Annotated in this window: 100 protein-coding genes and 1 tRNA gene (1 of these 101 cut by a window edge); 58 read left to right on the plus strand and 43 right to left on the minus strand. The window is 68.8% G+C overall.

Annotation, left to right across the window (positions count from 1 at the left end; translation table 11 throughout):
• The 3 genes in view from IG04_RS0130835 to IG04_RS0130845 are tightly spaced (at most 40 nt apart) and all read left to right on the plus strand, a layout consistent with a single transcriptional unit that may run on beyond the window.
• Positions 1-408, plus strand: the 3' portion of a protein-coding gene (locus IG04_RS0130835) for a GH1 family beta-glucosidase (protein ID WP_030480255.1). 840 nt of this gene lie to the left of the window's left edge; 408 of the gene's 1,248 nt are visible here — the last part of the coding sequence; its start codon lies beyond the left edge, outside the window; it ends in the stop codon at positions 406-408.
• 40 nt (positions 409-448) lie between these two features.
• Positions 449-1,609: an MFS transporter gene (locus IG04_RS0130840; RefSeq protein ID WP_084402296.1), complete on the plus strand. Its 1,161-nt coding sequence runs from the start codon at positions 449-451 to the stop codon at positions 1,607-1,609.
• A complete protein-coding gene (locus IG04_RS0130845; protein WP_030480257.1) occupies positions 1,609-2,388 on the plus strand; it encodes an SDR family NAD(P)-dependent oxidoreductase in 780 nt (259 codons plus the stop codon). The genes IG04_RS0130840 and IG04_RS0130845 overlap by 1 nt, the downstream gene beginning before the upstream one ends.
• Before the next feature lie 246 nt (positions 2,389-2,634).
• Here IG04_RS0130845 and IG04_RS0130850 read toward each other — a convergent pair whose 3' ends face one another.
• Positions 2,635-2,994, minus strand: coding sequence for a hypothetical protein (locus tag IG04_RS0130850; protein ID WP_030480258.1), 360 nt, complete (start codon positions 2,992-2,994; stop codon positions 2,635-2,637).
• 12 nt (positions 2,995-3,006) lie between these two features.
• Positions 3,007-3,297: a hypothetical protein gene (locus tag IG04_RS0130855; protein WP_030480259.1), complete on the minus strand. Its 291-nt coding sequence runs from the start codon at positions 3,295-3,297 to the stop codon at positions 3,007-3,009.
• Between the two features lie 191 nt (positions 3,298-3,488).
• Here IG04_RS0130855 and IG04_RS0130860 point away from each other — a divergent pair, with 191 nt between their 5' ends.
• A complete protein-coding gene (locus IG04_RS0130860; RefSeq protein ID WP_030480260.1) occupies positions 3,489-4,871 on the plus strand; it encodes a helix-turn-helix domain-containing protein in 1,383 nt (460 codons plus the stop codon).
• Positions 4,872-5,024: 153 nt separating this feature from the next.
• A complete protein-coding gene (locus tag IG04_RS0130865; RefSeq protein WP_090006834.1) occupies positions 5,025-5,306 on the plus strand; it encodes a hypothetical protein in 282 nt (93 codons plus the stop codon).
• 91 nt (positions 5,307-5,397) lie between these two features.
• Here IG04_RS0130865 and IG04_RS0130870 read toward each other — a convergent pair whose 3' ends face one another.
• Positions 5,398-6,117 (minus strand): SDR family oxidoreductase, encoded by a 720-nt coding sequence (locus IG04_RS0130870; RefSeq protein WP_030480262.1) that lies wholly within the window; start codon positions 6,115-6,117, stop codon positions 5,398-5,400.
• A gap of 87 nt (positions 6,118-6,204) precedes the next feature.
• Here IG04_RS0130870 and IG04_RS0130875 point away from each other — a divergent pair, with 87 nt between their 5' ends.
• Entirely contained in the window at positions 6,205-7,038 is an 834-nt protein-coding gene (locus IG04_RS0130875; protein ID WP_030480263.1) for a LysR family transcriptional regulator, read from the plus strand.
• Here IG04_RS0130875 and IG04_RS0130880 read toward each other — a convergent pair.
• From IG04_RS0130880 to IG04_RS0130895, 4 genes are read right to left on the minus strand one after another with little or no spacing between them, the layout of a single operon-like run.
• Entirely contained in the window at positions 7,031-8,050 is a 1,020-nt protein-coding gene (locus IG04_RS0130880) for a copper resistance D family protein (RefSeq protein ID WP_030480264.1), read from the minus strand. The genes IG04_RS0130875 and IG04_RS0130880 overlap by 8 nt on opposite strands.
• Positions 8,047-8,574 carry a copper resistance CopC family protein gene (locus IG04_RS0130885; RefSeq protein WP_030480265.1) on the minus strand — a complete coding sequence of 176 codons (528 nt, stop codon included), beginning with the start codon at positions 8,572-8,574 and terminating at the stop codon, positions 8,047-8,049. Before IG04_RS0130885 ends, IG04_RS0130880 begins: the two co-directional genes overlap by 4 nt.
• Entirely contained in the window at positions 8,571-9,299 is a 729-nt protein-coding gene (locus IG04_RS0130890; RefSeq protein WP_030480266.1) for a YcnI family copper-binding membrane protein, read from the minus strand. The genes IG04_RS0130885 and IG04_RS0130890 overlap by 4 nt, the downstream gene beginning before the upstream one ends.
• A gap of 51 nt (positions 9,300-9,350) precedes the next feature.
• A complete protein-coding gene (locus IG04_RS0130895; protein WP_063758337.1) occupies positions 9,351-9,866 on the minus strand; it encodes a hypothetical protein in 516 nt (171 codons plus the stop codon).
• Between the two features lie 59 nt (positions 9,867-9,925).
• Here IG04_RS0130895 and IG04_RS0130900 point away from each other — a divergent pair, with 59 nt between their 5' ends.
• A complete protein-coding gene (locus IG04_RS0130900; RefSeq protein ID WP_084402038.1) occupies positions 9,926-11,575 on the plus strand; it encodes a BCCT family transporter in 1,650 nt (549 codons plus the stop codon).
• Here IG04_RS0130900 and IG04_RS0130905 read toward each other — a convergent pair.
• Positions 11,553-11,987, minus strand: coding sequence for a DUF6474 family protein (locus IG04_RS0130905; RefSeq protein ID WP_030480269.1), 435 nt, complete (start codon positions 11,985-11,987; stop codon positions 11,553-11,555). The two genes, IG04_RS0130900 and IG04_RS0130905, sit on opposite strands and share 23 nt — an antisense overlap.
• Positions 11,988-12,070: 83 nt before the next feature.
• On the opposite strand from IG04_RS0130905, the gene IG04_RS0130910 reads away from it, so the two are divergent.
• The gene (locus IG04_RS0130910) at positions 12,071-13,714 is read left to right on the plus strand and encodes a TM0106 family RecB-like putative nuclease (protein ID WP_030480270.1); all 1,644 of its coding nucleotides are present in this window, start codon (positions 12,071-12,073) and stop codon (positions 13,712-13,714) included.
• A gap of 160 nt (positions 13,715-13,874) precedes the next feature.
• Here IG04_RS0130910 and IG04_RS0130915 read toward each other — a convergent pair whose 3' ends face one another.
• Entirely contained in the window at positions 13,875-14,633 is a 759-nt protein-coding gene (locus tag IG04_RS0130915; RefSeq protein WP_030480271.1) for an SDR family NAD(P)-dependent oxidoreductase, read from the minus strand.
• Positions 14,634-14,969: 336 nt separating this feature from the next.
• Here IG04_RS0130915 and IG04_RS0130925 point away from each other — a divergent pair, with 336 nt between their 5' ends.
• Positions 14,970-16,751, plus strand: a complete 1,782-nt coding sequence (locus IG04_RS0130925; RefSeq protein ID WP_030480272.1) for a gamma-glutamyltransferase family protein — start codon at positions 14,970-14,972, stop codon at positions 16,749-16,751.
• Here IG04_RS0130925 and IG04_RS0130930 read toward each other — a convergent pair.
• From IG04_RS0130930 to IG04_RS0130970, 9 genes are all read right to left on the minus strand, one after another.
• Positions 16,748-16,960: a hypothetical protein gene (locus IG04_RS0130930; RefSeq protein ID WP_144065621.1), complete on the minus strand. Its 213-nt coding sequence runs from the start codon at positions 16,958-16,960 to the stop codon at positions 16,748-16,750. The two genes, IG04_RS0130925 and IG04_RS0130930, sit on opposite strands and share 4 nt — an antisense overlap.
• An 87-nt stretch (positions 16,961-17,047) precedes the next feature.
• Positions 17,048-17,392 (minus strand): hypothetical protein, encoded by a 345-nt coding sequence (locus tag IG04_RS0130935; protein ID WP_030480274.1) that lies wholly within the window; start codon positions 17,390-17,392, stop codon positions 17,048-17,050.
• Positions 17,393-17,690: 298 nt separating this feature from the next.
• On the minus strand, positions 17,691-18,065 hold the full coding sequence (locus tag IG04_RS0130940) for a hypothetical protein (protein WP_030480275.1): 375 nt from the start codon (positions 18,063-18,065) through the stop codon (positions 17,691-17,693).
• 316 nt (positions 18,066-18,381) lie between these two features.
• Positions 18,382-19,824: an acyltransferase family protein gene (locus tag IG04_RS0130945; protein ID WP_084402037.1), complete on the minus strand. Its 1,443-nt coding sequence runs from the start codon at positions 19,822-19,824 to the stop codon at positions 18,382-18,384.
• An 88-nt stretch (positions 19,825-19,912) separates the two neighbouring features.
• The gene (locus IG04_RS44370) at positions 19,913-21,022 is read right to left on the minus strand and encodes an acyltransferase family protein (protein WP_030480277.1); all 1,110 of its coding nucleotides are present in this window, start codon (positions 21,020-21,022) and stop codon (positions 19,913-19,915) included.
• A complete protein-coding gene (locus IG04_RS0130955) occupies positions 21,019-22,002 on the minus strand; it encodes a hypothetical protein (protein ID WP_030480278.1) in 984 nt (327 codons plus the stop codon). Before IG04_RS0130955 ends, IG04_RS44370 begins: the two co-directional genes overlap by 4 nt.
• Entirely contained in the window at positions 21,995-22,618 is a 624-nt protein-coding gene (locus IG04_RS0130960) for a hypothetical protein (RefSeq protein ID WP_030480279.1), read from the minus strand. Before IG04_RS0130960 ends, IG04_RS0130955 begins: the two co-directional genes overlap by 8 nt.
• A 70-nt stretch (positions 22,619-22,688) precedes the next feature.
• Entirely contained in the window at positions 22,689-26,387 is a 3,699-nt protein-coding gene (locus IG04_RS0130965) for an FkbM family methyltransferase (protein WP_030480280.1), read from the minus strand.
• Positions 26,380-27,495 (minus strand): hypothetical protein, encoded by a 1,116-nt coding sequence (locus IG04_RS0130970; RefSeq protein WP_084402035.1) that lies wholly within the window; start codon positions 27,493-27,495, stop codon positions 26,380-26,382. The genes IG04_RS0130965 and IG04_RS0130970 overlap by 8 nt, the downstream gene beginning before the upstream one ends.
• Positions 27,496-27,618: 123 nt before the next feature.
• On the opposite strand from IG04_RS0130970, the gene msrA reads away from it, so the two are divergent.
• Positions 27,619-28,290, plus strand: coding sequence for a peptide-methionine (S)-S-oxide reductase MsrA (gene msrA, locus IG04_RS0130975; protein WP_030480282.1), 672 nt, complete (start codon positions 27,619-27,621; stop codon positions 28,288-28,290).
• Between the two features lie 495 nt (positions 28,291-28,785).
• Here msrA and IG04_RS43070 read toward each other — a convergent pair whose 3' ends face one another.
• The 3 genes from IG04_RS43070 to IG04_RS0131000 form a co-directional block, all read right to left on the minus strand.
• Entirely contained in the window at positions 28,786-29,142 is a 357-nt protein-coding gene (locus tag IG04_RS43070) for a septal ring lytic transglycosylase RlpA family protein (RefSeq protein ID WP_030480284.1), read from the minus strand.
• A 45-nt stretch (positions 29,143-29,187) separates the two neighbouring features.
• Entirely contained in the window at positions 29,188-29,580 is a 393-nt protein-coding gene (locus IG04_RS0130995; RefSeq protein ID WP_051771008.1) for a contact-dependent growth inhibition system immunity protein, read from the minus strand.
• Positions 29,581-29,663: 83 nt separating this feature from the next.
• Entirely contained in the window at positions 29,664-32,441 is a 2,778-nt protein-coding gene (locus IG04_RS0131000) for an AfsR/SARP family transcriptional regulator (protein ID WP_051771010.1), read from the minus strand.
• A 57-nt stretch (positions 32,442-32,498) separates the two neighbouring features.
• Between IG04_RS0131000 and IG04_RS0131005 the strand changes: the two genes are divergently transcribed.
• Positions 32,499-33,545: a cytochrome P450 gene (locus IG04_RS0131005; protein ID WP_030480287.1), complete on the plus strand. Its 1,047-nt coding sequence runs from the start codon at positions 32,499-32,501 to the stop codon at positions 33,543-33,545.
• On the opposite strand, the gene IG04_RS0131010 is transcribed toward IG04_RS0131005, so the two are convergent.
• From IG04_RS0131010 to IG04_RS0131020, 3 genes are all read right to left on the minus strand, one after another.
• Positions 33,520-33,948, minus strand: a complete 429-nt coding sequence (locus tag IG04_RS0131010; protein WP_030480288.1) for an OsmC family protein — start codon at positions 33,946-33,948, stop codon at positions 33,520-33,522. The genes IG04_RS0131005 and IG04_RS0131010 overlap by 26 nt on opposite strands.
• 157 nt (positions 33,949-34,105) lie before the next feature.
• A tRNA-Gly gene (locus IG04_RS0131015) sits at positions 34,106-34,178 on the minus strand.
• A 33-nt stretch (positions 34,179-34,211) separates the two neighbouring features.
• Positions 34,212-34,610, minus strand: coding sequence for a DUF7674 family protein (locus IG04_RS0131020; RefSeq protein ID WP_030480289.1), 399 nt, complete (start codon positions 34,608-34,610; stop codon positions 34,212-34,214).
• A gap of 159 nt (positions 34,611-34,769) precedes the next feature.
• Here IG04_RS0131020 and IG04_RS43075 point away from each other — a divergent pair, with 159 nt between their 5' ends.
• The 4 genes from IG04_RS43075 to IG04_RS0131040 all read left to right on the plus strand — a co-directional run bounded on the left by IG04_RS43075 (position 34,770) and on the right by IG04_RS0131040 (position 37,985).
• A complete protein-coding gene (locus IG04_RS43075) occupies positions 34,770-36,089 on the plus strand; it encodes a sigma-70 family RNA polymerase sigma factor (protein WP_245816640.1) in 1,320 nt (439 codons plus the stop codon).
• Between the two features lie 94 nt (positions 36,090-36,183).
• Complete coding sequence (locus tag IG04_RS0131030) at positions 36,184-36,621, plus strand: hypothetical protein (protein ID WP_030480291.1); 438 nt, start codon at positions 36,184-36,186, stop codon at positions 36,619-36,621.
• 15 nt (positions 36,622-36,636) lie between these two features.
• Positions 36,637-37,503 (plus strand): DNA-formamidopyrimidine glycosylase family protein, encoded by an 867-nt coding sequence (locus IG04_RS0131035; protein WP_030480292.1) that lies wholly within the window; start codon positions 36,637-36,639, stop codon positions 37,501-37,503.
• Between the two features lie 35 nt (positions 37,504-37,538).
• Positions 37,539-37,985: a hypothetical protein gene (locus tag IG04_RS0131040; RefSeq protein ID WP_090006688.1), complete on the plus strand. Its 447-nt coding sequence runs from the start codon at positions 37,539-37,541 to the stop codon at positions 37,983-37,985.
• A gap of 3 nt (positions 37,986-37,988) precedes the next feature.
• Here IG04_RS0131040 and IG04_RS0131045 read toward each other — a convergent pair whose 3' ends face one another.
• The 3 genes from IG04_RS0131045 to IG04_RS0131055 are packed head-to-tail and all read right to left on the minus strand — an operon-like array spanning position 37,989 to position 40,664.
• The gene (locus IG04_RS0131045) at positions 37,989-38,564 is read right to left on the minus strand and encodes a LutC/YkgG family protein (RefSeq protein WP_030480294.1); all 576 of its coding nucleotides are present in this window, start codon (positions 38,562-38,564) and stop codon (positions 37,989-37,991) included.
• Positions 38,557-39,975 (minus strand): LutB/LldF family L-lactate oxidation iron-sulfur protein, encoded by a 1,419-nt coding sequence (locus IG04_RS0131050; RefSeq protein WP_030480295.1) that lies wholly within the window; start codon positions 39,973-39,975, stop codon positions 38,557-38,559. The genes IG04_RS0131045 and IG04_RS0131050 overlap by 8 nt, the downstream gene beginning before the upstream one ends.
• On the minus strand, positions 39,957-40,664 hold the full coding sequence (locus IG04_RS0131055; protein WP_030480296.1) for a (Fe-S)-binding protein: 708 nt from the start codon (positions 40,662-40,664) through the stop codon (positions 39,957-39,959). Before IG04_RS0131055 ends, IG04_RS0131050 begins: the two co-directional genes overlap by 19 nt.
• 111 nt (positions 40,665-40,775) lie before the next feature.
• Here IG04_RS0131055 and IG04_RS0131060 point away from each other — a divergent pair, with 111 nt between their 5' ends.
• Positions 40,776-42,038, plus strand: a complete 1,263-nt coding sequence (locus tag IG04_RS0131060) for a sensor histidine kinase (RefSeq protein ID WP_030480297.1) — start codon at positions 40,776-40,778, stop codon at positions 42,036-42,038.
• A 233-nt stretch (positions 42,039-42,271) separates the two neighbouring features.
• On the opposite strand, the gene IG04_RS47335 is transcribed toward IG04_RS0131060, so the two are convergent.
• Positions 42,272-42,439 carry a hypothetical protein gene (locus IG04_RS47335; RefSeq protein WP_166048541.1) on the minus strand — a complete coding sequence of 56 codons (168 nt, stop codon included), beginning with the start codon at positions 42,437-42,439 and terminating at the stop codon, positions 42,272-42,274.
• A 98-nt stretch (positions 42,440-42,537) separates the two neighbouring features.
• On the opposite strand from IG04_RS47335, the gene IG04_RS0131070 reads away from it, so the two are divergent.
• The 12 genes from IG04_RS0131070 to IG04_RS44375 all read left to right on the plus strand — a co-directional run bounded on the left by IG04_RS0131070 (position 42,538) and on the right by IG04_RS44375 (position 55,494).
• Complete coding sequence (locus IG04_RS0131070; protein ID WP_030480298.1) at positions 42,538-43,398, plus strand: S49 family peptidase; 861 nt, start codon at positions 42,538-42,540, stop codon at positions 43,396-43,398.
• 63 nt (positions 43,399-43,461) lie between these two features.
• The gene (locus tag IG04_RS0131075) at positions 43,462-44,328 is read left to right on the plus strand and encodes a LytR/AlgR family response regulator transcription factor (RefSeq protein WP_030480299.1); all 867 of its coding nucleotides are present in this window, start codon (positions 43,462-43,464) and stop codon (positions 44,326-44,328) included.
• Positions 44,325-44,753, plus strand: a complete 429-nt coding sequence (locus IG04_RS0131080) for a hypothetical protein (protein ID WP_030480300.1) — start codon at positions 44,325-44,327, stop codon at positions 44,751-44,753. Before IG04_RS0131075 ends, IG04_RS0131080 begins: the two co-directional genes overlap by 4 nt.
• 1 nt (position 44,754) lies before the next feature.
• A complete protein-coding gene (locus IG04_RS0131085) occupies positions 44,755-46,554 on the plus strand; it encodes a sodium/solute symporter (protein ID WP_030480301.1) in 1,800 nt (599 codons plus the stop codon).
• Between the two features lie 257 nt (positions 46,555-46,811).
• Positions 46,812-47,162: a DUF485 domain-containing protein gene (locus IG04_RS0131090; RefSeq protein WP_030480302.1), complete on the plus strand. Its 351-nt coding sequence runs from the start codon at positions 46,812-46,814 to the stop codon at positions 47,160-47,162.
• A complete protein-coding gene (locus IG04_RS0131095) occupies positions 47,159-48,751 on the plus strand; it encodes a solute symporter family protein (protein ID WP_084590032.1) in 1,593 nt (530 codons plus the stop codon). Before IG04_RS0131090 ends, IG04_RS0131095 begins: the two co-directional genes overlap by 4 nt.
• 118 nt (positions 48,752-48,869) lie before the next feature.
• Complete coding sequence (locus IG04_RS0131100) at positions 48,870-49,355, plus strand: SigE family RNA polymerase sigma factor (protein WP_030480304.1); 486 nt, start codon at positions 48,870-48,872, stop codon at positions 49,353-49,355.
• Positions 49,355-50,158 (plus strand): L-type lectin family protein, encoded by an 804-nt coding sequence (locus IG04_RS0131105; protein ID WP_030480305.1) that lies wholly within the window; start codon positions 49,355-49,357, stop codon positions 50,156-50,158. The genes IG04_RS0131100 and IG04_RS0131105 overlap by 1 nt, the downstream gene beginning before the upstream one ends.
• Positions 50,159-50,217: 59 nt before the next feature.
• Entirely contained in the window at positions 50,218-50,556 is a 339-nt protein-coding gene (locus IG04_RS0131110; RefSeq protein WP_090006701.1) for a rhodanese-like domain-containing protein, read from the plus strand.
• Positions 50,557-50,558: 2 nt separating this feature from the next.
• The gene (locus tag IG04_RS0131115; protein ID WP_245816639.1) at positions 50,559-51,464 is read left to right on the plus strand and encodes a DUF4328 domain-containing protein; all 906 of its coding nucleotides are present in this window, start codon (positions 50,559-50,561) and stop codon (positions 51,462-51,464) included.
• A 66-nt stretch (positions 51,465-51,530) separates the two neighbouring features.
• Entirely contained in the window at positions 51,531-52,544 is a 1,014-nt protein-coding gene (locus IG04_RS0131120) for a glycerophosphodiester phosphodiesterase (RefSeq protein WP_030480308.1), read from the plus strand.
• 40 nt (positions 52,545-52,584) lie between these two features.
• Positions 52,585-55,494 carry an NACHT domain-containing protein gene (locus IG04_RS44375; protein ID WP_051771012.1) on the plus strand — a complete coding sequence of 970 codons (2,910 nt, stop codon included), beginning with the start codon at positions 52,585-52,587 and terminating at the stop codon, positions 55,492-55,494.
• Here the strand turns inward: IG04_RS44375 and IG04_RS0131130 are convergent.
• Complete coding sequence (locus IG04_RS0131130) at positions 55,481-56,665, minus strand: cytochrome P450 (protein WP_030480310.1); 1,185 nt, start codon at positions 56,663-56,665, stop codon at positions 55,481-55,483. The genes IG04_RS44375 and IG04_RS0131130 overlap by 14 nt on opposite strands.
• Positions 56,666-56,754: 89 nt before the next feature.
• Here IG04_RS0131130 and IG04_RS0131135 point away from each other — a divergent pair, with 89 nt between their 5' ends.
• The 8 genes from IG04_RS0131135 to IG04_RS0131175 all read left to right on the plus strand — a co-directional run bounded on the left by IG04_RS0131135 (position 56,755) and on the right by IG04_RS0131175 (position 63,050).
• The gene (locus IG04_RS0131135; protein ID WP_084402032.1) at positions 56,755-57,495 is read left to right on the plus strand and encodes a glycerophosphodiester phosphodiesterase; all 741 of its coding nucleotides are present in this window, start codon (positions 56,755-56,757) and stop codon (positions 57,493-57,495) included.
• 27 nt (positions 57,496-57,522) lie between these two features.
• Entirely contained in the window at positions 57,523-58,458 is a 936-nt protein-coding gene (locus IG04_RS0131140) for a DUF5926 family protein (RefSeq protein WP_030480312.1), read from the plus strand.
• A 38-nt stretch (positions 58,459-58,496) separates the two neighbouring features.
• Entirely contained in the window at positions 58,497-58,832 is a 336-nt protein-coding gene (locus tag IG04_RS0131145; RefSeq protein WP_030480313.1) for a DUF952 domain-containing protein, read from the plus strand.
• Between the two features lie 87 nt (positions 58,833-58,919).
• The gene (locus IG04_RS0131150) at positions 58,920-59,444 is read left to right on the plus strand and encodes a SigE family RNA polymerase sigma factor (RefSeq protein WP_051771046.1); all 525 of its coding nucleotides are present in this window, start codon (positions 58,920-58,922) and stop codon (positions 59,442-59,444) included.
• 3 nt (positions 59,445-59,447) lie between these two features.
• Entirely contained in the window at positions 59,448-60,251 is an 804-nt protein-coding gene (locus tag IG04_RS0131155; RefSeq protein ID WP_030480315.1) for a hypothetical protein, read from the plus strand.
• Positions 60,252-60,423: 172 nt separating this feature from the next.
• Complete coding sequence (locus IG04_RS0131160; protein WP_030480316.1) at positions 60,424-61,011, plus strand: hypothetical protein; 588 nt, start codon at positions 60,424-60,426, stop codon at positions 61,009-61,011.
• Between the two features lie 495 nt (positions 61,012-61,506).
• The gene (locus tag IG04_RS0131170; protein WP_030480317.1) at positions 61,507-61,914 is read left to right on the plus strand and encodes a YciI family protein; all 408 of its coding nucleotides are present in this window, start codon (positions 61,507-61,509) and stop codon (positions 61,912-61,914) included.
• A 2-nt stretch (positions 61,915-61,916) separates the two neighbouring features.
• Entirely contained in the window at positions 61,917-63,050 is a 1,134-nt protein-coding gene (locus IG04_RS0131175) for an RNA polymerase sigma factor (RefSeq protein WP_030480318.1), read from the plus strand.
• A gap of 71 nt (positions 63,051-63,121) precedes the next feature.
• Here the strand turns inward: IG04_RS0131175 and IG04_RS0131180 are convergent, their stop codons facing one another.
• From IG04_RS0131180 to IG04_RS0131195, 4 genes are all read right to left on the minus strand, one after another.
• Positions 63,122-63,682, minus strand: a complete 561-nt coding sequence (locus IG04_RS0131180; protein WP_030480319.1) for a ferritin — start codon at positions 63,680-63,682, stop codon at positions 63,122-63,124.
• Positions 63,683-63,784: 102 nt separating this feature from the next.
• Positions 63,785-64,972 (minus strand): arginine deiminase, encoded by a 1,188-nt coding sequence (locus IG04_RS0131185; RefSeq protein ID WP_030480320.1) that lies wholly within the window; start codon positions 64,970-64,972, stop codon positions 63,785-63,787.
• Between the two features lie 147 nt (positions 64,973-65,119).
• Positions 65,120-65,818 (minus strand): CPBP family intramembrane glutamic endopeptidase, encoded by a 699-nt coding sequence (locus tag IG04_RS0131190; protein WP_084402051.1) that lies wholly within the window; start codon positions 65,816-65,818, stop codon positions 65,120-65,122.
• A gap of 90 nt (positions 65,819-65,908) precedes the next feature.
• Positions 65,909-66,673 (minus strand): DUF2470 domain-containing protein, encoded by a 765-nt coding sequence (locus tag IG04_RS0131195; protein ID WP_030480322.1) that lies wholly within the window; start codon positions 66,671-66,673, stop codon positions 65,909-65,911.
• Positions 66,674-66,751: 78 nt separating this feature from the next.
• Here IG04_RS0131195 and IG04_RS0131200 point away from each other — a divergent pair, with 78 nt between their 5' ends.
• The gene (locus tag IG04_RS0131200) at positions 66,752-67,216 is read left to right on the plus strand and encodes a hypothetical protein (protein WP_245816638.1); all 465 of its coding nucleotides are present in this window, start codon (positions 66,752-66,754) and stop codon (positions 67,214-67,216) included.
• Entirely contained in the window at positions 67,213-67,665 is a 453-nt protein-coding gene (locus tag IG04_RS0131205) for a hypothetical protein (RefSeq protein ID WP_030480324.1), read from the plus strand. Before IG04_RS0131200 ends, IG04_RS0131205 begins: the two co-directional genes overlap by 4 nt.
• Here the strand turns inward: IG04_RS0131205 and IG04_RS0131210 are convergent.
• Genes IG04_RS0131210 through IG04_RS0131225 form a run of 4 tightly spaced genes read right to left on the minus strand, consistent with a single transcriptional unit; the run spans position 67,652 to position 71,446 of the window.
• The gene (locus IG04_RS0131210; protein WP_036016296.1) at positions 67,652-68,794 is read right to left on the minus strand and encodes a VWA domain-containing protein; all 1,143 of its coding nucleotides are present in this window, start codon (positions 68,792-68,794) and stop codon (positions 67,652-67,654) included. The two genes, IG04_RS0131205 and IG04_RS0131210, sit on opposite strands and share 14 nt — an antisense overlap.
• A complete protein-coding gene (locus IG04_RS0131215) occupies positions 68,791-69,423 on the minus strand; it encodes an IclR family transcriptional regulator (protein ID WP_030480326.1) in 633 nt (210 codons plus the stop codon). The genes IG04_RS0131210 and IG04_RS0131215 overlap by 4 nt, the downstream gene beginning before the upstream one ends.
• Positions 69,423-70,586 carry a fumarylacetoacetate hydrolase family protein gene (locus IG04_RS0131220; RefSeq protein ID WP_030480327.1) on the minus strand — a complete coding sequence of 388 codons (1,164 nt, stop codon included), beginning with the start codon at positions 70,584-70,586 and terminating at the stop codon, positions 69,423-69,425. The genes IG04_RS0131215 and IG04_RS0131220 overlap by 1 nt, the downstream gene beginning before the upstream one ends.
• Positions 70,583-71,446: a hypothetical protein gene (locus IG04_RS0131225; RefSeq protein ID WP_051771048.1), complete on the minus strand. Its 864-nt coding sequence runs from the start codon at positions 71,444-71,446 to the stop codon at positions 70,583-70,585. The genes IG04_RS0131220 and IG04_RS0131225 overlap by 4 nt, the downstream gene beginning before the upstream one ends.
• An 81-nt stretch (positions 71,447-71,527) precedes the next feature.
• On the opposite strand from IG04_RS0131225, the gene IG04_RS0131230 reads away from it, so the two are divergent.
• The 7 genes from IG04_RS0131230 to IG04_RS46760 are packed head-to-tail and all read left to right on the plus strand — an operon-like array spanning position 71,528 to position 79,171.
• Complete coding sequence (locus IG04_RS0131230; RefSeq protein WP_030480329.1) at positions 71,528-72,700, plus strand: homogentisate 1,2-dioxygenase; 1,173 nt, start codon at positions 71,528-71,530, stop codon at positions 72,698-72,700.
• A gap of 33 nt (positions 72,701-72,733) precedes the next feature.
• A complete protein-coding gene (locus tag IG04_RS0131235; RefSeq protein ID WP_144065620.1) occupies positions 72,734-73,897 on the plus strand; it encodes an SWIM zinc finger family protein in 1,164 nt (387 codons plus the stop codon).
• Complete coding sequence (locus IG04_RS46755) at positions 73,894-74,346, plus strand: hypothetical protein (protein ID WP_144065619.1); 453 nt, start codon at positions 73,894-73,896, stop codon at positions 74,344-74,346. Before IG04_RS0131235 ends, IG04_RS46755 begins: the two co-directional genes overlap by 4 nt.
• Complete coding sequence (locus IG04_RS0131240) at positions 74,343-75,770, plus strand: DUF5691 domain-containing protein (protein ID WP_030480331.1); 1,428 nt, start codon at positions 74,343-74,345, stop codon at positions 75,768-75,770. The genes IG04_RS46755 and IG04_RS0131240 overlap by 4 nt, the downstream gene beginning before the upstream one ends.
• Entirely contained in the window at positions 75,767-76,852 is a 1,086-nt protein-coding gene (locus IG04_RS0131245) for an ATP-binding protein (protein ID WP_036016298.1), read from the plus strand. Before IG04_RS0131240 ends, IG04_RS0131245 begins: the two co-directional genes overlap by 4 nt.
• Entirely contained in the window at positions 76,845-79,010 is a 2,166-nt protein-coding gene (locus IG04_RS0131250; protein ID WP_036016300.1) for a DUF5682 family protein, read from the plus strand. The genes IG04_RS0131245 and IG04_RS0131250 overlap by 8 nt, the downstream gene beginning before the upstream one ends.
• Complete coding sequence (locus tag IG04_RS46760) at positions 79,007-79,171, plus strand: hypothetical protein (RefSeq protein ID WP_157513024.1); 165 nt, start codon at positions 79,007-79,009, stop codon at positions 79,169-79,171. Before IG04_RS0131250 ends, IG04_RS46760 begins: the two co-directional genes overlap by 4 nt.
• Here the strand turns inward: IG04_RS46760 and IG04_RS0131260 are convergent.
• Complete coding sequence (locus tag IG04_RS0131260; RefSeq protein ID WP_245816637.1) at positions 79,168-79,512, minus strand: cupin domain-containing protein; 345 nt, start codon at positions 79,510-79,512, stop codon at positions 79,168-79,170. The genes IG04_RS46760 and IG04_RS0131260 overlap by 4 nt on opposite strands.
• Before the next feature lie 83 nt (positions 79,513-79,595).
• Between IG04_RS0131260 and IG04_RS0131265 the strand changes: the two genes are divergently transcribed.
• Positions 79,596-80,045, plus strand: a complete 450-nt coding sequence (locus IG04_RS0131265; protein WP_030480335.1) for a MarR family winged helix-turn-helix transcriptional regulator — start codon at positions 79,596-79,598, stop codon at positions 80,043-80,045.
• A 21-nt stretch (positions 80,046-80,066) separates the two neighbouring features.
• Here IG04_RS0131265 and IG04_RS0131270 read toward each other — a convergent pair whose 3' ends face one another.
• The gene (locus tag IG04_RS0131270; protein ID WP_030480336.1) at positions 80,067-80,645 is read right to left on the minus strand and encodes a TMEM165/GDT1 family protein; all 579 of its coding nucleotides are present in this window, start codon (positions 80,643-80,645) and stop codon (positions 80,067-80,069) included.
• Between the two features lie 331 nt (positions 80,646-80,976).
• Here IG04_RS0131270 and IG04_RS0131275 point away from each other — a divergent pair, with 331 nt between their 5' ends.
• From IG04_RS0131275 to IG04_RS0131290, 4 genes are read left to right on the plus strand one after another with little or no spacing between them, the layout of a single operon-like run.
• Positions 80,977-82,431: a cytochrome ubiquinol oxidase subunit I gene (locus tag IG04_RS0131275; RefSeq protein ID WP_030480337.1), complete on the plus strand. Its 1,455-nt coding sequence runs from the start codon at positions 80,977-80,979 to the stop codon at positions 82,429-82,431.
• Between the two features lie 12 nt (positions 82,432-82,443).
• Positions 82,444-83,415 (plus strand): cytochrome d ubiquinol oxidase subunit II, encoded by a 972-nt coding sequence (gene cydB / locus IG04_RS0131280; protein WP_030480338.1) that lies wholly within the window; start codon positions 82,444-82,446, stop codon positions 83,413-83,415.
• 1 nt (position 83,416) lies between these two features.
• The gene (gene cydD / locus IG04_RS48710) at positions 83,417-86,410 is read left to right on the plus strand and encodes a thiol reductant ABC exporter subunit CydD (protein ID WP_036016301.1); all 2,994 of its coding nucleotides are present in this window, start codon (positions 83,417-83,419) and stop codon (positions 86,408-86,410) included.
• Positions 86,411-86,415: 5 nt separating this feature from the next.
• Positions 86,416-87,522: a GAF domain-containing sensor histidine kinase gene (locus tag IG04_RS0131290; protein ID WP_030480340.1), complete on the plus strand. Its 1,107-nt coding sequence runs from the start codon at positions 86,416-86,418 to the stop codon at positions 87,520-87,522.
• Here IG04_RS0131290 and IG04_RS0131295 read toward each other — a convergent pair.
• Positions 87,500-88,117 (minus strand): response regulator, encoded by a 618-nt coding sequence (locus IG04_RS0131295; protein ID WP_030480341.1) that lies wholly within the window; start codon positions 88,115-88,117, stop codon positions 87,500-87,502. The two genes, IG04_RS0131290 and IG04_RS0131295, sit on opposite strands and share 23 nt — an antisense overlap.
• A 61-nt stretch (positions 88,118-88,178) precedes the next feature.
• Here IG04_RS0131295 and IG04_RS0131300 point away from each other — a divergent pair, with 61 nt between their 5' ends.
• On the plus strand, positions 88,179-88,673 hold the full coding sequence (locus IG04_RS0131300) for a GNAT family N-acetyltransferase (RefSeq protein WP_030480342.1): 495 nt from the start codon (positions 88,179-88,181) through the stop codon (positions 88,671-88,673).
• Positions 88,674-88,718: 45 nt separating this feature from the next.
• Here the strand turns inward: IG04_RS0131300 and IG04_RS0131305 are convergent, their stop codons facing one another.
• A complete protein-coding gene (locus IG04_RS0131305; RefSeq protein WP_084402049.1) occupies positions 88,719-89,237 on the minus strand; it encodes a macro domain-containing protein in 519 nt (172 codons plus the stop codon).
• A 146-nt stretch (positions 89,238-89,383) separates the two neighbouring features.
• Between IG04_RS0131305 and pheA the strand changes: the two genes are divergently transcribed.
• Both pheA and IG04_RS0131315 read left to right on the plus strand, forming a co-directional pair.
• On the plus strand, positions 89,384-90,274 hold the full coding sequence (gene pheA / locus IG04_RS0131310) for a prephenate dehydratase (RefSeq protein ID WP_030480344.1): 891 nt from the start codon (positions 89,384-89,386) through the stop codon (positions 90,272-90,274).
• Positions 90,271-90,864: a histidine phosphatase family protein gene (locus tag IG04_RS0131315; RefSeq protein WP_030480345.1), complete on the plus strand. Its 594-nt coding sequence runs from the start codon at positions 90,271-90,273 to the stop codon at positions 90,862-90,864. The genes pheA and IG04_RS0131315 overlap by 4 nt, the downstream gene beginning before the upstream one ends.
• 27 nt (positions 90,865-90,891) lie before the next feature.
• Here the strand turns inward: IG04_RS0131315 and IG04_RS0131320 are convergent, their stop codons facing one another.
• Both IG04_RS0131320 and IG04_RS43085 read right to left on the minus strand, forming a co-directional pair.
• A complete protein-coding gene (locus IG04_RS0131320; RefSeq protein ID WP_030480346.1) occupies positions 90,892-91,242 on the minus strand; it encodes a metallopeptidase family protein in 351 nt (116 codons plus the stop codon).
• A complete protein-coding gene (locus IG04_RS43085; RefSeq protein ID WP_245816636.1) occupies positions 91,239-92,243 on the minus strand; it encodes a septum formation family protein in 1,005 nt (334 codons plus the stop codon). Before IG04_RS43085 ends, IG04_RS0131320 begins: the two co-directional genes overlap by 4 nt.
• A gap of 207 nt (positions 92,244-92,450) precedes the next feature.
• On the opposite strand from IG04_RS43085, the gene IG04_RS0131330 reads away from it, so the two are divergent.
• The 5 genes from IG04_RS0131330 (at position 92,451) to serS (ending at position 99,173) form a co-directional block, all read left to right on the plus strand.
• Positions 92,451-93,122, plus strand: coding sequence for a hypothetical protein (locus IG04_RS0131330; protein ID WP_245816635.1), 672 nt, complete (start codon positions 92,451-92,453; stop codon positions 93,120-93,122).
• A gap of 6 nt (positions 93,123-93,128) precedes the next feature.
• A complete protein-coding gene (locus IG04_RS0131335; protein WP_030480349.1) occupies positions 93,129-94,292 on the plus strand; it encodes a glutathionylspermidine synthase family protein in 1,164 nt (387 codons plus the stop codon).
• A 21-nt stretch (positions 94,293-94,313) separates the two neighbouring features.
• Positions 94,314-94,769, plus strand: a complete 456-nt coding sequence (locus IG04_RS0131340) for a DUF350 domain-containing protein (protein ID WP_030480350.1) — start codon at positions 94,314-94,316, stop codon at positions 94,767-94,769.
• A gap of 124 nt (positions 94,770-94,893) precedes the next feature.
• Positions 94,894-97,875, plus strand: coding sequence for an AfsR/SARP family transcriptional regulator (locus tag IG04_RS0131345; RefSeq protein WP_063758338.1), 2,982 nt, complete (start codon positions 94,894-94,896; stop codon positions 97,873-97,875).
• Positions 97,876-97,919: 44 nt separating this feature from the next.
• Positions 97,920-99,173: a serine--tRNA ligase gene (gene serS / locus IG04_RS0131350; RefSeq protein WP_030480352.1), complete on the plus strand. Its 1,254-nt coding sequence runs from the start codon at positions 97,920-97,922 to the stop codon at positions 99,171-99,173.
• Positions 99,174-99,338: the final 165 nt, after the last annotated feature.

Genomic DNA, 99,338 nt, shown 5'->3' on the forward strand with positions numbered 1-99,338 from the left:
CTCAAGGCGCCGTCCGAGGGCAACCCGCTGCCGTTCGAGCTGGTGGAGATCGACGAGTACGAGCGCACCGGGTTCGGCTGGCCGATCGTGCCGGCCGGGCTGACCGAGATGATCACGACGTTGCGCGAGCGGCACCCGGACCTGCCACCGGTGTACGTCACCGAGAGCGGCTGCAGCTTCCCCGACGAGATCAACGACGCCGAGCGGATCTCCTACCTCGACGGACACCTCAAGGCCGCGCAGGCGGCGGACGTCGCCGGGTACTTCGTGTGGTCGCTGCTCGACAACTTCGAGTGGGAAGCCGGGTACTCACAGCGGTTCGGCCTGGTCCAGGTCGACTACGAGACGCAGGCTCGCACGCCGCGCGACTCGTTCCACTGGTACAGAAGGGTGATCAGCGGTGAGTGAAGCCCTCGCCGAGCCGGTGGTGCGGGTTCGCCGCGGCTGGATGGCCTGGCTGTTCTGCGCGAACCTCGGGTTGTGGCTGGCGGTCTACGCGCCGATCCAGGTGTTGCTGCCGCAGCAGGCCGAGATGCTGGACAAGGCCGACAAGGAGCTGGTGTTCGGCATCGTCACCGGCTTCGGCGGCCTGGTGTCGCTGCTGGTCGTGCCGTTGATCGGCTTCCTGTCCGACCGCACGACCTCGCGGTTCGGCCGTCGCCACCCGTGGACGCTGGCCGGCGCCGTCATCGGTGCCGTCGGTCTCGCCGTGCTCGCCAACGCGCCGTCGGTCGTCGTGATGACCATCGGCTGGTGCCTGGTGCAGGCCGGTATCGGCGGCATGCTCGCCGCGCTGACCTCGGCCGTGCCGGACCGGGTGCCGGTCGAGCAACGCGCCCAGGTCGGCGGACTCATCGGCATCAGCCAGATGCTCGGCACGGTGCTGGGCGCGGTCGTGGTGACCTTGCTGGTCAGCGGACTTCAGGCCGGCTACCTGGCATGTGCGGTCATCGTGCTGGCCGGTGCCATCTTCTTCGTCCTGCGCACGCCGGACACGCAGCTCATCGTGAAGCCGGTCAAGCCGACGTTCTGGATCTCGCCCAGGCAGAACCCTGACTTCGCGTGGGCGTGGGGCGGTCACTTGATGATCAACCTCGGCAACGCGTTCGGGACGCTCTACCTCCTTTACTTCCTCGGCGACGTGGTCCACCACGAGTCGCCGGAGGACGGGCTGCTGGTGCTCATGGCGCTCTATGGGGTGGCGCTCGCCGCAGGAGCGGTGCTGTTCGGCGCACGGAGTGATCGTTCCGGTCGTCGCAAGCCGTATGTGTACGGCGCCGCGGCCGTGATGGCGCTGGCGGCGTTGATCCTGGTGGTCTGGCCGACCTGGATCGGCGTCCTGATCGCCTCCCCGCTGCTCGGCGTCGGCTTCGGCACGTACTGGGCCGTCGCGATCGCGCTGCTCACACAGGTGCTGCCGGCCGCGTCCGATCGAGCCAAGGACCTGGGCGTGCTCAACGTGGCCAACGCGTTGCCGCAGGTCATCGCCCCCTTGCTGACCGCGCTGATCCTGGCCAACCTTGGCGGATACCGCGGTCTGTTCGCGGTCTCCGCGCTGGCGACGACGCTGGCCGCGGTGTTGATGAGTCGAGTGCGATCGGTGGTCTGATGCAGGTCGAGGGCAAGAAGGTTCTGGTCACGGGAGCGTCCCAGGGGATCGGAGCGGAGGCGGCGTTCCGGTTCGCCGCCCATGGCGCACACGTCCACCTTGTGGCCCGGAGCGCCGAACTGCTCGATCTGCAGGTCGAACGGATCAAGGAGTTCGGCGGCTCGGCGGCCGCTCATCCGGCGGATCTCGCGGACGCCACGCAGATCCGCGCACTCGCCGAGGACGTTCCCGCCCCCGATGTGCTGGTCAACAACGCGGGTGTCGGGCGTTGGCTGTTCCTCGACGACACGTCGTCCGACGAGCTGGTCACCATGACCGCCGTGCCGTACATGGCCGCGTTGCTGCTGACCAGGGAGTACCTGGGCGCCATGCGGTCGCGCGGCTCCGGCTGGATCGTCAACGTGAACTCACCGGTGTCACGGCTGCCGATTCCCGGCTGCGTGGGCTACCAGTCAGCGCGGTGGGCGCTCAGGGGACTGACCGCGTCATTGCGCCTTGACCTGCGCGGGACCGGCGTCGGCGTCAGCGAAGTGGTGCCGGGCAAGGTCTCCAGCGCGTACTTCACCAACAACCCCGGTGCGGAGGAACGGATCCCGGCGATCGCCCGGATGATCCCCACGGTCACGCCGCAGCAGTGCGCGAAGGCGATCGTGGACGCCGTGGAGAAGGAACGCGCCGAGCACCTGTTCCCGTGGCAGCTCAAGGCGTTCGAGATCTCCGGCCGGCTGTTCCCCGGCCTGACCTCGTACCTGACCTGGAAGACCGGCACCCACCGCTAGAAGACATGAAAACGGCCCTTGCCTGCGCGGGAGGTGCAGACAAGGGCCGTGGTTGGTGACCGCGGACCGGCGACGGTCGGGGAGGGAAGGTGCACGTCACCGGCCCGCGGGAATCTGTGGAGTTGTAAAGCTGACCGGGGCCCGCGATGTAGCGGTCGGGGGTTCGCACATCGCGGGCCACCGGTCAGTAGGCGGTTTGCAGACCTGGTCGTGTCGGGGGGACGCCAGGTCAGTCGCAAACGCCCGTTAGTGGGCTCGAGCCACCGCGCGGCGGGACCGGGTGACAGGAGGAGTCACCGGGGCCTCGCGCAGATGGCGAGCCGGGCGCGGGGCGAGTCCGCCCGCGACCAGGTGTTCGTACGCGGCGCGCCACACCGAGCAAGGTGACTTCTGCTGGCGCCAGCGGCCGGAACATTCGGGGCAGTTGCCCTTCTCGTCCGGCTCGTGCGCTGCCAGCAGAGCACGCCATCCCTCGGTCAGCCGAGGGAGCTCGGATCGAGCCACCGACAGGAGGGACGGGGCGTCCGCGCGGCTCGCCAGCTCAGTGAGCAGGTCGAGGCGTTCCCACACAGCGTTGCGAAGAACCTGTCCGAGGATCGCGTCCATTGAACGTCACCGTCACCTTTCCGCCTGGTCGGCGGCTTCGCGTAGCGCAGCCCTGAGCTGTACGAGCTGGTCCTGGGACAAGACTGCCGTCTCACCCGGAGGGCCTACCAGGACCACTTGGCCCTGAACGACCTTCACGGTGAGCTGGCGGTCCCGGTCGACCACGTCGCCGCAGCTGATCTGCCACATCCGACGTTGCCCGGTCATGCCGCGCCATGTGGATTCGGTGTCACCCGTCTCCACAATGGAGGTGGAGCCTGAGGAGGAGCTGTCCACTATTAGGTCGTTCCTCTCCGTGCTCACTCGCTTACCGGAATCCAGATTGCGATGATTCATGCCGGAACGGGACGTCACAGCGCCCACCGGTGGAAGTCTTACGGTGAGCGGTAAGCGGTGTTCGGTAGAGCCGATCAGCTCCGCCGAAGAGGACTTCTCGGGCTCGGGGACCTGCCCCTAGTCTGCCGATGACGCCCAACGGACTGTGAGGGTGCGCGATGAACACCATGAGTTCCCAGGGCTCTCCGATCCCCGCCGACGTGTGGGACCAACAGGAGATGCGGGACGCACTGGCCCGACGAGAGATCAGCTCGGTCTACCGGCTGCTCCGAAGGCACGGCGTGTCCCAGCGCCAGATCGCGGCGCTCACTGGTCAGTCGCAGTCCGAGGTCTCGGAGATTCTCAAGGGACGCCAGGTGATGGCGTACGACGTCCTGACGAGGATCGCCATCGGCCTGGGTGTCCCACGTGGATACATGGGTCTCGCCTATGACGAGACAACGGCAGTACGGGTGGCCGCGACCGCGGACTCACCCCATCCTGAGGAGGACGAGTCGGTGAAGCGTCGGAAGTTCCTCGCGCACGCCGCCGCCGTGACAGTCGGCGCGGCCGTGTTCGGAGCGGACTCCGGGTCGTGGGTTTCACACCCCACACAGACTCCGGCTCCGGGACGCATCGGCATGACCGATGTGCGCCAGGTCGAAGCGGCGACGCGGGCTCTGCGTGCCCTGGACTACCAGTACGGCGGCGGTTCCTGCCGCGACGCGGTGGTCGCCCAGCTGTCCTGGGGACAGCAGATGCTCGGTGCCAGCTCTACGGACATCGTTCGCCAGCGACTCTTCGTCGCACTGGCGGACCTGCACAACCTGGCCGGCTGGACGTCGTTCGACACGGGTCTGATGGACTCGGCCCGCAACCACTTCGGTCAGGCGCTCGACCTCGCCAAGCAGGGCGAGAACGAGGCGCTGATGGCGAACATCCTGTACCGCATGGGCCGCGTCTACCTGCACCAGAACGCCCCTGACGACGCGCTGAAGGTGTTCCAGCTGGGCCAGCTGGCCGCGCAGAACTCCGGTTCCGAACTGGCCGTGGGCATCCTGTGCGCCAACGAGGCCTGGGCCTACGCGAAGATGGGTTCCGACGAGCAGGCGCTCAAGCTGCTCGGCCGCGCCCGTGACGAGTTCTCCCGTTCGAACATCGCCGAAGCGCCCGCGTGGGCCCGGTTCTTCAACGAGATCGGCCTCTCGTCCATGATCGGCACGGTGCACACGGAGCTGGCTCAGACCGTGGACGCCAAGTACACGAGGACCGCGATCCCCGCGCTGTCCAAGGCGATCAACAACTTCGGCGACGAGTACGCGCGCAGCCGTTCGTTCAACCTGACCTCGATGGCGATCAACCACCTGCTCGAAGGCGACATCGACCACGGCGCCAAGATCGGCCGCCAGGCCGTCGACCTGTCGGAAAGCCTCAAGTCGGTGCGCACCAAGCAGCGCATGGAGCCGCTCCGCCAGGAAGCCGACAAGCGCCGCAACAACCCCGAGGCCCGCGAGCTCGCGGACCGCGTCGCCCGGTTCACCGGAACCGAGTCGGCCGCCTAGTTCCAATCTCGTTTGGGCCCTATAGCACCACTTTTGGATGGCGTGGGACACGAACCGGTAACGCCAGGGCCTTCGCACACGAATGCAGCATCGACGGGCGAGAAATCCACGCCTAAGGTGCGGCAGGTCGGGGCGAAGGACGAGGTGCGGCGCGTGAGCCTTACTCGGAGGTGGCGTTCCAGGAGAGCGCTGCGGTCCGCGCAGTTGCTCGACGAGGTGGTGGACACCCAGTTACCGCTGCTGGCGGGCTTCGACGAGGATCGCCGGCGACGATCCGCCGATTACCTCGCCGAACTCGTGGCGTTGGCTCAGGACTACCGCTACTACGCCAACGGCTGGATCGACAGCCGTGAGCTGGACCGCCGCGGTCAGCGGACGATGAACCGGCTGGCGCGGATGCGTGAAGAATCTTCGGCCCGACTGATCACCGACTAGTCCATTCGTGCGCAGCTCGTCGCGTCGATCGGACCACTCGCCGAGTCCGTCCGACTCAGTGGATGTTTCACGTTGAACATTTGACCCGTTTTCACCAGGGCACGGTTCCTGCGTGGTCGAACAGACCGCCGGTCGGACCGTCGTCGGGCAGCGTGGCCAGCCTGATCGCGATCCTCGCGCCGTTCTCCGGCGTCTCGTGTCCCTGGAAACCGTTGAACTCGGTGGCGACGTACCCGGGACAGGCGCCGTTGACCTTGATACCGGTGAGATCCTTGGCGTACTGGACGGTGATGGCGTTCAGGAACGTCTTCGACGGCGTGTAGACCCCGTCGACGTCGCCCAGCTCCACGCCCGGTGTGGTCTGCAGGGTCATCGACGAGAGATGGCTCGACTGGTTGACGATGCGTGGCCGCACCGACCGTCCCAGCAGCGGCAACATCGCGTTGGTGACCCTGACGACGCCGATGACGTTGGTCTCCATCACCTCCCTCAGGCTCTCCGCAGTCGCGACTGAGGGCGCCATGGGCCACGGCCCTGCAATCCCCGCGTTGTTCACCAGCACGTCGAGGCGGCCGAACCGCTCGTCGAGCAGAGACACGGCGGAAATCACGCTCTCGTCGTCGGTCACGTCCAACGGCACAGCGAACGCATCGACGCCGTTCGCACGTAGTTTCGCCACCGCTTCCTCGCCGCGTTCGCGGTCCCGCGACCCGACTCCGACGCTGATCCCCAGTGCGCCGAGGCCTGCCGCGATCTCGTACCCGATGCCCTTGTTCGCGCCGGTGACCAGCGCAATCGTCTGTTCGCTCATGTATTTGATCGTGGTCGGGAAAGCCGTCAGGACCAACACCGCTTCGGTGCGGCAGTGATACCCGGCCGGTATGGATACCGTGGTGGGGTGGAGACCCGAGAGCTCCGATACTTCGTCGCGGTCGCCGAGGAACTGAACTTCGGACGCGCCGCCGAACGCCTGGGCATCGCCCAGCCACCGCTCTCACGAGCGATCGCCCAGCTCGAACACCGGCTCGGCGTCGAACTGCTGATCCGGACCAGCCGCAGGGTCTCGCTGACCTGTGCCGGCGAGGTGCTGCTGGCGGAGGGCAGGGCGATCCTCGGTGCGGTCGCGGCGGCCGAACGGCGAACCCGTGCCACCGCGGCCGACCGGCCGTCGCTGGTGCTGGCCGCCAAGGCCGGCAGTTCCGGGGAGGTGCTGGCGAAGCTGCTCGACGCGTATGCCGGCGAGCCCGGAGCCGTGCCCGTCGAGCTTCTGCTGTGCGAGTCGAACACCCACGTCCCGCTGCTCGACGGACGGGCCGACGTGGCGTTGCTGCACGAGCCGTACGACCCGACGACAGGCCTCGACGTGGAGGTCCTGACCAGCGAGGGCCAGGTCGCGGTCATGCAGGCCGCACACCCGCTCGCCGACAGGTCCCGGCTGCGCGTGGCCGACGTCAGCGACCTGCCGGAACTCGCGCGCTGGCCCCGCCGGGACGGCACCTACCCGGACGGTGCCGGGGCCGAGGTGCGCAACCTGACCCAGCTGTTCCAGCTGATCGAGCTCGGCCGGGCCGTCGCCGTCCTGCCGGAAGTCGCCCTCAACGGGCTGGCCGAGGGTCTGGTCGCGATCCCGGTCGTCGACGCACCCCAGGTCACGACGGTGATCGCGTGGCCACCGCACAGCCGGTCACGCGCACTCGCCGACCTGGTCAGGGTCGCGACGGGCTTCAGCTGACCGGAGCGCGGCTCAGCACGACGGCGAGCCCGAAGGCGACGCCCATGATCGTCACTTCCAGGATGGCCCACTGCACGATCGCGGTGACCTTGTGCTGGGAGATCTTCGGCAGCAGCCGCCACCGGATGTGCGCGCCGAGTACCGCGATCAGCCCGGCGCAGACGGTCTTGCCCAGGAACAGCAAGCCGTAGCCGGTGGTGAACAGCGACTGCGGGAACGGCACGACCGGGTTGAGGACCAGCTCCAGCAGCCCGTTGAACAGGCCCGTGACCGCGACGACGACCAGGCTGACGGTCGCGATCTTCGAGAACCTCGGCAGCGCGATCGCCAGCAGCCCCTTGCGGTAGGCGACCAGCGCCATCAACGCGCCGAGCCCGCCGGTCCACGCCGCGGCGCCCAGCACGTGCAGCTCCATGGAGACCATCGAGTAGTCGTGGTACTTCCAGTTGGAGGCGTGCCCGGTCACCGGGATCGGCAGCAACCCGAACATCGAGACGAGAATTCGCAGCTCAGCAGGTACGGACTCGCCGCTGCGCACCGCCATCACGCCGATGATCAGGTAGACGAACGCGCAGGCCGCGCTGAACAGCAGGCCCCTGCCGGCGCCGATGTTCGCGATGTAGTCGATCGCGTTGCCGACGCTGACGTCGCTGCCCGGACGCAGTTCCGCGGCCTGCAGGACGATCGCAGTCAGGGCCGTGACCACCCAGACGGCGGCGGCGATGACCGCGGCCGGCCGGGCGATACGCATGACGGGTTCGGTGTGCGTCGGCCGGTCGAAGCCGAGCAGCTTCGGCAGGATCGACAGCCCGACGACGATCGTCGCCGAGATGTCGAGCAGCACCCGTGTGACAGGAAGGCCGTACCGGACCGCCGCCCCCGCGTCGACGACCCCGGCGACCACGAGGGGTGGTGCCAGCACGAGGCCGAGTGCGACGCCCGCGAGCGCGCCGAACACGAGTCCGGCGAGCACGCGGTAGTGGGTGGGGGCGGCGGTCCGGACGTCGCTCATGCCTTCGCGCCTCCGCCACGCAGGGCGAAGAACACGCCGCCGCCGAGCAGGACCACGGCACCGGCGATCCAGACCCAGATGGGCAGGCCGTCGCTCGAACCCGAGTCGCCGGACGCGGCGTTGTTCGTCGCCGCGGTGGGCGTGCCCGTGCCGTCCTTGGTGAGCGTGAAGGTCAGCTCACCGGAGACGGGGTGCCCGTCCGCGGACACGATGCGGTAGCCGATCTTGTACTCCCCGGCCTTGCCCAGGGCGTTGACCTTCGCGGAGACCGTGGTGTCCTTGATCGTCGGGTCGCCCGCGACCTCGTAGTGGCCGCCGTTCGAGTCGACCACCGAGATCGTGTTGATGCCCTGGCCGCCCTGCACGTCCTGGTCGAACGTCAGCGTGACCGTCGAGGGACCGACCTCCAGCGACGACTTGTCCTTCGGGTCGCTGCCGATCAGTGCGTTGTGCGCCGCCGCGGGGGCGGCCGTGACGAGCACGGCCGCACCAGCGAACAGGAACGCGATCAGAGCGCGCTTCATGCCTTGCGCCTCGAACGCAGGATCGCGCCGACACCGAAGCCCAGGCCGAGCGCACCGACGGCCAGACCGGCGCCACCGAGGTAGCGGGCGGTCTGGTCGGAACCGGCGGACGCCTGGTGCGTGTCGGTGCTGCCGGCGGCCGGGGTCGTGCCGTGGCCACCGTGGCCGTCGTCGCCGGCCTTCTTCGCGGCGAGCTTCAGCGCGGGCGCCGGGTGCTCCGGCTCCTTGCCGTCGGCACCGGCGGCCTGGCTCCAGTCCACGACCTCGCCGTTCTCGTAGGTCTGCTTGGTCGGCAGGAGCAGGGTGTCCTTCTCCGGCAGGGTGCCGAGGGCGACGTAGAACTCCTGGTACTCGTTGACGCCGATCTTCGTGCCGGGCTCGGCGGTCCAGGTGATCGAGGTGAACGCTTCGGTGATCTCCTTGCCGGCGATCGTCACGGGCTTGTCGAGCTTGCCCTTGACCGCCTCGGCCTTCCAGCCGGTCAGCGGCCTGGTGCGCACCGAGGTCAGCGGCGTGTCCTGCGGCAGCGTCACCTCGATCTTGATGGTGCCGGCGTTGTCGCGCTCGTTCGGGACGCGGAACGCGAAGGTCGCGCGGCCGCCCTGGGTGAACTCCGCGGGCTGGGCGCTGACGTGGGCCGACGCGATGGTCGGGGTGCCGAGGACGGCGATTCCGGCAACGGCGAGAACGGCGAGCGTGCGCACGCCAAATCGATTTGTCGACATGAAGTTGTGGCTCCTGATGCCAAAGGGGGTCTGCAGGGGGGATACGGATGATCAGGAGTCACAGGGCGGGCCACGCCGCCCATTTGCCCGCGACAGTTCCAGGTGGTGCGCGTTCTGGAGGTACGGCGTGCTGGTGAACGTCCGCACCGGCGTCGAGACCGGCAGCGGCGTGAGCCTGCGGGGGATCAGGCGGGTGACGGCGGCGACCAGTCTGAACAGGGCGTTCTCGGCGTGGAACAGCAGGATGCCGGTCAGCGTCGCGGCGACGAGGTGCGCCACGAGCATCTGGCCGGTGAGCGTGTTCGTGTGCTCGTGGTTGACCCAGGTCAGCAGTAGGTGCTGCGCGAGCTGGGCCGTGCCGAGGCCGGCGATGATCGAGAGCTTCCCGGTGCGCTTGTCGGCCAGTGACGCCGCCGCGAACGCGATCAGCGCCACCAGCGGCAGCGCGTGGATGAACTCGGAGATCTCGCCGCCGCCCAGCCCGTGGGCGGTGATCGTGAGCGCGGCAGACGTCAGCGCGAGCGCGGCACCGCGAAGGGTGCGCAACTCACTCGTCCGGGTGCTCACGAGATCTGAGGGTAATCGGATGGGTTTGGCCAGGTCTACGAGCGGGTACAAAGGGCCTCATGACCGTTCAATGCGACAGGCCGGGCCGTACCGACCGGGTTGTGTTCGGCGTTGCCGCAGGTCTCACGCTTGCATTCGTGACCTGGGGAATCGTAGGAACAGACTCGCTGGCCGCCGCCTCGAAGGCCGCGCTCGGCTGGATCATCCATAATCTGGGATGGGCTTTTGTGATCTCGGCCTCCGGGTTCGTGGTCTTCGCCCTGTGGCTCGCGTTCAGCCGGTACGGGAGGATCCCGCTCGGCCAGGACGACGAGAAACCCGAGTTCAAGACCGTGTCCTGGGTGGCGATGATGTTCAGCGCCGGCATGGGCATCGGCCTCATGTTCTACGGCGTCAACGAGCCGCTGACCCACTTCGTCAAACCGCCGCCCGGCACGGAGGGCGATCCGCTCGAGACCGCGATGGCCACCACGCTGTTCCACTGGACGCTGCACCCGTGGGCGATCTACGCCATCGTCGGCATCGCCATCGCGTACAGCTGCTTCCGCCGCGGCAGGTCCTCGCTGATCAGCGCGGCGTTCACGCCACTCCTGGGCCGTCGTGCCTCGTCGGGCTGGGGACGCGCGATCGACGTGATGGCCATCTTCGCGACCCTCTTCGGCTCGGCCGCGTCCCTCGGTCTCGGCGCCCTGCAGATCGGGAGCGGGCTGGAGGCGGCCGGTTGGGCCGCTGACGTCGGCAAGGGCCTGCTGGTCGCGATCATCGCGATCCTGACCGTGGCCTTCGTCGCGTCCGCCGTCTCGGGTGTCGCCAAGGGCATCCAGTGGCTGTCGAACATCAACATGGTGCTGGCCCTCGTGCTGGCGCTGTTCCTGTTCGTGGTCGGCCCGACGATCTTCATCCTGAACCTGCTGCCGACCGCGCTGGGCGACTACTTCCGCGAGCTCGCGAACATGGCCGGCCGGACCGCCGCCTCGGGTGGCGACGCGACCCAGACGTGGCTGTCCGGGTGGACGATCTTCTACTGGGCGTGGTGGATCTCGTGGACGCCGTTCGTCGGCATGTTCATCGCGCGGATCTCGCGTGGCCGCACGATCAAGCAGTTCGTGGCCGGTGTGATCCTGGTGCCGTCCGCGGTGTCGCTGGTGTGGTTCGCGATCCTGGGCGGCACGGCGATCTACGAGCAGCGCAACGGAGTGGACCTCGCCGGTCAGTCGACGCCCGAGTCGCAGCTGTTCTCGCTGCTCGGCCAGTTCCCGCTGGCGGGAGTCGCCGGAGTGATCGTCATGCTCCTGGTGGCGATCTTCTTCGTGTCGGGCGCCGACGCCGCGTCGATCGTGATGGGAACGCTCTCGCAGGGGGGCACCATCCGGCCCAGGAAGCCGATGGTGATCTTCTGGGGTGTGCTGACCGGTGCCGTCGCCGCGGTCATGCTGCTGGTCGGCGGGTCGAACGCGCTGACAGGGCTGCAGAACCTGACGATCATCGCGGCGCTGCCGTTCATGGTCGTCATGGTCGGGCTGTGCGTCTCGCTGGCCAAGGACCTGCGTTCCGACCCGATGATCAGGCGTGAGGAGCGTGTCGCCGAGGTGATGGAGGAGGTCACCGCGCACCTCGACCCCGGTCAGGTGGTCGAGGAGGCGGCGGTCAAGGCCGTGGCCGAGGCGACCGGCAGGACACCGGACGTCAGCGCACGTTCAGACGCCTGAGCAACTCCTGCTCCATCATCTCCAGATCAGTCCCGACGGCCCGGTGCGCTGCTTTGCGCCGGGCCGTCGGCATGCGTTCAGATGCGCGAACAGCGGCGAGCAACTGCGTCAGCCGGGCCTCGGTCTTCGAAACCCAATCGGAATCTGTTGCCCGCAATGTCTCCAGCGACTCCGAAAAGCCGACAATTCGCGCGTGCAGCCGGGCGCCGTATCCGGAGTACCTACCGATGTCCGCGACGTCGATGCCGAGCCTGCGTGCCCGGTAGCGGTCGTACTGCTCGCTCAAAACCCCAGCTCCGCGGGCGATCACCGGGGCCAGCACCGGAATGAGCGCGGGCGCCACCACCTTCGCGACACCGACCAGGTTCTTGGCTCGGCCGGGCGTGAAGCCTGCCTTCGCTTTGCGCGCCATTCGGGTACACCTCCTCCGTCAGGTGAAACTTACTGCCCAGGTTGCCGACACATCTCCCCGACGCGCGACATACCCTGCATCCTGTGACTTCCCAGGTGCAGCTAGACGCCGGCGTGGTCACTCGTTGTCGGCGGCGGGTGCACCTCGAAAACGATCCGGAAATGCGCGACGCTCCCAAGGCGGCGCCGGATCCGGCATCGGAACAACGGAAAGCGGACGCGACGAGCCACCGTCGCGCGGTGGCGGACGCGCTCGGCCGGATCGTCGGCTCGAACCTCTTCGAGGTGCCGAGCGGACCCGACGTGCGCAGCGCGGACCGCGAACGCGTGACGCTCGCCGCGATGGAGATGGGCGCGCAGTACATCTGGGGCGCGGCGCTGCCCCGCGATCCACGCGGTGGCCGTCGAGGCGGAATCGACCTGCTGGTCAAGGATTCCACCGGCTACGTGCCGGTGCTGGTGGTCCGCCACAAGATCACCGACCCCGGCCAGGGCGCCCGCACGAGCCCGCTGACGATGCCGTTGCCCGACGGCAGCCGCACGGACCCGCACCGCAAGGTCCGTCCCCAGCCCCGTGACCAACTGCGGCTGGCCCACGCGCAACGGCAACTGCAGGCCGCCGGCTACGCGCGCAACGGCCGCGCCACCGGTGGTGTGATCGGCATGGACGCCGACGTCGTGCTGTGGCACGACCTCGAGGCGCCGACGTGGCCCGGCGGCCGCAACGCGCTGGCCGAGTACGACGCCCGCTTCAGCGACCGGCTGGCCGTGGCGCTGGCGGCCGCGAACGAGAAGGACCCGCTGGCCCGCCCGTCGCGGATCGTCGACTGCAAGACGTGCCCGTGGTGGCCGACCTGCGACCGTGACCTGAAGCAGGGCAGGGACGTCAGCCTCGTCGTGCGCGGCGAGGACGCGGCGGCGTTGCGCAAGATCGGCCTGTCCACTGTGGACAAGCTGGCCGAGCTCGATCCGTCGGCGGAAGGCCCGGTCCAGCTCGTCGGCATGCCGTTCGGCGACGCCGTGGTGCTGGCACGGGCCTGGCTGCGCGACCTGACGCTGGTGCGCCGGGTACCCGAGATGAAGGTGCCGCGCGCGGACGTCGAGGTCGACGTCGACATGGAGAGCTTCGGCGATCTGGGCGCGTACATGTGGGGCTGCCTGCTGTCCGGAAAGGACATCGACGAGGAGCACGGCTACCGCGCGTTCGTGACGTGGGACGCGCTGCCGTGCGACGACGAGGCGCGTTCGTTCGCCGAGTTCTGGACCTGGCTGACCGGCATCCGGTTGCGGGCCAAGGCACGCGGGCTGTCGTTCCGCGCCTACTGCTACAACGAGCTCGCCGAGAACCGCTGGCTGCTGGCGTCGGCGGAACGGTTCGCGGGCAAGCCTGGGATCCCGACGATCGCGCAGGTCAAGGAGTTCATCGGGTCGGACTCGTGGGTGGACCTGTTCGGGATCGTCCGCGAGCAGTTCCTGTGCGCGCACGGCAAGGGCCTGAAGGTGATCGCGCCGGCCGCCGGGTTCTCGTGGCGTGATCCAGAGGCCGGCGGCGAGAACTCCATGCGCTGGTACCGGTCCGCGGTGGGGATGAACGGCGACGAGCTCGACGTCGATCAGCGGCAGCGGTTGCTCTGGTACAACGAGGACGACGTCCGGGCCACCCACCGCCTGCGCGAGTGGATGACCTCGGACGCGATGTCTCGCTTGCCCTTTGCCGGAGACCTCTAGCGCAGCGATCGCAATCGTCACCGCGTTTGTCGGCGATCAGCAGGGCACCTCACGACACCGACCCCCGCCCCCCATATGCCCGATATGAGGGGCGGGGGTCGGCGCCGTGATGCACCCGTCTGACCGGCGACAAACGCGGCAACGGTTAGCGATCGCCGCGCTAGCGAGGAGCCATGCGCAGAGCGCCGTCCATGCGGATGACCTCTGCGTTCAGGTAGTCGTGCTCGATGATCGAGAGCGCGAGCTGCGCGTACTCCGACGGCTGGGCCAGGCGCTTCGGGAACGGGATGCCGGCGGCGAGCCCCGCGCGGAACTCGTCGGAGACCGTGGCGAGCATCGGGGTGTCGACGATGCCGGGCGCGATGGTCAGCACGCGGATGCCGACGTTGCTCAGGTCGCGGGCGGCCGGGAGGGTCATGCCGACGACGCCGCCCTTGGACGAGGCGTAGGCGACCTGGCCGATCTGACCGTCGAACGCGGCGATCGAGGCGGTGTTGATGATGACGCCGCGCGCGCCGTGCTCGAGCTCCTCGGTCTTGCCCATGGCCGCGGCGGCCAGGCGCAGGACGTTGAAAGTGCCGATCAGGTTGACCTCGATGATCTTGCGGTAGAGGTCGAGGTCGTGCGGGCCGGTCTTGCCGACGGTGCGGGACGACGGGCCGATGCCCGCGCAGTTCACCGTGATGCGCAGCGGGGCGCCGGAGCCGGCCGCGGTGTCGACGGCGGCCTGGACCTCTTCGCCCGAGGTCACGTCGGCGGCCAGGTAGGTGACGTTCTCGATCGTGTCGGCGTTCGCGATGGCGCTGGGCAGGTCGAGAGCGAACACCTGCGCTCCACGCGCCGCCAGCGCACGTGCCGTCGCGCCGCCGAGGCCGGACGCGCCACCGGTGACGATGGCCGCGGTACCCGAGATCTCCATGCCTTCATCCTCCTCGAAGCGAACTGCTCGCGAGGAGGTTAACGCTCGTTACCTCGAACTCAACGGTCGGTCCAGTGGAGCAGGGCCACCAACGGCACCGCAGCCACGAGCGCGAGGCCGATGAAGATCGTCGCGACACCCAGAATTCCCATGTCTAGAACTGTGCCGTTCGACGGAGTTCGAAACATCCTCCGCGTCGGTAGACCTCTGGTAGGAGATCTGTCACGGTCCGCGACGACCAAAGTTGTACGGGGATCAGGGGCTGCTCCGTTCGGGCCTGGGGTGTACGTCACTTGGAGTCACGCAATATAGTTAGCCTCGCGTACCTTTATGGGTGTGTTCACCACGCGCCCCGAACTCGTCGGCACCTTCGGCATGGTCGCTTCGACCCACTGGCTGGCCTCCGCGTCGGCCATGGCGGTGCTGGAGGACGGTGGCAACGCCTTCGACGCCGCCGTGACCGCGGGATTCGTCCTGCAGGTCGTGGAACCGCACCTCAACGGCCCCGGCGGCGAGGTGCCGATCATCTTCTCGGCCGCCGGCGCGGCCCCTCAGGTGCTCTGCGGGCAGGGCGTGGCGCCCGCCGGAGCGTCGATCGAGCACTACACCGATCTGGGACTTTCGCTGATCCCCGGCAGTGGGCTGCTGGCCGCGACGGTGCCGGGCGCGTGGGACGGATGGCTCACCCTGCTGCGTGACCACGGCACCAAGACTCTGCGTGAGGTGCTGGACCGGGCGATCGGCTACGCCCGCGACGGCTTCCCCCTCGTCGAACGTGCCGCCCACACGATCGGCATGGTCTCGGACCTGTTCCGTGACCACTGGCCGACGTCCGCCGCGCAGTGGATGCCCGACGGCGTCCTGCCGGCTCCCGGCGGCCGGTTCCGCAACCCCACGCTCGCCGACACCTGGGAGTGGCTGCTGGCCGCCGCCGAGGCCGCCGGTGCCGATCGCGAGGCGCAGATCGAGGCCGCGCGCCGGGCGTGGTCGCAGGGGTTCGTCGCCGCGCAGATCGACGAGTTCTGCCGTTCGGAGTTCCGCGACGACTCCGGACGTGACCACGCGGGTCTGCTCACCGGCGCCGACATGGCGTCGTGGGAGGCGTCCTACGAGGACGCGCTCGTCGCGGACTTCGGCGAGTGGTCGCTGGTGAAGGCCGGCGCGTGGACGCAGGGACCCGTGCTGGCGCAGCAACTCCGGTTGCTGGAGGGCTACGACCTGTCCTATGTGGACGGCAAGCCCACCGCGGAGACCGTGCACCTCGCCGTCGAGGCGGCGAAGCTGGCGTTCGCCGACCGCGAAGCCTGGTACGGCGACGATCCGGACGTGCCGCTGGAGACCTTGCTCTCGCGCTCGTACGCCTCCGAACGCCGTGCGCTGATCTCGTCCACGGCTTCGTTCGAGCTCCGGCCCGGCTCACCCGACGGCCGGGAACCGTTGCTGCCGAACCACATCATCAGCGGCCCGTCGACCCTGCTCTCCGACCCGACGGGCGCGATCGGCGAACCGACCGTGGAACGCTCCGGCGTGACGCGCGGCGACACCGTGCACGTGGACGTCGTGGACCGCTGGGGCAACATGGTCTCCGCGACCCCGTCCGGCGGCTGGCTGCAGTCGTCGCCGACGATCCCGTCACTCGGCTTCTGCCTGGGCAGCCGCGCCCAGATGTTCTGGCTGGACAAGGGTCTGCCGAACTCACTGGCCCCCGGCAAGCGCCCGCGCATCACCCTGTCGCCGTCGATGGCGCTGCACGACGGCCGCCCAGCACTCGCGTTCGGCACTCCCGGCGGCGACCAGCAGGACCAGTGGCAGCTCGGCTTCTGGCTGGCACACCAGGCGGGCCTGAACCTGCAGGAGGCGATCGACTCGCCGATGTGGCACTCGAACGCGTTCCCGAGCTCGTTCTACCCGCGAGCCTGGACCCCGGGCGAACTCGTCATCGAGTCCCGAGTCGGCACGAACGTCCTGGACGAGCTGCGGCAGCGAGGCCACCAGGTGGTGGACGCCGGCGAGTGGACGCTGGGCCGGATGTCCGCCGTGGCAAGGGATGCCGCGAACGGACTCCTGCGCGCCGGCGCGAATCCACGCGGCGCACAGGGCTACGCGGCAGGCCGCTAGCTTCGGCTGTCGACGACCTTGTCGCCGTCGTGGACCATCTCCACGTTGGCGCCACTGAAGTCGTGCAGCGTGCTGACACCAGCGCTGTCACCGAGCTCGCTGATCTTGCCGATCGGGTCGACGTCCGGCAGCTGCGGCGCAGCGCTCGCGGTGCCGGCCATCGCACCGACAGCGATACCGGCGGAAGCGACAATCTTCTTGATACTCAAGGCGTTCCGCTCCAGCAAAAGTGGAACGGCGCCCGATTCGAGGGGGAGGGAATCGGGCGCCGCCCCGGCCAGGAAGGTCTGGTCGGATCAGATGTCGACGGACGCGGCACCGGTCGGCACACCGTGCGGCTCGTTCAGGCCGAGCAGCGTGGAGGCCGGCAGACCGGTTGCACCGGCGTCGACGTTCTCGACCAGCGCGGCGGCGTCGAGGTCCTGCGCGTTGATGGCCTGGATCTTGCCCGTTGCGTCGTCGGTGTTCACGGACGCGAGGTCGCTGACGGAGGCGATGTCGCCCAGCTGGCCACCGAGGTCGGGCGCGGTGTGAACGGCGGCGGACCCGGTGTCCGCGTTGGCGATACCACCCAGGCCGAGCATGACGGTAGCGCTGCCGAGGGCAACAGCGGCCCCCGCGACGGTCTTCCTGAGGTTCATAGGCGCGAACGTGTCGTGTCAGGACCGTCTACATCAAGCTGCGTAACTCAGGCGAGGGAAGTTCTTCATCCTTTAGGGGGCGCCTGCTCGATTCCGACCGGCACGGCTTCGTCATCAGCCGGGAGGCGTTGAAAGGCCGCTGACAACGCCAAGGCGCTACCGAACGTCACGATTCTGGTCGTATTGGACACAGCGGGCCCACGCGAGAAACGTGAGTTCCGGGGGTCACCGCGCCCATCGGGCAGCGTTCATCAGCGCCGTAAAGCGCGGCGACCTCGGAAAGAACTGACGGGCCGACCTAGGCGATGGCCCCCGGCGGCAGCTTCAGCTTGAACGGCAGCGTCGTCACGACAGCCAAGTCCGAGGCCGTCGCCTTCATCAGCATGGGAGCGTTGCGCGCGCCGGGTTCAGGCAGGTCGAGCAGCCTGTCCACGGCTTCGATCAGCGGGCCCTCGTAGATCCACACGGCCTGTGCCGGGCGAGCCGAGTCGCGGACCGCGGGGAGTCGTCCCGCGCGCGCCTCTGTCTCCGACCAGAACAGGATCGAGTCGATGAAGCCTCTGCGCTGCTTGAACGCCATGATGCGGTCGAGCTGCCCGGCGTCGTCCCTCAGGTGGAGGAACTGAAAGCCACTCTCGCGCAGCTCGATGACCTTGTTCAGTGCGTGGTCCATGGCGCACCTACCCCTGTGAGGTCCCCTTCGGGTGACTGATCAGTCATACGACCCGAAAGGATCGTACGGTAAGTCGACGTTCCGCCGTAAGACATACTCCGAACGAGTATCTCAATTGGTGGACGTTTGTGGCGCAGGGTAATCGTTGGCCTTCTTGTTGGAGGAAACGGCCAGGAGGACCGCTACGGTTCGCACCAAGAACGCCAAACCGCCTAATGTGACTAATGTCACGGTGATTAACATGTGTCGCCTCCGAGTGGCTCCTACACAAGTACAAGACGTGTAGCACTCGCTCGGGGTTGCAGGTGGGACCGACTCACCTCGCCGGGCGGTTATGTCCGACCCTCTGCTCCTGCTTCGTCTTCTTTTGCGCCTGGCCGGCCAGCAGTTGCGCCACAGAGACGGCTTCGTTGGCGTTGGCCTCAAGGCGGCGGCGCCTCGGTCTCTCGTCCGGATCCGTGCTCGGGTAGGCCGGCACGCGCGGCAGGATCTGGGTGTCGTCGTCCTCGGTCCGCTTCTGGGCGGATGCCCGCAGGCGCGGGATCTCGAGCGTGACCTCGGCCGTCACGATCGCGCGCGAGTCGGCGATCGGCTCGGGCAGGACTGGCTCGGGCAGAACCGACTCGGTGGACGGCTCCTCTGGCGGCGCGGGGCGCGGTTTCGGCTTGGACAGCCGGCGGGCGAGTTTGTGACTTGGTTTCTCCACGAACCGGTAGCTCAGCTCGACAGCCCCGAAGGTGACGGCTACGGCGATCACGACGGCCGGCAGCAGGGGCACCGCCGGGCGCATCAGATCCAGCAGCGCGAACGCGACCAGGCCGTGCAGCAGGTAGATCGAGTAGCTGCGCTCGGACAGCGCGATCCAGAACTTCCGCTCGCGCAGCCGCGGCTCGGCGAACAGCCCCATCAGGAAGCACAGGACGGCGACTGCCAGCGCCAGGCTGTAGGAGTTGTCGACGCGGCCGAGCTTCAACGCGTCGCCCAGTACGTACAACGACCAGGCGCCCGCGGTGTACACGCCGCCTAGCCACAGCGGGATCCGTTTGGTCGTGGTTGCCCAGATTATCTGGCCGATGATCGGGATGGGCAGGTACGACACGTTGACCGCGAATAGCGACCAGGACTTGCCGAACTGGGCGCGGCTCATGAGCACGACGAACACGAACGTCAGTTCGATGGCCAGCGCGAACCACACCCAGCGGCGCAGCACGGGGATCAGCAGGACCAGCAGGACATAGAAGATGACCTCGACGATCAACGTCCACGCGACGCCGACCAGCACGACCTGTGGGAAGATCAGGTAGTTGACCAGTACGGAGTTGGTGAACAGCGTCCACGCGCTGATCGTCTGGGCTTGGCCGGTCGCGAGCAGGCCGCCGCCCACGGTGATCAGCAGTGCCGTCAGCAGCACCGTGAAGATCATCGGCGGGTAGACGCGGGACAGGCGGTTCAGGCCGAACCGCACCTGGCCGTGGCGCAGTGCGATCGGGGTGACCACAAACCCGCTGACCAGGAAGAAGAACGGGACCGCGACCTCACCGATGCCCTGCAGGGACATGTGGAACGGATCGCTCGACACCGCGTTGAGCGTGTCGAAGAAGGCTGATTCCTCGTCCCGCTTGCCGACCCACTGGGCCGCGATGTGGCTGTAGAAGACGAGCAGTGCCCCGACCGCACGGCCGATGTCGATGAACGCTACCCGCGTCTTGTCCGGCCGTGTGTTGTCCGCGCTGGTGGGCTCGCGCGCTGGTGATTCCAGCGGGACCGACCCCCTTAGCCGTCATACGGTCCCGAAATGGCATTACGGCAAGGAGAGTAACGGACAAATACTTACGGTGGCAGACCAACTACTTAGAACGTTGTTTCTCCCACCGGCGAATGCGCTGGTGCACGGCCATCTCGAGGTAGCGGTGGAGCACCTCGGTGACGGCAGCGGTAAGCACCAGCGCCACGAGCAGCGCCGGCATGTTCCCGATCTTCGGCGCGAGGGCCGCGAGCGTCGGGTAGATGACGACCGGGTGGATCAGGTAGATCGCGTAGGTCCGCGCGGACCAGGCCTTGACGAAGGCCGACTTCGTGATCGGGCCGTTGAGGTACATCACGACCAGGATCAGCAGGATCGCGAGGAACGCGGTGCGGACCATGCCGCCACCCGCGTAGGCGTAGCCGCCGAGCTTGTCCGCCCAGACGAACAGGCCGAAGTGGGTCGCGCCGATGGCAGATCCCACGGCGATGCTCACCTTGCCCGAGCGCACCAGGGTGATCAGCTGACCGATGAAGATCAGCGTGATGAACGCGGCGATCACCCCGATACGGTGCACCGGTTCCGTTTGCGGGCCGCTGGCCACCGACAGGGTCGCGCACACGAGCACGGCCGCCACAGCGGACGGCAGCCAGGGCCTTCGTCGCAGGAGGGGCATCGTGGCCGCGACGTATGAGTAGAAGGTGATCTGCAGCAGCAACGTCCAGGTGACACCGACCAGGATCACCGTCGGCGTGGTGAAGAACCCGGCCAGGGTGACGCCGGTCAGGATGTCGAGGAAGCTCAGCGACGTCTGCCTCGTCTCGGCGCGGAACACCCCGAGGTTGATCAGCAGCGCGGTGGCCAGCAGGACGACCACGAGCAGCGGGATGATGCGCCCGAACCGGCGCAGCAGGAACTGCCCCGGTCGTTCCCTGTCCGCGACGTGGGTGACGACCATGCCGCTGATGACCATGAAGATCGTGACGTCGGTGAACGACAGGTGCGGGTTCAGGTGCAGCGGTTCGGCCACAACTGTCCGCACCACGCCGTTGAGCGAGAACTCCCGCTTGTTGACGGCGAACCAGTTGGCGGTGTGCACGTATACGCCGGCCGTGGAAGCGATCACCCGCAGGATGTCGAGCCCGTGCATGTACCCGCCGCCGCTGCCTCGCGGCCGGGCCGGTGTGGTGGTCGTGCTCGCGAGAGTGTTCATGTCGACTTCCCGAACCAGCGGTGCAGCAGCTCGGCCCCCAGGCCCCAGGCGAGCAACACGACGATGTAGGAGACCGGCAGGGTCAGCGGCTGCAGCAGCCCCACCAGCGGGTAGGCGAGCACGCCGCACAGCAGCACCAGGTAATAGCCGCGGCTGAAGAGCCACTCGACGGGCCGGGGACGCGTGGTACTCGCCTGGCCGCGGACGAAGAGAAGCATCAGCAGCAGCGCGGTCACCGCCGCCACGGTGAACCACCTGTCGCGCGCCTCGCGGAACAGGTGCTCGGAGACGACCAGCAGGGAGAGTCCGAAGAGGACCAGCGGCGCCACCTCCCAGAACCTGGCGATACCGGACTTCGACAGCCACAACAGCTCGCCGATGACCGAAAGCACAACCAGGCTCGCGAGGATGCCCAGCTGTGGGGCGTCGGCGATCCCGGCCGCGGTGAGCGCGAAGGTCACGACGGCCAGCTGGCCGACCACCGCGATGTGCCACTGGCGCGGCAGGAGTGGCGCGGACAGCACGAGCAGTACCGCGAACACCAGGCCGGCCAGCAGGCCGAGGACCAGCGGGTTGGCGCGGTAGTCGAACTCGAACGGGAGCGGGTCGGCGAACAGCGAGAAGAGCAGGCCGAGCACGACCGCGATCACCGCCGCCGGCAGGACCTGCCAGGCCAGCCGCCTGGCGAACGCGGCCGGGGAAGCGGTCGTCACCCGCAGGACCAGCAGGTGACCGCAGGACATCAGCAGCAGCGCGATCGCCAGGAAACCGAAGTCCTCGCCGAGGCCGAGCGGTTTGTTGAACCACTCGCGGACCAGCACGAGCCACTCGGGCGAGTACCCGTGCCGGTTCAGCCAGAGCCCGCCGAGGAAGCTGTAGGCGATCAGCACCGTCGCGACGGCGACGGGAGCGCGCAGACCGGACGGCCGGGTGGACGAGGACGCGACCGGCTGCGTGACCTGCTCGGACGGGCTACTCATCGGCGGGCAGCGCTTCCAGTTGGGCCGCGATGATCTCGGCGGTCTTCGTCCGCACCCAGTCGCGGGCGTCGCCGCGCACCTCCAGCCTGACCACGACGTTGTCGTGGGAGTAGACCGACCTGGTGAGCGAGCCGTCCGGGGCGAGCTGGACGTGCGGGTCAGCGGGCTGCAGCCCGTAGCCCGTCTGCAGGGCTTCGAGCTCGGTCGCGGCGTTGCGAGCGGCGGCCGCGTCGCGGACCTGGACGACCGCCAGGGTGGCCTTGCCCTCGGGGAAGATCGACACCGACATGCGGGCCCCTGCTGCGCCGGCGGTCTCGTACGCGGCCAGTTCCTCCGGGGTCATGAAGTCGACGCGGCGCACGCCCTGGAAGGTACGGACCGGTTCGTAGTTCTCGTGGACGCCACCCATGTCCGCCATCGCGAGCGGGTCCGCGGGCAGGCGGCCTTCCTCGCCGACCGGACGGGCATCTCGTGCGCCGGCGAGCTCCAGCTCACTGCCCCAGGCGAACCAGCTGCCCGCGGCGATCGCGAGGAGGACGGCCAGGATCACCAGCGAACCGACCACACGGCGCAGCTCGCTGCGGCGCATGGTCATGCCCTGGTTGGTCCGGCTCACGCACTTCCCCCATGGTCCAGGCTCGCGCGGATGGCAGCGAGCCTGGACAAATGGTACGAGAGCGCATTGCTCAGAGGGGACGAAGCCAGAGAGTTATGAACTTCGTCTCGGCCGAGTCGGCCATGGTGATCAGCTCTTCGTCCGAGTAGTCACCCGTGACCGGCCCGTTGTCGTCCACGGGAACGACGTGGTAGCCGAGCTTCCGATATGTCACCAGGACCTCTGCCGCGTCGTCACCGAGCTCGGTGATCGCATCGGGGCAGAACTCGCACACGACGTGCGGGCGGTCGCGTTCGAGCACGTCGGACAGGCCTGCGAGCGCCCGGTGGTCCCGGCCCTGCAGATCGACCTTCACGAGGCTGACGCGCCGGCCGTTGACCTCGGGCCGGCCGTCGAGGCGCACCGCCGGCACCACGACACCGCCCGTGCTGCCGTCCCCGGAGTTCTCGTGCACGCGGTGGTCGCCGCTGTTGAACTCCTCCTCCTGCACGAGCACGACCTCGGTGTTCGAGTCCCACGCGGCGATGGGCAGCACGGTGACCCGTTGTGCGACCTCCGCCGGCAGCACCGCCGCGACGTTGCGCTGCAGGTAGTCGGCGTTCACCGGGTTGGCCTCGACCGCGACGGCCGTGATCGTCGCGGACGTGCGCTGCATGAGCCGCAGCGTGTGGTAGCCGACGTGCGCGCCGATGTCGAGGAACGCTCCCTCGCCGATCAGCTCGGCCATGAGGTCGGCTTCGCTGACCTCCCACGAGCGGTGGTACTCGAGCCACGGAAGCACGACATCGTCGTCCGGCACCAGCAAGGCACCCGCGTCGCACAGCACCACCTGGGCGCCGTCGGGCACCGGGGCGTGGCTGAGCCGCGCGGAGGTGTGCACGGCCGTGAGGTCGCGCTTCATCTGCTGCAACGTGCGCTCGTCCTGGTCGATCCGCACGTCGCGGTCGGCGAACATCTCGTGGTGGCGCTGTTCCGCGGCCTCGACCTGATCGCGTACCCCGCTGATCGACTCGCGGACGGCGGCGAAGTCCTCGCCGACGCGTGCGTTGACCTGTGCGATCTCCTGCTGCAGGCCGGTGAGGTCGGGCTCCCGGTTCTCCAGCCGCTCGATGCTCTTGGCCATGTTCCTGGTGACCTCGTCGAGCCGCGTGGTCAGCGCTTGCTCCATCGCCTCCATGCGAGCCAGCATCTGCGCGGCGGTGCCCTCGACGCCGCCCACGAGCGTGCCCATCACCTTGCGCTGGTGCACGTCATAGTGGTCGATCATCCGCAGGACGGCCTTGCGCATCGCGGGCGCCCCCGGCAGCCGCGACGGCGCTCCTGCCTCCGGCTGCCACAGCAGTGCCTGCTTCGACTCCCGCAGCGGCTGCAGCGGATCGGCTTCCTGCTCCTGCACGGCCGTCGTGTCCCGGTCGGAACGCCACTTCTCGTACGCGTTGGTCAGCTGTTCGCGCATCCACGTCGCGGCGGCGGTCATCGACCTCGTGCGCAGGATGTACTCCCGCGCGGCGAGTCCGCGGCGACGGGCCTCCGCCGGGTCGTCGGCGATCTCGCGCATGGCCTGCGCGGCGGCGTCCAGGTCGGGATCCGCCCACACCGCGGTCTCGTGGTAAGGGAAGTTGCCCTTGCCGACCTCGGTGAGTTCGTACGGGATCGGCCAGCCGACGCGAGAGTCGAAGAACTCCGTCGTGCTGGAGTAGTCCGTCGAGATCACCGGCAGAGCGCGTGCCATCGCCTCGGCGACGGTGAGACCGAAACCCTCACTGCGGTGCAGCGAGACGTAGGCGGTGCTGTTGGCGTACAGGTCGTGCAGCTCCTGCACGGTCAGGTAGCGCTCCAGCAGTTCGATCCGCGGGTCGCTGCTGGCCAGGACGCGGAGGCGTTCCGCGCTCAACGGGTGCAGCTTGCCGTTGATGGCCTTGATGACCAGCCGTACGTCGTCGCGGCCCTCGAACGCCCGCTGGAAGGCCGTGATGGCACCCCACGGGTTCTTGCGCTGACCGATGCTGTTGAAGTCGAACGCGAAGAGGAACTGAGCCGGTCCGCCGGTCGGCACCGGATCGGGCTCACCGGGATCGCGCACCGGTACCGGGATCGTCCTGACCGGAACCGACGAGTGCTTGGCGATCGCGTCGCGGCAGAAGTCGCTGACCGTCCACACCTCGTCGACGAGGGCGAAGGCCGAGTGGAGCCACTCCGGGAAGTCCTCGAGCTCCCACGCCCAGAGGCCGATGCGGTAGCGGTGGTGACCCACGCCGGGATGGTGGCCCAGCACGGCGTGGGTCTGATCCGCGTTGACCGCGACCAGGCTCACCGGGAACTTCGGCTCGCCCAGGGTGCCCTGGTGGTCGACGTTCGTGCGGTTGGAGACGAGCCGATCCTCCACCACGGACACGATCGGTACGCCGGCCAGCTCGATCGCGTCGTGCACGATCCGGCCCATCTCGCCGAGCCCGAGCTCCGCGGTCAGGTACCCGAGCATGTTGACGCCGAACTCGTCGACGGGCTCACGCACCGGCTTCGGCTCAGTGGGCAGGCCCCACTCGGGGAGCATGCCCTCGTTGATGCCGGAGGTCCGGCACCAAGCGCGGAAGTCGTCCGCGTCCGCGCCGAGCACGTCCGGGAAGGCGAGCTGCAGGTCGGTGCGCGCCTCGAAGACCGCCATGATCATCCGGCTGAGCCCGGCGGCGGCCTGTCCCGGCGTCGCGGGGGAGGTCAGCCACTCGCGGAACGCGCGGCCACCGTCCTCACCGAACGCGTGCGGCGGGATCTCGGTGTCTTGTTTGGAGACCCGCTCGTGCTCGACCTCGACCTTGATCCACGCGTCGCGGAACATGCCGCGCATGGTCGGGCTGAGCTTCGAGCCGTCGGACATCTTGTTGAAGCCGTAAGGAATCGCGTCGAGCGTCTCGGCGTATCCGTTGGTGTGCAACGCGGTGCCGTAGTCGTCGCAGATCGCCTTGAGGTCCGGGTTCTCCGACAGCAGGATCCGCGGCCGGCGCTGGCAGTGGTACGTCAGCAGCCACGGGTGCTCCGGCCGGTAACCGCTGAAGTGGAAGAACCGCAACGGTTTCCCGTCGGCGAAATACTTCCCGTCCTGCTTGTGGACGGAACGCTCGTGCAGGTTCCAGTAGGCGACGTTGAAGCCGGGGTCGCGCAGCACGTGGTTGCGGAACAGCGCGGGCACCTGGTCGACCCACCGCTGATCCGTGAAGAGCTGCCGTTCGGGCGCCACGATCGCGTCGTGGCGCAGTCGCACGGCCCAGAAGTCGAGGAACGGCTCGGAACCCGGCCCCGTGGCGACGAAGCCCAGGTTGAAGATCCCGGTCCCCATGATCACCGCTTCGCTGGGCTCCTTGCCGTCGCGCGGCAGCGGCTCCAGGAAGTGCGGCGTGAGCACGATGCCGTGCTCCATCGCGAGCTCGGCGAGCTCCGGCATCGGCGCGAACACCTTGATGTCCGGGTCGATGTACATGACCACGTCGGACTGCTCGCGCTGCTGCCGCAACAGGTACGGCTTCACCGCGGTCGCGAGCTCGGTCAGCGAGTAGGCGGTGGCCATCCGCAGGTAGTCGAGCTCGTCGATGCCGGTCGCGTCCGGGCCGAGGACCTGGACGCCGTCCTCGTCGGCGATGCTCCCCCACGGGGCGTCGATGACGAGGATGACGAACCGGTGACCTTCGTGGTGGTCGAGGTAGGAACGGGCGAGGACTCTGGCGGCCGGCAGGTAGTTCTTCGCGACGACCGTGCAGGCGGTGACACTAGGCATCAGTGGGCATCGCCTTGAGCTGGATCTCGGCCGCGGCCTTGAAGTGCTGCATGGCGTCCGTGAGCGTCGCGGCCGTGATGTCGATGCGCACGACGTACTTGCCACTCGAGTAGTGACCGCGGATGCGGGCGGGCTGCCCGTCCTTGGCGTCGACCTGGGTGACGTAGGTCTTGGCCGGCACGTCCGAGGTGACCGCTTCCATGCCGTTGGTCTCCTGCACGCTCTTGAGCTCGATCGCGCAGTTGTTCGCCGCGGCGTTCTCGGACGCCGTGACGATCATGATCGTGGTGCTGACGCCCTTGGCGGGCGTGGCCAGGCTCAGCTTGGACTTCGCGCCACCGGCGGTCTTGTACGCGTTGATCTCGCCGGGCGTGAGATAGGGCGGCTTGAGGGCCTCGATCTGCGTGAAGGTCGTGATGTCCTTGCGCTCCTGCGGGTTGCCCGCGACCTTGCCGACCTGCAGCGGGTCGGGCGGCGCGCTCGGCGTGGTGCTGGTGGACGCCGTGGTGCTCGTCTGCCCACCCGCGTTGGGATCGCTGCCGCCACGACCCCACAGCCAGTAGGCACCGAAACCGAGGCCGGCGAGCAGGACCACGGCCAGCACGATGCCGATGATCTTGCCCTTGCCGCCGCCACCGCTGGAGTCGTCGAAGACCTCGGGCCCGTGGCTCCAACTGGGCGAAGGCTGGTTGATCGAGTCGAAGTCGGCGCCGACCCAGGGCGGCGGCGCGGACGGCTGCTGCTGCTGCTGCGGCTGCCCCCATCCACCGGGCCCAGGCGGTGCGATGGGCGTGACGAACTGCGTCCGCTCCGCGTCGCTCGAGCGGTTCTGCGTGTTCACCACCTGGGTGGCGTCCGGGTTGGGGTTCTGCTGCTGAGGCGGCTTCTGGTTCGGTACCACCTGCGTGGCGTCCGGGTTCGACGCGCTCGGCGGCTTCGCCTCCCACTTGAACGGAGCAGCGAACGGAGCCTGCTGAGGACTCTGGACGGGGCCGCCTCCCGCAGAACCTGAGAGCAGCTCGTCCCGGCGACGACGGTAGTCGTCTGCCGAGAGCCGACCAGAGGCGAGTTCGTTGTCGAGCTTCTGAAGCTCGTCTTGCCAGGTCACCCCTGGCACCCCCTTCCACGCGAACATGAGACTCGGACATTGTGCCCGTGTCCTGTAAGGCCATCGTGCGGGCCTCTCAAGTCGTGACCTGGTTGTGGCGCATCCCACCGATATATTGGTCACATGGCGTGGTTCGGTCGGAACAAACCGCAGGTAGTGGCCGCTTCCGACGCCCTGCCAGGCCGTCCGGAGCCACTGTCGGCGCCATCCGCGCACGCGGTGTTCACCGACCGGCCGCTGCAGCCACCGTTCCCGTCCGGCTGTCGAACCGCCACATTCGGGCTGGGCTGTTTCTGGGGCGCCGAACGCCTTTTCTGGCAAACGCCAGGCGTGTGGACCACTGCTGTGGGCTATTCGGGCGGTACCACCCCGAACCCGACCTACGAGGAGGTCTGCTCAGGGCGGACCGGACACGCCGAGGTCGTGTACGTGGTGTTCGACCCGTCCGCACTGCCCTTCCAGGAGTTGCTGCGGGTGTTCTGGGAGGGCCACGACCCGACTCAGGGGATGCGGCAGGGTGCGGACATCGGCACGCAGTACCGGTCGATCGTGCTCGTCACCGACGAGGGACAACGGGCCACGGCGGAGGCCTCACTCGCCGTCTACCAGCAGACCTTGGACGCGTCCGGGCACGGGCGGATCACCACGACCGTCGAGCCGCTGCGGGAGTTCTACTACGCGGAGGACTATCACCAGCAGTACCTGTCGGACGCCAAGAACCCCTATGGGTACTGCGGGCTGGGCGGCACCGGGGTGTCCTGCCCGACCGGCTTGAGGGCGAGTTCCGGCGAGTGAGTGGTGAGGCCGACTCCTCGCGCGACGCAGGCACACGTGATCAGCAGAAGATGAGGCCGCACGGCCGCGTGGTGGTGGTCGTTGTGGTAGGTCGCGGCCGCGTGGTCGTCGTTGCGCGCGGCGGCGCCTGAGTCGTTGTCGTCGTGACAGCGATCGTCGTAGTCGTAGTCGTTGCCTTGGATGAAGACGGTGCGGACGACGACGGATTGGACGACGGTTCGGACGATACGGTGAGTGAGGGCGTCCCTGCGTCGGTCGGGATCAACGAAGGCGTGTTGATCAGTGAGACACGGGCCGGTCTGTCGCCGTCAGGCCCTGTCGGATCGCCCGACGCGAGCGATCCGACATGCGGCGCGAGCACGTAAAACGCGGCGACGACCGCACCTAGGAGAGCCCCGGTTGCGAGCCGACCTGCCCCACTCATCGCCGCCAACACCCGGATTGCCTATCTCGTTCACTCGATTGGGTCAAGCGAACCTGGTCATTTCTACTCGATCACACCTTTGTCACTGTCACGCCCACTACGCCCTGTGACAGCGGGGCGATCGTCTTGAAGGCCTTGGGGGTCAGGTCGACGCAGCGGCCGGTGATGAACGGGCCTCGGTCGTTGATCCGCACGGTCACCGTCTTGCCGTTGGAGCGGTTCTTCACCTTCACGCGAGTGCCGAACGGCAGCGTCTTGTGTGCGGCCGTCAGCTTGTTGGGGTCGAAGCGCTCGCCGCTGGCGGTCGTGCCGCCGCCCGAGTAGTAGGAAGCCTTACAGGTCTCGGCGGAAGCCACGGGGGAGAAGAACACAGCGGTGGCGGCGAGGGAGGCCAGCGTGAGGCCGGCTGCCGCGAGAGTCTTTGCCATGGTGCAAGGAACTCACCCGCCGGCAAAGAGCCGCCTAACGCGCGCCTAACCGGGAAACTGCTCGGCCGCGGACACCAGCAGGTGCCAGTCGCCGTCCGGCAGGGTGCGCAGTCGATCAAGCAGGGCGGACATCCTGGACAGCAACGCTGGGTGATCGGTCCAGAACGAGTGATCTACTCTCAGTAGAGCGGCGAGCAGGTCACCGGGGTACAGGGCGACCGATCGCAACGGGTCGCACTCGACGTGTTCCAGGGCCAGCAGCGCTGTCACGTCCAAGCCCACCTGATGTGTCACGAGCAGGTGCAACGACGTCGGCGTCAGCTGCCCCACCGGCAGATCGCGCAGCGCACACAGGTCACGGTAGAGCTGGGTCGACGACGAGTCGGGCCTGCCCCAGTCGTCCTCGCTGAGGTGCGCCAGCGTTCTGTCCCGGTCCACGCACCCATAGTCCCCGCAAAGGCAGTCGCCAGTGGGCCGGCCGAGGCAACGGTTCGGCGACTGCCGCCCGCATGGAACCTGCGTCACGACTGCGCGGCCGCGACCACTGAGGGCACGGTCATTGCCGCACCGCGCGAGAAGTGCTCTTCGTACTGCTCAGGCCCCAACGCCTGCCGGCACAACGCCACGCATCGGTCGTGCGACGCCGCGAAGTTCGCCGACCCGAAGAGCGGCAACCCGACCGACTGCCGCACCCGGTCCGCGCCGCCCAGCAGCAACGCGGCGTGCGACGCGGACCCGGTGACCACCGAGATCAGCGCCAGTAGCTCGACCGACACCGCGATGCCCAGCAGGTCGTTGAACTTCTCCTTGATGCGCAACGACGACGTGGCCAGCTCGCGGGCCTCGACGATGTCGCCGCGTCCCATGGCCACGAAAGCCAGGACGTACAACGCGAACGCGCGCGCCCACAGCTCGCCGTTCTCCTCACACACGATCCGGGCCTTGGTGCAGATCTCCGCCGCACGGTCGAGTTCGCCGCCGAACGCCACGGCGATCGCCAGCGCCACCCGTGCCATCACCACGTTGCTGTCCATGTGCCCTAGCTCGGCATGCCTGCGATCGGCTTCGGCCAGCAGCGTCACGCCCAGCGGCAGGTCGTCGTCGAACACCGCGGCCGCGCCCTGCACGTAGGTCGCGTAGACGTCGGCGTCCTCGTCCTCCAGCACCGCGGCCTCGGCACGGCAGGCCTCCAGCAACGCGGGCACCGCAGAGGTGTCGCCCTGCAACGTCGCCAGGTACCCGGTGACCCACAACGCCTTGCAGCGCGCGCGTGACGGTTCGGCCTCCAGGGACAGCGCCCAGTTCAGCCAGTGCCGCCCCTCGGCGAACCGCCCGCAGCCGACCCAGTGGAACCACAGCGTCGCCGCCAGCCGCAGGCCCGAGTCGGCCTCGCCCGGCGTCGTCAACGAGTACTCCAGCGCCGCCCGCAGGTTGCCGCGTTCGGCCGCCATCGCCCCGACGGTCGCTTCCTGCCGCGGTGTGAACCAGGCTCGTTCTCCTTGTAGCGCAATGCCTGCGTACCAGTCACGATGGCGCGCCTTCAGCCGTGGCTCTTCATCGCTCACACGTAACCGCGTCTGCCCGAACTGGCGCATGGTCTCCGGCAACCGATAGCGCGCCACGCCCGCGTGTTCTTCGCGCTGCAGCACGGACTTGTCGACGAGCCCGTCGACCGCGTCGAACATGAAGTCCGCGGTCAGCGAGTCGTCCGAGCACACCGCCTCCGCCGCGGCCAGGTCGAAACCGCCGGCGAACACCGACGCCCGCGCCCACAGCAGCTGCTCGCGCGCAGAGCAGAGGTCGAAGCTCCACTCCATCGTCGCGAACAGGGTCCGGTGCTGCGGTAATGCGGTCCGCCCGCCGTCGGTCAGCACCCGGAACCTGTCGTCGAGCCGTTTCAGCAACTGTGCCGGGGTCAGCGCGCGCACCCGCATCGCCGCCATCTCGATCGCCAGCGGGATGCCGTCCAGTCGCCGGCACAGGTCGGTGACGGCCTGCTCGTTCGCCGCCGTGATGACGAACGAGCCGGGAATCGCCGCATCAGCGCGTTGGGCGAACAACGTGGCCGCCGGATACGGCACGGACAACGGCGCCACGGACATGACCTGCTCGCCATAGACCCGTAGTGCGCGCCGGGACGTGGCGATGACACGGAGGTTCGGCGCCACTCGCAGCAGCGTGTCCACCAGCACCGCGCAGTGGTCCACGACGTGCTCGCAGTTGTCCAGCACCAGCAACGCGTCCTTGCCGGCCAGGAACTCCGTCAGCACGCTCAGCTGCCCGCGCCCGGTCTGGTCGACCACGCCCAGCGCCTCGGCGACGGTGTGCGGCACAAGAGCCTTGTCGCGCAACGCCGCGAGCTCCACCAGCCACACGCCGTCCGGTGGGTGTTCGCCGCGCGCCACGTGCATCGCGAGCCGCGTCTTGCCCACTCCGCCGACACCGATCAGCGTGACCAGCCGGTGCTTCCTGATCAGATCCGCGACGTGCGTGGTCTCCGGGCGATCCACGAAGCTCGACCGGTCGGCGGGCAGGTTGCCGCGCACCGCGACCGGTGTGCGTTCCGGCAGGTCGAGGCGGGGGTCGGCGGTCAGCACCGCCTGTTCGAGGTCGCGCAGCCGGGGACCGGGCTCGTCGACCAGGACGCCGCGCGCCCGCTGGAACGCGGCCAGCGCCTCGGCCTGCCGCCCGCACCGGTAGAGCGCGATCATCAGCTGCTCCCACAGCCGCTCGCGGAACGGGTGCCGCTCGACCAGCGCGCTGACCAGCGGTGCCACCGCGGCGTGCTCGCCGAGCGCGAGCGATACCTCCATCAGTTCCTCGGTCGCGTCCGTCCGCAGGTCGGTGAGCCGCGCGGACTCCTGGCGGGTCCACTCACCGGGGCGGCAGTCCGCGAGCGGGTCGCCGGTCCACAACGCGAGGGCTTCGCGCAGCATCTTCGCGGACGCCAACGGCTCGTCGCTGTGCCTTGCTGCTGCGACGAGCGCCTCGAACCGTGCGGCGTCGACGGTGTCCGCAGGCGCGTTCAGGACGTAGCCCGGCTCGCGGGTGGTGATCAGCTCGCCCAGCCCGGCGTCGCGGATCTGGCCGCGCAGGCGCGCGAGCAGGCTGTGCAGGGTCTTCGTGGCGGACGCCGGCACCTCGTCTGACCAGAGCGCGTCCACGAGCGCACTCCTCGGCACCGTCTCGCCTGGGTTCAGCGCCAGCCGGGCCACGAGGGTTCTCTGTCCCGCACTGCTGAGCTGAACTGCTCCGTTCGGGCCGGTGAGTTCGAGCGGCCCGAGCAGGCGGATGATCACGTTGTTGGTCCTGTCGTCAGCCCCCGACAAAGGCCATAACCGCGCAAAGATAGCGCAATGGAATTCGACCCGAGAATCAACGCCCAGCGCGTCACCGCGTACGCCGACCTGCGTGCCGTGCTGGCTGATCCGGTGACGTTCTCCTCCCGGAACATGGCAGGTCCGCAGGTCGCGGCCGTGGCGGCGCTGATGCCGCCGGAGCAGCGGCGATTGCTCGAATTGATGTCCTCACTCAATGCGGCGGACGGCCCGAGACACGCCCGAATTCGTGCGGCGGCGAATCAGAAATTCACCCCAACGGCCGTGCGCCAAATGGCTGACTCAATTAGGGAACGCGCGAGGACGCTGCTCGACGAACTGCCGGAAGAAGCGGACTTCGTCGGCGAGTTCGCCGCACCGTTCGCGCTCGGAGTCGTCGGTGACGTGCTCGGCGTGCCCGAGGCGGACTTCCCGCTGTTCCGCGAGTTCGTGGCACCCGTGCTGGAACTGACCAGCGGCGAGGAGGTCAGCGAGCGCGCCCTCGGGTCGTACTTCGCCGGGACGAACGAGTTCTGCGCCTACTTCGCGCGCTCGAACGCGTTCCGGGGCGGGCAGTTGTCCGAGCAGGAACGGCTGTCGCTGTGCCTTGCGGTCGTCGTGGCCGGTACCGACTCGACGACGAACATGCTGGCCAGCATGTTCCTACGGCTCAACGACACGGAACGCCGGCTGGGCGGCGTGGTGGAGGAGGTGGTGCGGCTCGACACGCCGTTCGCCGGGTTCTTCCGGACGGCGACGTGCCCGGTGACCACGGGCGGGGTGCGGATCGAGGAGGGCGAGCACCTGTTCCTCGACTACGCGGCCGGCAACCGCGACCCGAAGGTGTTCAGCGAGGACTTCGATCCCGGCAGGCCGTCCGTGCCGGGGCATCTCGGCTTCGGGCATGGGCCGCACTACTGCCTGGGCGCCCAGCTGGCCCGGCTGGAGGGCCGGATCGTCGCCGAAGAGCTGCTCGACCGCTCGTCCGAGGTGGCCGAGCAGCCCGGCGACGTGCGTTACCGCAGGCACCTGATCAGTCACGGGCCCGCGGAGCTGCGGTTCAGACCAGGGCAGCGTCGAGGGTGATGTTCTCGACGGCCGCGAGCGCCTTGGAGACCGGGCAGTTCGCCTTGGCGCCCTCGGCGGCCGTGACGAAGTCCTCCTGGGACAGGCCCGGCACGTTGGCGCGGACGGTCAGGTGGATGCCGGTGATGCCGACGCCCGCCTGGAACGAGACCTCGGCCTTGGTGTCGATCGAGGTGGGCGGCGTGCCCGCGCCGGTCAGGCCGTGCGAGAGCGCCATCGAGTAGCAGGCCGAGTGTGCGGCGGCGATGAGCTCCTCGGGACTGGTCTTGCCGCCCGCCTCCTCGGCGCGCGCCTTCCAGTCGATGTCGAAGCTGCCGCTGTTGGAGGTGGCGAGGCTGACGTTTCCCTTGCCCTCGACGAGGGAGCCTTCCCAGTGAGCGTTTGCCGTCTGCTTGATGGCCATGATCTCCAGGTCCTTGTCGAACGGGCTCGATCAGGTTGATGCGAGCGGTCTGGGACCACCTTTTCACGGGTCGCGCCTGAGATCACCTCGAGAACCGCGTGAACACCCGATAAACGAAAGAAGCCCGGTGTCCACAGGACACCGGGCTTCTTTCGAGAGCGGATGACGAGACTCGAACTCGCGACCCTCACCTTGGCAAGGTGATGCGCTACCAACTGCGCTACATCCGCACTGCCTTACGGGAGAGAACTATACAACAGGCTCTAAACGGCATCTTGCGAGGGGGGCTCCAAACCGGCCAGCAGTTGATCTACCTCGTCCAACTGCTCCTTCGGCCAGCGCCACTCCCACAGCGCCCGCACCTTGGGCAGCACGTCGACCGGCAGCCACGCGGCCACCTCCTCGCGGAGGTCCCAGTCGTCGAACACGTGCTCGTAGAAGCTGATCAGTGCCGCGTTCTCCAGGAACTGTTCCGGCTGGTGGAAGCACCAGTGCGCGAAGCCGTACGCACGCCGCAGCACCTCGTCGTCCTGCGCGCGGTGCGCTTCCTGCGCCAGCTGAGACAGCTCGGAGAAGAAGACGTGGCAGGACCACTCCTCGGTCTCGGCGACCGCCCGGAGTTCCGGCACCAGGGCCGAAGCACGTTCTCGCCAGTCCACCACGTGCGTGACGATAGTCGCTGGATCTTGTCGCGCCGACCGTCCGACGCCCACCTGTGACCGTCCTGTCACCGATCGCGTTGCGCTGATCAGCCCACGCCGAACGGATGGTCTTGTATATCGACCTGTTCTCATCGAGGAGCAGTTCTGGCCCCTTGTGGCATGTTGAGGCCTGTGATGGTCGACGAGAACGAGGTCGACCGGGACCTGCTCGCCAGAGTGCGCGAGGGAGACGACTCGGCCTACGGCGAACTGTTCTCCCGGCATGCGGACGCGATCCGCCGTTTTTCTCTCAGGCACGTCCGGGAGGCGGCCGAGGCCGACGACCTCACCGCTGAATCGTTCTTCCGCATGCTCCAGGCGATCCGCCGCGGCAGCGGGCCCACCGACCATGTCCGCACCTACCTGCTCACCGTCGCGCGCCGCGTCGCGTGGGAGTGGAGCGGACGGCGCCGCGACGTGCCGGTGGAGGACGAGGAGCTGGGCCGTCGCGTCGAGCCGGTGAGCGACAACGCGAACAGCAGAGCCGAGCACAACCTCATCACCAGGGCCTTCTCCAGCCTGCCCGAACGCTGGCGGGTCGTGCTGTGGCGCGTCGAGGTCGAGGGCGAACGCCCCGCCACCGTGGCACCGCACTTCGGACTCTCGCCGAACGCCATGTCGGCGTTGGCCCGCCGTGCGCGCGAGGGACTGCGTGCGGCGTACCTGCAGGCCCACCTCGCGGCCGACGACGGGCGTTCGTCGTGCGCGGCGATCCGGTCGAAGCTCGGCACCTACACCGCGGGCGGGGTCCAGGGCGTCGAGGAACGCCGGATCCGCGGCCACCTCGACACCTGTTCCGGCTGCACACAGCTCTACACCGAGCTGAACGAGGTCTGCGCGACGTTGCGTGCCAGCGCGGCGTACCTGATCGTGCCGTCGGCGCTGGGGCTCGCGTTCGCCGGCAAGGTTTTCCTGACCAAGGCGAAGCTGGCGTTCGTGGCGGCGAGCGTGGCGACCGTCGGCCTGTTCGGGACGATGGCCGCGGTGTTCAACGGCGCCGCCGGTGTCGCCGTGCTGCAGCCGGACCAGAAGCCGGTGATCGCCATGGAGACGTCCGGGTCGTCGAGCTCCGAGCACAGCCAGGGACTCGTGGTGGCCCAGCCGCCCGCTCCCGAGCAGCAGCGGGCCAAGCCGCAGGAGAACGTGGTCAACCCCGGCGGGCAGCGCCAGGAGACCGTGCGCAGGACCGCCTCGTCCGTGCCGGCGCCGACCAGCGAGCCGCACCAGGATCCGCCGGCCGAGCGGGCTGAGACGATCGTCGAGTCGTCGGGCCAGTCCGACGTGGTCAGCACGTCGTCGACGTCGTCGCGGGAAATCAGGTCGCTCGACGTGCAGTCGTCGTCGTCCGAACCGCCGACGCCGTCCTCCGTACCGTGCTCGTCGCCGCGGACCACGGTCACGACGGCCACGCTCTACCCGACAGAGCCGCGCCAGAACTGACGGTGACGATCAAGGTCCGGCGAGTTCACCCACAAGGCTCTGCCCGCGCCAGGTACGGTTTGGCCAAGACCGACCGAGCGTGGGAGACGGGTACATGACGCGGCTGGTGCGCGGTGCTGACGGGCGGATGTGGACGGTCCACAGCCGCATCGAGTGGCGCAACCCGGTGGAGTCCGACGACTTCGAACACGACGTCAGCGGCGGTGCTCTGCCCGGCATCATGATGGGTGGCATGCTCGTCGTGATGGTGGTCGTGCTGATCGCCTGGACGCCGGAGCAGGTCGTCGTGCCGGCCTGGCTGATCCTCGCGCTGATCTTCCTGTTCGCCTTCTTCCCGGTCCGCTGGGCGCTGCGCCGCCCGCACACGCTGGTCGCGGAGAGCAAGGCCACGCCCGACGAGCTGCCACCCGAGCGGTGGATCGGGTCCGTTCGCGGCCCCATGGCGGTGCGCCAGGAGGCCTCCCGGGTCGCCCGGACGATCGAGATGCACTCGCTGCCGGACGTCGAAGGTCCGTTGCAACCCGTCGACTGATGCGACACTGGACCGGTGCCCGAACTACCCGAGGTAGAAGCACTGGTTCACCACCTGCGTGAGAACGCGGTGGGCCGTGTGGTGCACCGCGTCGACGTCGCCTCGTTGCAGGTGCTCAAGACGTTCGACCCGCCATGGACGGCGCTGCACGGCCAGGAGGTCGTGGCCGCGCACCGGCACGGCAAGCACCTCGACCTGGAGGTCGCGGACGGCCTGCACCTGGTCGTGCACCTCGCCCGGGCCGGCTGGCTGCGCTGGGCCGACACCATGTCCGCGCCACCGCCCAAGCAGGGCCGCGGGCCGCTGGCGTTGCGCGTCCATCTGGGTCCGCCCGGCCAGGGGCCGGGGTTCGACCTGACGGAAGCGGGCACGAAGAAGGGGCTCGCGGCGTGGGTCGTGCGCGACCCGAAGACCATCGCGAGCGTCGCCAGGCTGGGCCCGGACGCGTTGGGGATCACCCGCACGCAGCTGGAAGACCTGTTCGACAAGCGGACCGAGCGGCTCAAGACGTCGCTCACGGACCAGAGCCTGATCGCGGGCATCGGCAACGCCTATTCCGACGAGATCATGCACATGGCGCGGCTTTCGCCGTACGCGACGACGGGCAAGCTGAACTCGGAGCAGCTCGACCACCTGCACGAGGCGCTGCTCACGACCCTGACCGATGCGGTCGCACGGTCCGTTGGGCAGGACGCCGCGCGGTTGAAGGGTGAGAAGCGGTCGGGGCTGCGGGTGCACGCGCGCACGGGGCTGCCGTGTCCGGTGTGCGGTGACACGGTTCGTGAGGTGTCGTTCGCGGACAAGGCGTTCCAGTACTGCGCGACGTGTCAGACCGGCGGCAAGCCGCTGGCGGACCGCCGGCTGTCCCGCCTGCTCAAATAACCGCTGCTTAACCGGTCTGGCCCAGCCTCGTAGGCATGACACGTCTGAGGAAAGCCGTCGCCGTAGTGGTGGCCGCCGCCGCGGCCCTCATCGTCGCGCCGATGAACGCGCACGCCGCCGAGTACGGGTGCACCGGTTCGCTGATCGACACCTACAAGGTGTACTCGAAGGTGCCGAACCACCTGAGCACGATCCGCCTGTACTACAACTCCAGCACGGGCTACAACTGCGCGGCGAACGTGAAGACCGCGTACTACTCGCAGTTCAAGCACTTCGCCAGCATCAGCATGTACAACCAGGACTTCCGCGAGGACGACAACAACCGTCCCGGCTACAACAACGACTACGACGCCGGCAACTTCCAGTACTACGCCGGTCCGGTCAAGGTGTACGCCAAGGGCAAGTGCGTGACGATTCGCGCCATTACCAAGTACTACGACGAGATGGCCATCAAGGACGCCGTCGGAGTCCACTGCGGTTAGATCCTAAACGATCAACACCTCCAGGGTGCGAGGGCCGTGGACGCCCTCCACCCGGTTGAGCTCGATGTCGCTCGTCGCGGACGGCCCGCTGATGAACGTCAACGGCCGCGTGGACTCCAGTCGCCGCAGGGCTTCCGGCACCGACGCGGCGATCTGGTCCACCCGCACCACGCACAGGTGGTAGTCGGGCAGCAGGGTGAGCGCGCGGCGGCCCTGAGCCTCGCCGCCGTCCAGCACGATCGTGCCGGTGTCGGCGATGGCCACCGCGCATCCGGTCAGCACGCCGTCCGCCCGGTCGAGATCCTCGATCGACAACGGCTCGCGCAACCACGTGACGCCGTCGATCAGCCACTCGTCCGGAACGCCTTGTGGCGCAACGATTCGTTTACCGGTCAGCGCCTTCAGCGCATCGGGAACGCTGGTGACGGTGTGCACGATCGCGCGGTAGTCGGCGACCCGTTCGGCGAACAGCTCGACGCCGCCGGGACCCGTCTGGTGGTAGCCGCGGACGACGGGAGCCGCGGCCGGGACCCGCGCGTCGCGGATGCGCTGAAGGATCTCTTCTCGTGCGCTAGCCACGGTTCTTCCTCCACCAGGCGCGGAACGACTCGGCCGGTGGTGCGGGCACGTCGCGGGAGGACGTCCACCTCGACCCCGGCCACGGCAGTGACGTGATCTTGCCGTCCCTGGCCAGGAATCGGGCCAGGGAACCGGCTTTCTGCGCCTTCTCGTAGCGGGAGGCCTCCCGGAACATCCACGCGGCGGCCGCCATCGCGACGGACTCGGCCGTGCGTCCCTTGGCCTCCACGACCTCGGCACGCAGGTGCGTGAGGACGGACGGGATGTCGATCCGCACCGGGCAGACCTCGAAGCAGGCGCCGCAAAGCGAAGAGGCGTAAGGAAGTGACGCCGCCTGCGGGTCGTGCAGGTCGCCGACCAGCTGCGGCGTCAGGATCGCGCCGATCGGTCCGGGGTAGACCGAGCCGTACGACTTGCCGCCGGTACGTTCGTAGACCGGGCAGACGTTGAGGCAGGCCGAGCACCGGATGCAGCGGAGTGCCTGGCGCCCGACGGAATCCGTCAACGTCGCGGTGCGGCCGTTGTCGATCAGCACGAGGTGGAACCGCTGCGGCCCGTCGCCGGGCGTCACGCCGGTCCACACGCTCGTGTACGGGTTCATCCGCTCCGCCGTGGACGAGCGGGGCAGCAGCTGCAGGAAGACCTCGAGGTCCTGCCACGTCGGCACGAGCTTCTCGATGCCCATCACGGTGATCAGGGTCTCCGGCAGCGTCAGGCACATCCGGCCGTTGCCCTCGGACTCCAGCACCACGATCGACCCGGTGTCGGCGACGGCGAAGTTCGCTCCCGAGATGGCGACCCTGGTGGTCAGGAACTTCTCCCGCAGGTACACCCGCGCCGCCTCGGCGAGGTCCGCCGGTTCGTCGGAGACCTCGACCCCCATGCGGCGCTGGAAGATCTCGCGGATCTCCGAGCGGTTGCGGTGGATCGCGGGCACCAGGATGTGCGACGGCCGGTCGTCGCCGAGCTGCACGATCAGCTCGGCGAGGTCGGTCTCGATCGCGTGCACGCCACCGGCTTCGAGGGCCTCGTTGAGCCCGATCTCGGCCGTGGCCATGGACTTGACCTTGACGACCTCGTCCGCCTGCTCGGCGCGGCAGAGGTCGAGCACGATCCGGTTCGCCTCTTCGGCGTCCCGGGCCCAGTGGACGACGCCGCCGCGTGCCGTGACCGACTCCTCGAGCTGGATCAGGAGCGTGTCGAGACGCGCCAGGACGTCGTCCTTGATCTGCTCGCCGGCGACCCGCAGCTGTTCCCAGTCGGTCATCTCGGCGACCGCGGCCTCCCGGCGTCCCCGGATGGTGCCGGTGGCCTTGCGCAGGTTCTGCCGCAGCTGGGTGTCCTGCAGGGCCTCTTTCGCGGCCTTCGGGAACGTCGGGCTGCCCAGCCACGTCACCGGGTTGCGAGCCACGGGTCCTCCTCCGTCGAAGCCAGGATCTCCGCCAGGTGCACCGGCCGCACGCCCGTGCGCAGTCGTGAGAGCCCACCTCCGATATGCATGAGGCAGGAGTTGTCGCCCGCACTCACGACCTCGGCGCCGGTGGAGAGCACACAGGTCATCTTGTCCGCGAGCATCGCCGTGGACGTCTCGGCGTTCTTCACCGCGAACGTGCCACCGAAGCCGCAGCACTGCGTCGAGTCCGGCAGTTCCACCAGATCGAGTGCCTTCACGGCCCTGAGCAGCGCCAACGGCTTGTCGCCGACCCCCAGCATGCGCAACGAGTGACACGTGGGGTGGTAGGTGACCCGGTGGGGGAACCAGGCACCGACGTCGATCACACCCAGCACGTCGACCAGGAACTCCGCGAGCTCGAACGTGCGCGGCGGAGACTCACCCAGCGTGGGATGGACCTCCCGGACCATGCCGGCACATGACCCGGATGGCGCAACCACGTAGTCGTAGCTTCCGAAGACGTCGGTGTACTTGCGGGCCAACGGCTTCGAAAGCTCCCGGTAACCGGTGTTGAAGTGCATCTGGCCGCAGCACGTCTGGTCGAGCGGGAACTCGACCGAACAGCCGAGCCGCTCCAGCAGACGCACCACGGCACGGGCCGTCTCCGGGAAGAACGTGTCCGTCAGGCAGGTCGCGAACAGTGCCACTTTCACCCGCACACCCTCTCCCCAAATTCATCGGATGTCTACCCGGACCGGTGGACCGTACGGGGGTACGCCGGGCGCGCCTCTTGCTATAGGGGTGCCCCACGGCACAGCATGTGCACTGTGGGCGACCTGTTGACCGAGCGCGCCGTGCTCGGTGTCATCGCGACCCTGGCCGTTCTGGGCCTCTTCGTGATGCTGTGCCGCGCTCGACGAGTCAGTACCTCTGTCGAGGATGCTGTGATGGACATGCTCGACCGGATGTCCAAGGCGTCGAGCGACCTCCGCGCGGGCCTGACCCAGGAGGCCGCCGACAAGGCCACACCCCACCTGCGCGAGATGCTGCGGTGCGTCGCGGTCGCCATCACCGACGAAGAGGGCACTGTCCTGTCGTGGGACGGCGGCGCGAACGACCACTACGAGTACCTCCGCGACACGGTGGCCCGGGCCATCAACAACTGCCACAAGGAACACGTGGACCATCGCAAACTCGGCTGCGAGCTGCAGGGTCCGTGCTCACTGCACAGCGTCGTCGTGGTGCCCCTGGTCGTCGAGGGAGACGTCGCCGGCACGTTGATCGTGGTCTCCGGCGTGGCCTCGAAGCGCCAGATCCGGATGGCCGAGGAGACCGCCCGCTTCGTCTCGACCCAGCTCGAACTGGAAGTCGTCCAGAAGCAACGCCAGGCGCTGGCCCAGGCCGAGGTGAAGGCCCTGCGGGCCCAGATCTCGCCGCACTTCGTCTACAACGCGCTGAACACGATCTCCTCGCTGATCCGCACCGACCCGTCGCACGCCCGTGAGCTGCTGCAGGAGTTCGCGGAGTTCACGCGCTACTCGTTCCGCACCGACGGCTTGTTCACGACCCTCGCCGATGAATTGACCAACATCCATCGCTACCTGACCATCGAACAGGCCCGTTACGGCGCCCGGCTGAGCGTCAGGCTGCGCATCGCCCCCGAGGTCCTGCAGGTCGTCCTGCCGTTCCTGGTCCTGCAACCCCTGGTCGAGAACGCGGTGCGGCACGGCCTGGCCAAGAAGCCCGGCGGCGGCATGCTCACCATCACGGCCGAGGACAACGGCAACGAGGCCCTGATCAGCGTCGAGGACGACGGCGTCGGCATGGACCCCGACCGCCTCGACGACATCAAGGATGCCCACCAGACCGGCGCGCACGTCGGCATCGGCAACATCAACGACCGCATGCGCACGGTGTTCGGCGCCGAGTACGCCCTGGTCGTGGAGACGGCGCCGAGCGCGGGCACCAAGGTCATCCTGAAGGTGCCGAAGTTCGCCCGCAACGTGCTGCCGAACCTGAACATCGGTTCTCAGATGACCGACGAGCCGATGACGGCGGAGCAGCCCGCGATCCGCGCCTGACCTGCATCGATGGCCGGTCAAGAAGTTGCAAGGTCAATCATGCTCAACCCGGACGTGCATCGTGCCGATTGTGGTGTTGACCAATGAACAGCCGGCCGTTTGAGCAACCAGGGGCCGGCCGCGAGTAAAGGCCACATCCAGTGCACGAACACCAAGCACCCGAGCGCGTCCGCGTCTGCATCAAGTGCACCGCCAAGGGGTTCAGCAGCTGCAAGTGCTGACGAGCACTCGGCTCAGCGAGCCGCCACCGCCAAGGTCGTGATCAGCACGACGGCGCACACGCTCCAGCTCACCCACATCCAGTAGATGTGCATCGGCGTCGGCCCGGCGGCGTTCTGCCTGCCCCGGTCGTCCCACCACTCGACATACCGTTCGAGCCAGCGGATCGGGTTGAACGTCACGGCCCGAACCTAGCATCTTGTGTTCCAGGTCACGCGGGAGCAACCGACAGTGCGGTTGGGCTCCCGCGTGTCCGCAAAACGCACGTACTGTCGAGTACATGAGCGTCACGGACAAGATCGCGGCCCGGCTCCCGAGGGTCATGGACCGGGGTGAGCGGCCGCCGGTGGTCGCGGCGGTGCGGTTGCACGGGGTCATCACCCCGCAGTCCTCGCCTGTCGCGCGCAACACGATCAACCTCCAGAACGTCGAGTCGGCCATCAACCGGGCGTTCGACAACGAGCGCCTGATCGCCGTGGCCCTGCTCATCAACTCTCCGGGCGGCGCGCCCACCCAGAGCGCCCTGATCGCCGAGCGCATCCGTGAGCTCGCCACCAAGAAGCACGTGCCCGTGCTCGCGTTCTGCGAGGACGTGGCGGCGTCCGGTGGCTACTGGCTGGCCTGCGCCGGCGACGAGATCTACGCGCACGGCACCTCTCTCGTGGGTTCCATCGGTGTCGTGAGCGCCGGATTCGGGCTCAACGGCCTGCTGGACAAGGCCGGTGTCGAGCGCCGCGTCTACACGGCCGGCGAGAACAAGGTCCGGCTCGACCCGTTCCAGGCGGAGAAGCCCGAGGACGTCGAGTGGTTGAAGTCGCTGCACGCCGATCTGCACGAGCAGTTCAGGGCGTGGGTCACCGAACGCCGCGGCGCCAAGCTCAAGAGCGAGGAAGACCTCTTCAGCGGCGAGATCTGGACCGGCACCAGGGCCCAGCAACTCGGCCTGATCGACGGCATCGGCACCATCCGGACCGTCATCGCCAAGCGCTTCCCGGACGCCGAGCTCACGATCGCGGAGCCGCGCAAGCCGTTGCTGGCCAAGCTCGGGCTGACCGGGGCGTCCACCCGATCGGGCGATCTCGTGACGCAGGTGCTGGCGAGTGTCGAGGAACGTGCTCGCTGGTCCCGATTCGGGCTGTGAGCATCAGTTCGGTTTCACAGGGCGTGTCGAGGCCTACCCCGGCGTAGACATGACCGCACATTGATGGGCAAGATGCCCGACACAGTGAGTACCCATGACAACACCGGTCTCCTCGTCCTCGCAGTCGATGACGAGGCCCCTGGCCTGAGCGAGATCAAGTTCCTGCTCGAGAGCAGTCCTCACATCAGGCGCGTCCTCACGGCTTTCGACGCCGCCGAGGCTCTGCGCATCCTGAGGGGTGACTACGAGCAGGAGGTCATGGCGCGGACCAAGGCCGGCCTGCCGCCGGTCGACGCGGTGTTCGCGGACATCAACATGCCCGGACTGTCCGGAATGGACCTCGCGCGGGTGCTCAGTGCGTTCCGGTATCCGCCCGCGCTGGTCTTCGTGACGGGTGTCGAGGAACGCGACGCGCTCGTCACGGCGTTCGACGTCGGCGCGCTCGACTTCATCAACAAGCCGATCAACGAGGAGCGCGTCCTCAAGGCGATCTCGCGGGTCGCGGATCGAGTGGGCCGCACAGCGGCGCCGGCGAACCCGTCGGGCCCGGCCGCGCAGAACCCCGCCGAACCGACCGACGACGAGGTCATCCCCGTCGAACTCGGCGGCACCATCAAGCTCGTGCCGCGCGCGTCCGTGCGGTACGTCGAGGCGCAGGGCGACTACGCCCGCCTCCACACGCAGGACGGCAGCCACCTCGTCCGCATCCCGCTCGCCCAGCTCGAAGAACGCTGGGCGAACGCGGGTTTCGTGCGCATCCACCGCTCGTACCTGGTGGCGTTGCCGCTGGTGAGCGAGCTGCGGATGACGGCGAACGGCTACGCGGTCGTCATCGGCACCGGTGACGGTGCCAAGGAGCTCCCGGTGAGCCGCCGGCACACCAAGGAGCTCAAGGAACGGATCGTGCGACCGCCGAAGAGCGGCTGGTGAGCAGGCACGACGCGGGAAAGCCCGAGCCACCCGCCCGCGAGGCCTGGCTCGGCGAGCAGGGCAGCAGGCCTCGCCGCCGCAGGGTCGTGCTCGCGGACTCCACGAAGAAGAGCGGCAAGGCGTTACGAACGATCATCGAGCTGGAGGAGCAGACCAGCGTCGGTGAGAAGCTGGTCCGCGACCTCATCCGGCAGCAGCTCAAGTCCGCGTTCGGGCTCGCGTTCGCCGTCCTGATCGGGATGTGCCTGCTCCCGATCACCTTCTACCTGGTCCCCTCGATCGGGGAACTGAAGATCCTCGGCATTCCCATCCCGTGGCTCGTGCTCGGTCTCGCGCCCTTCCCGATCCTCTACGGCGTCGGGTGGGTCTTCCGCAGACAGGCCGAACGGCACGAGCGCGACTTCGTGAACATGGTCGACCGCTGACATGACCACCACCATCTGGAGCCTCAGCGCCATCGTTCTCGTGGCGGCCGTGACGTTCCTGCTCGGCTACGTCGGGTCGCGCAAGGCGAACACCACCCCGGACTTCCTGGTGGCGCGCCGCGCGATCCCGGCCACCCGCAACGCCGCCGCGATCTCCGGCGAGTACCTGTCCGCGGCGTCGTTCCTCGGTGTCGCCGGGCTCGTGCTCAAGGACGGCGTCGACGCGCTCTGGTACCCGATCGGCTTCACCGCCGGGTACCTCGCGCTGCTGCTGTTCGTCGCCGCACCGCTGCGCCGTTCCGGCGCGTACACGCTGCCGGACTTCGCCGAGGCCCGGCTGGGATCGGTGAACGTGCGGCACTTCAGCACGTTCTTCGTGGTGTGCATCGGCGTGCTGTACCTCGTGCCGCAGCTGCAGTCCGCCGGCCTGACACTGACCACGATCACCGGCCTGCCCGCGTGGTTCGGCGGCCTGGTCGTCACGGTCATCGTGGTGGTCAACGTGCTGGGCGGCGGCATGCGCGCGATCACGCTCGTGCAGGCGTTCCAGTACTGGGGCAAGCTCTTCGCGATCGCCGCGCCCACGTTCGTGCTCTTCGTGGTGTTCCTGGCCTCTCCGGACCGCGGCACGCAGCCGCTCGGCGACGACGGTGTGATCAGGTTCCCGCAGGCCGAGAAGATCACCGTGGCCGAGCAGGTCGTGAAGGTCCGGGTCGACGAGCCGCTGACGTTGAAGGTGAGCGGCCAGATCGACGGCAGGGACGCGGACGGGCCGGTGTTCTGGGGCCGCGGCGTCTACGAGCTGAGTCCCGGCACGACGCTGGAGTTCACCGCGGGCAGCCCGGTGCCGGTGGTCGACGGCTCGCCGACGACGAACCGTGACTGGTCGCGCCCGCAGACCGGCGGCATCTCCGAGCTGATCAGGACGTACTCGCTGATCTTCGCGACGTTCCTCGGCACGATGGGCCTGCCGCACGTCCTGGTGCGCTTCTACACCAACCCGGACGGCAAGGCGGCCCGGCGCACGGCGTTGCACGTGCTCTACCTGCTGGGACTGTTCTACATCTTCCCGACGGTGCTGGGCGTGCTGTCGAAGCTGTACCTGCCGCAGTTGCTGGTGAACGGGAAGACCGACGCGGCGGTGCTGATGCTGCCCGAGACGATGCTGCCGAACCTGGGCGGTCAGATCGTCGGCGCGATCGTCGCGGCGGGCGCGTTCGCGGCGTTCCTGTCGACCTCCTCGGGACTCGTCGTGTCGGTCGCCGGGGTGGTCTCGACGGACATCATGCCGGGCAAGGTTCGTGACTTCCGGTGGGCGACCGTGTTCACCGGACTCGTCGCGATCGGTCTCGCCCTGCTGCTGCCGCGCTCCGACGCGTCACTGACCGTGGCCATGTCCTTCGCCCTGGCGGCGTCGACGTTCTGCCCGCTTCTGGTTCTCGGCATCTGGTGGCGAGGACTCACCTGGGTGGGCGCCGTCTGCGGCCTCGTGGTCGGCGGCGGCCTGGTCATCTCCGCTCAGGCCGTCAGCGTCGTGAGCTCCTACACCGGCCGCTGGGCGCCCGCGTTCATCACCCAGCCTGCGCTGATCACGGTGCCGGTGGCGTTCATCGTCATGATCATGGTCAGCAAGGCGACGCGCAGACGGGTTCCGGCGGACGTCAGCCAGATCCTGCTCCGGCTGCACGCGCCCGACCCGCTCGGCTTCATCCAGGACCGCTCCATCGCCCGCTTCGGCACCGCCGAGGAGAAGGCCCGGTTGGCGGACGACAAGCGCAGGGGAGCTGGTCGAACACGGTGAGTAGCCATCGTTTCAAATGGGTGAAAGTTGGTCACTCGAATCGGTGAACGGTAAACAAGATCACGCAGGGTGCTGTTCGTCTACGCATACTGACCGCTCGTCGCATCACCCGACTGCTGGGCGCAACGGCACGATCGGGGACTTACCTGAGTGACTCAAGTCTCCATACGGTCTCGACCAAGAACAGACCGCACCTGGAGGCATTACGTGCACGTCACGTTGCTGACACCTACGACGAGTACCGCGAGGAGGGGCCTGTGAACACCGCCGATCACACCCCGTCTGAGTCGGCCCCAGACGCGCAGAACTGGGCCGACGTACAAGCGAGCGATGACTTCAAAGAGCTGAAGCACCGACTGCGAAAGTTCGTGTTCCCCGTCACCGGACTGTTCCTAGCGTGGTACCTGCTGTACGTACTGCTCGCGGACTACGCGCACGGCTTCATGTCCACCAAGGTGTTCGGCAACATCAACGTCGGGCTCATCTTCGGCCTGCTGCAGTTCGTGTCGACGTTCGTCATCACGACGCTGTACGTGCGGCACGCGAACAAGAACCTCGACCCGCTGGCGGAGAAGCTCCGCAACGAGATCGAGGGAGACGGCAAGTGAACGAGTCCAGCCCGATCCTCAACATCAGCATCTTCGGTGTCTTCGTCCTGATCACGCTGTTCGTGGTCATCCGGGCGAGCCGGAACAACAAGACCGCCGCCGACTACCTGGCCGCCGGTCGTGCGTTCACGGGTCCCCAGAACGGCATCGCGATCGCGGGTGACTACCTCTCGGCCGCGTCGTTCCTCGGCATCGCGGGCGCCATCGCGCTCAACGGCTACGACGGCTTCCTGTACTCGATCGGCTTCCTGGTGGCGTGGCTCATCGCGCTGCTGCTGGTCGCCGAACTGCTGCGCAACACCGGCAAGTACACGATGGGCGACGTGCTGAGCTTCCGGATGCGCCAGCGTCCGGTCCGTGCCGCCGCCGCCACGTCGACGATGGCCGTCTCGTTCTTCTACCTGCTGGCCCAGATGGCCGGTGCCGGTGGTCTCGTCGCCCTGCTGCTCGGCATCACGGGCTCCGGCGGCCAGGCGATCGTCATCGCCGTGGTCGGCGCCCTCATGATCGCCTACGTCCTCATCGGCGGCATGAAGGGCACCACCTGGGTGCAGATCATCAAGGCGGTCCTGCTGATCGCCGGTGCCGGCATCATGACCGTCTGGGTGCTCGGCAAGTACGGCTTCAACCTCTCGACCCTGCTCGGTGCCGCTGTCGACGCCGCGCCGAAGGCGGGCGAGAAGCTCCTGGGCCCGGGCCTGCAGTACGGCAAGACCGGCGTCAGCAAGCTGGACTTCCTCTCGCTGGCACTGGCCCTGGTCCTCGGCACCGCGGGTCTGCCGCACATCCTGATGCGCTTCTACACCGTGCCTACGGCGAAGGAAGCCCGTCGCTCGGTCGTGTGGGCCATCTGGCTGATCGGCATCTTCTACCTGTTCACCCTGGTCCTGGGCTACGGCGCCGGCGCGCTCGTCGGTCCGGACGCGATCAACGCGGCACCCGGCAAGGCCAACTCGGCCGCCCCGCTGCTCGCGCTGGAACTGGGTGGCCCGATCCTGCTCGGCCTGATCGCGGCCGTCGCCTTCGCGACGATCCTCGCGGTCGTGGCGGGCTTGACGATCACGGCGTCGGCGTCGTTCGCACACGACATCTACGCCAACATCATCAAGAAGGGCAAGGAGGAGGACAAGGACTCCGAGGTCAAGGTCGCTCGCCTCACCGCGATCGTCATCGGTCTCGTGTCCATCGGTGGCGGCATCATCGCCAACGGCCAGAACATCGCGTTCCTCGTGGCACTGGCCTTCGCGGTCGCCGCCTCGGCGAACCTGCCGACGATCCTCTACTCGCTGTTCTGGAAGAGGTTCAACACCTCGGGCGCGCTGTGGAGCATCTACGGCGGTCTGATCGTGACGATCACGCTGATCATCCTGTCGCCCGCCGTCTCCGGCTCGCCGACCTCGATGTTCAAGAACGCCGACTTCGCGCTCTTCCCGCTGTCGAACCCCGGCATCGTGTCGATCCCGGTCGCGTTCCTGCTCGGCTACGTCGGCCACGCCCCCGTACAACCAGTACGAGAACGTGGGGGCGACACCACGATGCACCCGTCTGACCGCGAATTCCCCCGGCAACGTTCCGGGCCACACCACTAGTTCCTGTTCGACGAGAACGGGCCGTCCCTCACGGGGGCGGCCCGTTTTTCGTGCGTGCAACCTCTCGCGGGTCGCTCGCGTATTGAATGTGAACGCGGCACAAGCTTGGGGGACCGGAGTGCGACGGGACGAGGAGTTCTCTGAGTTCTTCACGAGCAGGTTCGACTGGGCCCGGCGCACGGCGTACGCGTTGTGCGGCGACTGGTCGGAAGCGGAAGAACTGGCCCAGAACGCGTTCGTGAAGGCGTACGCGAAGTGGCCGAACATCCGGCGCGAAACAGCGGAGGGGTATGTCCGCACCATCGTGACGCGCCTGTTCCTCGACAGCAGGCGCCGGCGCCGTGAGGACGCGGTCGCCGACCTGCCCGACCGCGGGGTGAGCGGCGGTTACCTCGATCCCGATGCCCGGCTGTTCACGGCGTTGCGGCAGGTGCCACCGAAGCAGCGGGCAACACTCGTACTCCGTTACGTGCACGATCTGTCCATCGAACAGACGGCCGCTGAGCTGGGCTGTTCGACGGGCAACGTGAAGAGTCAGACGGCCAGAGGCTTGGTGACGCTCCGCGAGGCGTACGGCGAGCCGATCAACTCGGAGAGTGCCTGATGAACATCGAGGAAGAGCTGCGCGGAGCTCTCGACGTGTCCGCGCCTCCACCGATGACGACCTTGGACGATGTGCTCAGGCGCGGAAAGCGCCGGGTGTACGCCAAGCGCGGTGGTGCGGCGTTCAGCGCCCTGGCGGTCGTCGCCCTGATCGGGCTGGCGACCATCATCCGGCCGGTGACGGATTCGGTGCCCCCCGCCCTCTCTCCGCCCTGGGAGATGACACCGCTCAGCACCCCGGCGCGGGTCCCCCTCGACGGCAGTTGCGCCGAGGTCCAACGCACGAAGCCGCTGACCGTGGCGTTCGGCGATGCGGCGTTCGATGCGGGAAACCTCGCGAACCTCGTGAAGAACATGGGGGTGGAGCTGCCCGCGGTGCAGGTCGGCGAGGCGCAGGCGCGGAACAACGAAGCCGTCCTCAACGTCCGGGACGGACGTGGTGAAGGTTCTCTCCGGTTGTGGGTCGGCAAGTTCGCGGGCACACCGGTCGAAGCCGCCGACGACGGTCTCTGGGACTACGGCCTGTGCTCACCCGGCATGCGGGGCGTGCTGCCGGACGGCACCGTCCTGCAACTGCAACCACAGCACAGCCTCGACGCGGCGGCGGCATTCGCGCAGGTGCTGTTCGTGTACCGGGCGGACGGGTCCGTCTACCGCATCCAGCAGGCGAACTCCACACTCAAGCTCCTGAGCGCAGGCACCAGCTCCGAGCGCCGGGAACTCGTGCTGACCGACCAGGTGACGTTGCCGTTGACCGACGAACAGATGGGAAAGCTCGGGCTCGCCGTCGCGGAGGGAGTCTGAGGATGTCCCGTGCCGGAGGTTCACGTCCGTGCAACCTCCGGCATGGGAACATCTGAGGCGTGACTGTTCCAAGCGTGGAGATCGCCGACGTGCCGGCGCAGCTGCCCGAGGGCGCCGTTCTGCTGGACGTGCGCGAGCAGGACGAGTGGGACGCCGGCCACGCCCCCGGCGCGCTGCACGTCCCCATGAGCGAGATCGGTGCCCGGCTCGCCGAGGTGCCGAACGACGTGCAGCTCTACGTCGTGTGCCGTGCCGGTGGCCGTTCCGCCCGCGTGACCCAGTACCTCAACGAGAACGGCTGGGAGGCCGTCAACGTCGAGGGCGGCATGCAGCACTGGGAAGCCGCCGGTCGTCCGCTCGAGGGCGGCGCCGACGGCATGGCACCCGAGGTCATCTGATCGTGCAGCCGCTGCAGCCGATGCGCGTGGACTGGGTGGCGACTCCGCCGCCCGGTGCGTACCCGCAGCCGTCGCACCGGTCGCAGCGGCCGTCCTACAGCGGCCCGCCGAACTACCCGGTCACGCCGCGCTGGGGCTTCCCGCTGCTCGCGTGGCGCTGGCCCACGGCCGTGCCCGGCACGGTCGAGCGGCCCGACTCGGTCGACGCCGTGCGCCGACTGGGCCGGACCGCGCAGAACTCGCTGTGGCTGCTCGCCGCCGTCGCCGTGTGGGGCGCGGGCTCCGAGATCTGGCGCTACGTGCTGGTCGCGCTGAGCCGGTTCGGAGCCCTGTCCTCCGGTGTCGTGAGCACGTCGGACGCCATGGTGGTGTCCTCGTCGGCGATCACGATCACCGGCTGCTTCCTGTCGCTGATCCTCACCATGCTGTGGGTGCGGCGGGCGCGGAACGTGGCCGCGACGCTCGTGGGCTACGGGCCCTCACGCCCGGACCGGGACGTGCTGATCGGGTTGATCGTGCCCGGCGTCAACCTCGTGGTGCCCGGCTCGGTGCTCGCCGAACTCGAACACGCCGTGGCCCGCAGGCCTGCCGGCGAACGCCCGACCCCGTCGAAGCTCCTGCGCTGGTGGTGGGGCCTCTGGGCCGGCTCGGGGCTGATGGTCGTGATCGTGGTCCTGTGGTCGTTCCGCTCCAGCACCCAGGCCCTCGCGGACGGCGTGCTGCTGCACGCGTTCGCCGACCTGCTGCTCGCCGGTGTCGCGGTGACGTCGGCACTGGTCGTCCGCCGGATCACCACCCTGCTGCTGCCGGTGGACTCCGCGTCCGTCCGGCTGATGCGCGTGGTGGAGGTCAAGGACGCCCCCGAGCCGCCACTGCGCTCGGTCCGCGCGTCCGGCTCGCCCCGCTGATCTGTTCAGGCGACGTTCGCCCTGGTGGACCTTCCGGCGTTCCCCGGTGAGTGCCAGGTTGGAGGAATGCGGACACTCATCGGGGCTCTGGTGATCGCGCTGCTCACACCAGGCGTCGCCCAGGCACACAACCGGGACTTCGACCTCCAGGCACACCGCGGCGGCATCGGCCTGACCGTCGAGAGCACGCTCAAGGCGTTCGGCAAGGCGCTCGAACTAGGTGTGACGACCCTGGAACTCGACCTGCAGATCACCAGGGACGGCCGCGAGGTCATCACCCACGACCGCAGGACGAACCCGGCGAAGTGCCTCGACACCGCGCCCGCGTTCCCCGGCGATCCCGAGTTCCCCTACGCTGGCAAGTACGTGAAGGACCTGACGTTCGCCCAGGTGCGGACGCTCGACTGCGGCAGCACGAGGTGGTCGCAGTACCCGGACCAGGAACTCTCGCCGGGCGCCCGTATGCCCACCCTGGCCGAGCTCTTCGACCTCGCACGCAGGCACCGCGCGTGGGGCATCCGCTTCAACATCGAGACCAAGGTCGAGGCAGCGGCTCCGCACGAGACCGCGCCACGAGAGCAGTTCGTGCAACGCGCAGTCCGCGAGATCCGCCACTCGGGCTTCATGCGGAACATCACCGTCCAGTCCTTCGACTGGGGCACCCTGATGCGGTTGCGCGAGGTCGAGCCGCGCATTCCGCTGGTGGCGCTGACGCAGCCGGAGATGCTGCGGCCGGGCTCGCCGTGGACGGGCGGCCTTGAACTCGCCGACTTCGGTGGCAGCGTGGCTCGGGCAGTGAAGTCCTTCGGTGCCAAGGCTTTGTCGCCCGTGCACGGCAACCCGCAGAACGGCAAGGTCGGCGACCCCGGCTACGTGCCGTTCACGACCCGCGAGCTCGTGCGGGACGCGCATCGCCACGGCCTCAAGGTGATCCCGTGGACGACCAACGACCCCGCCACCATGCACAAGCTGATCGACGACGGCGTCGACGGCATCATCACCGACTACCCGGACAGGCTGCGCGAGGTCATGCAGGAGCGCGGGTTCAAGCTCCCGCGCAAGTATCACCGGTTCGGCTGATTGCTGTAACTCCCGGTCGTTCCGGTCCGAAGTTCCTGACATGGCGCAGGACATGGGACACGCGAACGATCTGCTGAAGGCGATCCAGGAGTTCGCTGAGCGCTACCTGCCAGCCTGGCTGGTCACCCCGCTCATCGCCGTTGGGCTGTTGCTGCTTCTGTTCAAGTACTTCGGTGCGGGCCAGGCCATCGGGCGCGGCTGGCGCTGGCTGACCACTCGCACGGACAAGCGGCGAGCTTCGCGGCGAGCGCGGTTCGCTGACCACGTCGAAAGTCAGATGCGGAGACTCGGAGAGAAGGAGGAATGGCGCGACACCAGGTACGCCGAACTGGAGGCGGAACTGGAGATCACCGGTCGACGTCGGCGATTCCGCCGCACCTCGCTGAACTCGTTGCGTCGCGTGCCGTCGTTGTCGAAGGCGCTGGAGGAGTGCGAAGACCGCATCGTGCTGCTCGAAGGCGAGCCTGGTGCGGGCAAGAGCGTGGCGATGCGGCATCTCGCGCAACGCATGGCAACCAGGGCGATGCGCAGGCCCAGCGAGACCTCAGTCATTCCGGTCTACGTGAACCTGAAGACTTTCCGGTGCGACACCAGACCGAATTCGGCAGACGTTCGAGCCTTCGTGATGTCCTCAGCCAACGCCGTGCGCGACCGCGATGTCGAACGCTTCCTGGACGACGAGTTCGATCGTGGGCTGAGCGAGGGGACGTGGCTCTTCCTCTTCGACTCGTTCGACGAGATCCCGGACATCCTCAGCGCCACCGAGGCGAACGACGTGATCGTGGACTACGCGGATGCCGTGCACGCCTTCCTGCACGGAATGAACAAGTGCCGCGGCATCGTGGCGAGCCGTGAGTTCCGCGGTCCCGGCCGCGCGGAATGGCCGACGTTCCGGGTCGTTCCGTTGTCGGAGAAGCGGAAGAAGCTGCTGGTCGAGAAGTCCGAGTTGCCTCCGGACACCGAGGATCTGCTGCTCGGCGAGCTGCCCACGGCGGAAAGCGGCGTGCAGCAGATGTCCGGAAATCCGCTGTTCCTCGGCCTGCTATGCGAGCACATGCGGGAGGGTAGCGGTTTCCCGACCAACGTCCACGCGGTGCTGGAGACCTACATCGACCACCGGCTCGATCGCGACGTCGAGCGTCTGCGCGGTCACTTCGGCGTCACCGGTGCAGATGTGCGCGCCGTGGCGGAGGAGTTCGCCTTCCTGATCGCGGACCAGCAGTCGCTGGGGCTGGAGGTGCCGAAAACGCAGGCGGCGACCATGCTCGCCGCCGCGACGGGCCGGCCTGCGGACGAACTCGCCCGCGCTCTGGATGCGTTGGTATACACGAAGATCGCGCGGATCGGCGACGACGACAGCGTGACCTTCTCCCATCGGCGGTTGCAGGAGTACTTCGCCACCTGCGTGGTGATCCGCGAGCCGGACCGGGTGCCCGTGCTCACCCTGCTCACCAGCGGGCAGTGGCGAGAGACCGCCGTGACGATCCTCCAGACGCAGCAACCACAACAGGCGGAACGGTTGCTGACAGCGGCGCTTTCCCTGCTGCCCGGCGACATCCCGGATACCACTGAGCTCGGCTTCGCGTGGCCATCTGGGCTGCTGTACTTGCTCAACATCCTCGCGGAAGGCAGCTCACCCGCGTTGCTGAAGACGCACCCGGAGGTTCCGTCGCGCGTGGGCGCGCTGCTGGCCGAAGCGTGGGAGAACGGGCGGCACTTCGACCGGAAGTGGGTGCTGGAGGTCTGTTCCGTCGCCACGGAGGAGGAGTGCCAGGAGTTGCTCGACGCTGGATTCGCGAGCCAGAGCGAGTGGTTGCGTCAGGAGTCGTTCGCGCAGTTGCGGCGAGTGCCGCAGTTGGCGGAGCCACTGCACTTCCAGGTTCGCCGGATGTTGCTGGACCTGAGTGTCGGTGGACGGCTGCGTCGCGACCGGTTGTCGGTGCGGGCACAGCTGAAGCGCACCCCTGACCCTGCCGTCTTCGAACGCGCTATGCGGTTGTTGCTGGCAGGACCGCTGCTGTACGCGGCCCTGGTGGTGCCCGCTATCTGGACTCTGATCTGGCTCACCGAAGCCAGGTGGGTGGTGGGCGTTCTCTTTACGGTTCTCGCGGTTGTCTACTTCTTCGTGGTCAGATTTCTCTACGCCCATTCCTCCACCAGTGGTGCCCGCATGCGGGCAATTGTTCCATGGCTGGAACCCGACGAGGCCAGTTCGGTTTTCGCGACGGCCGTTCTGTTGGCGTCTGTAGTGCCGTTCGGCATGTTCCTTGGTAGCTGGTTTTCTGGTTTAGGTTCGTTCTTGGGTGGATGCGTCGTTGCCCTTCTCGTCTTTCTTGGTCCCGCTGCCCTGCTTTCCTCGGCGCGGGGACGTGGTGGGCCTCCGCGAGTGCCGTCGTTCGAGGTGCCGAGCTTGGGATTCTCCGACATTTTCGTCGGCAGCGGGATCAAGTTGCGTCGGTGGAAACATGCGATAATAACTGGGTTGCCTCTGGTTTTTGTGGTGGCCTTTGTTCTGGGTGATGTCTACTGGGCGCTGATGGCTGTTGGAATCGCGTTGGCGGTCGTTGTTTTGCTTGTGATAATAGTGGCCGCCATCCTGATGACAGCTAGAGCGGGGGACCAGTTGCAGTTGCTGGTTGACCTTCCGAGAATGGTTCGCACGGAGCGGCCTTCACTGGCACAGTTGCGGGCAGGCTTGGCCAAGGCGTACGACGCGAACGTTGCTTGCGCGCTCTTCGTTGCGATGCACCAAAAGGACGAGGCCTGGCCCGTCGACGTGGTTGCTTGTCTGCACCGGGTGGCCGCCGCGATGGAAAAGCGCGACTTCTCCTCGCCTGACCTGCCTGACCACGCCGATCGCCGGGCTTGGGTGCATAGTCCAGACGTGCTCGACCAGCTCAGCATCTTCCTTGTAGGTCAGCGCGCGAAGGCACTGCTTACCCCGCGCTGAGCGGCAGCGAGTGCAGGCCGCGGATCACGAACTCCGCGCGCCGGTTGGGCTCCTCGGCCAGCACCGCGCCGGGCAGCTTGCGGTGCAACGAGGACAGCGCCGCCTCCACCTCGATGCGGGCGAGCGGCGCGCCCAGGCAGTAGTGGATGCCCATGCCGAAGCCGAGGTGCTGGTTCTTCTCGCGGCCGATGTCGAGGACGTCCGGGTTCTCGAAGACCAGCGGGTCGCGGGCGGCGGCGCCGAGCAGCGCGGCGATCTTCTCGCCGGGTTCGACGACGTGGCCGGCGATCTCCACGCGTTCGGTGGCGGTGCGTTCGAAGAGCTGCAGCGGCGAGTCGTAGCGGATGAGTTCCTCTACGGCCGTGGGCATCAACTCGGGGGAGAGGCGTTCCCACTGCGAACGGTGCCGCATCAGGGCGTAGACGCCGTTGCCGATGACGTTGACCGTGGCTTCGTGGCCCGCCATCAGCAGGAGCACTGCGGTGGCGACGAGTTCGTCCTCGGTCAGTCTCGCGCCGTCGGTGTCGGTGACGGCGACCAGGTCGGACACGAGGTCGTTGCCGGGGGAGACGCGGCGCAACGCGATCAGTTCGCGCAGGTAGGCGACGAACTCGGTGGACGCGCGTTCGGCCAAGGCCTGCTGCTCCGCGGGCAGGCCGTACTCGTACATCTTCACGATGGCGTTCGACCACGGCTGGAGTAGGTAGCGGTCCTGCTGGGGCACGCCGAGCAGTTCGGCGATCACCTCGACCGGCAGCGGCGCGGCGACGTGGGCGAGCAGGTCGCCCTGGCCCTGGTCCTTGATCTTGGCGACGAGTTCGTCGACGAGCTTGTCGGCCAGGTCGGCGACCCACGGGCGCAGGCGCTCCACGTGGCCGCGGCCGAACGCGGCGGCGACCAGGCGGCGCAGGCGGGTGTGCGCGGGCGGCTCGTTCTCCAGCATCGAGTTGCGGTGCAGCAGGTTGAAGGCCATGAACTGCTCGACCGGCTTCACGTCCGACCAGATCCGGCCGACCGAGCGGTGCCGCAGGACCGCCGAACAGGCGGCGTGCGAGACGGCGACGGCGATGCCCATCTGCTCGTGGTGATGCACCTCACCGGCTTCGCGCAGGGCTGCGAAGGCCGGGTAGGGGTCGGCGATGAACGCGGGATCACGCTGGTCGAACGTCACAAGGCGGGACGGTAGGTCGCGATCCGCGTTTCGTCCACGCCGATTTGATTGATGACTCAAATTGTTGCCAAGGAACTATCGTTCGGGGTGTGCAGCAGCCTGCGATCGTCGCGCACCGCGGCGCGTCCACAGACCGTCCCGAGCACACCATCGGCGCCTACGAGCTCGCGCTCAAAGAGGGTGCAGACGGCCTTGAATGCGACATCCGGCTGTCGAAGGACGGCGAGCTCGTGTGTGTGCACGACCGCACGCTCGCCCGCACGTCGAACGGGCGTGGCACGGTCAGCGCGCTCACGCTCGAAGAGCTGAAGACGTTCGACTACGGCAGCTGGCACCGCCACGGCCAGCCGGCCGGGCTGCTGGTGCTCGACGAGCTGCTGGAGCTGGTCCAGGGCACGAACGTGCAGCTCTTCGTCGAGACCAAGCACCCGGTCCGGTACCGCAACGAGATCGAACGCAAGCTCGCCGAGGCGCTGAAGAGGCATGGCCTCACCAGCCAGATCGTCATGATGTCGTTCTCGCCGACGGCGGTGAAGGCGTTCCGCGACCAGGCGCCGGACATCCGCACGGTGCTGCTCCTCGACCGCCTGGGCCGGTACCGCAGCGGTGCGCTGCCGTCGTTCGCCGACTACACCGGGCCGGGCGTGCACCTGCTCCGCAACGATCCCGGTTACGTCGATCGGGCGCGGCGCGCGGGCCACGAGACCTACGTGTGGACCGTGGACGGAGCCGAGGACGTCGCGCTGTGCCGTGACCTGGGGGTCCGCTACCTCGCGACCAATGCCCCGGCGAACACCCGCCGCCTGCTGACGGCTAATTTGGCCACCTAGACAAGCCTGAGCACGAGGAGGGCCAAGGTGGCCAAGCGGACCGCGGTCAAGGACGCACCGAAGGACGGCATCAACCCGAAGCAGCCCTGCCCGTGCGGCTCCGGCAAGCGCTACAAGGCCTGCCACGGCGCGCCCGGCGGCGCGACGGACGTGATCGTGTCCCGGCCGTTCGAGGGCCTGGCCGCCGAGTGCGAGCTGATCGCCCTGCGCGAGTTCGTGCCGTCCGCGATCGTGAAGCTGCCGGTCAAGGACGGGCGCGAGGTCACGCTCGCCACCGTGCTGCCGATGGCCGCCGCCGGTCTGATCCGCGGCGACGACGTGCCGTTCGTGGGTCTGCAGGTGCAGACGCGGTCCGGCGACATCAGCCGCGACCTGGCGCGGGCGCTGCAGTGGGCACAGCAGGCGAAGACCGGTGACGTGCTGCCGGTCGTGGGCCCGGACGCCGGCGAGAACCCCGCCCGGCTGCAGGACCTGCTCGACACCGACGCCGACATCACCCCCGTGCTGCACACCGACTTCGTGTGGTGGATGCCCGAGGGCACCGAGCCGACCGGTGAGGTGGCGCTGTCCCTGGAGCGCGCGAACGCCGCGATCCTGCCGACCGAGCGCCTCGACGCGCCCGGCGTGAAGGCCGCCTACTGGGTCGACGCGGGCGACAAGGCGCACCTGCGCTGGGTCCGTCCGGAGCCCGAGGAGAAGTTGGTGCCCGCGATGGCCAGGCTGGCCGCCCGCGGTGAGCTCGACCTCGGCGAGGGCTCGCGCTACGCCGGTTCGTTCCGCGCGCACGGCCTGCTCGTGCCGGTCTGGGACCTCGACCGCGAGATGCACGCCCGCGAGTGGGCCGACCCCGCCGAGGCACTGGGCAAGCGCCTGCTGGAGGCACTCGCCTCCGACGAGCCGCTGTCCGACGCCGAGCGCCGCGCCCGCGACGGCCTGCGCGGTCGTCAGATCACGCTTCGATGACCCTGTCCACAGGGTTGTCCACAAGGAGCTGTGGATAAGTGCTGCTGCACATCATCTCGACGGCCGACTGGGCAGCCGCCCGGTCGGCCGGCTCGATCGCGCCCGCCGGCGAGGACTTCGTGCACTGCTCCGATCGGGGAGTCGTGCACGTGACGGCCGGCAGGTTCTTCCACGGGCAGAGCGGGCTGTTGCTGCTCGTCATCGACCCGAAGCTGCTCGACGTGCCGGTGCGGTGGGAGGCCGTGGCGGACTCGCCGTTGTGGTTCCCGCACGTGTACGGCCGGATCCCGGTCGCGGCGGTGGCCGAGGTGCACGAGTTCCCCTGCGAACGGGACGGTTCGTTCGTTCTCCCGGAAGCCGTTGCCGTTCTGTGATTTAGTTGGGCAACCGTTTGGCGCGCCCGGGCGTGGACCCCTCGAAGCCAGTCTGCTGCTTCGGGGAGGGGGCGTGCCGTGACGGCGGTGCTGCAGCTGGAGTCAGCCGCCGAACGCGGCGGAGGAAGAGCGGAAGCCGTGGGGGACTTCGCGGAGTTCGTGCGCGTGTCGATGCCCGGACTTCTGCGTTATGGGCATGCGCTCACCGGAAACCCGCACGACTCGGCCGACCTGGTGCAGTCTGTGCTGGAGAAGGTCGGGTCCCGCTGGGCCGCCGTGCAGAGCAAGGGCGACGACCCGCTCGCTTACGTCCGCCGGGCGATGGCCAACACACACATCAGCATCTGGCGTCGGCGTCGGCGGGAAAACCTCGTGGCGGACATCCCCGACCGTGGCGCCGTGGCACCCGAGCTGAGCAGGCTCGAAAACGAACCGCTCTGGCAGGCACTGCGCTCGTTGCCGCCACGGCAGCGAGCGGTGGTCGTGCTGCGCTACTACGAGAACCTCTCCGAGGCCGAGATCGCACACGCGCTCGGAATCTCGTGCGGCACGGTGAAGAGTCAGAGCAGCAAGGCGATGGCGAGTCTCCGGACACGCCTGGGAAAGGACTGACCGGTGGGCGATCTGGACGATGATCTGCGCAGGCTCTTCAGCGACGATCGGCTGGTCGTCCACGTGCCGCCGGACGTGACCGACTCGGTGGTCCGTGGAGCGCGGCGCCGACGCCGGCGACGCACTGCCGTCGCCAGCGTGTTCGGAGTGGTGGCCCTGGCCGGCGTGGGCCTCGGCCTGGCCGAGATCCGCCTGCGGAATCCCGGCGACTTGGCCGGTCCGCTGCTGCCGACCGCCTCGTCCGGCACCCCGACGTCCCCGCCTCCGATCTCGGTCAGCACGTTCACCTCGATCGCGACCGTCACCGTCGACCCGCCGCCGAACTCCAACGGCGGCAACCCCAGCCCCAACCTGGGAACCACGGGCAAGAAGACTACGAACCCGCCCCCGCCGGCCACGCCGGAGGCGCAGGCGGGCCGCTACGGATCGCTCGCGCTGGGAATGTCAGAGGCGAACGCCCTGAAGACCGGATCGCTGGTCGAGCCGAGCACTCCCGCTGACGAGGAGAACCGCTGCACGGCATACGCCACGCAGTCGGTGCCGGACTCCAACGCCGTGATCGTCTCACCGGTCAAGGGCATCGTGCGGATCACGCTCGCGGCCTACGCCAAGACGCCTAAGAACGTCGGCGCCGGTTCGACGGTCGACGCTGTGAAGACCGCGTACCCGAATGCCACGCAAAGTGGTTCCGCCGTGGTCGTGGCGATGGCCGCGACACCCAAATGGTCGTACATCTTCGAGAGCGACGGCGCAAAGGTGACGACGGTCCAGATGCGCCTTTCCGACAACGACTGTTCAACCGTCTGACCGAGCCTTGCCGAAACCCCGCCGCTCTTTGGGAGTGCGGCGGTGTTTTGGTATGCCTCTTTTTCGAGGCCTGAAGAAGTCGGTTCTTCGTGACTTTTCTGTGACAACGAACTTCGCAACCAATCCGCTGTGCCAGCGTCTTACGGGTGTCTGAAACAGGGGGGTACCTGAAATGAAGAACGCAATCAAGATCGCATTCGTGGTCGCTGTCGCCACGGTCGGAATCGCCGCGTGCACCGCCGCGCCCGAGGCGTCGCGGAACACCGCGGCCGTGACCGCGGAGCCGCTGCCCGCACCTCCGTCGCCGACGGTGGTCACCGAGTTCACGACCGTCACCGTGACCAACCCGCCCAGGCCCGACGCCTTCGTGAAAGTCGACACCCGCCTGGGCTACGGCCCGCTCAAGCTGGGCATGACGCTGGAAGAAGCCAGGGCCGCCGGTCTGACCGACATGACCTGGGAGAGCCGTGGCGACGGCTTTTGCGTGGCCGATGACAGGATGGCGATCTCCAAAAAGTACGGCGTCGTGAGGATCACGCTGCCGACGGACGCCAAGACGTCCAAGGGGATTGGTGTCGGCTCGACCTTCATCGAAGTGAAGAACGCCTATCCGGACGCGTTCGAGTACCGCAATGGTATGACGACGAGCATTGACGACAACGCCGCCTACACGTTCCGTAACTCGCTGCAGGTAACGGATGCGGTGGTCGGTGTGAGGCTTGAATCGAAGGTCGCAGACTGCGTGTCAATGCTCCTCTGACAATTGTGCCGAACGGCCTTTCGTTTAATGGCCGCGAATTCCACGACCAGCCCGCTTCGCCTGGACGTCGTACCCGCCCCGCTGGGGGTGGGGCGGGTACGCCTTCGCGCAACTTCCTGGGGGAGAAAATGAACCGCTCGCTCGTTCTCATCACCGTCACCGCCGCTCTCGCCCTGTCCGCATGCACGTCCGCGCCTATCCCGGCAGCACCGCCACATCCGCGGCGGACATGAAGTCGGACGGCGTCGGCATCGGCGCCACCGAAGCCGCACCAACTGGAGCACCCAGTTGCCGGACAACCCGAACGCCTCGATCGCGTTCACGGGGAACGATGACGGCGTGCTGATCCACGCCCAGCTGATGCACCGCGACCAGGACTGCCACAGCTAGCCGAAACAATCTTGGGCGGCCATGTCGAGATCCGCGTTTCGGTTCCGTCTCCCCGGTGAAAGCGGCCAGGATGGTCGCGACCGAACCCGAGGGAGACGATCCGAGATGGCCAAGTACCTGCTGCTCAAGCACTACCGCGGCGCACCTGCCCCGGCGAACGACGTGCCGATGGACCAGTGGACGCCAGAGGAGATCTCCGCACACATCCAGTACATGAGCGACTTCGCGGACGAGCTCAAGGCCAGCGGTGAGTACGTCGACGGCCAGGCGCTCGCGCAGGAGGGGACGTGGGTCCGCTACGACGGTGAGGGACGGCCGCCGGTCACCGACGGTCCGTTCGCGGAAACGAAGGACCTCATCGCCGGGTGGATGGTGATCGACGTCGACAGCTACGAGCGCGCGCTCGAACTGGCGGGGAAGCTGTCGGCGGCGCCGGGCAAGGACGGCAAGCCGATCCACGAGTGGCTCGAGCTCCGTCCGTTCTACGGCACCGCGCCGACGATCACGGAGTAGCTGTGGACGAGGCACTGCTCAGGAGTCTCACGCCGGCCGTGCTCGGCATCCTCGTCCGCCGCGGAGCCGATTTCGCGGCGGCCGAGGACGCCGTGCAGGACGCGCTGGTGGAGGCTGTCCGCGTCTGGCCGGAGGATCCGCCGCGGGATCCGAAGGGCTGGCTGGTCACGGTGGCCTGGCGCAGGTTCCTCGACGCCACGAGGGCGGAGACGGCGCGGCGCCGGCGTGAGGACCTCGTCGACGCCGAACCCGAGCAGGGGCTCGCGCCGGACACCGACGACACGTTGCAGCTCTACTTCCTGTGCGCGCATCCGTCGCTCACGCCGCCGTCGGCCGTCGCGCTCACGCTCAGGGCCGTCGGCGGGCTGACCACCCGTCAGATCGCGCAGGCCTACCTGGTGCCGGAGGCCACGATGGCCCAGCGCATCAGCCGGGCCAAGAAGACGGTCGGCGACGTGCGGTTCGACCAGCCCGGCGACGTCGCCACCGTGCTGCGCGTGCTCTACCTGGTCTTCAACGAGGGCTACTCCGGTGACGTCGACCTGGCCGCCGAGGCCATCCGGCTCACCCGGCAACTCGCGGCCGCGATCGATCACCCGGAGGTCGCGGGCCTGCTCGCGCTCATGCTCCTGCACCACGCCCGCCGTGCCTCCCGGACCACGGCGGGCGGCAGGCTCGTGCCGCTCGCCGAGCAGGACCGCGGCAGGTGGGACACGGCGCTGATCGCCGAGGGCGTCGAGATCCTGCAGGCGGCGCTCGCGCAGGACCGGCTGGGGGAGTTCCAGGCGCAGGCGGCCATCGCGGCACTGCACGCGGACGCGCCCGTGGCCGAGGAGACCGACTGGGTGCAGATAGTCGAGTGGTACGACGAACTGCTCGCGCTCACCGACAGTCCCGTCGTCCGGCTGAACCGGGCGGTGGCCGTGGGCGAGGCGGACGGACCGCGCGCCGGACTGAAAGCATTGGCGGAACTGGACGAAACGCTTCCCCGCTACTCGGCCGTGGCGGCTTATCTCCACGAACGCGACGGCGACCGGCGAACGGCCGCGAAACTCTACGCCGAGGCCGCCGGCAAAGCGTCGAACCTCGCCGAACGGGAATATCTCACCCGTCAGGCCGCCCGGCTCAACAACTGAAAGGACCGCCTGCCCCGAAACGGGTCAGGCGGTCCTTTTGTGTTCAGGCACTCAAGCGTGCGAAGAAAAACTCAGATCGTGCCGCCGGCGGCGGTCGGAGCGCCGGAGTCGGAACCCTCGTCGCCGACGCTTTCGCGGGTCAGGAACGTCTCCACGTAGAACATGTTGCCGTCCGCGCGGTCCATGATCGTGAGCAGCGTCTTCATCGAGGAGACCTCCTCGACCTGCTCCTTCAGGAACCACTGCATGAACTGCTCGCCGATGTAGTCGCTCTCCTCGCGGGCGGCCTTCGCGAGCGCGATGATCTGGGCGGTGACCTGCTGCTCCTGGCTCAGGGCCAGGGCGACGAGCTCACGCGGGGACTTGAACTCGTTGATCGGCGTCTCGACGCCGGGAATCGCGACCGGGATGTCGTTGTCCATCAGGAACTGCACGATCATCATGGCGTGGTTGCGCTCTTCGAGGGCCTGCTTGTAGAAGTGCGACGCGAGGCGCGGCAGGTCCTCGTTGTCGAACCACACGGCGAGCGCGATGTACTGCTGCGAAGCGGAGAACTCGTTGCCGACCTGGGTCCGCAGCAGCTCGCGGAAGTTCGACTTTCCGGACAGGATCTTCTTCACGTTCGAGGCCATGAAGGGTACGTTAACCCAAAATGGGATCATGCGCATTCCAGGAAAAGCTAACCTTTGTTTGGAAAGGTAATCCAAACAAAGGTTAGGCATTCCTAATGTGATCTACACCAATGGTGCCCGGTCGATCGGGCACGACATGCAGCGGGGGCCGCCGCGGCCGGAGCCCAGTTCCGAACCGGCGATCCGCAGCACCTCGACGCCCGCGTCCTCCAGGCGCGCGTTGGTCTCGACGTTGCGCTCGTACGCCACGACGAGACCGGGAGCCACGGCGAGGGTGTTGTTGCCGTCGTCCCACTGCTCGCGCTCGGCGGTGACGACGTCGAGGCCGGTGTCGATCACCCGCAGCCGTTCGATGCCCATCGCCTCGGCCGCCGCCTCCAGGAACGGCACCGGGCCGTCCACCCGCACGCCGCCGTCGCCGTCGGACCGCAGCGGATAGGCGGTGAGCGCGTCGCTGATCGCCGGGTACATCACCACGGCGTCGCGGTCGACCATCGTGCAGACGGTGTCGAGGTGCATCGTGGCCCGTTCCTGCGCGATCGGCACCGCCAGCACCGTGTGCGCGAGGCCGTCCGCGAGAGCGGAGCGGGCGAACGACTCCGCGCCCGCCGGGGTGGTCCGCTCGCCGACGCCGATGGCGATCACGCCGGGGGCGAGCAGCAGGACGTCGCCGCCCTCCAGCGGTGCCGAGTGTGCGCCGTACGCACGGCCCGTGCGGCGGAACCGCGGGTGGTAGGCGTAGATCAGGTCGGTCAGCGTGGTCTCGCGGTCACGGGCGGGCAGCGCGAGCGACGTGATGGCCACGCGGTCGCCGACCCACACCGAGGAGTCGCGGGTGAAGAGCAGGTTCGGCAGCGGGTCGACGGCGAAGTCGATCGGCAGGTGCATCTTGCGCACCAGCGACGCGCCTTCGGCGGCCGGCAGTTCCTCGAACGTCATGCCGGTCATCAGCACGTGCGCGAGCTGTGGCGCGTCGAGCGACGTGAGGTGGCTGCGCAGCGCGTCGGCCAGGTCGATGCCCAGGCGGCGTTCGTTGACGGCGCTGTGGATGCCCGCGATGCGCGCGCGGTTGTCCTCCAGTGCCTGCACGAGCACGTCGCCCAGCAGCAGGACCTCGACCCCCTTGGAGGTCAGCGTCGCGGCGAACGCGTCGTGCTCCTCCTGGGCCCTGCCGACCCACGGCACGCCGTCGAACAGCAGCTGGTCGTTGTTGCGCGGGGTGAGCCTCTTGAGCTCGTTGCCCGGCCGGTGCAGCAGCACCGTGCGCAACGGACCCACCTCGCTGTCCACCCGGGGTGCGGCGTCCGGAAGTGCTTCGGTCTCAGCGATCGTGTGCGCGGTCACCGATCGAGCGTAACCCTGAACAGCACAAATCGCCGCTTGTGAGCTCGAAAACGCAACGGATGGGGTGTGAACTCAGGTTCAACCATCGAATCATTAGGGCAACCAGCTCACTTTGCCGCGCAACATTGTGTAGCCCACGAACGCGACCACGTCGAGGATCGTGTGGGCGATCACCAACGGCCACAGCCGCTTGGTCCGCTGCCAGTAGAGACCGAAGACCAGACCCATGACCAGGTTGCCGACGAACCCGCCGAAGCCCTGGTAGAGGTGGTACGAGCCGCGCAGCACCGCCGCCGCGAACAACGCCGTGTACTGCCGCCACCCCAGCTGCTGCAGCCGCGTGATCAGGTACCCGACGACGAGCACCTCCTCCGCCCACGCGTTGCCGGCGGCGGCGAGGATCAACGCCAGGCTCATCCACCACTGGTTGTCCAGAGTGGACGGCTGCACGGCGAGGTTCAGCCCGAGCGCCCAGGCGGCGAAGTAGAACGCCAGCCCGGGGATGCCGATGATCGCGGCCAGTCCCAGCGCGCCCAGCGAGTCCGCGCGCTTGCGGGTGCCGTCGAGCCCGATGACGCGCAGCTTGATCCCCGTGCGCCACAACAGGTACAGCCCGATGCCACCCCACGCGGCGAGCTGCAGCACGCCCAGCAGCTGTGCCACGAGGTCCAGCAGGTCGGCGCGAGCCTGCGGGACGTTGATCGCGACGGACTGCTGGTTGAGCGGCGTCGGCTGCAGCAGGCTGTCGATCAGCCGCACGAGGCTGCGCAGGCCGGACAGTCCGAGCGTCATGCTGAAGACGATCAGCAGTTCGAGCTGGTAACCGCGCTTCTCGCCGGCCGGGATCAAGGTCACCAGCCAGACGCTACCGGCAGTTTTGGATCACCTCTGGGACAGGAAGGGGCAGCCCATCAACCGGCGAAGCTCCGCGGCGAGTTCCTGGGCCGTGCTGACCGGCCTGGAGAACGCGATCCGCACGTCGTGGTCCTCGCACTCCGCCTCGACCCGCAGCCGCAGCCCGAACCGGTCCAGCCCGAGCGGCCGCACGTTGCCGCTCCGCAGTTCCTCCGGCAGGTGGCGGGCGAGCTGGCCGACGACGTCGCGGTGCGCGGCCTCCAGGTGTCGCAGCCAGTTGTCCTCGTTGCGGCAGAACGGGTCCGGCCTCGCGCTCGCGAACTGCTCCGGCCTGATCGAAGAGGTGCCCTCGGCGTCCGCGATCACCATCGACGCGGGTGTGAGTCTGAGCACCGAAGCGCCGTGGCCCGCGTCGAGCAGCCTGTGGTCGGGGCGCACGTCGGCGACGGCGAGGATCTCCTCGCGCGCCTCCTCGCCGTCGAGCGCGGCGACCCAGCCGGTCAGCCACAGCAGGCCACGCACGGGTTCGCGCAGCTGCACGGGAGCCTGGTCGGCGATCTCCAGCATCGCCGTCACCTCGGCACGCGGGGTCTGCCACAGCTGCCCGACCAGCGGGTGTTCGTCGGCGAGCAGCAGGATCGTGGTTCCGCACGGGTGCACGTGGTGGAACAACGGGCTGGTGCGGGATCCGGACTGAGGAAGCAGTACGGCAGAACCGTGGCGAGCCGCGATCGTGCGAGCGCGCTCTGCGGCGTGCGGCGCCGGCGGGCGCTTGAGCTGGGTGTCGGTCACCGCTGCACCTCCTCGAAGGTAAGGCAAGCCTAACTTAGTGCCAGTCATCAAGGGAAGGATCACCTGTACCTTGGACGGGTGGTCGTGCCCAACAAGCCGTCCACCGAGGTGACGGCGCTCGACGATCGGTGGACCCGGCACTGCGTGGACCGGGCGAGCCGCCGTGCCCTTGTGTGGACGGTGCTCGCGGGCGCGGCCTTCGCGCTCCAGTTCGTGCTGGTACTGGTGTGGTCGTGGTCCTCGCCGGTGGCGCTGGTGCTGCTCTTCTTCGCCGCGGCCGTGCTCTGGTGGGTGACGCGTAAGCGTCCGGTGCGTTTACCGGAAGGCGAACCGTGGCATTTCGCCCATGTGCAGTGGGAAGGAGGGCGTCTGGTCGTGTTGTCGTCACCGCCTCTGTTGCTGACCTTGAGCGTCGGTCCTCTCCTGCGCGGACGGATCGCGCGTCACCGGCGTGTGTGGTTCGTGCCACCGGACCCGGCCGGAAACACCTTCGTCACGTTCCGAGGAGTACCGCGGTTGATCCCGGCGCGTGTGCAGAGATGATCATCGAGAACTGGAGCGACACCTGCCTCGCGCGGGCGGACCGGCGGGCGGTCGGGCACATCTTCTTCGCGCTCGCGGTGCTCGGCGTCGTGCTCGTCATCGGCTGGCTCTGGCTCATCGTGCTGTCCGTCCCCGTGGTGCTGGAACTGGCCGCGCCGGGGTTGCGGCACTTCCTGACCCGACGCGGCACCCTTGAGCTGATCGAGCGGTTCCCGTGGCGTCCGGTGTCGGTGGGTTTCGTGGCGGGCCGGCGCATCGGGCGGCAGGCGTACCTGCGGGTCGAGGACTCGGAGAAGCACCTGCGGCTGCCCGAACTCCCCGAACGGGCCCGGGTTCTCGTGCGGCACACCAGGCGGATGTGGATCGCCGGCCCGGACGAGCGCGGGCGCGTCGTCGCGATGACGCGCGGACTCGCGTTCCTCACCCGCGGCAGGGTCATCGACCGGTAGCGATGCCTTCGGCCTCGGCCCACTGCGTGAGGTCGTCCTTGCGCAGCGCGGCCGCCAGCAGTTCGGGGAACTTGTCCGGCGTGCAGGCGAACGCGGGCGCGCCCAGCGCGTGCAGCTTCGCGGCCAGTTCGTGGTCGTAGGCGGGTGTGCCGGAGTCGCTGAGCGCCAACAGGTTCACGACCGTGACGCCGCTCGCGACCAGTTCGCGGACGCGGCGTTGCAGCTCGGTCTCCGAACCGCCCTCGTAGAGGTCGCTGATGATCACGACGACCGTGTCGACGGGCCTGCGGACCTGCGTCTGCGCGTAGGCGACCGCGCGGTTGATGTCCGTGCCGCCGCCGAGCTGTGCGCTGAACAGCAGGTCCACCGGGTCGCTGAGCTGGTCGGTCAGGTCCGCGACCTCGGTGTCGAACACCACGAGCTTCGTCGAGATCGACCGGATGCTCGCGAGCGCCGAACCCAGCACCGCCGCGTGCACCAGGGACTCCGCCATCGAGCCCGACTGGTCGACCAGCAGGATCACGTCCCGCATCGCCGCCGTCCGGCTGCGCCTGCGGTGCCCGATCAGGTCCTCGACGATGACGGTCTTGTGCTGTGGCTGGTAGTTCTTGAGGTTCGCCTTGATCGTGGTCGCCCAGTCGACGTCCTGCAGCTGGGGGCGGCGAGTGCGCCTCGACCTGTCGACCGCGCCCCGGACGGCCTCCACGAGCCGGTCCGTCAGGCGCTTCTCGATGTCCTCGACCACCTTCCGCACCACGGCTTTCGCGGTGTCGCGGGTGCGGGCGGGGATGGCGCGTGAGAGCTGCAGCAGGGTGCTGACGAGGTTCACGTCCGGCTCGACCGACTGCAGCAGTTCGGGTTCGAGCAGCAGTTGCTTGAGGCCCAGCTTCTCGACCGCGTCCCGTTGCATCACCTGCACGACGGAGGTCGGGAAGTACTTGCGGACGTCGCCGAGCCAGCGGTGCAGCTGCGGAGAACTGGCGCCGAGGCCGGCACCGCGATCACCGCCACCGCCGTACAGACCCGTGAGCGCACCATCACGCCGTTGGTCGTCCTCGCCGAGCTCGGACACGTCTTCCGCGCTCGGACCCAGGAGCAACCGCCAGCGCCGTAGCCGCTCTTCGGTCATTTGAGCGCGGCCGCCACTTCTTCGGCCGCACGCACGACGTGAGGGCCGATGACGTCCGCGTCGAGCTTCTCCAGCGCCACGACACCGACGGACGCCCTGAGGCCGGGCACACCGCGCACAGGCGCCGCGACGCCGTACGCGTTCGGCTGCAGCTCACCGGCCGAGACGACCCAAGGCTCGCCCGGATGGGATATCGCCTTGCCGGCCGCCCCGCGGTGCACCGGGTGGCGGGAACCCACCCGGTACGCCACGTGGAAAGCGGTCCACGACGGTTCGACGACGGCGACGGCCTGGGCCTCGGTGCCGTCCGCGACCGTGAGGTGTGCGGTGGCGCCGACCTTCTCGGCGAGCTCTCGCAGTGCCGGGTTGGCCGCCATGCGCAGCTGGGGGAGGACGTTGGAGGCGAGGCGCAGCACGCCCAGGCCGAGCCTGACCTTCGAGCCCTCCCGGCGCACGAGACCGCGCGCCTGCAGGGGCACGAGAAGCCGGTACACGGCCGCTCTGGACGCGCCGATGGCCACGGCGAGCTCCGAGATCGACGGTGCCTCGGACTCCGCCTCAGCGACCGCCTGGAGCAGCGCCAGACCCCGTTCCAGGGTCAGCGAGCTCTCCTTCGTCGCTCCGACCATCACGCACTCCGAACTGTTCCCACCACCTCGGCGAGACCGACCACGGAGCCGCCCTCACCGGGAGCGGTGGCGGTCAGCTTGACCGTGTCGCCGTCCTCCAGGAAGGACCTCGTGGAGCCGTCGTCGAGCTTGAACGGTTCCTTGCCACCCCAGCTGAGTTCGAGGAACGAGCCGCGCTCGTTCTTCTCCGGTCCTGAGACCGTGCCGGAGGCGAACAGATCACCTGGGCGCACCGTAGCCCCGTTCACCGTCATGTGTGCCAGCTGTTGCACAAATGACCACGACATCTCGCGGAACGGAGGCCGCGCGACGATCGTGTCGTTCAGCTCCACGGTGATCGTGATGTCCAGGCCCCAGGGCTGGTCGCACGTCAGGTAGTCGTGCAGCTTGTTCGGCAGCGGCGGCGTCGGGACGCGTGCAACCGAGAACGCCTCCAGCGGCGTGATCCACGCGCCGATCGACGTGGCGAACGACTTGGCCAGGAACGGGCCGAGTGGCTGGTACTCCCAGGCCTGGATGTCGCGCGCCGACCAGTCGTTGACCAGCGCGACGCCGAAGACGTGCTCGGCGGCCCTGCTGGTGGACACGTTGGCCGCCTTCGGGCCGCCGCAGACGAAGCCGACCTCGGCCTCGATGTCGAGGCGTTCCGACGGCCCGAACTTCGGGCCCTCGCTGCCGCGCTTCTGGCCGTTCGGGCGGACGATCTCCGTGCCGGAGACGTACACCGTGCCCGCGCGGCCGTGGTAGCCGATCGGGAGGTGCGTCCAGTTCGGCGTGAGCGCGTCGCCGTCGGGGCGGAACATCTTCCCGACGTTCTCGGCGTGGTGCCTGCTCGAGTAGAAGTCCACGTAGTCGCCGACCGTGAACGGCAGCTTCGCGGTCTCGATCCCGACGAGCTCCGCGCCCTTGGGGGCGGAACTCGACTGGACGATCTCCTTGAGCTTGGCGCGCAGCACGCTCCAGATCGGGCGCCCGGCCTTCAGCAGCGGGTCCAGCGAGTCCTCCTGGACGTACTCGCTGCACTTGCCCAGCGCGAGGCTCTTGAGGAGCAACGCGCGGTCGCCGACGCGGACGGCCACGCCCCCGTCGACGACGCCGTAGGGGAGGGTCTGCGGTCCGAACGGCTGGTCCTGGGTGAATTTCGGGTCGCTGATCCAGCTCACAGCAGGCCCAGCCCCTCGAGGTCGGTGACGGGTTCGGAGAGCGAGCACGAGCCGTAGCTCGCGAACACGCCTCGCACGGCGTGCGCGGCCTGGTCGCTGAGCGCCTTGGCCTCGGCGGTGAGAGCCTCGGCGTCGGTGCTCGCGAGCGCCTCGCGGACGTCACGGCCACTGAGGGACCGCGCGGTGGCCACGAGGAGGTTCAGGAAGCCGTGGTGGGTGAAGCCCTGCTCGTCGGTGTGGCGGACGGCCCTGTGCAGGCCCGCCGTCGCCTTGAACGCGACGCCGCCGCCGCTGACGACGGTGAGGAAGTCACCGACCTCCTCGACGCTCGGGAAGTTCTCCTGGGAGAGCCCTCCGCAGCGCAGCTTGGGCCAACTGCCGTGCTCGATGACCCGGCGGACGCCGTCGAGCCACTCGGCACCGCCGCGGCGGGGTTCGACGACGCGGATGACGTCCTCGGGGACGAACTCCGACACGCGCTCGAGCCACACCTCGTCCACATCGGACGGTGCGGGCATCTCGACCATGCGCAGAGCCAGGAGTTCGCTTCTGCTCTCGACGATCGACACGGCTTTCGGCACGCCGCCGAGGCCGGTGTCGATCACGAGGCTCAGTGCTATCGGTTTGGCCGGCTTGACCTTGATCAGTTCGGTGATCAGCTCGGCGAGGCGGGAGGCAGGACAGAGGAAGAGGCCCATGACGCCGGAGAAGTCGCCGACTCGTCCGTCGAGGTGACCGCGCACCGCGTCGGGCATCGACGCGTTCCCCGGAGGGAACAGCGCGGCATCATCCACAAGCCTCGCGAGCAGGGGCGGAGTACCGCGCGGACCGGGCGCACGGAGTTCGACAGCGCTTGACACGGCTGACACGCTAGCCGTGTACCGCCAACTGAACAAAGATGTCCGATAGTCGAACGTCTTGGAAGGACCCGGAGAGCACTCATGGCTTACTACCGCCAGGTGGGAGAGATCCCCCGAAAGCGCCACACCCAGTTCCGCAAACCGGACGGTGGCCTCTACGCGGAAGAGCTCATGGGAGTCGAGGGGTTCTCGGCGGATTCGGCACTGCTCTACCACCGGTACCTGCCTACCGCGATCGTCAACGCGGAGACGGTGAAGGACGAGCGCGGGACCGCTTCCCCGAACCTGCCGCTGAAGCCCCGTCACTTCAAGACGACCGATCTGACCTGGGCTTCTGACGAGGTCGACGCGGTGACCGGGCGGCGCAAGCTGTTCTCGAACCCGGACGTGACCATCGGTTTCGTGGTGGCCAACGCGCCGTCTCCGCTGTACCGCAACGCCTTCGGGGACGAGCTGCTGTACGTGCAGGCCGGTTCGGGCGTCATCGAGACGATCTACGGGGCGTTGACGGTCGGCGACGGCGACTACGTCGTGATCCCGACCTCGTGCACCTACCGGGTCGTGCCGTCCTCGCCGATGTCGTTGCTCGTGCTGGAGGCGACCGGGCACGTCGGGCCGCCCAAGCGCTACCTGTCCAAGGCCGGCCAGTTCCTGGAGCACTCGCCGTACTGCGAGCGGGACATCCGGGGGCCGGAGGAGCCGTTGCTCGTCGAGGGCACCGATGTCGACGTGCTCGTGCGGCACCGTGCGGGACTCACGCGTTTCACCTACGCGAACCACCCGTTCGACGTCGTCGGCTGGGACGGGCACCTGTACCCGTGGGCGTTCAACATCCGCGACTTCGAGCCGATCACCGGCCGCGTGCACCAGCCACCGCCCGTGCACCAGACGTTCGAGGGCCCGAACTTCGTCGTGTGCTCGTTCGTGCCGCGCAAGGTCGACTACCACCCGCTGTCCGTGCCGGTGCCGTACAACCACGCGAACGTCGACTCGGACGAGCTGATGTTCTACGTCGGCGGCAACTACGAGGCGCGCAAGGGGTCGGGCATCGGCATCGGCTCGCTGTCGCTGCACCCCTCGGGCTGCACGCACGGCCCGCAGCCCGGTGCGGTGGAGGCGTCCCTGGGCGTCGACTACTTCGACGAGACCGCGGTCATGGTGGACACCTTCCGCCCGTTGGAGTTGGGTGAGGCGGCGGAGGCCTCCGAGGACCCGGCATACGCGTGGACGTGGGCCCGTCGCGGTCCGGCCTGATTTTCTGTCGGGGGTCCTCGCTAGTTTGGTCTCGTGAGGACAAGAGCCGTTCCGATGCGCTGGCAGGGCCTGGGCAAGGCCCTGCCGGTGCTGTGGGGCCTCTACAAGGGCTCCGGCTCGATGCCGTACCGCGTGTGCGTCGACCTGGCCGCGGGCTCGGCCAAGTGCACGTGCCCGTCCCGCAAGTTCCCCTGCAAGCACGCCGTGAGCCTGCAGGAACTCGACATCCCGGACGCCCTCCCGCCCGACTGGGTGGAGGAGTGGACCACCCGCCGTGCCGCCCGCGAACTCGACTCCTCACCCGAGGCCGCCGCCCGCCGGGTGCGTGCCCGCGAGAAGACGGCGGCGAACCGAGCCGCCGCCATGTCCGCGGGCATCGACGGCCTGCGCGACTGGCTCCTGGACGTCGCCTCCGCCGGCATCGCCTCCCTGCCGGGCCGCCCCGCCTCGTGGTGGCAGGCGTTCACCGCCCGCATGATCGACGCCCAGGTCCCCGGCGTGGCCGGCGCGGTGGCCGAGATCCAGGAGATCGTGGCGCGCTCGGGCCCCCGCTGGACCGCCGACGTGGCCGACCGCCTCGGCGGCCTGCACCTGCTGTGCTTCGTGCAGCCGCGCACCCGCCTGGGCGTCACGGTCCCCGAGGAGACGGTGAAGGCCACGCCGGGCATCTCCGACCGCTGGGTGGCCCTGCTGCGCCTGGAGACCGACGACGGCCGAGTCCGCACCGTCCGCCAGTGGTGCTGGGGCCGCCAGACGTCCCGCTGGGTGGTGGCGATCCGCCACTCCGCCGTGGGAGCCCCCGTTCCGCTGCTCCCACACGGCCTGGAGTCCTCGGCCCTGGTCCACCCCTACCCGGCCTCGGACCGGGTGGCCCTGGGCGAACTGGAAGGCTCCCGCACCCCGGACCCGGTCCCCGCCCCGCAGTCGTGGCGAGCGTCCCTGGCCTCCCTCGAACCGATGCTGACCGCAGACCCGTGGCAACGCCTCTTCCCACTCGGCTGTGCTTCGGTCCGGCTGCACGGTTCCGCCCTGGTCGACCCCTCCGGCCACGGCCTGCCCGTCCGCGACGACACGGGCCTCGACATGGCTCTGGCGCTGACCGGCGGCCTCCCGTTCGACGCCTGGGGCCTGTGGGACGGCCACGCCCTCCGGCTGGGAGCGGTGTCGCTGAACGGCACCCTGGAGGTGGTCGCGTGACCACCCCCGACACCCCGCGCCGCCGCACCGCACCCAGCTGCTCCGAGGGCGTGCGGCCGCATCCACTCGCCCGTCAGGCCGTCCGCCCACCTGCCGACGCCGTACCACCGCACTCCGCTCACCGCCGGGCTTCCCGCCCACCGGCCGAGGCCGCGGCCTTCCACACCATGGTCGTGCCCGCTCACTCTCACCACACCCCGGCCGCCCACACGCAGCACATCCCGGCTGCGCCACCGGCCCTCTCCCAGCGCACTCCAGGCGGGTCGGCTCGCCCCCGCTCCGTCTCGCCCGCCGAGCGCACTCCGGCCGCGCTACCCGCCCAGTCCCACCGCACCCCGGCCGCGCCACCGGCCCGCTTCCTCCTCGCCCGCTCCCGCCTCACTGGTGCCACGCGCCTCGCCTCCGCCACGCCACCCGCCCACCCCCGCGACACCAGGGAGGCGGCGTGAAGGCCGAGTGGTCCAAGACCGTCCAGGACCTCCTCATCGGCACCACGAGGGGCGGAGGCGACCCGACGGCCCTTCTGTCCGACTGCGCCGCCCTCGGCGTGGCGGCGTTCGGCGCCACCCTCCCGCAGGAGGCCACCGCCGAGCCGCTGCTGCTCGCCCCACCCGAGTCCGCCGCCCTCCCCAGACCGGCCGCCAGAGCGGTCCTGGAAGCGATCATGAGCCTCGACGACGAGGTCCTGCTCACGGAGTGGTGTGCCCTCGCCAAGGCCAACGGCGTCGTGGCCGAGCACCGCATGCTTCCGGCCCTGCTCGCCCTCGGCACGGCCCGCCCGGGCCTGCGGGCCGCGGTGGTCGAGGTCCTCGGCACGAGGGGCCGCTGGCTCGCGAACACCCGGCCCGGCTGGTCCTGGGCGAGCGGTGCCGCACCGCTGGTGGACGAGGTCCCGCTCGAAGAGATCCTCGACCTGCCCAGCGCCCAGCGGGTCCGCGCCCTGCGCCGCAAGCGCAAGGCGGACCCGGCTCAGGTCGGCGCGTTCATCGCGCGGGAGTTCGTGGAGTCCCGCCGCTCGGCCGACCGCCAGGTGCTGATCAGCGCCCTCGAGACCGGCCTGGGCCCGCAGGACGAGCGGCTCCTGGAAGCCGCGCTCGATGACAAGGCGGCGGCCGTCCACGACGAGGCGCTGCGCCTCCTGCGCAACCTGGGCCGCACGCGCCTCGCCGCCCGCGCGGCACACCGCCTGCGCCACGGCCTCCGCCTGACCGCGGACGGGCTCGACGTCCGGCCCGACGAGCTCTGGACCGGACAGGCCGACGCGGCCGAGCTGCGCGACCTGATGCGTGACGGTTCCGAGAAGGGTGTGGCCGGTCGCATCCGGGCCGCCGCCGCGAGTGTTCCGCCGTCGTACTGGACCGCGACGCTCAAGGCCGACGACGCCAAGGCCGCCGGCATCCTCCGGCGGGGGCCGTGGGCCGGCGCGCTGCTCAGGGGTGTCGCCGACCAGCTCGCCGCCGCGAAGGACCCGCGTCCGTGGGCTGTTGCGGCCGCGGAGACGCTGACCGGTATGGAGCAGCTGGAGATGCTGGCCGCGTTGCCCGCCGAGGTCGCCGAGCAGGCGGTCGTGGCGGTGTCGAAGGGCTGGCACTACGACCTGCTCGACCACGCCTGCGCCCAGCTGCCGGCACCGTGGTCGGCGGAGACGACCCGAGCGCTCCTGCACCGGTATGCCGCCCTGCCCGATCCGCGCTGGCGGTCGGGGCGTCCGCCGGCCGTGTTGCTCGCGCGGGGTGACGCGGACCTGCTCGGCGCGAGCTGGGAGGCTCTGACCCGTCGCTGGCCGGAGAACTCCCTGGAACTGGAGATCCTCCGGCTCCGCATCCGCCTGCGCGAATCGTTCGCTCCAGCACCGCCCCAGGAGGCCCAGTGACCGCCGTGCTCAGGCCGACGGCCGAACAGCAGTACGCCGCCGAGCTCGAGGCCGTCGCGGCCCAGGACGACCGGCTGCGGCCGCCCAACTGGCGTCTGTCCCCGCGGGCCGTGGTCACCTACGTCCTGGGCGGCACGCTCGGCGACGGCACCGTGATCTCGCCGAAGTACGTGGGCTCGCGCAGGCTCGTCGAGGTCGCGGTGGGCACGCTCGTCACGGACCGGGCGTTGCTGCTCGTCGGCGTGCCGGGCACGGCCAAGTCGTGGCTGTCCGAGCACCTCGCGGCGGCGATCAGCGGCAACTCGACGCTGGTGGTCCAGGGAACGGCGGGCACGAGCGAGGACCAGGTCCGCTACGGCTGGAACTACGCCCGCCTCATCGCCGAAGGTCCCAGCGAGAACGCCATCGTGCCGAGCCCGGTCATGAAGGGCATGCAGCAGGGATCGGTCGTGCGGATCGAAGAGCTCACCCGCATGCCGTCCGAGGTGCAGGACTCGTTCATCACCGTCCTCAGCGAGAAGTCGCTGCCGGTGCCGGAGCTGAACTCGCAGGTCCAGGCCGTCCCCGGCTTCACGGTCATCGCGACGGCCAACGACCGCGACCGCGGCGTCAACCAGATGTCGTCGGCGCTCGCCCGGCGCTTCAACACGGTCGTGCTGCCGCCGCCCGCGACCGAGGACGCCGAGGTCGAGATCGTCATCACCCGAGCCCAGCAGCTCGGCAAGGCGCTCCAACTGCCCGCCGAACCGCCCGCGCTCGACGAGGTGCGCCGTGTCGTGCGGATCTTCCGCGAGCTGCGCAACGGTTCCACTGTGGACGGTCGCACGCAGCTGAAGAAGCCGAGCGGCAGCCTGTCCACCGCCGAGGCGATCTCGGTCATCGCGAACGGCATGGCGCTCGCCGGCCACTTCGGCGACGGCACACTGGGCGCGGACGAGCTCGCGAGCGGCCTCATCGGGTCCGTGATCAAGGACCGGGTGTCGGACGCGACGGTCTGGCAGGAGTACCTGGAGACGGTGCTGAAGGAGCGTGCCGAGTGGCGTGACCTCTACCGGGCCTGCCTGGACGCCAGCGGTGACTGAGCCGGTCCTCCTCGGCATCCGGCACCACGGCCCCGGCTCGGCCCGGATGGTCAAACGAGCGCTGGAGCAGGCGAGCCCGGCGCTCATCCTGATCGAAGGGCCACCGGAGGCCGACGCGCTCCTCGAGCACGTCCACGCGCTCACGCCGCCGGTCGCGATCCTGCTGCACGACGAGACCGAACCCGAGAGCGCGGCGTTCTGGCCGTTCGCGGAGTTCTCGCCGGAGTGGCAGGCGCTCAAGTACGCAAGCGAAAACGGCGCCACAGCACGGTTCTTCGACCTGCCGGCCGCGGCGTCCATCGGCGACGACGGCCCGAGCGGCAACGTCGACCCCATCGGCCTGCTCGCCGAGGCCGCGGGCTTCGACGACCCGGAACGCTGGTGGGAGGACGTGGTCGAGCACAGCGCGTCGGACCCGCTCGACCTCGCGGGCGCCATCGCCGAGGCCATGGTCGCCGTGCGCGGGGAGTTCGAAGCCGAAGTAGGCGAACGCACGCTGCGCCGAGAAGCGTTCATGCGCCAGACGATCCGCAAGGCGCGCAAGGAGACCGACGGCCCGATAGTCGTGGTCTGCGGCGCCTGGCACATCCCCGCGCTGCTCGCCACACCGACCGTCGCCGCCGACACCGCGCTGCTCAAAGGCCTGCGCCGCCGCAAGATCTCCGGCACGTGGGTTCCGTGGAGCCACGGTCAACTGGCCGCCGAATCGGGTTACGGCGCCGGTATCGACTCCCCGGGCTGGTACGCGCACCTCTGGCAGCACCAGGCCGACGTGGTCCCGCGCTGGTTCGCCAAAGCCGCCGCCGTGCTCCGGGAAGAAGATCTACCGGCATCGACGGCGAGCGCGGTGGAAGCCGTCCGGCTCGCGGAAACCCTTGCCGCACTGAGGGAACGCCCGAGCGCGGGCCTGAGCGAGGTCAACGAGGCAGCGCTCGCCGTGCTCTGCGGCGGCGAGGAGATCCACCTCCGGCTGGTCCACCGCAAACTCGTCGTCGGCGAACGCCTGGGCGAGGTGGGCGACGCCGTCCCGCGCTCACCGCTGGCCGCGGATCTCCAACGCCTGCAACGCAAACTCCGCCTGCCCACGGACGTCCAGCCCAAGCAGCTCAAGCTGGACCTTCGTAAGGACACCGACCGCGAACGCTCGAAACTCCTGCAACGCCTGGAAGTTCTGGGCGTGCCGTGGGGCAAGCCGGACCGTTCCAACTCCCTCGGCACCTTCGCGGAGGTCTGGCAACTCCGCTGGGACCCGATCTTCGCGGTGTCCGTGGCCGTGGCCGCGCGCCACGGCACCACCGTCCACACGGCAGCCGAGACCGTCCTCGTCCAGGCCGCCAAGGACGCCACGCGAGTGGCCGACGCCGCCGCGGCCCTCACCAAGTCCGTGGGCTGCGAACTCCCTGCGGCCGTCACCGAGGCCCGCGACGCCCTGGACCGGTGCGCCGCGATGGCCACCGACGCCATCGAACTGCTGGCCGCCCTCCCTGACCTGGCCAGGACGGTCCGCTACGGCTCAGTCCGGGGCACCGACCCGGAACTCCTGCGCGTGGCCCTGCACGGCCTGCTCACCCGAGGAGCGGTGGGCCTCCCGATCGCCTGCCGCAACGTCGACGACGAAACGGCGGAACACGCCCTGCAGGTGGTGGACGGCGCCCACGAGGCCACCCGCCTGGCAGCCGACGACGACCACCAGAAGACGTGGTGGCGAGCCCTGCACGCCCTCGTCAAGGCTGAAGCCCACGGCCTCCCGACGGGCAGGGCCACCCGCCTGCTCTGGGAAGCCGGTGAACTGACCAGCGACGCCGTGGCCGCCCGCCTGCACCGCTCGGTCGCCACGGCGTTCGTGGCCGGCTTCCTGCGCGGCTCGGCCACCCTCCTGGCGGCGGACCCACGCCTCTTCGGCCTCATCGACGAATGGCTCAGCGGCCTGCGCGGCGAGTCGTTCGACGACGCCCTGCCCCTGCTCCGGCGAGCCATCACCGACTTCACGCCGGCCGAGCGCCGCCTGCTCGGCGAACGCGTCGTCGCGGGCGAGACCCCGCAACCGGCCGCCGACGACGAGTGGGACCTGGAGATCGCCGAACGCCTCGCGGCCCACGTCCGCGGCCTGATGGCCGGAGTTTCACGACCGCCGGATTCGCCGACCCCAGAGGCGTGACCGCACCGGAAGAGCACCGCCTCACCGTCCCGGACGAAGGCCGCCTCGACGAGACCCAGCACCTCATCGACGAGGCCAAGAAGATCGCCCACGACCTGCGCGAAGAGGTCCCGGACACCGGTTCCGAGCCTCCCCGCGACGAAGGCTCCCCGGCGAACTAGACCGACCAGCGCGGCGTGATCGTCCGCCCGTCCGCCAGCGTGCCCTGAATCCCCACCGAGGTGGCCACCAGCACCCGCGCCGGCCCGCCGGTCAGCGACAACTCGGTGTCCGGCGGCACCACGATCGCGTCACCGACTCCAGCGGTCTGCCCCTGGATCGTCACCGACCCGGACAGCACGTAGAACACCTCCTCCTTCGACGCGCGGTGCGGCGTCCCGTCGCCCCCTTCCGGCACGTCGACGGTCCACAGCGCGATCTCCGCACTGCCGCGCGACGGCACGGCCAGCGGTCTGAACTCGAAGCCGCCGAACTCGAACAGTTCCGCGGAATCCCCCGTCACCAGCAAGACAACCTCCGAAGTAGTCAACCAAGTTGTCTAACCTTAGAATAAGGTCAACCAAGTTGTCTACCTGAAGAGGAAAGATGGAACCGGTGCCGATGCTGCTGGCGATGACGTACCGCGCCATGGGCGACCAGTTCCACGACCGGCTCAGGCAGATCGGCCTCGAACCGCTCAGGCCCGCGCACGGCTACGTCTTCCGGTTCCTCAAGGAGAAACGCGCCACCACCGTCGACATCGGACAGCACCTCGGCGTCACGAAGCAGGCGGCCGCGAAGATCGTCAACGAGCTCGACGACTGGGGCTACGTCCTGCGGGAACCGCACCCGACGGACAAGCGCGCCCAGTACGTCACGCTGACCACGAAGGGCCGCGACTACCTGAAGTTGGCGGACAACCTGTGGTCGGACCTCGAGAACGAGATGGCCGAGGCGATCGGCGAGGACACGCTCGCCACCATCAGGCAGGGCCTCGCCGCGTACCTGCGGCACGTCCACGGCGAGGACCAGCCGGGCCTCCGACCAGTTTGGTAGCCCCTGGTGCCGCGACCGGCACTAGAACACCTGCGTCAAAGCGATCACGCCGAACACCGCGAAGACCACCCCGGCCACCCGCTGGATCCAGTGCGTCGGCAACCGCCCGGCGAGCTTGCGTCCCACCAGGACGGCCAGCCCTGCCACGGCGACCAGCGCGAGCCAGGCACCGAGGCCGACGGCCAGCGGTTCGCCGTACCTGGCGGTGATGCCGGCGGTCGCGAGCTGCGAGGCGTCACCCCACTCGGCCGCGAACAGCACGCCGAACGACGTCAGCGCCGCACGCCAGAACGGCACGGTGGCGCTTGTCCCCGCCTCGTCGGCGGAGTCCTCGTCACGCGAGAAGCCCTCCTTGAGCAGCATGAACGCACCCACGCCGAACAGCAGGGCGACCACTCCGGCGACCACGCGGTCGGGGAGCAGGGTGATGGCGGAGCCGAACGCGGCGGCCACCACGCTCTGCACGGCGAACGCGGCGACGACGCCGACGAACACCGGCCAGGCGCGGTAGCGCGTGGTCAGCACCAGGGTGGCGACCATGGTCTTGTCTGGGAGCTCGACGAGGAACACCACCGCGAAGGCGGTGATGAACGCGAGCAATGAAGTGGCCACGAGGTCCTCCACGTCCGAATACGAACCCGGACGGAGGCGCGACAGACCCCGACCAGGCATGCTGCAACCTGGCCGGAGGTCTCGTTCGCCCGATACGTGCATCGGGTGTGGGACCGGATCCACTCGAAGGCGGATCAGTATGTCGATCTCCACGCCACCGGCTGCGAACTCCGGTGGGAACTACTCCCCTCTGGCGGACACATCGTAACCGACGCATGTCACCCACAAGGCGTGACCTCGCGCACGGGACCTTGGTCCCGATCGTGGACGGGACCGTCGTACCTGATGGCGGCCATGATCCACACCTACGCTCGAAGACGTGGAAGTACTCGAACTCGCGCGGTGGCAGTTCGGCATCACCACCGTCTACCACTTTCTGATGGTGCCGCTGACGATCGGCCTTTCCCTGCTCGTCGCGGGGATGCAGACCGCGTGGGTGCGCACGGGCAACGAGCGCTACTACAAGATGACGAAGTTCTGGGGGAAGCTCCTCCTGATCAACTTCGCCATGGGCGTCGTGACGGGCATCGTGCAGGAGTTCCAGTTCGGCATGGCCTGGAGCGCCTACTCGCGGTTCGTCGGTGACGTGTTCGGCGCTCCGCTCGCGATGGAGGGGATCGTCGCCTTCTTCGTCGAGTCGACGTTCCTCGGCCTCTGGATCTTCGGCTGGGACAAGCTGCCGAAGAAGGTCCACCTCGCCTGCGCCTGGGCGTTCAGCCTCGCGACGGTGGCCAGCGCGTACTTCATCCTCGCCGCCAACTCGTGGATGCAGCACCCGGTCGGCATCGAGATGCACGAGGGACGTCCGCGCCTCACCTCGATCTGGGCCGTGCTGACCAACAACACGACGCTCGCGGCGTTCCCGCACACCATCGCGGGCGCGTTCGCGGTGTCCGCCGCGTTCCTCGTGGGCATCGCCGCCTGGCACCTGCACCGGAAGTCGGAGGAGGAACGCGTCTGGCGCAGCTCGCTCAAGCTCGGCACCTGGGTCGGCGTGGTGGCGTTCAGCGCACTCGCGATCAGCGGTGACCTGCAGGGCAAGCTGATGTTCGAGCAGCAGCCGATGAAGATGGCCGCCGCGGAGGCGTTGTGCCACACCGAACAGCCCGCCAGCTTCAGCATCTTCGCGATCGGCGACGTCACCAGGCCCGACTGCGAGAACGTCAAGAGCATCACGGTGCCCGCACTGCTGAGCTTCTTGGCGCACAACGACTTCACCAGCGAGGTCAAGGGCATCCAGGACCTTGTCCCGATGTACCAGGAGAAGTACGGCGAGTTCTACCCGGTCGACGAACGGCTGGGTGAGCTCAGCGGCCAGCCGATCGACTACGTGCCCGCGCTTCCCGTGACGTACTGGGGTTTCCGGTTGATGATCGGGTTCGGCGGCATCTCGGCCGGCCTCGGTGTCTTCATGCTCTGGTTGACCCGCAAGAACCGGACGCCCACCGGATGGTGGTTCCCGGCTCTCGGTCTCGCCGGCATCGCGACGCCCTTCCTGGCCAACAGCGCGGGCTGGATCTTCACGGAGATGGGGCGGCAGCCGTTCGTGGTCGTGCCGAACCCGACGGGGATCGACGGGGTCTGGATGTTCACCGCGCAGGCGGTCTCGAACAGCACGCCCGGCGAGATCCTGACCTCGCTCATCGCGCTCACCACGGTCTACAGCGTGCTGGCGGTCGTGGAGATCTACCTGATCCGCAAGTACGTCAGAGGCGGGATTCCGGGCGTACTGCCCCAGAAGACCGACGACGGCGCCCTGGCGTTCGCGTACTAGGGGAGAGGCGACGTGGAAACGCTCTGGTTCGTGCTGATCGCCGTGCTGTGGCTCGGCTATCTGTTCCTCGAAGGTTTCGACTTCGGTGTCGGCATGCTGCTGCCCGTCCTGGGCCGCGACAACGCCGAACGCCGGGTCATGATCAACACCATCGGGCCGGTCTGGGACGGCAACGAGGTGTGGCTCATCGTCGCGATCGGTGCCACGTTCGCGGCCTTCCCCGGCTGGTATGCGGCGCTGCTGAGCGCCGTGTACCTGCCGCTAACTTTGTTCCTGATCGCGCTGATCGGCCGTGGCGTGGCGTTCGACTACCGCGGCAAGGTCGACAACCCGCGCTGGCGAAAGGCTTGGGACTTCACGATCGTCGCGGGCTCGTGGATCGCCACGCTCTGCGTGGGCCTGCTGATCTCGACGACGGTCCTGGGCCTGCCGATCGACGCGAACGGTGATCGCGTGGGCTCGCCCTTCGCAGCCATCCGGCTCGACACGATCGTTGGCGCGCTTGCCTTCGCGGGGTACGCACTGGTGCACGGCGCGGTCTTCACGGCGTTGAAGACCGAGGGCGAGATCCGCGAACGCGCCCGTCGCGTCGCGATCACGCTGGCACCGGTGGCACTGCTGCCGCTCATCGCGCTGCTCGCGATCGTCGCCGGACTCTGGGCGGGCGTGGTCGCGCTGATCCTCGTCGCCGCGATGTGGCGGCTGCTCGCGAACCGCGACGGCCAGTCGTTCGCGTTGATGGGCCTCGCGATCGCGGCGAGCGTCGCGATCCTGTTCGGCTCGCTCTACCCGAACGTCCTGCCGTCGACGCTGAACGACGCGTGGACGCTCACGATCGCCAACACGGCGTCGAGCCCGTACACGCTGCAGGTGATCACGTGGGTCGCCGGCTTCGGCACGCCCGCCGTGCTCGTCTACCAGGGCTGGACCTACTGGGTGTTCCGCAAGCGCATCGGCGTCAAGCACATCCCGGCAGCGCACTGAGATGAAACGAGGCCCGCTGGGAGCACTGCCCCAGCTCTCCAGGAACGCCAGGCGCGCCCTCGTCGGGGTGGGCGCGCTGGCGTTCCTCAACGCCCTGGCGCTCGTCGCCCAGGCCGTCGCGCTGGCGTCGGTGATCACGACCCGTGAAGGTCTTCCGCTGCTGGCCGTGGCGATTCTGGCGCGCGCGGGTCTGTCGTGGGCGACGGAGTCCGCCGCCGCCCGTGCCGCCGCCGGCGCGAAGGAAGAGCTGCGGACCCAGCTGCTGGCCAAGTCGTTCGAACGCGGTCCCGGCTGGATCGCCGACCGCGGCACGGCCGAGCTGTCGGTGCTCGCGACCAAGGGCCTCGACGCGCTCGACGCCTACTTCACCCGCTACCTGCCCGCGCTGGTCACGGCCGTGATCGTGCCGCCGCTGGCCGGTGCGTGGATCCTCTTCACCGACTGGCCGTCGGCCATGCTGATCGCGGTCACCGTGCCGCTGATCCCGGTCTTCGCCGCGTTGATCGGCTGGTACACCGAGAAGCGCGTCCGCAAGGCCGCCGACGTCACGGAACTGCTGAGCGCCCAGCTCCTCGAACTGCTCCGCGCCCTCCCGGTCCTGACCGTCTTCGGTCGCGCCAAGCAGCAGGCCGGTGCGGTGAAGCAGATCGGTGAGCAGCACCGCAAGGCCACGATGGGCACGCTCCGGATCGCGTTCCTGTCCGCGCTGGTGCTGGAGATCGCCGCGTCGCTGTCGGTCGCGCTGATCGCGGTCGGCGTCGGCATCCGGCTCGTGCACGGCGACATGACGCTGATGACCGCGCTGGTCGTGCTGATCCTGGCGCCCGAGTGCTACCTGCCGTTGCGCGCGGCCGGTGCCGCCCACCACGCCAGCGAGGACGGCCTCGAAGCGGTCCGGCGGGTCGCCGAGGTCGTCGAGCACGAGGACAAGGCCCGGCCGCGGCTGCCCGGTGGCTCGGTCCACGTCGACAACCTGCGCGTCCTGCGCCGAGGCGGTTTCGCGCCGGATGGCATCAGCTTCGATGTGCGGCCAGGGGAGATTTATCGTCTTGAAGGCGCGAGTGGTGCCGGTAAGTCGACGACGTTCCAGGTGCTGCTGGGCTTCGTGGAGCCGACGGACGGCACCGCGTTCGTGGCCGGCGACATCGCGTACGTGCCGCAGAAGCCTGCCTTCGCCGCCGCCACGCCACGCGGAGAACTGGAGCTCACGGTTCCCGGCGCCGAGGACATCGAGCAGGTCGCGGACGAGGTCGTGGCCGTGCATCTGCTCGACCGTCAGATCACCGACCTCTCAACCGGTGAACGCCAACGAGTCGCAGTCGCGCGCGCCCTGCTGAGGGTTCGGCACGGCGCGACGGTGCTGCTTCTCGACGAACCGACCGCGCACCTGGACCCGGTGACAAGTCGCAAAGTCGACAAAGCGATCAAGAGAGCCAGCGACACGGCGGCCGTTGTCCTCGCCTCGCACCGCGAGAAGGAGGCGATCGAGGACGAGACGTTCAACAGGGTCGTCACCGAGGAGACGCAGGCCGAACGCCCGAAGCGCCTGCCGATCCCATGGAAGGGCGCCGGGCTGGGCATCCTCGCGGCCGTCGCGGGCATCGCGTTGACCGCCCTGGCCGCCCACCTGATCGCCCGGGCGGCCGAGATGCCGCCGATCCTGACGCTGTCGGTGCTGGTCGTGGGCGTGCGGACGTTTGCGCTCAGCAAGGGCGTGCTGCGGTACGTCGAGCGTCTGGTCACGCACGACGAGACGTTCCGTCTCGCGAACGGCCTGCGCGCCGAGCTGTGGTTGCGGCTTGTGCGGACCCAACGGCGCGACGGGCTGCAACGGCTCGTGGAGGACACCGACACGGTTCGCGACCTCGTGCCGCGTGTGCTGCTGCCGCCGGTCGTGGCCATCGGCGCTGGTATCGCGACCACGATCCTGTTCGCGTTCATCGACCCGGCCGCCGCGCTGACGCTGGGCGGCCTGCTGCTCGCGGCCGGCCTGGCGGCACCCGCCGTCGCCGTGTGGATGGAACGCCGAGCCAGCACGAAGCTCGCCAGGGGCCGCCGCAAGGTCGCCCGCGACACGATCAACGCCCTCGTCGCCGCACCGGACCTCATCGCGCACGACGCCCACCACCGCCTGCTGGCCCAGCTGCACGCCGAGGACGTCGAGCTCGCGGGCCAGACCCGCCGGCAAGCGTTTGGCACGGGCGCGGCCACGGCGATCGTCCTGCTCGCGACCGGTGCGGCGGCCCTGCTCTGCGCCACGACCGGCAACCCGGTGCTGGGCCTGGTGCCGCTCGCGCTCGCCGAACCGCTGGCCGCCCTGCCTCTGGCCGCCCAGCAGCGCAGGGCGTTGCGGGAAGCGAGCGCGCGGCTGCAGTTCGACGCTCCGGAACGTCCCGAGCAGCCGCGCGGCAGGCGGATCCGGCTGGAGAACGTCGACGTCCGCTGGCCCGGCGCGACCGAGCCGACGCTGCGAGACCTCCACCTGAACATCGAACCCGGCACGCACGTCGCGATCGTGGGACCGTCGGGCAGCGGCAAGTCGACGCTGTTCGCGCTGCTCCTGGGGTTCCTGCAGCCGGAGCGGGGGATCGTCGAGCTGCCTCGCGCCACCTGGTGCCCGCAGGAGCCGATGCTGGTCAGCACGACCGTGAGGGAGAACCTGCGGATGTCGGGTCAGCACGACGACGAGGCGCTGCGGGAGGCCCTGCGCAAGGCGTGCCTGCCGGAGTGGGTGGACCGGCTCGACACGGTGATCAGGCCGGACCAGGTGTCGGGCGGCGAGGCGCAACGGCTGGCGCTGGCGCGGGCGTTGCTGCACGACGCCGACGTGGTGCTGCTCGACGAGCCCACCGCGCACCTGGACGAGCCGACCGCGCGCAGGTTGCTGGAGCAGCTCAGGCAGGACGGCAGGACGGTCCTGCACATCACGCACCGCCCGGACGAGGCGGCGAGGGCGGATCTGGTGCTGGACCTCGGCACACCCGCATACCGTTGAGAACCATGGACCCCTCTCTGGCGCGGCGCGTGCTCGTCGCGTCCACCGAGATCACCTCGGCGGCGCTGGAAGACCCGGAGAACGTGTTGCGGCTCGTGGTGGAGGCGGCCGCGGAGATCGCGGACGCCGACCTCGGCCTCGCCATGCTCGCCACCGAGGACGACGACGGCACGCTGACGGTGGAGGCGTCCAGCGGCGAGCCGATCGTCGCGACGCTGAGCCCGCGCAGTGCCGCCGCCAAGGCCGCCCGCACGGGCGTGCCGGTGATGGCCGACGACGTCACGAACGACCCGCGCACGGCCCCGTACGTGCCACCGCCGTTGCGCGTCTACGGACCGTTCGCGGTGGCGCCGTTCGGCACCTCGGACCGCAAGATCGGCGCTCTGGCGGTCTACCGCCGCAGGGACAAACCGCCGTTCACGCAGGAGACCGTGGACGTGCTGACGGCGTTCGCGGCCCAGGCGGGCCTCGCCGTCGTGCTGTCCGAGGGCTTCACCGCACGGCAGCGCGTCGCGGTCTACGAAGAGCGCGAACGCATCGCCCGCGACCTGCACGACGTGATCATCCAACGGCTCTACGGCGCCGGCGTGCAGATCAACCTGCTGCAGCGGCGGCTGGGCAAGAAGCTCGACGCGGGTCAGCGCGCCCGGATCGAGGAGGCCGTCGACCTGGTCGACGAGACGATCGCCGAGGTCCGCGCGACCGTCCGCAAGCTGCGCAACACCGACCCGGCCGACTCCGCCGACCTGCACGACTCGATCAAGGCCGAGGTCCGCACGGCCGGCGAGCTGCTCGGCTTCGCGCCACGCCTGCACGTGGCCGGCGACCTGGCGAACGTGCCGCGCAAGCACGCCGACGACGCGCGGGCGGCGTTGCGTGAGGCGTTGTCGAACGTCGTGCGGCACTCAGGCGCGACCAACGTCCAGATCGACGTACGGCGCGATGAGAAGCACCTGCTGCTGCGCGTCGCCGACAACGGGTGCGGCATCCCGTCCGGCGTGACTCAGCGCGGGCTGCGGCACCTCGCCGAACGGGCGAAGTCCGCGAGCGGGGACTTCCGCGTGGTGAGCTCGCCGAACGGGACGACGCTCACCTGGTCCGTCCCCGTTTAGCCACCCAGGCGGCGGCCTGCGTCCGCCGTTCCATGCCGAGCTTGGAGAGCACGGACGTCACGTAGTTCTTGACGGTCTTCTCCGCGAGGAAGAGCCGTTCACCGATTTGGCGGTTGGTGAGGCCCTCACCGATGAGTTCGAGCACGCGCTGTTCCTGGTCGGTGAGGCCGACCGGGGCCGGATTGCGCATCCGTTCGAGTACTCGGCTTGTGGTCGCGGGATCCAGAAGGGACCGTCCAGCTGCGACCTCGCGCACGGCCGTGACGACGTCCTGACCCCGAACCTGCTTGAGCAGATACCCCGACGCCCCGGCCATGATCGCGCCGACGAGCGCTTCTTCGTCGTCGAATGCGGTCAGCACGAGGCAACGAATGCCAAGGTCCCGCAACGACCGGCACAGGTCGACGCCGCTGCCGTCCGGCAACTGGACGTCGACCACCGCCACGTCGGGCGGGGTCTTCCGAGCCCGCGTCACCGCCTCGTCGACGGAACCGGCCTCGGCGATGACCGAGATGTCCACCTCGTCGTCGAGCATCTCGCGCAGTCCTCTGCGCACAACTTCGTGATCATCAACCAACAGAACGCGCACTGGCACGAATCCACCGTACGTCGAATGGCTGTTCCTGAGTGTGACTCGAATTGGCACAGTTCTTGTCATGGCAGAAGGCTCGGTACGACCGGTCGAGGAAGCAGATCGCATAGTTGTCGCCCGACTGGTTCTCGAGCTATGGGGAGCGCACACCTCCGTCGCGCACGGCGAGGTGTTCTTCCCGGCGAGTCTGCCGGGCTTCCTCGTGGAGAAGCAGGGCCAGGTGCTGGGCCTGCTGACCTACGTGGTGGCGAACCACCAGCTGGAGATCGTCACGATCGACGCACTTCGGCGAGGCCGTGGCGTCGGCACCGCGCTGGTCGACGCCACGGTCCGCCAGGCGCGCTCGCTCGGATGCAACCGGGTGCGCCTGACGACCACCAACGACAACCTCGACGCGGTCCGCTTCTACCAGCGCCGCGGGTTCAAGCTGGTGGCGCTGAGACCGGACGCGGTCCGTGAAGCACGCAAGCTCAAGCCCGAGATCCCGGCGGTCGGTGAGTTCGGTATCCCCATCACGGACGAGCTTGACCTGGAACGATGGGTTGCGCCACGGCAGTAGTCCACAGGTGTCCACAGCTTTGTCCACAGGTTGTGCACATGGGTCTCAGACGTGCAGTGGGTTGAACGCCTCGTCCCACGCGGCGGCGACCTGATGGGCGCACGTGGACGGTGCGACGCCTCCCACCCCGGTGCCGAGTCCCGGCATCGCGATGGTGTGGACGGCGTCGCGCACGAGCGTGCCGTCCTCAAGGCGGCCGGTGAGCCAGAGCATCAGCACGGCCCGTGCGGCGAGATAGGGATGGACGGTGTCGACCGGCAGCCGTTCGCCGGGCCGGCGCATCGTCGGAGCGCTGATGAGCCACGCCGGCTCGGTCTCGCCGGTCGCCACGATCTGCGCCTCGCCCACCGGGAGCTCACCGCCGTGCAGCGCGAGGACGGCGCTGCGGACGTTGTTCTCGACCTGGGGGAACGCCGTGGCGTAGACGGCGTCGATGCCACCGCGCATCCAGCCCTGCGAGTTCGCCGGGCTGACGATGGCCTGCGCGTGGATGTCCAGAACGGACCCGCGGTGCACCCGCACCCCGGCGCGGCCGTCCGCGACGGCGAGCCAGGCGTTCGCCATGGGTTCGTCGACCGCGCACAACACGAGTTCAGGCGCTAGAGCGGGCACGCCCCAAGCATTCCAGTTCGAACGGTCCCGGCGGAACCCAGGATTGGCCACCGACACAGGCGTGATTCGCGCCTCGTCGGCCGCACTACGCTGACTCGGTGCCTCGCATTGCGTACTTCGGACCACAGGGGACCTTCACCGAGCAGGCCGCCATGCGGTTCGAGGGTGAACTCGTTCCGTTCGAGACGATCCCGCTCGCCGTCGCCGCCGTGCGCGACGGCTCGGCCGACTTCGCGTGCGTGCCGATCGAGAACTCCGTCGAGGGCGCCGTGCCGGTGACGCTCGACGTCCTCGTGCGCGACGAGCCGGTCGTCGCCGTGGCCGAGACGGTGCTGGATGTCAGGTTCAGCGTCCTGGTCCGGCCGGGGACCACCGAGATCCGCACCGTCGCCTCGCACCCGCACGCGCTGGCCCAGGTCCGCGAGTGGATCGCCGCCTCGCTGCCCGGCGCGACCTCGATCGCCACGTCCTCGACCGCGGCCGCCGCCGCCGCCGTCGAGCGCGGCGAGTTCGACGCGGCGGTTTCCGCCCCCGTCGCCGTCAACCACTACAAGCTCGACGAGTACGCCACCGACATCCTGGACGTGCCCGACGCGCGCACGAGGTTCCTGCTGCTACGCCGTCCGGGTCAGCTGCCTGAGCCGACCGGCGCAGACCGCACGAGCGTCGTCGTGACCACCCCGAACCGCGTCGGTGTGCTGTCCGAACTGCTCACCGAACTGGCGTTGCGTGGCATCAATCTCACCGGCCTCGAATCGCGCCCCCAGAAGGGCAAACTGGGGACGTACCGCTTCTACATCGACGTCGAGGGGCACATCGCAGAGCCGAGGATCGGTGACGCGCTGGCCGCGCTGCACCGACACTCGCGCGAGATCCGGTTCCTCGGGTCCTTCCCGAAGGCCGACCACGAGCCCGCAGAGGCTCACAACGCCGAGTTCGCCGCAGCCGCCTCCTGGGTCGATGCTGTCAGAAAGGGCGAGCGCGGGTGAGATTGCTGCTGGTCAGGCACGGTGAGACGGCGTCGAACATCGAACGCAAGCTGGACACGGCGATGCCGGGCCCCCCGCTCACCGAACTGGGCCTCAAGCAGGCCCGCGAACTGGCCGACACACTCGCGGGCGAGCACATCACCGCCGTCTACGCGAGCATCGGCCTGCGCGCCCAGCAGACCGCCGCCCCGACCGCCGAACGCTTCGGCCTGCCCGTCCAGGTCCTGGACGGCATCGAGGAGATCCAGGTCGGTTCGCTCGAAGGCCGCAACGACACCGAGGCCTACAGGACCTACCTCGACACCGTGATCAAGTGGGCCGAGGGCGCGCTGGACGTGCCGTTCCCCGGCGGCGGCGAGACCGGGCAGCAGGTGCTGAACCGGTTCCTCGGCGCCATCTCGAGCATCCGGGCCGACGGCACCGTCATGGTCGTGACGCACGGCGGCGCCGGGCGGATGGGCGCGCTGGCCCTCGCGTCGAACGTGCCGGTGGAGCTGGCCGAGAACCTGCTGCCGAACACCGGGGTCGTGGTGCTGGAGTCCGAGGGCGACGGCTGGGTGTGCCGGTCCTGGGCTGGCGTCGAGATCTGACCTGGGTCCCCCTTGCGGGGGAGCCGCTCAGCCCCAGCCCAGTTCGTGCAGCCTGGCGTCGTCCACCCCGAAGTGGTGCGCGATCTCGTGCACCACGGTGATGATGACCTCCTCCACCACGTCCTCCTCGGTGTGGCAGATGTCGAGGATCGCCTCGCGGTAGATGAAGATGTGGTCGGGCAGCGCGCCTCCGTAGTCGGAGTTGCGCTCCGTCAGCGCGATGCCCTGGTAGAGCCCGAGCAGTGACGGCTCCTCGGGGTTGCGGTCCTCGACCAGCACCACGACGTTGTTCATCGCGTGCATGAAGTCGGGCGGGACCAGGTCCAGGGCCTCTTCGACCAGCTCGTCGAAACGAGCCCTGGTCATCTCGACGGTCATCGGTTCTCGGTGCTCGACGGAGGCGGGCTGGAGGAGGGCTTGTCGGGCTTGCCGGAGTCCGAGGGCTTGCCGGACTCCGACGGCGACTTGCCCGACTCGGAGTGCAGCGGGGCGCCGGTGGGCTCGTCCTGGGGCCTGACCGAGGTCGTCTGCGGCGGGTTCGCGGTGGTCAGCGGCGCGCCGTTGGGGTTGCGGACGCTGCCCTCCCACGCCACCAGGTTGGGGCCCTGGGGGACCGCGCCGATCTTGCAGTTGGCCTTGCGGGAGCCGACGGCCCAGCTCTCCTCGGCGCGCGTGTCCCACGTGACCAGCAGGTTCTTGGCCTTCAGGTCCGCGCCACCGGTGTACTCGGCGGCGATGGCCGCGCACTTCTCGGACATCGCGGCGTCCTGCGCCTCAATCGCCACGAACGGGCCCTCGGGATGCTGCACGACACCGACGATCTCGAACGCGTGCGGCTTGGCGCACTCGATCGGGTCACCCACCGTGTTGTTCTCGGCCAGCGCCACGCAGACGCCGGGGTCGTAGACGGAGGACTGGTCCTGGGTCTTCGCGCTACCGAACGACGGCAGGGGAGCGCCGGACGGGGCGGTGACCTGCAGACCGCACCTGAGCTGGCGATAGCCGCTCGACCAGCGGCCCTCGTCCGGGTTCAGGGTGCTGACGCCGTACTTGCCCTTGGGGTCGAGCTTGCCGCCCATGTAGGTGGTCGACGCCTGGGCGCAGTTGTCCTGCGCGATCTTCTCCCAGGCCTCGGCGTTCGGGAACGGCGCTTCCTTCGGGTACGCGGCGGTGATGTCGGCCGTGCCGGTGACCTCGAACTTGTGCGTGGCCGAGCAGTCGACCTTCTGCGCGTCCGACAGGTCGGCCTTCTCCCAGTTCAGGCACTCGCCCACGGCGGCCTCGTACGCGGCGTTGACGAGCTCGCGTTTGGTGCTGAGCGGGCCTCCTGCCAGCACGGACGTGAACGTGGACAACATCAGCAAGCCGAAAGCGCCCACGAATGCACCGGCCATCACAAGCCGCGTGTCGCGGATGTGACCGGATCGACTCAACCAACCGGCGCTCGGAGACATCTCATCCATGATGCCCGTGCCGTGTGAGACGGCTGTGCGCCGGGTTGGGTCGAGTGTTGCTATTAGGACACTCGTCACTCAATTGGCCCTGATTCAGCCGTCTCGCTAGGTACCTTGCCCGCGGGAGTGGTGATGACTGACAACAACCTGCCAGGACCTGGCCAGCCGACGCCCCAGCCTGGGTCGCCGTCGGGACAGCCCGGCCAGCCGCAACAGCCCGGCCAGCCACAGCAGCGGCCGCCGTACCGGCCTGCGCCGCAGCAGGCCGGCCCGAACCAGCCGTCCGCCAGGGGCAACGTGCGCCAGCAGCAGGCCGGCGTGACCAAGCCGCGCCAGGCCACGGTCGCCGAGCAACGCGCTCGTGCCGCCGCGCTGAAGGCGCAGCAGGAGCGGTTCGCCGCCGAGTCCGCCGCGTTCGAGAAGAAGCGCAAGACGCGCAAACGCCTGCTCATCGGCGGTGGCGTCACCGTCGGCGTGGTCGCGCTGGTCGCGATCTGGTACGCGGCCGCCAGCCCGAAGAACGTCAGGGCGCAGTGCACCGACTCGAACAATGTGATCGTCGACGACGACTACTGCGACGAGTCGTACTACCGCAGTCACGGCGGGTACAGCAGCGGTGGCTTCATTTACATCGGTGGCACCTCGTACCGCTACAACTACGGCGGCACGGGCTCCGTCGGCCAGAAGGCGGTCGGCGGTAGCTACACGGTCCCGAAGGGCGCGAACGTCACGACGAAGTCGGGCACGACCGTCCAGCGCGGCGGCTTCGGCGTCAGCAGTGGCTCCTCCGGCAGCGGAGGCTGAGCACAGTTGCGTCGTGAAACCTCACAGCCGCGGCCGAACTGGCAGCGGACGGTCTCGGACCAGGGGTTGGTGTTCGGCTCGCCCGCGAAGTACGCGAACGGCACCGACCGTCCGTACTGGGACGAGTCGGTGCACTACGTGTTCGAGATGAGCGAGGTCCTCTCGCTCGAAGCCGATGTCGAACTGCTCCACTCCATGTGCCTCGACGCGGTCGACAACGTGGTGCTCACCGAGCGGTACCGCGACTTCGGCATTCCCGAGTGGGTGTGGCCGCACATCGCCGAGTCGTGGCGCCGCCGTGACCCGCACGTCTACGGGCGCTTCGACCTGCGCTACGACGGCTCGGGCCCCGCGAAGCTGCTCGAGTACAACGCCGACACCCCCACGTCGCTGCTGGAAGCCGCGTACGTCCAGTGGTACTGGAAGGAAGACGTCTTCCCGGACGGCGACCAGTGGAACTCGCTGCACGAGCGCCTGGTCGAGCAGTGGAAGGAGATCGGCGCCAAGCTGCCCTCCAGCGAACTGCACTTCACCTGGTCGGGCGCCGACCCGTCCGGCGAGGACCACCTCACGATCGCCTGCCTGCAGGAGACCGCCGCCGAAGCGGGCCTGAACACCGTCGGCCTCGCGATCGAGGAGGTCGGCTGGGACACGTTGCTCAACCGCTTCGTCGACCTCGAAGAGTCCCCGATGGGCACGGTCTTCAAGCTCTACCCGTGGGAGTGGGTGGTCGAGGAGCAGTTCGGCCGCCACGCCGTCGAGTCGCTGCCCGGCACGCTGTGGGTCGAGCCGCTGTGGAAGATGCTGCTCTCCAACAAGGCGCTGCTCGCGATCCTGTGGGAGATGTACCCGGGCCACCCGAACCTGCTTCCCGCCTACCTGAACGACCCCGGCATGCTCACCGAGTACGTGCGCAAGCCGCTGCTCGGCCGCGAGGGGTCGAACATCCAGATCGTCGCGCCGGGCTACGAGACGCAGACCGGTGGCGTGTACGGCAAAGAAGGCTTCGTGTACCAGCTGTTCGATCCGCTTCCGGAGTTCGACGGCTACCGCCCCGCGTTGGGTGCCTGGGTCGTCGGCGACACGTCGGCAGGCCTCGGCATCCGGGAAACGGTCGGTCTGGTGACCGACGATGGCGCGGCGTTCGTGCCGCATCGAATTGTTGAGTAAGACTCCGAAAGGGAACAGGTAATGGACTACACGACGCTCGCGTTGGACCCCGGCTTCGGCTCGGCCATCGGCCGGGGCATCGGCGCGATCGCGCTGTACGCCGTCGTCGGTCTGGTCCTCATGGTGTTCGGCTTCTACGCGATCGACTGGACGACGCCGGGCAAGCTGTCGATCCTGGTCCGCAACGGCGCACCGAACGCCGTGATCGTCACCGCTTCCGGCCTCGTGTCGATGGCGTTCATCGTCGTCGTCGCCATCCTGAGCGCGGTCGGCAAGCTCGACGAGGGCCTGCTCACGTCGCTGATCTACGGCATCGTCGGCATCGTCGTGCAGGTCGCGGCCGTGCGGCTGCTGGAGTGGGTGACCCGCCTCGACATCGGCTCGATCATCGAGTCGGACAAGTTCGCGCCGGCTTCTGTCGTCGTCGCGGCGGCACACGTCGCCCTCGGCCTCGTGGTGGCGTTCGCGATCTACTAGGCCGTTCGGCTGTCTGGGACCCGGCGCCGCGTGTGGCGCCGGGTCCCTTTCGTTGTGAAGCGTGACCACGGGTCCACATTTGGTGCATCCTCCTAACTCGAAGGGGTGGCGTTGGGGGGATGTAGTGCGTGTGCTCGCGTTGGGGCCGGTCGAGGTGTGGAACGGCGGCAGACAGGTGGCCCTCGGGGGGCCCAAACCCAGAACGTTGCTGGTGGCGTTGCTGCTCCAGCTGAGGCAGGTCGTCCCTGCCGAACGGCTCGTCGACCTGATCTGGGACGAGTCACCGCCGCAGAGCGCAGGTGCCCTCGTGCACACCTACGTGTCGTCGCTGCGGCGGGTGGCCGGAGAGGCGCTGGTCACCCGAGCACCGGGTTACGTCCTCGACGTCGAGTACAGCGACATCGACGAGTTCACCCGGCACGTGTCGCTGGCGCGGCAGGCCGAGCGGGACGGTGATCCCGCGACCGCGTTCCGCCACTACGAACAGGGACTCGCGCTCTGGCGAGGTCCAGCGCTGCACGGGATCGACGCGAACTTCGCCAGGGGTCACGCCCTCGCGCTGGAGGAGTCGCGTCTGTCCGCGCAGGAAGGACTCGGCCGCTGCGAGCTGGCCCAGGGCAGGTTCGAGGACGCGATCGGACGCCTGTCCGCGCTGGCGCACTCCCACCCGGCGCGGGAGGACACGCGGCTGTTGCTGATGAGCGCGTTGTACCGGGCGGGCCGGCAGGCCGACGCGCTCAACGTGTACCGCGAGGCGCGGGCCTACCTCCTCGACGAACTCGGGATCGAGCCGGGCGAGAAGCTCCAGACGCTGCACCGCCAGTTGCTGGCCGGTGTGCTCGAGATGCCGCCGATCGCCACCGCGCCCGCGCGGGACGTCGTCGTGCCACACCACCTCCCACCGGACATCAGCGACTTCACCGGCCGGCAGGACGTGTTGGCGCGGGTGCTCGCCGTCGCCGGCGCGCCCGCGAACACGACGTCGACCCCGACCGTCGTCATCTCGGGCTTCGGCGGTGCCGGCAAGTCCGCGCTCGCTGTGCGCGCTGCTCACCTGCTGCGTCGCCAGTACCCGGACGGCCAGCTCTTCGCCGATCTCCGCGGTGCTGAGCGGGATCTGCGGTCGCACGAGGTCGTGGGGCGGTTCCTGGGCCTGCTCGGTGTGCTCGGCAAGGACCAGCCGGAGGGGATCGACGAACGCGTCGAGCTGTACCGGCGCCTGGTCGCCGATCGCAAGCTGGTGATCGTCCTCGACAACGCCCGCAGCGAGAGACAGGTGCGGTCGCTGTTACCGGGCAACCCGAACTGCTTCGTGATCATCACGAGCCGTTCCCGCCTGACCGGCCTGGAGGGCGCGGATCCCGTCGAGCTGGACCTCCTCGAGCCGGAGGTCAGTGCGGAGATGCTCAGCCGCATCGCGGGCGAGCAGAGGGTGAAGGCGGAGCCGGAGGCGGCCCGGCACATCGTCGAACTGTGCGGCGGCGTGCCGCTGGCCCTGCGTGCGGCGGCCGCCAAGCTGCTCGCCCGCCCTCACTGGCCCCTGCGCACGCTCGCGAAACGCCTCTCCGACGAACGGCGAAGACTCGACGAGCTCACCGTCGGTGATCTCGCGATCCGGTCCAGCCTGCGGCTGAACTACGCGGACCTCGACGCCCAGCACCGCACGGCGTTCCACCTCCTCGCACTTCTCGACATGCCCGACTTCGGCGCATGGGTCGCCGTGCCGCTGCTCCTCGTGGACCTCGACGAGGCCGAGGACGTCGTGGAACACCTCGTCGAGCTCAGGCTCCTCGACGTCGCGGGGGTGGATCACATCGGACGTGTGCGCTACCGCTTCCACGACCTGGTCCAGCTCTTCGGCGCGGAGCAGGCGTCTCTCGACGACGACGTCACCGCCGCGGTCGGCAGGCTCCTCGCCACGTGGGTGACGCTCGTCGAAGCGGGTTCGAAGCGGTTGCCACGGGTCACGCTGGGCCTGCGTCCCCGGCCCGGTGTGGACGAGGAGGTCGATCCACGTCTCGTCGAAGAGGTCGAGGAGAACCCCATGGGGTGGCTGCACTCCGAGACGGGTGCGGTCGTACGGGTGGTCGAGCGCGCGCATGACCTCGGGGTCGACGAGATCACGACGACGTTGATCACCTCGCTGCTGTCGTCGTCGTTCTCGGCCCGCAACGAGTTCGACGGCTGGCAGCGGACGCACGACGTCGCCCTCCGTGCCGCGCGTGCGCAGGGCAACACGGCGGCTGAGGCCGTCGTCCTGGCCGGGCTCGGGCAGCTGCGCTACGAGCAGGACGACTTCGACGCGGCTCTGACGAACTTCCAGCAGGCGGCGGACGGCGCGGAGCTGGTGGGCGACGACGCCACGTTGGCGGTGGCGCTCGTCGGACTCGGCACGGTGTACCGCGACCTCGCGTCGTTCGATCTCGCGCGGTCGATGCTGAATCGGGCCGTGCAGCTGGGTGACGACGAGATCGTGGCGGCCGCCGCGTACGGCCTGGGAGCGGTGGACCGCGACCTGGGAGATCTCGCCGCCGCGGAAGCCGCCCTCGAACGCAGCCTCTCGCTCTACCGCAAGCTCGACGACCAACGAGGTACCGCACTCGCTCTGCGTGGCCTGAGCCTGTGCCACCGGGCGTCGGGCAAGTACCTGGCAGCGGTCGAGTCGAGCAGGGAGGCCGAGGCACTGCTTCGAGCGGCCGGTGACGAGCTCGGGGCCGTGTACGCGGTGCAGTCGCTGGTGAAGGCCTCACTGCGAGCCGGGTTGTTCGAAGGCCTGGACGACCTGCTGGCCGAGTGCGTGGAGGTCTGCGGCAGGCAGCGAGACCGGTTCGGCCTCGCTCTGACGACGAGAACGCGGGGAGAGCTTTCCCTGGCCCTGGGCAGGCCTGACGCGGCCGAGTTGCTCTCGGAGGCGCTGGGACTGTGGACGGAGCTCGGCGCGCCGCTCTGGCGTGCGCGGACCATGCGCGACCTCGCCGCAGCCACGTCGGACGCCGAGACCTGGACAGCGGCACTGGAGCTGTTCCGGTCGCTCGGTGTTCGCGAGGCCGCCGAACTCGAGGGGATGACCGCGGCCGACTGGCTGTCGTCGACACGTCTGCCGTAGTGCCGGGCAATATGCGCTGGCGGTATCCCACTACTCTGTTGAGGGTGATTGACCTCAAGGTGTTGCGCGAGAACCCGGAGATCGTGCGCGCGTCGCAGCGTGCCCGTGGCGAGGACGAGGGCGTCGTCGACAGCCTGCTGTCCGCGGACGAGCGCCGCCGGGCCGCCATCTCCCGTGCGGACACCCTGCGCGCCGAGCAGAAGGTGCTCGGCAAGGAGGTCGGCAAGGCCAAGGGCGACGACCGTGCCGCGCTGCTCGTTAAGGCGAAGGACCTGGCCGGCGAGGTCAAGGCCGCCGAGGCCGAGCAGCACGCCACCAACGACGAGGTCCAGGAGCTCCTCGCCAAGATTCCGAACCTGGTGCACCCGGACGCGCCGGTCGGCGGCGAGGACGACTTCCGCGTCGTCAAGACCGTCGGCGAGCCGCGCGAGTTCGACTTCGAGCCGGTCGACCACCTCGACCTGGGCACGAGGCTCGGCGCGATCGACATGGAGCGCGGCGCCAAGGTCGGTGGCTCGCGGTTCTACTTCCTCAGGGGCGTCGGCGCGCAGCTGGAGCTCGCGCTGCTCAACATGGCGGCGGCGCAGGCCACGGCCAGCGGCTTCGAGCTCATGATCACGCCCACGCTGGTGCGGCCGGAGATCATGGCGGGCACCGGCTTCCTCGGCGCGCACTCGAGCGAGATCTACCACCTGCCCGCCGACGACCTGTACCTCGTCGGCACGTCGGAGGTGCCGCTCGCCGGCTACCACGCCGACGAGATCATCGACGGCGAACGCCGTTACGCGGGCTGGTCGTCGTGCTACCGCCGCGAAGCCGGCTCGTACGGCAAGGACACCCGCGGCATCATCCGCGTGCACCAGTTCAACAAGGTCGAGATGTTCTCCTACGTCAAGCCCGAGGACGCCGAGGCGGAGCACGCCCGGCTGCTCGGCTGGGAAGAGGAGATGCTCGCCAAGATCGAGGTGCCCTACCGCGTCATCGACACGGCGACGGGCGACCTCGGCATGTCGGCGCACCGCAAGTTCGACTGCGAGGCCTGGGTGCCGACGCAGCAGAAGTACCGCGAGCTGACGTCGACGTCGAACTGCACGACGTTCCAGGCACGCCGCCTGAACGTCCGCTACCGCGACGAGAACAACAAGTCGCAGATCGCCGCCACGCTCAACGGCACGCTGGCGACCACCCGGTGGATCGTCGCCATCCTGGAGAACCACCAGCAGGCAGACGGCTCCGTGGTGGTCCCCCAGGCGATGCGCCCGTTCATGGGCGGCCTGGAAGTGCTCAAGCCGAAGTAGCCGAACGGCAAAGGCTGCGCCGGAATCATCCGGCGCAGCCTTCAGCAGGTGGATCAGATGATCGTCTTGTAGTTGGCCCAGTCGCCTTGGCCGCTCATGGTGCCGCCCCAGTAAAGGCGTCCCGCGCCGTTGCCGGCGAAGTAGACCATGGTGTTTCCGGGGTCG

The sequence above is a fragment of the Lentzea albidocapillata genome, from assembly GCF_000719115.1.
Taxonomy (GTDB): Bacteria; Actinomycetota; Actinomycetes; order Mycobacteriales; family Pseudonocardiaceae; genus Lentzea; species Lentzea albidocapillata.

Coding starts and splice junctions, on each gene's coding strand:
- IG04_RS0130840 (WP_084402296.1), top strand. CDS start 449: ATGGCCTGGCTGTTCTGCGCGAACCTCGGGTTGTGGCTGGCGGTCTAC.
- IG04_RS0130845 (WP_030480257.1), top strand. CDS start 1,609: ATGCAGGTCGAGGGCAAGAAGGTTCTGGTCACGGGAGCGTCCCAGGGG.
- IG04_RS0130850 (WP_030480258.1), bottom strand. CDS start 2,994: ATGGACGCGATCCTCGGACAGGTTCTTCGCAACGCTGTGTGGGAACGC.
- IG04_RS0130860 (WP_030480260.1), top strand. CDS start 3,489: ATGAACACCATGAGTTCCCAGGGCTCTCCGATCCCCGCCGACGTGTGG.
- IG04_RS0130870 (WP_030480262.1), bottom strand. CDS start 6,117: ATGAGCGAACAGACGATTGCGCTGGTCACCGGCGCGAACAAGGGCATC.
- IG04_RS0130880 (WP_030480264.1), bottom strand. CDS start 8,050: ATGAGCGACGTCCGGACCGCCGCCCCCACCCACTACCGCGTGCTCGCC.
- IG04_RS0130885 (WP_030480265.1), bottom strand. CDS start 8,574: ATGAAGCGCGCTCTGATCGCGTTCCTGTTCGCTGGTGCGGCCGTGCTC.
- IG04_RS0130890 (WP_030480266.1), bottom strand. CDS start 9,299: ATGTCGACAAATCGATTTGGCGTGCGCACGCTCGCCGTTCTCGCCGTT.
- IG04_RS0130900 (WP_084402038.1), top strand. CDS start 9,926: ATGACCGTTCAATGCGACAGGCCGGGCCGTACCGACCGGGTTGTGTTC.
- IG04_RS0130905 (WP_030480269.1), bottom strand. CDS start 11,987: ATGGCGCGCAAAGCGAAGGCAGGCTTCACGCCCGGCCGAGCCAAGAAC.
- IG04_RS0130915 (WP_030480271.1), bottom strand. CDS start 14,633: ATGGAGATCTCGGGTACCGCGGCCATCGTCACCGGTGGCGCGTCCGGC.
- IG04_RS0130935 (WP_030480274.1), bottom strand. CDS start 17,392: ATGAACCTCAGGAAGACCGTCGCGGGGGCCGCTGTTGCCCTCGGCAGC.
- IG04_RS0130940 (WP_030480275.1), bottom strand. CDS start 18,065: ATGGACCACGCACTGAACAAGGTCATCGAGCTGCGCGAGAGTGGCTTT.
- IG04_RS44370 (WP_030480277.1), bottom strand. CDS start 21,022: ATGAACACTCTCGCGAGCACGACCACCACACCGGCCCGGCCGCGAGGC.
- IG04_RS0130955 (WP_030480278.1), bottom strand. CDS start 22,002: ATGAGTAGCCCGTCCGAGCAGGTCACGCAGCCGGTCGCGTCCTCGTCC.
- IG04_RS0130965 (WP_030480280.1), bottom strand. CDS start 26,387: ATGCCTAGTGTCACCGCCTGCACGGTCGTCGCGAAGAACTACCTGCCG.
- msrA (WP_030480282.1), top strand. CDS start 27,619: ATGGCGTGGTTCGGTCGGAACAAACCGCAGGTAGTGGCCGCTTCCGAC.
- IG04_RS43070 (WP_030480284.1), bottom strand. CDS start 29,142: ATGGCAAAGACTCTCGCGGCAGCCGGCCTCACGCTGGCCTCCCTCGCC.
- IG04_RS0131005 (WP_030480287.1), top strand. CDS start 32,499: ATGGAATTCGACCCGAGAATCAACGCCCAGCGCGTCACCGCGTACGCC.
- IG04_RS0131010 (WP_030480288.1), bottom strand. CDS start 33,948: ATGGCCATCAAGCAGACGGCAAACGCTCACTGGGAAGGCTCCCTCGTC.
- IG04_RS43075 (WP_245816640.1), top strand. CDS start 34,770: ATGTTGAGGCCTGTGATGGTCGACGAGAACGAGGTCGACCGGGACCTG.
- IG04_RS0131030 (WP_030480291.1), top strand. CDS start 36,184: ATGACGCGGCTGGTGCGCGGTGCTGACGGGCGGATGTGGACGGTCCAC.
- IG04_RS0131040 (WP_090006688.1), top strand. CDS start 37,539: ATGACACGTCTGAGGAAAGCCGTCGCCGTAGTGGTGGCCGCCGCCGCG.
- IG04_RS0131060 (WP_030480297.1), top strand. CDS start 40,776: ATGTGCACTGTGGGCGACCTGTTGACCGAGCGCGCCGTGCTCGGTGTC.
- IG04_RS0131070 (WP_030480298.1), top strand. CDS start 42,538: ATGAGCGTCACGGACAAGATCGCGGCCCGGCTCCCGAGGGTCATGGAC.
- IG04_RS0131075 (WP_030480299.1), top strand. CDS start 43,462: ATGGGCAAGATGCCCGACACAGTGAGTACCCATGACAACACCGGTCTC.
- IG04_RS0131085 (WP_030480301.1), top strand. CDS start 44,755: ATGACCACCACCATCTGGAGCCTCAGCGCCATCGTTCTCGTGGCGGCC.
- IG04_RS0131105 (WP_030480305.1), top strand. CDS start 49,355: ATGAACATCGAGGAAGAGCTGCGCGGAGCTCTCGACGTGTCCGCGCCT.
- IG04_RS0131120 (WP_030480308.1), top strand. CDS start 51,531: ATGCGGACACTCATCGGGGCTCTGGTGATCGCGCTGCTCACACCAGGC.
- IG04_RS44375 (WP_051771012.1), top strand. CDS start 52,585: ATGGCGCAGGACATGGGACACGCGAACGATCTGCTGAAGGCGATCCAG.
- IG04_RS0131160 (WP_030480316.1), top strand. CDS start 60,424: ATGAAGAACGCAATCAAGATCGCATTCGTGGTCGCTGTCGCCACGGTC.
- IG04_RS0131170 (WP_030480317.1), top strand. CDS start 61,507: ATGGCCAAGTACCTGCTGCTCAAGCACTACCGCGGCGCACCTGCCCCG.
- IG04_RS0131180 (WP_030480319.1), bottom strand. CDS start 63,682: ATGGCCTCGAACGTGAAGAAGATCCTGTCCGGAAAGTCGAACTTCCGC.
- IG04_RS0131190 (WP_084402051.1), bottom strand. CDS start 65,818: ATGACGCTCGGACTGTCCGGCCTGCGCAGCCTCGTGCGGCTGATCGAC.
- IG04_RS0131205 (WP_030480324.1), top strand. CDS start 67,213: ATGATCATCGAGAACTGGAGCGACACCTGCCTCGCGCGGGCGGACCGG.
- IG04_RS0131210 (WP_036016296.1), bottom strand. CDS start 68,794: ATGACCGAAGAGCGGCTACGGCGCTGGCGGTTGCTCCTGGGTCCGAGC.
- IG04_RS0131215 (WP_030480326.1), bottom strand. CDS start 69,423: ATGGTCGGAGCGACGAAGGAGAGCTCGCTGACCCTGGAACGGGGTCTG.
- IG04_RS0131230 (WP_030480329.1), top strand. CDS start 71,528: ATGGCTTACTACCGCCAGGTGGGAGAGATCCCCCGAAAGCGCCACACC.
- IG04_RS0131265 (WP_030480335.1), top strand. CDS start 79,596: ATGGAACCGGTGCCGATGCTGCTGGCGATGACGTACCGCGCCATGGGC.
- cydD (WP_036016301.1), top strand. CDS start 83,417: ATGAAACGAGGCCCGCTGGGAGCACTGCCCCAGCTCTCCAGGAACGCC.
- IG04_RS0131290 (WP_030480340.1), top strand. CDS start 86,416: ATGGACCCCTCTCTGGCGCGGCGCGTGCTCGTCGCGTCCACCGAGATC.
- IG04_RS0131300 (WP_030480342.1), top strand. CDS start 88,179: ATGGCAGAAGGCTCGGTACGACCGGTCGAGGAAGCAGATCGCATAGTT.
- IG04_RS0131305 (WP_084402049.1), bottom strand. CDS start 89,237: ATGGCGAACGCCTGGCTCGCCGTCGCGGACGGCCGCGCCGGGGTGCGG.
- IG04_RS0131320 (WP_030480346.1), bottom strand. CDS start 91,242: ATGACCGTCGAGATGACCAGGGCTCGTTTCGACGAGCTGGTCGAAGAG.
- IG04_RS0131330 (WP_245816635.1), top strand. CDS start 92,451: ATGACTGACAACAACCTGCCAGGACCTGGCCAGCCGACGCCCCAGCCT.
- IG04_RS0131340 (WP_030480350.1), top strand. CDS start 94,314: ATGGACTACACGACGCTCGCGTTGGACCCCGGCTTCGGCTCGGCCATC.